Origin of the sequence: Pseudomonas sp. TWR1-1-4, from assembly GCF_049897165.1 — a bacterium.
GTDB lineage: Bacteria > Pseudomonadota > Gammaproteobacteria > Pseudomonadales > Pseudomonadaceae > Aquipseudomonas > Aquipseudomonas canadensis.
Window position 1 is genome coordinate 288358 of the sequence record NZ_JAFCVS010000008.1, and the last position, 112569, is coordinate 400926.

Sequence of the window (112569 nt, forward strand, 5' to 3'; positions counted from 1 at the left end):
ATACAACTCCACCGCCTCACGCTCGGCCTGGGCGCGATCGATACCGCCGTTGATCACCGCCGTTTCCACATGCTGATCGATCAGGCGATGCGCCGGGTTGAACGACGCCGCCGCGCTCTGCGCTACATAGGCAATGCGCAGGCCACGCAGCTTGCGCAGCGCCTCGGGCTTGGCCTGCAGCAATTGGATGCCATCAAAACACACCGAGCCGCCAATGATGCGGCAACCGTCCCGCGCATACCCCATCGCCGCCAGCCCCAGGGTGGATTTGCCCGCCCCCGACTCGCCGATCAAACCCAGCACTTCACCGCGTTGCAAGGTCAGGTCGATGCCCTTGATCAGCGGGTGCCAGGCGTCTTCGTAATGCCCTTCGATCTGCAGGTTGCGGATTTCCAGCAATGGCTTGTCCATCCTTCAACACTCCTTCAGGCCGCTGGATTTGTGCAGCATCCAGTCGACGACAAAATTCACGCTGACGATGATCAACGCCACTGCCAGGGCCGGCAGCAACGGGCTGATGTCGCCGAAGGTGATCAACACCGCATTGTCACGCACCATGCTGCCCCAGTCGGCAGTGGGCGGTTGAATGCCCAGGCCAAGAAACGACAACGCGCTGATAAACAGGAACACAAAACAGAAGCGCAGGCCGAATTCGGCAATCAGCGGCGCGGCAGCGTTGGGCAACACTTCACGGGTGACCAGCCACCACAGGCCTTCGCCGCGCAGGCGGGCGGCTTCGACAAAGTCCTGCACCACCACGGTCATTGCCACCGCACGGGACAGGCGAAACACCCGTGTCGAATCCAGCAATGCAATCACCAGCACCAGTGACGTGGCGTTGGTGCCCACCACGCTGAGGATCAGCAAGGCGAAGATCAGTTGCGGGATCGCCATCAGCACATCCACCACCCGCGACAAACCCTGGTCGATCCAGCCACCCTTGATGGCCGCCACCAAGCCGCTCAAGCCACCCAGCAAAAACGCTAGCGTAGTCGTCAGGAAAGCAATGCCCAGCGTGTTGCGCGCGCCGTACACCAAACGGCTGAACATATCGCGCCCCAGGTTATCGGTGCCCAGCAGGAACTGGCCGCTCCAGGGCGCAAAGCCCTCGCCCACTACCTGGGTTTCGCCATAGGGCGCCAGCAACGGCGCGAACACAGCCACCGCGATGTACAACAGAATAATCAGCAAGCCGAACTTGGCGCTCAACGGCGCACGGGCCACTTGGCTCAACAGGTTCATGGGCTACCCCTTGGGATGCATCAGGCGTGGGTTGCTGGCGATGGACAACACGTCCGCCCCGGTATTGAGCAAGATGTAAGTGGCGGCAAAGATCAGGCTGCACGCCTGCACCACCGGGATGTCGCGCTTGGATACCGAGTCCACCAGCAACTGGCCCAGGCCCGGATAGACGAACACCACTTCGACCACCACCACCCCCACCACCAGATACGCCAGGTTCAGCGCGACCACGTTGACGATCGGCGCCAGCGCGTTGGGCAGTGCATGCCGCCAGATAATCCGCGACTGACGGATGCCCTTCAGGCGAGCCATTTCGATATAGGGGCTGGCAAGCAGGTTGATCAGGGACGCGCGGGTCATGCGCATCATCTGCGCGATCACCACCAGGCTCAGGGTCGCCACCGGCAGTACCGAGCGTTCCAGGAGCGTGCCAAAGGTGGCATCCGGCGCCAGGTTGGACAGGCTGGGGAACCAGCCGAGTTTCACCGAGAACACCAGGATCAGCAGGTAGGCGACGAAGAACTCCGGAAACGACACGGCGCTCAACGCCGAGGTATTGAGCAGCCGATCGAACCAGCTGTTGCGGTACAGCGCCGCCAGCATGCCCAGCACCAGCGCCGTGGGCACCGAGACCAACGCCGCCAATGCAGCCAGGCTCAGGGTGTTGCCCAATCGCGCGCCGATCAGCTCGGCGATGGGCCGTTGATTGGCCAGCGACGCCCCCATGTCACCGTGCAGCAGGCGCAGCAACCAGTGCGCAAAGCGCGTGAACGGCGGCAGATCCAGGCCCAGCTGCGCGCGAAACGCCGCCACGGTTTCCGGCGTGGCGGACTGACCGAGCATGGCCTGGGCAATATCCCCCGGCAGCATGCCCACGGCGAGAAAGATGATCACCGACACGGCGAACAACGACAGCACACCCAGGGCCAGGCGTTGCAGGACCAACTTCAACAAGCTATTCATCGTGCGATTCCTTGACTGGGCACGCGTTCAAAGACATCACCGCCCTAATGTAGGAGCTGGCTTGCCAGCGATGCGGCCAGCGGCATCACCGCCAGCCTCCGGTCCGCCATCGCCGGCAAGCCGGCTCCTACAAGGGTCAGGCCTGCCACCACCGCTCGATCAACCGCAGCCCATCCAACTCACCATAGGGCGCGGTCAGCGGCCCGTGGTTGACCTTGTTCGAACGCGCCGCCACGGAGCTGGCAAACAGCGGCACAATCGCGCCGCCATCATCCCGGCACAGAGCCTGCATTTCGTTGTACATCTCCTGGCGCAACGGCGCGTTCATCTCGCCACGGGCGGCGTTGAGCAGTTGGTTGAAGCGCGGGTTGTCCCAGTGGGTTTCATTCCACGCCGCGCCTTTGGCGTAGCCGATGCTGAACATGCGGTCGGCGGTCAGGCTGCTGTACCAGAACGAAGTGGTGAACGGCTGCTTCATCCAGACGTTGGAGAAGAACCCATCGGCCGGTTCACGCACCACATCGATGTCGATACCCGCTTGGCGTGCCTGCTCCTTGAACAATACCGAGGCGTCCACCGCACCGGTGTAGGCCGCGCCAGAAGCTTGCAGGCGCACCTTGAGCGACTCCACACCGGCCTTGCGCAGGTAGAAGCGCGACTTGTCCGGGTCGTAGGCGCGCTGCTCCAGTGCCGCGTTGATAAAACGACTGCCGGGCTGGATCGGGTGGTCGTTGCCCACCAGGCCGTAGCCGTGCAGTACCGAAGCCAACAGCGTCTCACGGTTGATCGCGTGCTTCATGGCCATGCGGATGTCGTTGTTCTTGAACTCGTTGCTGTCGCACAGCATCGGGAAGGTGTAGTGCTGGGCGCCTTTGGTTTCCTCGATCACCAGCGCTGGATTGCGCTTGAGCAAGGCCACGGTCTTCAGGTCGACCTTGTTGATCACATCCACCTGGCCGGTGACCAGCGCATTGACCCGCGCGGCGCCGTCGGCGATGGCAAGCAATTCGGCACTGGCGAAGTGCGCGCGGTCGGGTTTCCAGTAGTCGGGGTTGCGTTCAAGGTCCATCCGCACGCCGGGTTCGAAGCTTTTCAGGCGATAGCCACTGGTGCCCACGCCGGCTTGCCAGTCAGCCACGCCGTCCTTGGCGGGCATGATCACCAGGTGGTAATCGGCGACAACGTAGGCGAAGTCGGCATTGCCTGAATGCAGTTCGAACACCACCGCATCGCTGCCCTTGGCGCTCACACTGGCGACATCACCCAGCACGGTCTTGGCGGCCGAGGTGGACTTGGCGTCCAGGTGATGGTTGATCGAGGCCACCACGTCTTCGGCGGTCAGACTTTTACCGTTATGGAAGGTTACGCCAGGGCGCAGGTGGAAGGTCCACACCCGAGCATCCGGCGTGGACTCAAAGCGCTCGGCCAGTTCGGGAATCGCGCTGCCGTCCACCGCGATTTCCGTAAGGGTGTTGTACACCGCCGAGAAACCGACAAAGGTGAAGGTATCGACCCAGGACCCCGGATCGCGGGAATCGGTGGTGCTGCCACCGGCCAGGCCCAGGCGCAGCACGCCGCCCGGTTTGGGCGTGGCGTCTGCGGCAAACGCCTGCAACGGCAAGCCCATGGAAAACGCCGCGGCCACCGCGCCAGCCACGGCGCTGTGTTTGAGGAAGTCACGGCGGTGCATCGCTTGAGTCATTTTGTTGTTGTTTTCGCTCATGGTCTTGTCTCTCTAAAGGTCAACAGGCACAGGCATGTTTCAACTCGATCAAGGTCACGCCATTGCGTTTGAAAGCGTTGCGCAGGTCCGTCTGCAATTCATCCAGGTTGCGGGGCTGGTTCACGGCGCAACCGAACGCCTGGGCGAACAGCGCGAAATCCGGGTTGCGCGGCAACACGCCGATGGGCTCAATGTCCAGGTTGAGCATGTCATCGCGGATTTGGCCGAGGGCGTCGTTGTTCCAGAGCAGCACCACCAACGGGCTGTCCAGCTCTTCGACGGCGGTGGCCAGTTCCTGGGCGGTGTAGAGGAAACCACCGTCGCCCACCAGCACCAAACCCGGCCGTTGTGGCGCGCCGAACTTGGCGCCGATGCCTGCGGGCAAGCCGTAACCCAAGGTGCCGTAGCCGGTGGGATGCAACCAGCTGCGCGGCGCACGGCTGCGGTAGGCGTAATTGCCGGTGTAGGCCAGTTGGGTCATGTCGCTGCTGATGAACGCATTAGCCGGAAGTTCGGCTTCGATACGGTCGAGAATGGCTTGGTGGATAGACTGCAACGGCCCGTGTCCCAACTCGACCGCCTGCAGCAATGCCGCCACTGACGCGATGGCGGCGTCAGCGTTGCGGGATGTGGCCGGGAGGCGCTCCAGCAAGGCCAGCACGGTCTGCTGTGCATCGCCTTTAAGTGCCACGGCACAGGGATAGAAGTCATTGAACTTGCGCACGTCGATATCCACCCGCAACAGCTCGCCGTTGAGGGGCAAACGCTCACGCCAATAGTCGGTGTCGGCCATTTCCGTGCCCACCGCCAGCACCACATCCGCTTCGCTGATCAGTTGCCAGCCAGGTTCGACGCAGAGGGTGGAACCGGCATTCAGCGGGTCGTTGATGGGCAGCAAACCCTTGCCGGCCACGCTGGTGAAGCACGGCGCCGCCAACTGGGCGCTCAACCGTTGCAAAGCCTCGCCCGCCGCCAATGCACCGCCACCGGCAATGATCATGGGCCGCTTGGCTGACGCGAGTTTGGCCACGGCCTGCTCCAAGGCTTCAGCCGACGGCAAGCCGCGACCAGGGCGGCGCACTACCTCGCTGCTCCAGTCCCGCTGGATCGGCGCGGCCAACACGTCCAGCGGCACCGAGATATGCACCGGACGGGGTCGCTCGCTGTCGAACACCGCGTAGGCGCGGGCGACCAATTCAGGCAAATCCTCGGTGCTCAGTGCCACCGCCGAAAACGCGGTGATCGGCGCCGTGATGGCGCGCTGGTCCTGGGTCTCATGCAGGATGCCCCAACCTTTGCCGAGGCTGGCGGTACTGTTGACGCTCGAAATCACCAGCATCGGAATCGAATCAGCGTACGCCTGGCCAATAGCGGTGGCGGCATTGGTCACGCCGGGACCGGTGATCACAAAACACACCCCCGGCTTGCCGCTGACTCGCGCGTAGCCGTCAGCCATAAAGCCGGCACCTTGCTCATGCCGTGTGAGCACATGGCGAATGCCGCTGCCGGGCAGGCCGCGATACAGCTCCAGGGTGTGCACACCGGGGATACCGAACACCGTGTCGACGCCATAATTGGCCAGCAACCGCACCAGGGCCTGCCCGCCGGTCAGGGTTTTATCGTGCATGTTCATCTCCTAGACGGATCATTGCATCGACCGCCGTGGCGCCCTGGGCATTGACCAATAATGGGTTCACATCCAGCTCCAGCAACTGCCCGGCGTTGGCGCAGGCGTAGTCCGCCACGGCACGGATCGCGGCGACCAATGCATCCATATTCGCCACTTCCCGCCCGCGAAAACCTTGCAGCAATGCTGCGCTGCGCAGGCTGAGCAAGGCGTTGCGGATCGCGCTGTCGGTGGTCGGCAACAACAGGCTGCGGCTGTCCTTGAGCAGTTCCACCAGGATCCCGCCGGCGCCGATGACCAGGGCCAGGCCGAAGTCGTTTTCGCGCTTGATGCCCACGATCAACTCGGCCAATGGCGGTGTAGCCATGGACTCCAGCAGCAATTGATCGAAGACGACATGCGGCGCATAAGTCCAAATATGCTCGCGCATCTGCTCAAGTGCGCTGGTCAGGGCCATGCCGTTTTGCAGGTTCAACACCACGGCACCGGCCTCGGTCTTATGCGGCAACTGTGCGCTGACCGCCTTGAGCACCAAGGGATAGCCCAGCAACTCTGCATCGTTGAGCGCCCTTCCCGGCGTACTCAGCACGCCGGCCGGTGTGGTCAGGCCGAATGCACGCAGGGCTTGCTTGGAGGCCCACTCGTCCAGGGCCCCGCCGCTGTCGTCCAGGGCTTTTGGGCACAAGGGCTCGAGGATCGACTCGCCTCGCTCCAGCAACACGCGGCGGTTGTTCTGGTAATCGGCAATCCGCCCCCAAGCCGCCAATGCATCCTCTACGCCTTGCAGCGCAGCGATTCCCTGAGCATGCAGGCGCTCGCGGGCATGGGCCGGCAAGAGTTCGGGAAACGCCGAGGTGACAAATCCGGTCTTGCCATGCCGGCCGAGCGCGGCGCAGAACAGCGTTAGCAGCAGGTCGCACTCCTTGCGCTCGCCGGTGAATTCAGCCGGGTAATCCAGCACCAGCATGGCCGCATCGGCATCGGTTCGCAGGGCGGTGTCGAGCATGGCGTTGAGGGCTTCACGGTCGCCCCAGATGGCGGTGGTGAAATCCAGCGGGTTGACCAGGTTCGCGTAGCTGGGCAGCACCTGGGCCAGTTCAACGCGTTGCTCTTCGTCCAGTTTCGGCAAGGCCAGATGATTGCGTTCGGCATAATCGGCAATCAAGCCCGCATCGCCACCCGAACAGGCCAATGCAATCAAGCGATTGCCCGCCGGCAGATTGCCGCACGCCGCAGCTTTGAGGGTTTCGACAAAACTCACTGGCCCGCTGACGCGAATCACGCCCAGTCGCGCAAACAGGCTGTCGTACAGCGCGTCGGAGCCGGACAACGAACTGGTGTGACTCAAGGCCAGCTCGGCACCGATCTGCGACACGCCGGTTTTCAGCGCGATGATCGGAATGCCTTTCTCCAGGGCCTTGTGCGCTGCTCGGGCAAACCCCGGCACATTCTTCAAGCCTTCCAAGTGCAGGCCGATGGCGGTGACGCGTGGTTCATCAAGCAACACATCCATCAGTTCGGCAACGCCCAGTTGCGCCTGGTTACCGACCGACGCCATGTAGGCCACCGGCAGCGAACGGTCGCTCATCGACAGGTTGTAGGCGAAGTTGCCACTCTGGGTGAGCACCGCCACGCCCTTCTCCACCGACTTGCCGCCGTGGGCCACCGGCCACAGCGCCGAGCTGTGCAGGTAATCCAGCAGGCCGTAGCAGTTGGGGCCAAGCAAGGCCATGTCGCCCGCCGCCTTTAAGAGCTGCTGCTGCATGGCGGCGCCGCTGGCACCGGTTTCGGCAAAACCGGAGGCGTAGCAAATCGCGCCACCGGTGCCCATAACGGCCAGTTCAGCGACGCAGGTCAGCGTCAATTCACGGTTGGTGGCGATAAACACCGCATCCGGCCCACGCGGTAAATCGGCCACGCGGCGCACACAGGGGATGCCATCGAGGCTGTCATATTGCGGGTTGACCAGCCACATCGGCCCGGTAAAACCACCGTCGGCACAGCGCTTGAGCGCGCGCGCCATGCTGCGTCCGCCAACGAATGCCAGGTGCCGGGGCGCCAGCAGACGCTTGAGGTTGTCGCGAATAGCCTGGGACATACGCTCTCCTCGCCGCTTAACGCAACAGTGGCCGCAACAGTTCACGGGCGATGATATGGCGCTGGATTTCCGACGTGCCTTCCCAGATCCGCTCGATCCGTGCGTTGCGCCAGATGCGCTCGACCGGCCCTTCATCCATCAAGCCCATGCCGCCGAAAATCTGCACGGCTTCGTCAGCGACCTTGCCCAGGGTTTCACTGGCAAACAGCTTGGCCATGCCAGCCTCGCCATCGGTCATGTTGCCTTGGTCCATTTTCCAGGCGGTGTGCAGGGTCAGCAGTTCAGCCGCGCGAATCTGCGTGGCCATGTCGGCCAACTTGAAACTCACGCCTTGGTAGCTGCCGATCGGCTGGCCGAACTGTTTGCGGTCCGCCGCCCATCGCAACGACACATCCAGCGCGCGCTGGGCCTGGCCGACGCAGTTGGCGGCCACCATCACACGGCCAGCGGTGAGCCAGGCGTTGGCCACTTCCCAGCCTTTGCCCACTTCGCCCAGTACCTTGGACGCCGGTACGCGGCAGTCGTCAAAGAACATTTCGTAGGTGTGATAACCCCGGTTGCTCACGCACTTGGGGCCACGGCGGATGGTCATGCCAGGCGTCCCCCGATCCACCAGGAACGAAGTCACCGCGTTGCGCTGTCGACCGTTGTGTTCGTAGGTATCAGTGACCGCAAACACGATGGCGAAATCGGCGTGCCCGGCGTGGCTGATGAAGTGTTTGCTGCCGTTGATCACGAAGTCATCGCCACTGCGCACGGCGCGGGTCTTGATGGCATTGGCGTCGGAACCGGCGCCGGGTTCGGTCAAGGCAAAACAGTCGATTTTCTTGCCTTGCACGCAGGGCAACAGGTAGTCGCCAATCTGCGAGCCGGTGCACGCCATCAGGATCTTGGACGGCCGCGCGACAAACACATGCAGCGCCCACGAGACTTTGGACAACTCCCGCTCGATCAGCGCCTGGGACAGGTAGTCCAGGCCACCGCCGCCCACTTCTTCCGGCATGTTGAAGGCATAGAACCCAGCGGCAATCGCCTTATCGCGAATCTGCGCAGCCAACTCGGACGAGACCTCATCGGCACGGTCCACCGCCTCTTCATGGGGCAACAATTCCTTGGCAACAAAACTGCGTACAGCGTCCACCAACATGTCTTGTTCTTGGCTGAGTTGGAAATTCATGGCGCTACCTGTTCGGGGTGTTGTTGTTATTTGCCGGAGAAATTCGGGAGGCGTTTTTCCAGGGAGGCGCGCAAGGCTTCGGCGCCATCGGCACTGCGTCCGCACAACAAGCCAGCGGCCAGTTCGGCCTGCAGTTGCTCGGGCAGGCTGCGGTCGGCGCCTTCACGGATCAGGGTCTTGGTCTGGGCGAACGCGAAGGTCGGACCGTTGGCCAGGCGCGTGGCGAGTTCGGTGGCGTGGGCGTGCAGTTGATCATCCGCAACCACCTCTGCGACAAGGCCGGCGGCCAGGGCGCGGTCGGCGCTCCACAGCTCGTCAAGGAACAGCAGGCGCTTGGCTTGTTCGCTGCCGATCAGGCGCGGCAAGTGCCAACTGGCACCGGCGTCGGGCGAGTAGGCCATGCCTGTGTAGCCGGCTTTGAAGCGCGCCGATTGGGCGGCGACGCGCAAGTCGCAACACAGGGTCAGGTCCATGCCCGCCCCGACGGCGGTGCCGTTGATGGCGGCAATCGTGGGTTTGTCGAGGGTGTGCAGGCGAGCCATCAAGGCGTGGGCGGTTTCGGTCCAGCCATAGGTTTCGAGGGCGCCACGGGCTTCGGCATCAGCCCACTCGGCCAGGTCGGCCCCGGCGCAAAAGCTGCGTCCGTTGCCGGTCAATACCACCACGCGTACAGCGGGGTCAGTGTTGAAGGCGTCGAGCAAGGTGTGCAGGTGCTTGAGGGTGGGAATGTCCAAGGCGTTGCGCTGCGGGCCACGGTTGAGGGTGATCCAGGCAACGCTAGCTTGCACATGAGTAAGCACGGGCGAATCGGTAGTCATGGCTTCCTCGAATTATTTTAGTTGGCTTGAGGGGTGCGACATGAGGCGATACTAAACAAGTGTTCAGTAAGAAGGCAATCGGCAAACCGCAAATATTTTCAGAAGGGGAAATGGCCGACCTGAACCTTGCGTTCAGGCGGCTGCAGAAGACTCAGGGTTTGAGCTGATAACGCTGGCGGCCACCGGCCTGCAGGCCATCGACCCAGGCTTCGCAGATCTGGATACCCTGCTGCGGCGTGAACGTGCCGGGGTTGAGCCCCGACTCCAGCCACAACCCGTCGAGCAGTGCGCTCAGGCCGATGGCGGCCAGATCGGCGTCGAAGTGCTTCCAGCCCTCCTCCTTGGCCATGTCGGTCAGCGCCGAACGCATGATGGTGCGGTATTCGCCATAGGAGTGTTCGTGAGCCAGGTTGATCGCCGGCGCGGTCTTGACCGCGCCCCAGAACACCAACCAGGCGTCCAGCAGGTGCGGGTCGAGCAATTCGGCGGAAAATGAGCCACGGAACAACGCCGACAGGCGCTCCCGAGGGTTCGGCGGCGCCTTCGCCATGGTTTCGCGCAGCAGGCTCATGACCTGGTCGGTGATGGTGCGGTAGGCCTCCGCCACCAGCTCATCCTTGCCCGAATAGTGATGGCTGATCAGCCCCACTGACACCCCGGCCTCGGCGCTGATCTTGCGGATCGACGCCCCCTGGAAACCATCACGCTTGAGACACGTGAGCGTGGCCTGGACCAGATTGGCCTTGCGCACTTCCGGATCCATCCGGGAAAAACGGGATTCCTGGGTCATGCGGCAAATTCCTACGATTGAGTCGGCATCACGACTCTACCTCAGTCGCGATAGCCCGGCGACACCCGATCCAGCATCCGCAGCAACGCCGCCCAGGCCAGTTGCATGGCGTCCAGGTCGACCAACTCACCCTCTTCCAGCGGACGGCCAGGATTGTTGAATTGCTGTTCGGTGTAGGCGCAGACCTCGTCAGACGGCAGCACCAGCTTGCCGCACGCCTGGGCGGCAATCTGGATATCGCAGGCCTTCTCCAGGTAATACATGCGCAGGAACGCCTGGCTGACCGTCTCACCCACCGTCAGCAAACCATGGTTGCGCAGCATCAGCACCGGCTTGTCGCCTAGGTCCCGCACCAGCCGCTGCTGCTCATCCATGTCCAGGGCCACACCTTCGTAATCGTGGTAGGCCACCTTGCCGTAGAACTCCATGGAGATCTGGTTCACCGGTAACAACCCGCACTCCAAGGCCGCCACTGCACAGCCTGCGCGGGTGTGGGTGTGCAGCACGCACTGAGCGTCTTCGCGGGCGCCATGAATCGCACTGTGAATCACGAAGCCCGCCGGGTTGACCGCATACGCCGAGGGCTCCACGGCGTGACCGTCCAGGCCGATCTTCACCAGGCTCGAGGCGGTGATTTCGTCGAACATCAGCCCGTAGGGATTGATCAGGAAGTGATGCTCGGGCCCAGGGATGCGCACCGAGATATGCGTGAAAATCAGATCACTCATGCGGTAGTGCGCGATCAATCGATAGCACGCGGCGAGCTGTTCACGCAGCTGCTGTTCGATGGAGTGAGTCATTTTTATTCTCCAGGCAGGGGGGTGGTGAGGGCGACGCTAATTCAGTCAATAGTAAAAAAACAAGTTGATTTTTTACTGACGCTCACCTCCTATAGAAAAATAACAATAACAGCGCCTGGAGTATCCGCACCATGTCGCACCCGACCTTTCCCCACCTGTTCGAACCGCTGGAGCTGCGTGGCAAACGCCTGAAAAACCGCATCATGTCCAGCGGGCACGATACGTCGATGCCTACCGATAATCGGGTCAATGCGCAGTTGATCGCCTATCACCGTGCTCGCGCCGAGGGCGGTGTGGGGCTGATCGTGTTACAGGTAGCCGGGGTGCATGACAGTGCGCGCTATACCTCCCATGTGCTGATGGCGACCGAAGACAGCTGCATCGACGGCTACCGCGAATTGGCCGAGACCTGCCATGCCCACGGTACCGTGGTGCTGTCGCAGATCTTCCATCCGGGCCGGGAAATCATGGAGTCGGCCGATGGCCTGCTGGCCGTGGCGTACTCGGCGTCAGGGGTGCCGAATGAACGCTTTCGCGTGATGCCACGAGCGCTGGACCAGGCGATGATCAACGAGATCGTCGCGGGTTATGCCTCGGCTGCCAGACGCTTGCATGAGGCCGGGATCGATGGGGTGGAAGTGGTTGCCAGCCATGGGTATCTGCCGGCGCAGTTTCTCAATCCTCGGGTAAACCGGCGTACCGATGATTACAACGGTTCTCTGGAACATCGGTTGAAGTTCTTGAGGGAAATCATCGAAGCCGTAAGGGCCGCCACCGACGAACAGTTCATTATCGGGCTGCGCATTTCTGCCGATGAACGCGACGCCGAAGGCCTCACTGAAAACGAGTCGCTTGAAGCCGTTCAACACCTGCAAACCCAGCTGGATTACGTGCATATCGTCGCGGGCACATCAGCGTCCCTGGGCGGCGCAGTCCACATCGTGCCGCCCATGGCGATTGCCGCCGCGTACCTCGCCAACGAGGCGGCGACGTTCAAGGCCAGCCTGTCGATTCCGCTATTCGTCACTGGGCGAATCAATCAACCCCAGGAAGCCGAACTGATATTGGCGCGGGGCCAGGCCGATGTCTGCGGCATGACGCGTGCGTTGATCTGCGACCCGCTGATGCCGGCCAAGACCCTTGAGGGCCGTGGCGAAGACGTGCGGGCTTGCATCGCCTGCAATCAAGCCTGCATCGGTCATTTTCACAAGGGGCTGCCGATCTCCTGTATCCAGCATCCCGAGACTGGCCGCGAGTTGGTGTTTGGTGAGTTGCAACAGGCAGTGAAGCCCAAACGCATCATGGTGGTGGGCGGTGGCCCGGCGGGCATGAAAGCAGCGGCAGTCGCCGCGAAACGCGGGCATGCGGTAACGCTGTACGAAGCCAGCGGTCAACTCGGCGGGCAAGTGTTGCTGGCCCAACTGCTACCACGGCGCAGCGAATTCGGCGGGGCCAGTACCAACCTGCAACGTGAAATGGAACTGGCGGGGGTACGGGTGGTGCGCCATACCCGGGTTGATCGTAAATGGGTGGAACAGGAACAGCCCGATCACGTCATCATTGCCACCGGCGCCGAGCCTTATTGGCCAGCCTTCGAACAGGGTGGCGAGCTTCAGGTGGTGGACGCGTGGCAGGTGCTGCGCGAGCAGGTCACGTTGGGCCGCTCGGTGGTGGTGGTCGATTGGCGTTGCGACTGGATCGGCCCCGGTATTGCTGAGCGCCTTATGCGCGCCGGCCATCAGGTGCAACTGGCGGTCAATGGCACCCACTGTGGGGAAAACCTGCCGCTGTATGTACGCGATCAACTGGCGGGCGAACTGCATCGGCTGGGCATCCCGATCATCCCTTACGCCCGCCTCTATGGCTGCGATGACACCACGGTCTACTTGCAACACACCGCCAGCGGCGAGCCGATGCTGCTGGAACATATCGACACGCTGGTGTTGTGCCAAGGCCACCAGCCGGTAGACACTCTGGGCGCGGAGCTGCAAGGCTTGGTGCCCTTTGATCGTATCGGCGACTGCCTGGCCCCGCGCACCGCCGAAGAAGCGATCTACGAAGGACTCAAAGTGGCGTGGAACCTGTGACAGACAATCCCCAGCAACTGTTTCTCGGCACGCGCATTCGCGGGCTGCGCAAGGCGCGTGGCCTGACCCTCACGGCCCTGGCGCAGGCCAGCGAATTGACGGCCGGCTACCTCAGCCAGTTGGAGCGTAACCTGGCGTATCCATCGATTCCCGCATTGTTCAATATTGCCCGCAGCCTGGGCGTGACCATCCAGTGGTTCTTCGCCAGCGAAACCGTAGCCGCTGTCGAGGACGAAGGCTATGTCGTGCGCAAAGGCAACCGCCAGAGCATTCATTACGAGGACGGCATCGTCGACCAATTGCTGACGCCGTTGCCCAACCACCAACTGGAAATGCTCCAATCAAGCTTCCCGCCGGGTACGTATAGCCAGCAGAACTACAGCCATGAAGGCGAAGAAGCGGGATACGTACTGAGCGGCCAGTTCGAGTTGTGGGTAAGTGAGCGACACTTCCTGCTGCAGGCCGGTGACAGTTTCAGCTTCGCCAGCCGTGAGCCCCATCGATACGGCAATCCTGGCAAGGTAGAAACCGTGGTGATCTGGGTAATTACACCGCCGACATTTTAGGCAGCTCATACAAATGGAGACGTTTCCTACGGGAACTGGCGACAGTGGCAAGGCGGCCATCAATGGTTAGGGTCCCTCTCCCTTGCTATAAAAATGGCTACTTCTCTTCGAGGGTGTCGCCATGTCGTTATTGCATTTGCTGTTTGGGAAGCCGACCCAGGATGAGTGGGAGCGTGCGAAAGAGGTCAAGTCCCGTAAAACCTGGAAAGTCGTATACGGAGGCATCGGCTTGGATGCCGCCGAAGTCTTGGAGTCACAGGGTTACAAGGACGCCCTGCACCAAGTACGCAAAATGGAGGCTGATCATTCATGGGCTTGCTGATCATCGTCCCATTACTGGTCAGCGGATACATGGTCTGCATCAGGCACCCCTTCTTCTATGTGCGCCTGCACCGTTTCCAAGGGCAACTGCTCTATTTGCAGGTGGCCAGAATGGGGATGGCTTGCCTGATTGTCTCGACCCTCCTGACCGCAGCCGTCCTGGCAGTGTCAAAGCAGGCGGTCCCGATCATGGGTCATGTCATTGCAACAGACTACAGCAGCTACTTGGGCACGCTATTGGTGCAACTTGATATTGCCAACGAAAAAAACGGCACTCTATGGATTTTCCTGATGCAGATCGGGCTGACGGCCCTGGTTATGCCTTTCTTCTGGTCAGCGTTCTATGTGGGCGCGAAGAAGAAAATATTGCAGCTGGAAACAGACGTCCAGCTCCACTCGCTGCTGGCGCTGGGTGTCCTTGAGGGTACACCTTTCAGAGTTTTGCTGAGAGAGTCCATCGCGCAGTGCCGGCCGTGCATGTTCAGCTTGAACGATCGCAAGGTCTATGTCGGAATCGTACTGTTCGCCGGCACACCGACCGAGTCCGAAGGTGTCGATCATGCCTTCACGCTAATCCCCATACTTAGCGGTTACCGAGACAAGGACACACTAGAGGTCACGCTGAATACTCACTACTCAAATGCAGCCACCCCGCCGCCCATCACACTGATCCAGGAAAATGTCGTTTCCGCTACACAGTTCGACTTCACGATCTGGAACGCGGTCCACACCCGCAAAAACCGCAAGCCGCGACAGGGCGAGTTCCATCAACACCGCCCCGCGCGTCCGATGCACGCTGAAAGCCTCTGCGCCTGAGGCTCCAACGTCAGTCAAACTTCCAGTTCAACCTGACGCGTAACATCTGCCCATCGTTATTGAACTTGGAATCATAGCCAGTCCCTGCTCCACCGATGCCCGGAATCACCGCGACGTTCAGCTTGTCTTCACCCAGGTCGTAGTACAGGTATTCGGTCTTGAACGACAGGTTCTTGGGGATGGCCTGTTCGATACCAGCTCCCACCGTATAACCCATCTTGAAATGGCTCTGGTCGTCGCTGAACTGGGTATTGCCTGTGGGGCCGAACATGTCGACGTTCTGGCTGGTTTCGCCATAGGCCAGACCAGCCGTGCCGTAGACCGGGGTGTGGTCGAACGCATAACCGAAGCAACCGCGCAGGGTCCCAAGGTACTTGATCTTCGATTCGAATTTGTTGTTCAGCGCTAGGCGGGTACTGAGTTTGGCGGTGCCGATGCCGCGCCGCCCCCTTGCTGGCAAGTAAAGCCTGAGAATCCTGGATGACGGAGTTGACGAACGGTCATGCGAATGTTCAGATGCCGCCCTGTTTCAGGTGCCCCCTGCCGCCGTGCTTGGGGTGAAACGGGAAACCGGTACGCTCTTTGAGCCAGTCCGGTGCTGCCCCCGCAACGGTATTCGCGTGCCCCCTTCGACACACCACTGTGGCCTGCGCGCCATGGGAAGGTGAAGGGATCCATACGCGAGAGCCCGGAGACCGGCCTGGAATTTCTGTTAGGCAAACTCCTGCGGTGGGCGGGCATGGGCCGGTGTCGGCGTGTGCGCGATGCCTTCTCCTGCGTGCTTCTGCGAAGATACTTTCGAGAAGACTATGATTCGACGTTCCCTGATCCCTTTGTTCGGCTCGCTGTTCAGCCCCCTGTTGCTGGCCGACGACAACACCCTGGTACTCAACCAGCAGATCGTCTCCGCCCCCTCCGTGGAATCCACCACCGTCGCCGCCATGGCCCAGTACGGCAGCAAAGTGGAGATCGTCACCCGCGAACAGATCGAACGCGCCGGCCCCGCCGCCGACGTGACGCGGGTGATGCAGATGTTCATCCCCGGCCTCTACGTGGCGCCGAAAAACGGCCCATTCGACTACGGCACCTATTCCCTGCTGGGCGGGCGCAACGATGACACGCTGATCCTGCTCGACGGCGTACGCCTGAACAACCGCCTGTATGGCGGCCTGTACCTCGACACGCTGCCGGCCAACGCCATCGAGCGCATCGAAGTGCTCAAGGGCGGCCAGAGCCTGCTGTTTGGCACCCAGGCGGTATCGGGGGTAATCAACATCGTCACGCGCAGCCCGCAGACCCGCGAGACGTCCGGTGAAGTGAACCTGGGAGTCGATACCTTCGGCGGCACCATCGGCGATGCGCGGGTCGAGAAGATCTTCACCAACGGCTGGGGAGACCTCGGCCTGCTGGCGTATGTCAGCCGCAACGCCTCCGAAGGCTACCAGCCGTTTCGCAACAGCGACTACAGCGGCCGCGTCAGCGACAAAAAACGCTCGTACGAAGTGACCACCTTAGGCACCAAGGCCATCCAGTCGTTTGGCGATGACTCGCGCCTGGAGCTGTTCTACCAATATGCCGATGCCAACCTTGATTTCGCGCGGCCGGTAAACAACTACAAGACCACCAACGACCGCGTGCAACAGATCGCCACGGCCACTTTCGAACAGGCGATCAACGAGCGCTTGAGCTACTTCGTCAAGGGCCATATCAACGATTGGGACACGCGTTATACACGGATCGACAACACCGCGAGTGGCGGCCGCAATGTGCGCAATCACAATGACTACTGGGGCTTTACCGATTGGGGCGTGCAGGCCGAAGGCAAGGCTGAATTGCCAGGCGGCCATGTGCTGGTGGTGGGCAGCGACAACCAGTGGTTCAAGGGTCAGGACGATGTACTGGTGATCGACGACAACAAGGCCCAGGCCCATGCGCTGTATACGCAGTTGCGGCCACAGATCGACGCATTGCCCAATTGGCACCCCAGCATCGGCGTGCGCCATGAAGCCATGAGCGGCGGCGACAGCGCAACCGTCGGCATGCTCACCTCCCTCTACGACCTCAACGACCACTGGGCCCTGCGCGGCCAATACGGTACGGCCTACAAACTGCCCAACGCCGAGCAGTTGTTCGTCAACGAGCCAGGCGACGAAATCGGCAACCGCAACCTCAAGCCGGAGAAAAGCCGCAACGCCGAGCTGGGTATCGATTACAAAGGGTTGCTGGCCGAGCGTGATTTCAGCGCCAGCGTCACGCTGTTCAAACGCAAGATCACCGACCTGATCACGCTTGACGATGTGCAGTGGGTCAACGGCCAGGGCCAGATCCAGATGCGCGGCTTCGAGGCCGACGCCAAGCTTGCACTCGACGACCAGTGGAGCCTGCAAGCCGACATGACGCGCAACCTCACCGAGTCCCGCACCGGGGTCACTATCAACGACATTCCGAGCTTTTTCGCCCGTTCACGGATCGGTTTCGAATCGGAAAACCGCTTATGGGGCGCAGGTACTGCGATCCGCTATATCCGCGACATCACCAGCTCGAAAAAAGTCGAATACGGCCACTACTCCGTGGTGGACGCCGATGCCTATCGCTACCTCGACAACGCCCACCAACACCGCCTGAGCCTGTTGGTGGAAAACCTGTTCGACCGCGACTACGTCACCAGCCGCGCCAGCAACGTCGATAACCTCGGCCGCCCGTTCACATCGCAGGTGCGTTACACGTATCGTTTCTGATGACTGAGATCACCAAAATCGACGGGGTGGACTTCCATCCCGACTGGTCCCGCATGCCGGACCACGCCCGCCATGTATTCCTGTGCACCGGCCCGCGCTGTACGCAGCGCGGCGCCTTGCAACTGTGGAAAACCCTAGGCCGCCGGTTGCTGGAACATGAACACATCGAAGTGCCCGGTGGCGTGCTGCTGACGCGCACCCATTGCCAGTTCCCGTGCAACCTCGGGCCGGTACTCACGGTATATCCCGAACGCTGCTGGTATGGCGTGCGCAACAAGGCCGATGTGCTGCGCCTGGTGGATGTGCACCTGGTGGGTGGCGATGTGGTGCAAGACCTGCTGATCAAGGACCTACCATGAGAAAAACCTGGTTATTGCCAGTCGCGCTGTTCTGCTGCACACCGGCGCTGGCAGACAGTTATCGCAACTGCGCCCAGGATTGGAGCGTGCCTCCGTCACCGCCTTCGCGCATCGTGGCACTCAACCAGCACGCCGCCGATCTGCTGCTAGCGCTGGATGCCGGGCCTTCGCTGGTGGGTGTCGCGTATCTGGACGACAACGGCATTGCACACCGGCATGACGAGTACTTTGACGTGCCGGTCATCGCGACGAAATACCCGTCCAGCGAAGTGCTGTATGCGCAACGTCCGGACATGGTGGTGGGCGGCTTTGCCAGTGCGTTCGGTGATGGAGTCACCTCCCGCACCGGGATGGCAAACAACAGAGTGGCGTCGTACCTGCTGGAGTCCGCCTGCGCGGGTCACTCCCTGGATTATTTTGGACATATCCGCCAGGACCTGTTTACCCTCGGCGCCCTCCTGCACAAAAACCAGCGCGCTCAAATGCTGAGCGATGCGTTGGATGCTGACCTGGCACACGCCCACGCGCTGATCGGGGATGCCCGTCCGCTGTCGGTGTTTTACCTGGACAATGAAGTGGGGGGACTCGATAGCGAAGGTCAACGGGGTTTTGTCACCACCTTGCTGGCAGCTTCCGGTGCACACAATGTACTGGCCGATATCCCGTTGTCACGGGTGACCGTCAGCAATGAAACTCTGTTGGCCAAGGACCCGGACGTGATCCTGCTGGCCGACGCGCTGTGGTCACCGGCCAGCCGCAAGCGGCAGTTGCTGACCACCGACCCGGTGCTTTCGAAGCTGCGCGCCGTGCGCGAGAACCGCCTGATCGACATTCCCTTCACCCACGTGGTGCCCAACATGGGGAGCGGTCAGGTGGTTCTGTCATTGACACAGCGGTTCAAGGCGCTGGCAATTCGTGACCAGCGGTAAAGAGTCCTTTTCGGATTCGGCGGTTTTTCCGAAGGAACGACGGGCGGATACTCGACTCCATTCTTCACACCCCTTCAGGAGTTACTGATGTCTATCCCAACGCACAATATCCCGGCCTTCGGCCTCGGCACTTTCCACCTGCAAGGCCAGGTGGTGATCGATTCCGTCAGCACCGGCCTGGAACTGGGCTACCGTGTGATCGACACCGCACAGATCTACGAGAACGAAGCCGACGTCGGCCAGGCAATTGCCGACAGCGGCGTGCCGCGTGACCAGTTGTTCATCACCAGCAAGATCTGGATCGCCAACTTCGCCGAAGGCCAACTGATTCCAAGCCTGCGCGAAAGTCTGGGCAAACTGAGGACCGACTACCTGGACTTGACCCTGATCCACTGGCCCTCGCCGGACGACCAGGTGCCTGTTACCGAATTCATGGGCCAGTTGCTGGAAGCCAAGCGCCTGGGACTGACCCGCCAGATCGGCATTTCCAACTTCACCGTCGACTTGATGAAACAAGCGATTGCAGCCGTTGGCGCCGAAAACATCGCCACCAACCAGGTCGAACTGCACCCCTACCTGCAAAACCGCAAGGTCGTAGACTTCGCCACCGCCAACGGCATTCAGATCACGTCGTACATGACCCTGGCCTACGGCGAAGTGCTCAAGGACCCGGTGATCCAGCAAATCGCCGAACGCCATCAGGCGACCCCAGCGCAAGTGACGCTGGCCTGGGCCATGCAATTGGGCTACGCAGTCATCCCGTCGTCAACCAAGCGCACCAACCTGGAAAGTAACCTCAAGGCCCTGCAACTGACCTTGAGTACTGCCGACATGGCACAGATTGCCGAGCTGGAACGCGGCCATCGCCTGACCAGCCCCAAGGGTATCGCACCGAAATGGGATTAACCCCCGGCTGCCGGCTGGGATAACTCGCGCAACCACGGCAACACCCGCAGGCCGGCAGTGGCTGCGGGTGGGTCAATGATGTCCATGAAGTGTTCAAGGTTGACGTTGTCAGGCACGCCGGGCAGCCGCACCAGCACCGCCGGCGTTACGTCAGCGCGGGTACTCAGGTCCAAATGATCGTAGAACAGCACGTGGTGCGCCTGGGGTTGAGACCCGCAAGCATGAGCCGTCAGCCCCGCATTGATGATCAGCACATCAAAGGGCAGAGCCGGGATAGCGGTGAGCAACTGGGCCTCTTCAACGGTTTCCACCGGTACGATCCGGAAGTACCCCAACCGATTGAGCATTTTCTCAATATACAAACGTTGCAGGTGTTGTTCATCGGCAATCAGGATGGTCAGTGCTTTGTTTGGCATGGCGAATCCCTGGGCAGGCAGCGCTCGTCAGTGAGCGAGCCCCATTTTCCAGACATACCCCGAACACAAAATCAGGTTTATTCCTACTCCATGTAGGAATTCTCCCAAACCCACCGAATAGACATCCACTTCAGTCAAGTCTGCTTGATGCGTTCGCTCAAGTTATGATGCAAGCTATCAATGGCGTGGCCAATGGCTTCAACCGAAGCCGCCAATGCATCACGGTCCCCCCTTTCACACACGCCCTCCAGCGCTTCACAACAAGCGACCAGCGCCACCGCCTTGACCATGCGAACCCCACCTTTGACGCGATGGGCCAGGTCATGCAACTCGCCAAAGTCCACGTGTTCTTGCAGCGCCCATAGCGACGAGCGTTCCTTCGCGAGGCTACCGAGTAATGACGTCAGCAACTCATTGAGCCCGGCAGTATCATCGCCTGTCAGAGCGATCAGCGTACTCAAGTCACATACCGGCACGCCCTCTTTCACCACCGCTGCCGCGGTGCGCGACGCCAATGCCGTGCGCAGATCATCCAGGCCGGTCGGTTTGAAGAGACAACCGTCCATGCCCGCCTGCCGGCAGCGCTCGGTCTCCTCCGGTTGCGCGTTGGCGGTAAACCCCAGTAGCAGACACGGCACCAGGCCACGCTGACGCTCCTGGGCACGGATATCACGTGCCAATGTGTAGCCATCCTTGAGTGGCATATTGCAGTCGGTGATGACGCCATCAAACTGCCCGGCCTGCCACAGGGCAAAGCCCTCAGCGCCGTCCTCGGCTGTGACGATGTGATGTCCCAGGAAGCTCAGTTGTCGAGTCAACAGCAAGCGATTGGCCGGGTAATCATCGACCACCAGGAGGTTCAATGCAGGTGTCGCAGGCGCAGGTTTAACAGGTAAAGAAAGCGCCGTTTCGGTGGTCAACGCCAGCGCCAACGTCACGTCCACTCGCGTCCCCTTGCCCTGCACACTGCTCAAATGCAATTGGCCGCCCATCATCTCGCACAGGTTGCGGCTGATCACCAACCCAAGGCCGGAGCCACTGCGCGCCGATTGGTCGTTGTTGCTGCCTTGGAAAAACGGATTGAACAAGCGCTGCTGATCTTCGGCACTGATGCCAATCCCCGTATCTTCCACAAACAACCGGAGGTTCAAGTGGTCACCGACCAATGCCGGTGTGCTCTGAGCGCCCAGACGCACCTGCCCGTTGGCGGTGAACTTGATGGCATTGCCCAGCAGGTTGGACACCACTTGCTTGAAACGCAAAGGGTCGATCAGCACCGTTCGATCGATCAGCGGATCAAGCTCGACTTGCAGCTGCAGCCCCTTATCCCGAGCCAACCCCTCGAAAACGCGCGCCACGGAGGCCAACAACTCATGGAGATTGGCCTGCTCCAGGCTCAAGGACAGGTGGCCGGTTTCAATCCGTGCAATGTCCAGGATATCGCCGATCAACTCCAGCATGCTCCGGGACGCCATCGACGCCACCTCTAGCGCGTCCTGATCGACACGGCCCTGCTCGGCGTTTTTTTTGGCCAACTCAAGCATACCGAGCACCGCATTCATCGGTGTGCGAATCTCATGACTCATGGTCGCCAGGAAGGTGGTCTTGGCACGGTTGGCGGCGTCGGCTTCCTCCTTGGCCTCCTGCAACTGGCCAAGCAGGCGCTGGCGCTCGCTGACATCCACCCAGCCGGCGATCATGCCCACGACGCTGCCATTACTGTCACGGTACGGCAGCATCCACTGGTAAATGGTCAACACACCACCACCTGGCACCTTGAGTACGCGATCCTGGATCTGCGGCTCGCCCCGCTCCATCAGGTCCAGGTAATCGGCATGGAACGACTGGGCCTGCGGCGGGTTGCCCGTGTCGGTTTGCACCACAGTCTTGCCGATCACGTCCTCCAACCTGAAGCCAAACACATCAAGGTAAGCGTTGTTACAGGCCATTAACCGGCCCTGGCGATCGCGCACGTAAATCGGATGGGGTGTGCCATCGATCAGCACGCTCATGAATCGCATCTGGTCGCTCAAGGCCCGCTCTGCCTGGGCGCGCTTGCGTATCAGGTTGCGCAGGTAGAGCCCCCAACCCAGCGTCACCAGCAGCAGTAACGCGGCCAGACCAAACCCCTGGATGATCACATTGCGGTGGCTGCTCCAGTAGCTGTCTTCGATGATGATCTCGCTGCGCCAACGGTTGGTCAGTTCGTCCATTTCTTCAGGCGTGATACTCAACAACGCCTTCTCGAGGATCGAATACAGCTCCAGTTGGCTGCGGTTGACACCGAAGGCAATGCGCGCCGGTTCCGTGCCGATCGTGGTGGTGATACGCAGACGGTCTCGATAATTGCGCGCAATCATGTAGCGTGCGCTGATCAACGAAACAATAGTCGCATCGACACTCCCCTTGGCGACCAGGTCCATGGCGGCCTCAGGGTTCTCGACGTCGACAAACTTGATACCTGGATAATCCCGGGCTATCTGTGCACCGAGGCTGTTGCCGCCAATGAACGCCAGCCGTTTTCCGGGCATGTCTTCCAGGGTGAGCAGCCGTTCATCACTGGCACGCGCCACCAGCACATAGGGGTTGGACAGGTAAGGTCGGGTAAAGCGGACTTTTTCGGCACGCTCGACGCTAGGCGTAATGACCGCAAGCATGTCCACTTGCCCGCTGCTGACCTCATCAATTTGCCGAGGTAAAGAATTGCTGTGGACCATCTCGAACTTCAAACCCGTGCGCAAGCTGATCCGCGACAACACTTCATCGCTCAGCCCCGCGAATTGCCCCTGCTCATTCAGGAATGACAGCGGCATGAACTTGTCGAGCACCGCGACCTTTACCCGAGGATGCTTCTCCAGCCAACGCTGCTCACCGTCGCTCAGGCGCAACCGGTCGGCCTCCAGGAAGCCGCTGTCTCCGGCACTCCAGCGGCGCAGGATGCTCATTTGCTGGTTGGCCGGGATCACGGCCAGCGCTGCGTTGATGATATTCAGCAGGCGGATGTTATCTCCGGAGAAAGCGAACCCGAACGGGTTGACCTCCAGCCCGGAAAAATCGGCCACGCGCACATTATTGAGGTGATTCTTTTGGATCAGATAACGGGTACTGATGACGTCGCCCAGGTACACATCCGCCTGGCCAAACGCGACGGCGCCGATGGCTTGGTGGGTCGAACCGTACAACAGCAGTTGCGCCGCTGGGTAATAGGCTTGCACTGCGCGAGGCTGCATGTAGTGGTAGAGCATCGCCACGCGTTTGCCGGCCAGGTCGGCGCTCAGTAAATGACTGTCACCCGCGCGAGTTACCAGCACAGGTTGATCATTGGCGTAGGAACGAGACAGTATCAGGTCCTTGTCGGCGGCTTCGTAGCCATTGGCCGACCCGACTAAATCCACTTCTCCCAGCTTGAGTGCCTCGATCACCTCATCGCGGGTGTCATAGCGTCGAACTTCAATGGGCACGCTTAAGATAAGGCTGATCAACCACGCGTAGTCAGCGGTGATACCTTCAAAATCATTGCTGTTGCTAAGGTCGAAAGGCGCGTAGTCCGGCGCCGACACCCCCATCACCAACGTGCGCCGCTGGCGTAACCAGCGCCAGTCGCTTTCATCAAGCGCCACGCCTGGGTTCTCAAGTGTGGCGTGACCGAGGAGCCGTAGGGAGTGCGGCTCATCCAGGGCCATCGCTGCATGGGAAAACAACCCGATCAGCAGGACAGCCGTGAATCTCAACAGCCGGGAGGTGGTCATTTCAGATCAGATGATTGCGCTGGGCGAACTTGGACAGGTGCACTACCGAAGACATACGCAGCTTCTCCTTGAGTCGCGTCTTGTAGGTGCTGATGGTTTTGTGGCTCAGCAGCATATCCTCGGCGATTTCCTTATTGCTCAGGCCCAGAGCCAGCTTTTGCAGCACCGTCAATTCGCGGTCCGACAGCGCTTCGACCAATTCTTGTTCGGTAGTCTGCAAATCGTCACGGCGCACTGAACTGTTGGCCACGCTGGGGAAGCAGCTGTAGCCGGAGCGGATCGCCCTGATCGCCTTTTGCAACTCGTCCAGTTCACCCGTCTTGGCCACGAAGCCCATGGCCCCGGCGCGCATGCAGCGGGTGGAGAAGAACACCGCCAGGTAGGAGGTCAGCACAAGGATCTTGCATGGCAGCTCCAACGCCTTGATCCGGCTGATCACCTCCAGCCCGCCAAGCTTGGGCATGGCCAGGTCGAGGATGATCAGGTCCGGGCGCTGCTCACGCGCGCACTGCATGGCGTCGGCGCCGTTGCCCGCTTCATAGATTTCACCAAAGCCTTCTTGCTTCAACAGGTACTTCACGGTGGCACGGATAAAAGGGTGATCATCCACAATTAAAGCTTTGCTCATAAGACTCCCCCGAGGGATCAGTACGCTTACATATCACACGGGACCCATCTACCTGTGAAAAGTAACAGTTCCGACAAACGGTACTGATTACTCTGCATGACACTTCAGGTAGGACAGACCCCTCCTTTTGATAGAACACTGTCAATACGTTGAGCTGCGCCTTGGTTTCTAAGGCGCAAGGGCGCAACCTTAACAACGGTGTGGCTTATCAAATGAAGGGATAGTCTCGATTGCTTGTAGGACTTTTCCTCGTAACAGCATAGTCAGCTTTGCGCGGGACAATCCCAGACAGCCGGGGATTACTCGGTAGTACTTGGGCTCCAGAACGCTTGCACCACCAGGGTCGACATCGAAATTCGCGCCACCAGCGCGTCCAGTTCGTCACCGTCCACCGACGTCACGGCCAAGGTGGCTTCGATCTCCACTTCTTCCGTGCCAAAGGGACGCACGTCCACATCGCTGGCCGGGTAGTTGCAACGTGCCAGCTCCGCTTCCAGCAAAGCCAGTACGGCTTTCTGCTGGGTACGCCGGGCGATCACATACAAGATGTTGGTGACCTCTGCCGACACCACGTCCAACGGCTGACGGTTGATGTTGTTGACAATCGGTCGCAGCAAGGTGTTTGCCGCAAGCACAAACAGCGTGCCAAGCAGCGCTTCGAGCACTAGGTCGGCCCCCGCGCAAGCGCCCACAGCCGCCGATGCCCAGAGGGTGGCCGCCGTATTGAGCCCACGCACGTTGCCCTCTTCACGCATGATCACACCGGCACCGAGAAAGCCGATGCCCGAGACCACATAGGCCACCACCCGCACCGCGCCTTCCGCGCCGCCGAGTCGGCTAGCCATGTCGACGAAAATCGCCGCGCCCACTGCCACCAGCACGTTGGTGCGCAGGCCCGCCGTACGCTGGCGGTATTGACGTTCGAAACCGATCAAGCCGCCGAGGACAAAGGCCGCAGTGAGGCTGACCAGAGTGTCGACCAGAGATTCAAGGTTGATGTTGTTGATTGCTTGCATAGGAAATCTTCCCTGTTCATTGCCAGCCAAACTTACGGATGTAGTAGCCCTTCACCGCCTGGGTCAGCGCCATATACGCCAGCAGAATCACCGGCAGGAACACGAAGTACAGCGACGGCAGCGCCTGCAACTTGAAGTAATGCGCCAGCGGCCCCATCGGCAGGAAAATCCCCACGGCCATGATCACGCCGGTCATCACCATCAACGGCATCGCCGCACGGCTTTGCAGGAACGGGATTTTCGGGGTGCGGATCATGTGCACGATCAGCGTCTGGGTCAGCAACCCCACCACGAACCAGCCAGACTGGAACAGGGTCTGGTGGTCGGGAGTATTGGCGTCAAAGACGTACCACATGAGTGCGAACGTGGTGATGTCAAAGATCGAACTGATCGGCCCGAAAAACAGCATGAAACGACCGACATCTCCTGGCTGCCAGCGCTGGGGTTTACTCAGCATCTCGTCGTCGACGTTATCGAACGGGATCGCAATCTGCGAAATGTCATACAGCAGGTTTTGCACCAGCAGATGCATTGGCAGCATCGGCAGGAACGGAATGAACGCGCTGGCCACCAGCACCGAGAACACGTTGCCGAAGTTGGAGCTGGCAGTCATTTTGATGTACTTGAGCATGTTGGCGAAGGTGCGACGGCCTTCCAGCACACCCTCCTCCAGAATCATCAGGCTCTTTTCCAGCAGGATGATGTCGGCAGCTTCCTTGGCGATATCCACCGCGCTGTCTACCGAAATACCGATATCGGCGGTCCGTAGCGCCGGCGCATCGTTGATACCATCGCCCATGAAGCCGACCACATGCCCATTGGCCTTGAGCAAGCGCACGATGCGTTCCTTGTGGCTTGGCGTCAGCTTGGCGAACACATTGGTAGTTTCCACGGCCTTGGCCAGTTCGGCGTCGGTCATGTCCTCAATGTCGTTGCCCATCAGCAGACCCTGTTGCTCCAGGCCCACTTCGCGGCAGATCTTGGCGGTGACCAGTTCGTTGTCGCCGGTCAGCACTTTCACTGCCACGCCATGGGCCTTGAGGGCTTTGAGCGCAGGCGCGGTGCTTTCCTTGGGTGGGTCGAGGAACGCGACGTAACCGATCAGCGTGAGGTTATTCTCATCCGCCAGGCTGTAGGCGTCACGCCCCGGCGCCATCGGTTGCGCGGCCACGGCGACCACGCGCAGGCCTTCTTCATTGAACGCGGCGGTGACCTGACGGATACGTGCCAACAGGTCATCGGTCAGTGCTTCATTGACGTCGCCATGGCGCACGTTGTTGCACACCGACAGAATCTCCTCCACGGCACCCTTGCAGATCAACAGGTGCGGCTGGCCCTGCTCGGCGACCACCACGGACATGCGGCGGCGGTTGAAGTCGAACGGGATCTCATCGACCTTCTGGAACGCCGTGCCGACTTTCAGCTCGCGATGTACCTCCACATGCTCCAGTACCGCCACGTCCAGCAGGTTTTTCAGGCCGGTCTGGTAGTAGCTGTTGAGGTAGGCCATTTCCAGCACGTCATCGGACTCTTCACCCCATACGTCCACATGACGCGCCAGGAAAATCTTGTCCTGCGTCAGGGTGCCGGTCTTGTCGGTGCACAGCACGTCCATGGCGCCGAAGTTCTGGATCGCGTCCAGGCGCTTGACGATGACTTTTTTACGCGACAGAAACACCGCGCCCTTGGCCAGGGTGGACGTGACAATCATCGGCAACATTTCCGGGGTCAGGCCCACGGCAATCGACAGCGCGAACAGCAGTGCCTCGGTCCAGTCGCCCTTGGTGAAACCGTTGATGAACAGCACCAGCGGCGCCATCACGAACATGAAGCGGATCAGCAACCAGCTGACCTTGTTGACGCCATGCTGGAAAGAGGTGGTGGCGCGATCAGTCGCGGTCACGCGCTGGGCCAAGGCGCCGAAATAGGTGCTGTTGCCGGTGGTCAGGATCACCGCCGTCGCCGCGCCGGACACCACGTTGGTGCCCATGAACAGGATGTTCTCCAGGTCCAGCGGGTTGCGGGTCTTGGCGTCCTGCTGCTGGGCGAACTTCTCCACCGGCATCGATTCACCGGTCATTGCCGCCTGGCTGACAAACAGGTCCTTGGCGCTGAGTACGCGGCAATCGGCGGGGATCATGTCCCCAGCGGACAGTACGATCAGGTCGCCCGGCACCAGTTGTTTGATTGGCAGTTCGATGCGCTTGGCTTCATCGCGGCGCAGCACCGTAGCGGTGTTGCTCACCATGGCTTTCAGCGCATCGGCCGCCTTGTTGGACTTGGCCTCCTGCCAGAAACGCAGCAGCGTCGACAGCACCACCATGGAGAAAATCACCGTGGCGGCCTTCATGTCTTCGGTCAGCCAGGAGATCACCGCCAGCAAGGTCAGCAGCAGGTTGAACGGGTTTTTGTAGCAGTGCCACAGGTGCACCCACCATGGCAGCGGTTGCTCATGCTCGACTTCGTTGAGGCCATATTGCACGCGCAGGGCATCGGCTTCCTGAGTCGTCAAACCTTCGTAATGGCTACCCAGGGTGCCGAGCAATTGCACCGCACTGCTGTTGGCCGAGACCACCAGGGTTTGCGCCAGGGTCGGCGGCACTTCGCGGCTGACGCTGGCGTCGGTCACGGTGTCGAGCATCGCCAGGCGGCGGAAATGCCGGGCGATGTGCCGGGTCCGCAGGAAGCCGGCAAAGAACTCTTTCAACAGAGTCAGGTTCATGGTGTTACTCCTGCGCGAGGAAAAAACCGTCGTGCAGGTACCGCCGTCTGCACCGCGCCCGTTTTATAGGCACAGCCAGCTTGGCCCGCCTGTCGCAAAAGACAGGCGCGTCCGTAGCATCCCGAGGTGAGGCGGGTGCTGGTCAGCGTCGATGAGAGGGATTCGGGCAGGTGCCAGGACTGGCGCTGCCGGGATGCCGCTTCTCGCTTTTAGTGGCGAGACAACGGCATCGGAAAAATGCGCGTTACCTTGCCAAGCCTGTGCCGGTTACCGAAACCGGCCGACTACTGTCACTCGAACAAGTACCCACTGAGGGTCTCCGCTATTGATGAAAACGCGCGAAGCTTACGCCCCGATGATGAGAGAGTAAACCGTAGGAAAGTTTCCGTATGGGGAATAAGAAGATTCTTCAGGATGGGTTCAGGAAGGTGCATCCACTTGATCTCGCGGCACCAACGTCAGGTAATCACCCACCTGCCCACCTGCCAGGGCCTTGACCTGAATCGATACGCTGTTCACCTGACGCCCCATCGTGATCCCTTCGCGGGTGCGTACCTGCACATAGCCAAGCTTAGGCCAGAAACGTTCGGCCTTGGCATTGCCGATGACTACCGTCAAACGCAGCCATTGAGCGCCGTTGCCCGCAGCCCAAGCCTCAAGATCCGCGTGCAGCCGCTGCGCCAACCCAGTGCCATGCAAGCGTGCATCCACCAGCAACAGCCCGATGTGCCAAACACCAACAGCCAGCAAGTCCGCCGCAATGTTCACCACCGCCACCAGCTGGTGTTCCAGATCGCGGTAACCCAGCCAATACATCCGACTGCACGCCCACCCTGCGGGCAACTGTCCCTGCAATTCCTCATGCGCTTCGGTCGCAGTGGCCGGTTCGCCGTTGACCGCGATGAAGTAATCCGGCGCCCGCTCAAAAAACCGCTGCAACTCGACCTCATCGCGATCACCCAGCTCAACGACCTGAATGCCCACGACGGAACACGCCGGCAACCCGTGTGAATCAACTTCCATGTCCATCGTTCTCAATCGTCCCGCGTCAGCACTTCCAGCAACTCAATCTCAAAACGCAGGTTGCTGTTGGGCTTGATATGCGCGCCCATCGACCGCTCGCCATAGGCCAGATGCGCCGGCACGAACAGGCTGCGCACACCGCCTACCTGCATGCCCATCAAGCCCTTATCCCAGCCCTTGATCACACGCCCGGTGCCGATCACACACTGGAACGGCTTGCCGCGCTCCCAAGAGGAGTCGAACACCGTGCCGTCTTCCAGTGTGCCGGTGTATTGGGTGGTGATCAGCGCGCCTTTAACCACGGCTTTGCCGGTGCCGGGGCGGATGTCGGTGATTTGGAGTTCTTCGGGGCTCATGGGGAATCCATTGGATAGATAGTGTTTGCTTGAGTTGTGTTTCGCAGATAGGGCATTAAATCCAAGTCGACAATCGCCCAGAATCCACCGGAAAAATCAGGATTATTCAGGTGGACATCAATCGCTAAAACTTGCGGAAGCTGTTCTTGATCGGCAATCACCCCTTCAAGGTGCAACGCCAAGGCCTCGCGGACATTATGCAGCGCTTCGGAAAAAGACCTTCCCGCAGAGAAACACCCCTGCACGTCAGGAATGGTCACGCCGTAGTCCGAGTCCGCGTCCTTGTGTACTACCACAGGAAACTTCATTTTTCCTCCTCTGGATAAGCCCTTGAGGGTCATTCAGCCGAATCATTATTTGAGCCTTACTGTTTTTTTACCAGCGTGCTAATCACCTCCGCACAGAATGTGGGTGCGCAAGCAAGAAAAAAGCAGTGACATTTTCCTTTATCTCGCAGGACGTTTCCGAGGGAATCCCAACCGCTTGCGCCGCTCAAATCACGTGGCTAGTCGTCGTCGGTCACTGCCCATTCAGTGACCGGGTTTAGTAGCCCACGATGTGATTAGGCGCCAAGCGCCCCCTTATGCAAGGCGCCTTTTTTCGGCCCTGCGTTATGGTGGACGTGCGCAGGGCACCTTCGGGTGCGCCGGGCCCTAATCACCGGTCTCCTAACCTGCGTACGACCGCCGCCCCGTTTAGTAGCGCAGGTATCGGCTCTCTAGCGTTGATTAGAAGTTGAACCCATGGACAAACCTGTCCCCGCGCCACCCGCTTCAGAACTGCAGTTCTTCACCACCACCCCAGACCTCAACTTCGAAGACGCCCTGGCCCATGCCAGCAGCGTGTTGCGTTGTGCCGCCGTTGCGGCGCAAAAGGCCGGGGATCAACTGGAAGGGACTTCACGCACGTTGGTGCTGTCGGTCATGCACCTGGTGGACATGGCCAGTGTGATGGTGGATCGGTCGCTGGAGTGTATGCAGCCGAGCTAATACAATGTCGCTCAGAGTGAGGGAGCATGCTCCCCACTTTAATCGCTTGCACTGCCCCTACGAAAAAATACGAATTTACTGTGCCAAAATCCAACGCTAGCCTATTTCTGGCTAGCAACACTCACGGTCATCCTGCTCCGAGTCCATTTACTCTGAACTGGGAATATCAGAATGACCATCGGTTCCAACTTCAATTACCCCGCAGACACCGCCCAACACCCCCATCGAAAAAAGCGATCCAACAAGAGCAAATGGGCAGCCAGGTTCCCTAATCCACCTGATTTATGTTTCGACTACCGCGCGCTCGTGGAGCAGGTGAATGGAATTGCCCAGGCTACTGAACCCCACCATAAAATATGCATTATTGGCGCTGGCATTACGGGCTTAACAACGGCACGTGAACTTCACCGGTGCGGCTTCACAGATATTACGTTAATTGAAAAGTCAAAGCGTATTGGCGGCAGGCACCTCACCGCTCTTGGGAATAACAATACCAACACCGTAGGCAGACCGCCTTTCGAGATGGGCGCAATGAGAATGCCGTTCTTCAACACATCAGACGAACCGCCTAAAGATGGGCGTTCACTCATGGCCTATTACGCTAACGAATTCGAACTGCGCCACACAGACTTCCCCAATCCAGGCAGCCCTGCGGTGCGATCCACAGGTATATTTCTACGAGAAGGAAGCGTCGATGACAGCGCAGAACCCACCATGCTTATCTGGAAAAACACGGATGGAAAAACACCGCCTCCAGGTCAAACACTGGGCAATGTTTTCGCAAAATGGAAAGCCTTCGCCGAGCGCATGACGTTGATCGTCTCCGAACATTACGGTACTGAAGGCTGGGAGAACATGTGGAATTTAATAGTCAAAAAATACGAAAGTGTTTCCTTCCGCGACTTGGTCCAAATGCCAAGCATCGGTAGCTGGCAATCAAGTGACCCTGGAAACTTCGGTGGCATGGGCATGACTGCACAGGAATCCGCGGTTTTCTACGCCATCGGCATTGGTGATGGCAGTTGGGGAGCCTTCTATGACGTGTGTTCACTTTACCCTCTGCGCACGGCGATATTTGGATTCAGCAGTCATCTGCAATTAATCCACGGGCGTGTGAACGCGGACGGCACACCGATGGTGTCGCCTTACTTAGACCATCCCGAGCCCTTGGATTCGAGAGGTCTAGCTTTTAACAAACCCAACTACATCGGACTTGGATCCCTGGCCGAATCCATACTCTTTATCAAGCCCGAAGACACACATGACTCTTTATACGAGCACCTCATAAAAACTCACTCCGGACTCATGACCCATTGTGCAGTAACAAAGATCAAGAAACTGAAAAACGGGAAAACACGAGTCTATTTCGACTGGAACATCACACAAAAAGAAAACGTAAAAAAAGAATTCATCGATTATGACTCCGTAGTGATGACACTACCTTCATGGCTGATCGAAACGCAAATATCAATTGAAAACTTCAACCCGGAAATGCTCCCTTTTGAAATCATAGACGCCTACAAAACAGCTCATTGGGAAACCAGCTGCAAAGTGTACGCGCCACTTAAAAAAACGTTTCTCTCTCACAATAAAAAAATCCCTCAAGCCATCGTGACGGATAGCTTGGTTCATGATGTATATACCTACCGCTACAACCCTAACAATACCTACGACTGCATTCTTCTCAGCTACACATGGGAAGACGACGCCACAAAGCTATCGGTATTCACCGATGAAGAACTCGTTGATAGATGCATCGAAGACCTCGACAGAATCCTTTTGAAATCTACCAATATCAAAGAAAAAATATCACCCTACATCGGTCGTAATCACGCGGTGGTTCAACGATGGATGAATGATAAAAACTCGCTTCGCTGCGCAAAGCTTTATCGTGCAGGTACTTATTACGACGCCATGAAACTACTGAAATACAATCGAGACTTTTCTCACAAGTCAGGCTTGTACCTCTGTGGTGAATCCTTCTCTGTCGATGCGGGCTGGACGGAGCCCTGCTTCAGGGGAGCAATCGATACCGTGATAAACATTTGTAATAGAACGCAAGCCGCTTTCAACGGAGGTTTTACTATGGACGACTACCCAACCTATAAAGCCGAACCTTAAAAGAAAGAGACTACAACGTAACGGGAATCACCTGACTTTTAATTGAACACTTGCTCGCCTCTTATAAACGCCCAACCGAATCACGGTTGTATAACAATAAGAGGTCACCGCCATGAGCGAACCAGCAAGCCCCGCACGCGTAGCCGTCATCCAACTGGACCCTCAGGTTGGCGTGAACAACCGAGCCAACAATCTGCGTCAAAGTCTTGCACTGGCGACAGAAGCGGCAAACGGTGGAGCGAACCTGATCGTACTGCCCGAGCTTACCAATTGTGGGTATTTCTTCAGCAGTCGCCAGGACGCCTTTGATCATGCCGAACTGGTTCCAGGCGGCGAAAGTGTGCAGGCGTGGATAGATTTTGCCTGTAAGCACCAGGTGTACCTGGTGGCAGGCCTGTGTGAAATAGACGGTATGCAGTTGTTCAATACAGCGGTGCTGCTAGGCCCCGACGGGTTTATCGGCAAATACCGCAAGGCGCATCTATGGAACCTGGAAAAGCTCTGGTTCACGCCTGGTGATACCGGATTTCCAGTATTTGAAACCCCGATAGGCCGTATTGGCCTGCTGATTTGTTGGGATATCTGGTTCCCGGAGGTGCCACGTATCCTCAGCCAGCAGGGCGCCGATATTATTTGCAGCCTGAACAATTGGGTGTGGACGCCACCGCCGCTGTTCGATGAGGCAGGCAAATGCATGGCGTCGTACCTGACGATGACCGCCGCCCACGTCAATAACGTGTTTATCGCTGCCGCCAGCCGCATTGGCGAAGAGCGGGAAGCGCGTTACCTCGGATGCTCGTTGATTGCCGGAACCAACGGCTGGCCGATTGGCGCGGTAGCTTCAGCCAATCGTCAGGAAATCCTGTTCGCCGACATTGATATCACCAGCGCCCGCAGTGCTCCGATCTGGAACAGCCTCAATGACCTGCAGCGTGATCGACGCAATGATCTCTACGATCAAATGCTCGGCTACTCCCAACACCCTGCCCTTCCGCGCTGATCAGAGGGTGTGCTATGAAAACACTCATTACCGAAACAAGGTCCAACCGGTCCAGGGCAGATCTCACCGTCCTGATACTGGGGTTAGCCAGTGTGCTACTGGTGCTGTGGGTGGCGCTCAGCAACCAATGGTCCTGGCCAGGCTACGCCGAGATGGTCGCAAGCCTTCCCCACCCTGTTGCCTGGCTACGGTGGATAGTCGGGGATATCAGTGAAGTAGCCTTCTACAAGCACGAACTGGCATCGCTCGGTTTGTTGGGCGGCGCCTACCTGGCATGGTGGGCAAGCAAGCACGGTAAAGCCTGGCAGGGATTTTCTATTTCCTACGGAACAGGGTTATGGCCTTGGTTGGTAACCAGTTCACTGCTGGGGTTAATGCTGAGCAATCTACTGTGGGGCTGGAGCGTCACCGCACAGACGTGGCAACCAACGTTTGCGGCATTCGTCTCGTTACCAGCAGCCATGGTGCTGATGTTCGGCGGCGGCTGGAAAGTTGCCGTAAACGGTGCAGTGTTGGGCGCATTGCTGGTGACCCCCATTTGCCTGCTGATCGTGAACTTCGTGTGCGTTCCACTGGGTCTTCCAGTAGTGATCGGCAATGTGGTGGGCATGGCGATCGGCAGTGTCATTGCATTTGTAGCGTGTCGTCGAGTGCCGTCGCTGGTGAGTTCTGATTACACAGCCCCCGCCAAGCCGGCACCCGCGAAGCCGCCCACTTACGGTATCGCATGGGGCCTGCGTCGGGTGTTGGCAGATTTCTCCGAAGCGCCATTTTTCGGAAACGAACTCGCGAGTCTCGGGTTGCTGGCAGGTGTGTTGGTGGCCTATGCACTGAACCCGATCAGCCCGGCGTATGGATCTGGCCTGGTTTTGCACCTGCTCGCGGCCCAGGCGCTAACATCGGCTCTGGGCGTCGTGATCTGGCGAAAACAGTGGATGAAACGAGGATGGTTTCCGACCTACGTTCCACTGGTCCCTGCAGTGCCAGCAGCTGTATTAACCCATGGTGGTAGTTGGACAGTCATCGGTTCAAGTGCTCTGCTTGGGGCTCTGGTCGCGCCGCCACTAGCCTGTGCGATTGCGGGCCGCTTGCCCGCACACTTTCACCCGTACATTGGCAATGTCACCTCAATGGCGTTGAGTACGTTGATGATAGTGCCTTTGGTGGGTTGGTTGATCGAGATGTAGCCCTTGCCCCACGCTGTATTCTTTATGCAGCGTGGGAACAGCTTTTCCCCCTTACAGCCAATGCCAGAACCGACTCCAAAACCCCCGCCCCAAACCATCCTTGCACCGCGCATACTGCGCCGCATACAGCTGTGAACGCGCCTGCACCTTGCTCGCCACCGGCGGCAGCCAGGCCTTGGCGGCGTAGGTGCGTTGGCGGTAGCCACCCCAGCCTTCGTGGTAGTTCAGGTACTGGCCGTAGGCGTCGTATTTGTAGACGCCGTTGACGGTGTAGGTCTTGTCCATGTACCAACCGACAAAGTCGATGGCGTCGTCGAAGTCCTGGCGACTGGCGCCGCTGCGGCCGGTGCTCTTGCGGTAGTCGTTCCACACTTCGTCCTTGGCCTGGGCGTAGCCGGCGGCGGTGGAAACGCGGCCCCAGGGGATGATCCACAGCAGGTATTTGCGGGGGGCCAGGGCGTCCTGGCGGAAGCCGGACTCCTGGTACATGATGGCGAACGGCACCTGAATCGGCACGCCCCAGCGTTTTTGCGTGACTTTGGCGGCGTCGTACCAGTCGTCCTTTTCGCGGAAGATACCGCAGAGGTCATTGGGCGTGCGTGGCGGCGAGGTGCCGCACGCCGCCAACAGGGAGGAGAGTAGTAAAAGTCCGACGGCTTTGGCTGCGCTCAAGGGGCACCTTTGCGAGATACGCGTAAAAAGACCGGCATTTTACGCGTTCATTGAGGTGAGTGCCGATGTGTCATCCAGTTGTTTTGATAACAGCGGTGACCTCCAATTCCAGCATTCCGCCGCTGGGCAACCCCGCCACGCCGACCGCCGAACGTGCATGCCGGCCCTGCTCGCCAAACACATCAATCAACACCTGGGAAGCGCCGTCGACCACGTTGGAAAAGCGCTGGAAACCCTCGCCGCCAAACACAAACCCTCGCACAAACAGAATGCGCTCGACGTTCTCCAACCCTACCACCTGATCCAGCACGCTCAAGGTGCGCAACGCGCAGGTTTGACCGGCCTGTGTCACCCGCGCTGGCGAGGTCTGGTCCGTCACCGGTCCGCTGATCACGCCATCGCCCAGCCGGCACACTTGTCCACTCACATAGGCCACACCCGCATGAATCGTCACCGGCACATAGTCACCCTTGGGGCCTGGCGCCTCGGGCAGTTGCAAGCCCAAGGCGGCGATACGCTCGCGAATACTCATGCGGGCTCCTCGACAAACGCCACATGCCCGCCCAACCAGCACCCCTGCACCTGCCCTGCCGCATCGTGACGAAAGCGCAGGGAAATCTGCGAAGGCCGGCCCATTGCGCGGCCCTGGCGGATGTACACCGGACGATCGTCAGCGGCCACCAAGCCAGTTTCCAGCAGGCCAAAAGACAAGGCCGCGGCGGCGATGCCGGTGGCGGCGTCTTCCGGGTAACCCGAAGACTTGGGGAACTGTCGCGCATCAAACTGGCGACCTTCAAGGTCCGACGACGCGTAGGGATACAACCCCGTGGAACCAATGTGCTCGCACAGTTGCTCCATGCGGCGGAAGTCCGGCTTGAGGCTGTCCAGCACGGCCACGCTCTTCAGCGCGATCAGGGTCTTGACCCGGCTGGTGCGGGCGTTCTGGATCGGCAACGGCGCCAGTTCATTGGACGTGATGCCCAACACCGACAGAATTTCGGCCTCCACCTGCGGGTCGCTCAAGGTTTCAACCTGCCCTTTGGGTTGGCTGATTTCGACTTGAACCTGCGGCGTGCCGGCATTGGTAATCCGTGCATCAACCCGCCCGCTCAACGTCCACAGCGCCAGGCGCTCCTTGTGCAGCATGCCCAATTGATCCAGCAGCCAAATGGCGCCGACGGTGGCATGGCCGCACATTTCCATCTCATGGTTGGGCACCCAGAAACGCAGGGCAAAATCGAAATCGCTGCCGGCCGGTGCGGCAAACACAAAGCCGCATTCATGCCCGTAATCGCGGGCGACTTGCTGCATATCGGCATCACTCATGCCGTCGGCCAGCGCCACGGTGGGCGCCAGGTTGCCGCCACGCGCGGTGGCGGGAAAGACATTGACCAGATGAACCTCGGGCGTCATTTCGCCTCTCCCTTGAGGGTGGAAACAGTCGGCGCCACGGCGTCGACGATGGTGTTGGTGTAGACCTGCTGCGGGTCGAGTGTTACCGGGTCATTCTCGACGGCGTTCATGAAACTGATGTTCTTCTCGACGCCGTCTTTTTCGATACGCGGCGTGGCCGGATAGGACGGCAACGAAGCCATCCAGGCGGCGTCGAAGATCGCCGCATCGGTGTGGGCGAAGTACGGACGCACCGACTCGCGGGCCTTGTCCGGTTCGCTGGCGATCAGGTGTTCGGCTTTCCAAATAGCGCGCACCAGTTTCTCGGCGGTGGCCTTGTTGCTGCTCAACCAGTCCTCGCGGGCGATCATCGCGGTGAACAGGAAGCCGTCCAAGGGTTTGTATTCGCCCTTGGCCAGGTCCATCAGCACAAACCCGCCCTGCTGCGCCGCCGTGGTGACGGTGGGCGGCGACAGCGAGAAACCGTTGATGCTGCCCTGGGAAAACGCCGCCAGCATGTTCGGCGCACCGCCGATGGGCATGATGGTGAAGTCCTTATCCGGGTTCAGGCCGGCGTCCTTGGCCAGGTAGCGCACCAACATGTCGGTGGTGCTGCCGGGGCCAGTAACGCCGATCTTCAAGCCCTTGAGCGCCTCGGCACGCGCCGAGATGGGCGAAGCGGCCGACACACCGGCTTTGCGCGCCGACTCGCCGTCGATCACCACGGTGCTGCCGAACTGGGTCTGCACGGCGGCAAACGCCTGCACGTTCTGGCCTTTGGACCGCGCGCGCACTGCGACCGCAGGCAAACCAACATAGGCATCGGCATCGCGACCGAGCACGGCCGTCAACGCCGCCGAGCCACCTTTTTGAAACACGATCACTTCAACATTCAGGCCTTCTTCGGCGAAGTAGCCCTGTTTCTGCGCGACGTAGATCGGCACATACAGAAAGCCTTCGCTGGGGAACGCCAGGGTGACCTTGGTGAGGTCCTGGGCCTGGGCGGCGGGCAGGAAGGCAGCGCACAACAGACCGACAATCACAAGACGCTTATGCATGATCAAGCTCCAAACCAAGGGGGGTTAAACCGCGACTTCACGTTCCGCTTCATTGGCTTTCCACGGCATCAGCTTGCTTTCGGCCACCTTCACCGCCGTGTTCAGGATCAGCGCCAAAACAATGATCCCAACCAAAGCGGCAAACACGCCGGCGGTGTCGAACTGCGAGGCCGCATCCGATAGCAGATAACCCAGCCCACGGTTGGCCGCGATGATCTCGCCCACCAGCGCGCCGATCAGCGCATAAGGCACCGACAACCGCAGGCCGGTGAACACCCAGGTGAAGGCCGAGGGGATCACCACCATGGTCAGCAGGTCACGTTCCTTGGCGCCCATCAAGCGCAGGATGGTCAGTTGCTCGCGGGACACGTTGCGCACGCCGCTGTAGGTGTTGAGGAACACCAGGAAGAACACCACCGCGGCGGTGAGGATGACTTTCATCGGCAAACCGATACCGAACCAGAGGATGAACAGCGGCGCCAGCGCCACTTTCGGCAGGCTGTAGAAGGCCGTCAAAAACGGATCGAGGATGTCGGCCAGCAACTTGGCGCGACCCAGTACGAGGCCTGCGATCAAACCTGCGAGAGAGCCGATGAAAAAGCCCAGCACCGCCTCCAGGGTGGTGATGCCGGCATGGTAGAAAAATACGCCATTGAGCAGGATTTTCCACAGGCTCTGGCCCACGGCCGAAGGGCGGCTGATGAAGAATTCCGCGCCAAACCAGCGCGACACGCCTTCCCACAACAGCATGAGGAACACCAGGAACAGCAAGCGATAAACCCGAATCATACGACCTCCAGCGAGTGAGCCAATGAAGAAGGGTCAGCGGCGCCGGCAACGTCGGGCGCCAGGCGTTTCCACAGTTCGGCGCAGAGTTCCACGTAGCGTGCGTCGGAGCGCAGTTGCACCAGGTTGCGTTCACCGCTCAGCGGGATATCGAGCACATGGTCGATGGTGCCGGGGCGACCGGCGAACACCACGCAGCGGTCGGCGAGCGCAATGGCTTCGTCGACGTCATGGGTGACGAACAGCACGGTCTTGTTGAGCTTGCGGCACAGGCGCAGCAGTTCGGTCTGCAGCGTCAGACGCATTTGCGCATCGAGGGCGCCGAAGGGCTCGTCCATCAGCAGGGTTTCCGGGTCGCTGGCCATCAAGCGCGCCATGGCCGCGCGTTTGCGCATGCCGCCAGAAAGCTGGTTGGGGTAGCTTTCGCCGAAACCGGTGAGGCCTACCAGCGCCATCAGCTCTTCGACCCGTGCTTCGATCTCGGCCTTGGGCACGCGGCGAATCTGCAGCGGCACCGCGATGTTGCCCGCCACCGTGCGCCAAGGCAGCAAGTGATCGGCCTGGGTCATGTAGCCGACCCGGGTGTTCACGCCTTTGACTTCAACGCCGTCGTAGTGCACTTCGCCGACCGTGGGGCCGAACAGCCCGGCGGTCATGTTGAGCAAGGTGGACTTGCCGCAGCCCGACGGGCCGACTAGGGTGATGATTTCGCCGCGCTGGACCTCCAGCGACACATTGCGCACGGCCACAAATTGGCGGCCCTCGACGTTGAAGCTTTTTTGCACGCCTGAAAATCGGATAAAGGGTTTTGCGCTCACCGCCCCTCCTCGTCCGGTACGCCGGACTTGTCTGTTGTTGGTGAGCAGAGGATGAAGGGATGACAGATTTGTGGCGCACGGGATCGGGCCGGATCATGCGCGGGATCGGGACACCGGTGATTGGGGTTGCGCCAGGAGGAACCAACTCGAATGTGGGAGCTGGCTTGCCCGCGAAGGCGGCCTACCAGACAACCACTACCCAACTGTCACACCGCAATCTAACTGTAGGAGCTGGCTTGCCAGCGATGGCGGCCTGACAGCCGACCACAATCTAATTGTCACACCGCAATCCAAATGTGGGAGCTGGCTTGCCTGCGAAGGCGGCCTGACAGCCGACCTGGATGTTGGATCTGATCGGGTACATATCCGTTATTTAGGTAACGGCCACTTATGGTTCCGCCCTTACGGCGGGTCACTTCTGGAAAAGAGCCCGGAATGCCGGCCCAGCCAAAAGGGCTCTTGCCCCAACACTCGGTACCTCGCCTAGGCTCGGTATGCCCGTAATCCGACAGGGATTTGGGGGGGGCCGCCTGAGATCAAAAGCCAGATCAAAATCACGATCACGATCACGATCACGATCACGATCAAGAACGGCTCGCTTCGCATTGTGGTTTGTGCTGGTGTCAGCTACGGCGCCATTCATCCGGGGAGATGCCCAACACCCGGCGGAACACATGGGCCAGGTGCGATGGCGATTCGTAGCCGACGTTGTTGGCGATCTCCAGCACTGACAGGCGTGTATGCCGAAGCAGGGTCTGCGCCCGTTCCAGGCGCAGCCGTTGCACATAGGCCAACACCGTCTCACCGGTGTGCTGCGCAAACAGGCGGGTCAGGTGTCGGCGGGACAGATGGAACACTGCCGCAATGTCATCCAGCCCTGGCGCATGCTCGAGATTGCCTTCCACGTAGGCTTTCACATCGCGCACCAACATGGCGCCATGGCGCTCGGTGGAAGAGCGTTGCAGGCTCGGCTGACTGAGGGAGATCGCCAGGCATTCGAGCAACAACAGGTGATCGGCCTGGGCCAGTTGGCGGCGGCGATCTACGTAGGGGTCGGGTTGGCTGAAGGCTTTTTTCGCCAGCAACAAATGGTGCAGCGACGCGGAGGTTTGCCAGATGCCCAGGGTGGGCACGCGCAGCAGGCAGTTGGCGTCACCGGACAGGTCACGCAGGGCGTAGCACATGTAGTCAGGGTCGACGTAGAACGCCAGGTGGCCCTGGCTGGCCGTGAGTGATGAGGAAGAATGGCTGCATTGCGGCGGCACCAGCACGAACTGGCGGTCGATCACCGAGGTGCTGCGCCCGCTGTCTTCGTCCTTGAAGCGCAGCAAGCCATGCTCGGGCACCATGAGCATGAACTCGTCATGGGCATGGGCACCGGTTTCATAGGCGCCATTGGAATTGAAGACGCTGTAGATATCACGCATCGCCAGGCACTGCCGGTGGGTATTGAAATGCTGACACTAGCATGTTTGATGCCAGTGAAAAGCAGCGTCCCTGCTGCAAGCATTGTTAAGCCAACGGCACTCGGCGCGTGGTCAGGGCCATCCGCCCTACCAGGAAGCTCAAGGCCGCGCCCAACAACAGCATGGCCAAGGTGCTCCAGGCCGCACGGGAGAGCTGTTTGGCCGCGACTTCGCCGGCTTCACGGGCTTTCTGCTCGGCCTGTTGCTTCAGTTCATCAACCTTTTGCATGGCCTGCTGATAGGCCTGGGCGTAGTTGTCGACGATCTGGGTAGCTTCTTCCTTGCTCTTGCCGGTGCGGGCCGCAACGATATTGACCAACGCGTCTTTGTCCGCTGCATTCAGCGCGGGCTCACCGGAAGCCTTGACGCGTTCGAACCATTGCTTCAACGCATCGCCAGCCTGGGCAGGGTTGCTGGCTGCGGCGGTCGCCGACTGCTTGCCATCGGCAGCGGCCTGGTCGGTTTTCTGTTCGACGTTGGCCGGGTCCAGTTCAGGCTTGCCACTTTGCTTGAGCAAGGTGTCCAGCTCGCCTTGCAGGCTGTTCCAGTCCAGTTGGATGCCCTGCTCGTTCAACTGCTGCTTGACGCTGTCGCCAATGCCCGGTGCTACCGCGGCAATGCCGCTGCCGGCAGCCGACAGGCCTTTACCTACCACATTGCCGGCGGTGCCGACGACACTGGCGGCCAAGCCCGCCAGCAGCCAGGTGGTGAGCAGCGTGGTGAGGGTCCAAGTCAGTACGCCGTGCAGGCCGCCGCGATCAGGGGCCGTGCGGCCCGCCACAAAGGCGCCGAGGCCAACAGCGACCAGGGTCGAGACAAACAGCCAGATCCCGGCGCCCGTGCCGAACCCACTCAAAGGGTTGCCGGCTTGCATGGGGTCGACGGCGCTGGCGCCGATGGCGGTGCCCAACACACTCAGCACCAGGTAACTCACCAGGGCAATTGCACTCCCGGCCAGTACCGCACTCCAGGACACGCGAAACGGCGAACGGTTGGTTTCATAGACAGGGGTCATGATTGATCCTTTTTGCGTTATTGACCGCCTCAGTCTGGCGAGCCAAGTACCGCTCGTCCCCGCGCAAATGCACCGGGATGAATAGTGCATTTGCACCCCACCCCAGGCAATTGGTCTGCACTATCCTGAAGCCCCGGTGTCGTAATTCCACGCGTCTAAAACCCGGAGAAACCATGACCCAGGATGTCCTCGCCAAAGAAACCAACCGCCGCCAACTGCAGCAGATTGTCTCCGGGGTATCCGACGGCATCATCCTCGCGGAAGTCGACCAAACCATCCTCTGGGCCAACGAAGCTGCGCTGAACATGCACGGCATCGATGACGTCGCTGCACTGGGTGCCAATACCCAGGCCTACGCCGAACGATTTGCCCTGCGCTATCGCAACAACCACCCGGTGCTGTTGGAGAACTACCCCCTCGCCCGCGTCGCCGCTGGCGAAGAGTTCAGTGACGTGGTGGTGGAAGTTTCCCCCACCGAGGACGCCGACAGAACCTGGGTCCATCGCCTGCGCAGCCTGGTGATCAGTGACTCCCACGGTGAGCCGGAATTGCTGGTGCTGATCCTCAGCGACGCCACCGAATGGGCCAGCGCCGAACAGCGCTTCGAAAAAACCTTCAACGCCAACCCGGCGCCGGCGGTGATCTGTCGCCTGAGTGACTTGCGTTACATCAAGGTGAACCAGGGCTTTCTGGAGATGACCGGCTACAACCGCGACCAGGTCATCGGTAAATCCGTCTATGAGCTGGACGTGCTGGAACAGGCCGAGCGCAAAGACCTGGCCATCCAGCGCCTGGGCGAAGGTGCGACCATCCCGCAGATGCAGGCCGAGCTGCGCCTGCCTGAGGGCGGCAGCAAACTGGTGATCGTCGCGGGGCAACCGCTGGACATGAACGAAGAGGACTGCATGCTGTTCTCCTTCATGGACCTGGAGCCGCGCCGAAAGGCGGAAATCGCCCTGCGCCAGAGTGAGGAGCGCTTCGCCAAATCGTTCCGCCTGACGCCCGTGCCAACCCTGGTGTGTAGCGCCGCCAACCGCCAGGTGGTGGACATCAACGAAGCCTTCATGAGCATCACCGGCTATACCAGCGAGGAGCTGATCGGCAAGTCCATCGAAGACATCGACTTTATCGACAGCCCGCAGGCGGCCGCGCAGTTGTTCGCCAACCTGGAAAAAGCCGGCAACCTCGACGGCCAGGACCTCAAAGTGCGCAAGAAAGGCAACGAGGTGATCGACTGCGTGGTCTCCGCCGACACGGTGATCATCCAGGATGTGCCCTGCTATCTGCTGGTGATGATGAACATCACCGAACGCAAACGCTCGGAGCTGGAACTGGTGGCGGCCATCGAAGAAGTGATGCAGGACGCCTCCTGGTTCAGCCAGACCCTTATCGAAAAACTGGCCAACGCCAAGAGCGTCAACAGCCCCAGCCAACCCAATGTCGCCTTCACCGACCTCACCGCCCGGGAGCGCGATGTGCTGGGGCTGATCTGCGAAGGCTTGGCTGACAAGGAGATCGCTTCGCGCTTGAAACTGGCGCCCAACACGGTGCGTAACCATGTGGCCACGGTGTACTCGAAACTGGGAGTGCACAGCCGCAGTGCGGCCATCGTCTGGGCCCGTGAACGCGGGCTGTTTGCCGGGGAATTGCGCCTCAAGAAATAGACCGTGGAAGTACAAATGCACTAGTGCACTTAGTGCGAATTCGCCTTATTGCAGCGGGCAGCACGCCATAACCTTCAAGCATCGAACTTATGCCTGAAGGAACCCGCATGTTTACCCTCTCTCAACTGCGAAATTGCATCGAAGAAGGCCTGTCGCCGCTGACGTGTGAATTCACCCTGTGCCGGGACGCGTCCCTGACCCTCAAGGTCTACGACGCCGAGACCGGCCGTGTGGATCTGGTGGTGACCGGGATCAGCACCAACCGACTGCAGACCCCGCAAGAAGTCGAAAAGATGGTGGAAGAATTGCGCTACGAACTGCAGAGCAACACCATGGGCAAGCTCACGCTGGATGACTTGCCTTCAACGACGCACCAATGAAATAGAATATCCCGCCTGCGACGATGAACGCCCCCAGCATGTAGAACATGTAGTAGGCCGGCAGGCTGGCCAGTACCAGCCCACACAACACCGGCCCCAACGCGGCACCCAGGTTGGACAGGTTCTGCGCCCCGTAGTACATGCCGCGCAGGTGGTCCGGGGCGATGCGGTCGATAAACATGTACTCGGCCGGAAACACGATGATCTCCCCCACCGTGAACACCGCCATCGCCAGCACCCACCACAACACGCTGGTGGACAGCGCGAACCCGACGATTCCCAGCATGAACATGCCCAGCCCCGCGATCAGCCATTGGCCCAGGTAGCGATGCGAAATACGCCGCCCGATCACGTACTGCAAGGCAATCACCAGCACCGCGTTGGTGGTCAGCACGGCGCTGACCACGGTGTAGGTGTATTCGGCTGTGGTGGTGGTCACCAGGTATTGCGACAGCCACGCGGTGAACTGGCCGAAGACCACCGCACTGAGCACGCCGCCGAGGGTGAAGCAGACCAGGCGGTGATCCCTTAAGAGCACCCGCCCGACGGCGAGGAATGGCACCGGCTTTTGCGTGGCATCCACGGTGGTCAGGGTGCGGTCGCCCCAGCGCCAATACAGCAGGAAAAAGCCCACCCCCAACAGCGCCGAGAGGATGAACGGCAAGCTGATATCCAACTTGGCAATCATCGCCCCGAAAAAAGGCCCCACGGCATAACCGACATTGGTCAGGGTGTACTTGATGGAAAACACTTCGCTGCGCGCCTCTTCGGGCAACAGGCTGGCAAAGCCGGCTTTGACGGCGATATCGATCACCGCGTACGCGAGGTTGATCAGGATCAGGCAGGCATAGAACACCCAGAAATGCTGCACCAGCACCGTGCCGATAAAGCCCAGTACAAACAGCGCACTCAGCCCCAGCAACAACCGGTAGCTGTTGATGCGGTCGACAAGGAAACCGCCATACACGCTGAGCAACGAGCCGACGATCAGCGAGCTGCCGATGACCAGGCCAACCTGGGTGATGTCGAGGGCAAAGCGGTGGGTAAGGTAAATCACCAGGTAGGGAAAGGTGATGGCCTTGGCCAGCGTCAGCATGAGCGTGGCCGAAAGCAGCAGGTTTACGGTGCGGGGGTAGTTTCTTATTGTGGCAAGCATCCTGCTCTCGATCGTTGAAGGTAACGCGGCGTCTATGGCCGGTTACCTTAACCCAGGGCAGGCACTACCGACACGGTCATTTCTTGACGGGGGTGATCTCGAGAATGGTGCCGTTGGTGGTCTTGAGCAGCACGAATTTATCGCCTACCCGCGTCCATTGGCTGTCTTCCTCAGGCTGCTTGAGGCCGCGCTTTTTCCAGTCGCTGACCGCCGATTCCTTGCGCATCAGCATGTCCGGCGCACGGTCACCCTCTTTCAGGTCACGGGTGTTGATGTTCGAAGGTTGCACGGTTTCCTGGGGGGTGTCACCGGCCTGCACGATAAAGCTGGCGGTGGACAAGCTTGTGGCGACCAGCAGGCTGGCAATCAGGGATTTGGCTTTCATGGGTGCTCCTTCAATGAATGATGCGTACCCAGGTTCGGACCGCTGCGATGCGTGATCATTCCATCGGGCCTCTCACTGCCCCAATGGGTTGGGGCCGCTTCGCGGCCCAGCGGGAACAAGCCACCTCGCCACCGCAATGGCTAATCAACTGCCAAGGGTGTGCCTTGATGGAACACCATCTGCCACTGCCCTTCTTCTGCCCGCCATACCGAGCTGCGCAACGAGGTCCCGACTCCGTTCCGGTGACAGCGATAGGTGACCAACGCTACATGCTCGCTCAGCATTTTCACCACGAACTCGGTCATGCTGCGCGCAGAAAACACCTCATCCTGCAGCCCGTCGATCACCTCGGCCTTGCTGCCCCACACATGGCCGCTGGCGCCGAACTCAACAAAATCATCGGCCAGCAATCGTGCCAACCGCCTTGTATCCGAACGGGTCGCGCTTTGCTGTAGTGCCTGTTCCAGCCCGAACAAGTGCGCGTGTAAATCCATGCTCATTGCCTCCATGAAATAAATCCTGTAATTTTTCATGAAATTTATCGAAATAAATTTCATGACCCCACAAGAAGAACTCGCCACCCTCGCCGCACTCATCCACGACCTGCGCAAGCACAAGAAGCTCACCCTCGCGCAGTTGGCGCAAAAAATCGAGCGTTCCGTGGGTTTCCTGTCCCAGGTCGAGCGCGGTTTGTCCCGCCCGACCGTGGCGGATTTGACCGCCATCAGCCACGCCCTCGACGTGCCCACCACCTATTTCTACAGCCAGCCCAAACCCAAGGCCGTGGACTGGATCACCCGCCCCAACGAGCGGCGCACGGTGTATTACGCCAATGGCATCACCGACATCCTCGTCTCACCGAGCATGAATGGCGCCTTTTCGATGCTCGACAGCCTGTTGGCCCCTGGTGCCAACAGCGGTGAACAAACCATGAGCGATCGCGCCGAACAAGCCGGTTTTGTGCTGGAAGGCGAGTTGACTTTGTGGGTTGAAGGTGAGGCCGACTCGGTCACCCTCGGCCCAGGCGACAGTTTCCACCTGGCCAGCTTCGCCCATTGCCGCTACGCCAACCTGACCGACCTGCCCGCCCGCGTGTTGTGGGTTTACAACTAGGAGTTGCACCCGTGAAAAGCCATGCCTCCACGTTACTGGCCGAAGTACGGACCTTTCGCCAGAACCATCCCGATGTGCGCTACGTCGACCTGATCGCCCTGGACATTCCCGGGCACTTCTACGGCAAGCGCTACCCCATCGAGATGCTGGAAAAAGTCGCCGCCGGCAGCCCGCTGAAGCTACCGCAGAACGCCGTGCTGCTGGGGGTTCAGGGCGGGTTGTTCAAGATTGGTGATTACTGCTTCAACGACGGCGACCCGGATGCCAACCGTCGTCTGGTGCCAGGCACGCTCAAGCCGGTGAGCTGGGAGTCGCAGCCCCTCGGCCAGATGCTGATCACCTCGGACGGCACCGAAGCGCCCATCGAATTCGAACCCCGCGAAGTGCTGGCCAAGGTGCTCGAGCGCCTCCAGCACAAGGGCATCCACCCGGTGGTGGCGTTTGAACTGGAGTTCTACCTGTTCGACAAAAAGCTCGACAACGGCCTGCCACAATTCGCCCGTGACCCACTGAGCGATGACGCCGACGACCAGCCCAACTTGCATATCGAACGGCTTTCGCGCTTCGGCGAAGTGCTCGACGATATGGCGCAAACCGCCAAGGACCAGGGCATCGACATCACGGTGATCACTGCCGAGATCGGCCCCGGCCAGTTCGAGATCAACTTCGGCCACCTCGACGATGGCATGCGCGCCGCCGACTGGGCCGCCCTGTTCTGCCGCAGCACCCGTGGCGTGGCGCTCAAGCACGGTTACCGCGCCAGCTTCATGGCCAAGCCGTACCTGCAATACCCCGGCAGCGGCATGCATGTGCATGTCAGCCTGTATGACGGCGCTGGCAATAACCTGCTGGCGGCGCACCAGCAGCAACCGCTGCGGCACGCTGTGGCCGGCTGCCTGGAATTGTTGCCCCATTGCATGCCGATCTTCTCGCCCAACCACAACGCCTTCCGCCGCCTGGGCGGTACGGTCAACGCCGCTACCCGTGCCAGTTGGGGCTTTGAAGACCGTGACGCGTGCGTGCGCATTCCCGAGTCCGACCCACGCAACCTGCGCATCGAGCACCGGCTGGCCAGTGCCGATGCCAACCCGTACCTGGTGCTGGCGGCGATCCTCGTCGGCCTGGAACACGGCCTGGAAGCCAAGCGCGAACCCATCGCCCCGCTGAACGAAGATCGCAGCAGTGGCACCGACTTCCCACTGGAAATGCTCGACGCGGTACGTGCCATGCAGCACCAACCGGTATTGCGCGATAAGCTGGGGGCCGAATTTGTCGACGTGTACTGCGAAAACAAACGCCAGGACCACCTGGCCTTCCAACAAGAGATCAACGCGCGGGAATACCGCTGGTTTCTCTAACCGCCACTTTCTCTAACCGCCACCGGAATCACCGATGACCGACCAAAGCGCCCCGGCCCTCAAGGAAATCTTTAACGTCGAACGCCTGCAACACATCGCCGATGAAATGACAGCGGTGTACCCGGCGTTCGACGCCAAGGGCTTCCTCAAGCACGCCAAGGCCGGGTTGGCCGAGTTGTCGGTGATGCAGCGCATGGCGCGGGTCAGCGAGAGCCTGCATGCGGTGATCCCGCTGGATTACCCGCAAACCCTAAAGGTGCTTTACGCGTTGGCCCCACGCTTGAACAGCGCGTTCGTCAGCCTGTTCCTGCCGCATTTCGTGGCAAGTTACGGGTTGCACGACTTCAAGCGCTCCATGGCAGCTCTTAAATACTTCACCACCTTTGGTTCCGCCGAATTCGCCATCCGCCACTTTCTGCTGCACGACTTCCCGCGCACGCTGGCGGTGATGCAAACCTGGTCGCTGGATGACAACGAACACGTGCGCCGCCTGGCCAGCGAAGGTTCACGTCCGCGCCTGCCTTGGTCATTCCGTTTGGCCGAAGTGCAGGCCAACCCCGAGCTGTGTGCGTCGATCCTCGACAACCTCAAGGCCGATAACAGCCTCTACGTACGCAAGTCCGTGGCCAACCACCTCAATGACATCACCAAGGACCACCCGGAATGGGTGCTCAGTCTGATCGAAGGTTGGAACCTGGATAACCCGCACACCGCGTGGATCGCCCGCCACGCCCTGCGCAGCCTGATCAAGCAAGGCAACACCCGCGCGCTGACGATCATGGGTGCGGGCGCCAAGGCCGAGGTGAAGATCCACCACCTACAGGTCACGCCGGCGGTGATCAACCTGGGCGACCGCATCAACCTGTCGTTCAGCCTGGAGTCCACCGCCATTACCCCGCAGAAACTGGTGGTGGACTACGCCATCGACTACGTGAAAAGCGCCGGCCACAGTGCCGCAAAGGTGTTCAAGCTCAAGGCGTTTACTCTCGGCGCTGGCGAACTTCACAGCATCCGACGTGAGCAACATATCCGCGAGTTGACCACGCGTAAGCATTACCCCGGCAAGCATGTCGTCCATGTGTTGATCAACGGCGAGAGGCTTGCCAGCGCCGACTTCGAACTGCGAAACGACTGACACAAATCAAAGAAAAGGCTCTAGAACGGGCCTTTCAGCCACATAAATTGTCGAACAATCCTGGCTTTCTCAGTTGCGATCCATTATCATCCAGCGCCTTCTCGCTACCCACCGGGTAGCTGTTTCAATGTGTCACCCGAGGCGCCCATGTACCGTTTTTCGTTTCACCGCCCCCTGATTGCCATCAGCCTGGGGCTTGTTGCTCCTGGCGTGTTTGCCGCGCTGCAACCCCTGGCCGAAGCACCACTGGCCAGCGACACCGAGCTGCACTGCCACTTCAACCGCGACGCCAGTACCGACTGCACCACCACCTACCGCTATACGATCCTCAAGCCGAGCGGCCGCGAAATGCTCTCGCGCATCGACTTCGATTATTCCGAAGGCGACACCTTTGAAGTGATCAGCGCGCAGTCCACCCAGCCCGGCGCCAAGCCAGTGGCGCTGGATGCGACGCAGATCGACACCCGCACCGCGCCCAATCCGGACCAGGGCTTCAGCCGCAACAAACAGACCTCGCTGGCCTTCCCCAACCTGCGCGTCGGCACGCAGATTCGCTACACCGTGCGCGAGCACCACGCCGCCAAACCCTTGATGACCCAGTTTCACTACGTGCTCAAATTCGGCGCCAGCCCGGCGCGGCGCGACCGGTTCAAGGCGCGTTTTACTGCCGAGCGCCCCATCCAGTGGCGCAGCGAACTGTTCGAGGGTTTCAGCGTAACGCCGTCGCAGAATGGCAAGACCCTGGACGTGGTGCAAAAGGCCCCGACCTACCTCAACTACATCAACGAAGCCTCCAACGCCACGTTGCTGCGCATCCCGCGTATCGAGATAGGCAGCGCCCTGGAGCGCCAAGCGTACTTCGGTGCGTTCGCGCAGCGCTACAACCAGATCCTCGGTGCCAACCTGCCGCCACAAGGTGCTGCTGCCGTGGTTGCCGTGCGCGGTTTGGCACCGGCCGAACAGGTTGCGGCATTAATGCAGCACATCAACGATCACTATCGCTACCTGGGTGATTGGCGGGCGACAGAGCGCGGCTACGTGCCCTTCAACCTCGCTGAAATCGAACAACACGGTTATGGCGACTGCAAGGACCTGGCAATCCTGCTGACCGCCTTGCTCAAGGCCAGTGGCATCAAGGCCGAGACCGCCTGGGTCAGCCGGGGCGATGTGGTCGAGTCGCTACTGATCCCCGGCACCCAGGCGCCGAACCACGCCATCGTGCGCGCCGAAGTGGACGGCCAGGTGTGGTGGCTCGACCCGACCAACCCGGTGTTCGCCCCCGGCCAGGTCATGCCCGATATCCAGGACCGCTGGGTGCTGGTCAACGACGCCCAGGGTCAGGTGCGCGAGGAACATATCCCGCTGGAACGCCCCGAAACCACCCTGCGCCTGGACAAACAGGTGCACTACGACAAACAAGGCGACGGCGCGACCCAGGCCACGATCACCTTCAGTCGCCTGCCGCTGATGCAACTGAGCGTCGCCGACCGCCAGCAAGGCAGCACCGCCACCGACCAGGACATCTGCGCCAACTTCGGCAACGAGATCAGCGACTGCCAGATCACTCGCCCGGCCACCGGCTTTGTGGTGCATGACGGCTATACCGTCACGGCCAAAATGACTGATCAGCGTGCGCTGGAAAAGCTGGCGAATGACTACGTATATAGCGATGAATCGCTCAAGGGTCGTTGGGATGGTTTTATCAACTACCGCCGCCAAGGGCAGCAGGCCGAGCTTGATCTGGGCAACCCGCAAACCCATGACTACAGCATCACCCTGAGCGGCGGGCGGATGGAAAAAACCATCCCGGGTTGCCAGGTGCGTTCGCCGTGGTATGACTTGGACCTGCAGGGTTCGCAGGAGAATGGCGGGCTGCGTTATCACTATCGCCTGAGCCAGAAGGTGCGTTGGTTGAGCCGTGATGAGATTGTCAGCAAGGCGTTCGGGAAAATGATTGAGGATGCACGGGCTTGCGCGGAGCAGGTGCATCAGGTGGTGAAACTCTAACCCCTCTGTTGGGCAGGCCTGGCATCAGGCCTCGCCCAACAACAACCCCTGCTCCCGCGCACACAACTCCACCACGTAATCCCACAACACCCGCAGCCGCACCGATTTGTGCAACTCCCGGCGCGAACTGATCCAGTAGCTGCGCTGGATCCCCTCCCCCGGCAGCAACGGCACCAGTTCCGGGTCGCCGGCCGCCATGAAGCACGGCAACACCGCAATCCCCAACCCGGAGCGCGCGGCTTGGTGCTGGGCAATCACGCTGGTGCTGTGGAACACCACCTTGGGGTTGCGGCAGAAGCTGCTGAGGAATTTGAGTTCCTGGCTGAACAGCAAGTCGTCCACGTAATCGATCCACGCGTGCGCGGCGAGGTCTTCGCGCTTTTCGATCGGTGGGTTGCGGTCCAGATAGGCACGGCTGGCGTAGAGGGCCAGGCGGTAGTCGGTGAGTTTGCGGGTGACCAGTTGATCGACGCTGGGGCGTTCGAGGTGGATGCTGATCTCCGCTTCGCGGTTGAGAATGCTGACAAAGCGTGGCACCGCCACCAATTCCACCTCCAACCCGGGGTAGCGATCAAATAGCCCACCCATGCGACTGGCCAGGAACATCACGCCCAAGCCTTCGGCCACGCCGAGGCGGATCTTGCCCAAGGGCGCGGCGGAGTGGGTCAGTTCGTCTTCGGCCAACAGCGCGACGTTTTCCATGGCTTCGGCGTGCTTGAGCAGCGCTTCGCCGGCCGGCGTCAGTTCGTAGCCCTGGGCATGCTGCACGAACAGCGCGGTGCCAAGGCTTTTCTCGATCGCCTCAATATGCCGGGCCACGGTGGCATGCGTGGTTTTCAGACGTTGCGCGGCGGTGAGCAAGCGGCCGCTGCGCTGCAGCTCCAGAAAATACCGCAGGTCGTTCCAGTCGAACATGACGCCTCCCTCACTTGGACATAAATACTGTCTAAAGCTGTACCCGGTACCTGTGGTGAGCGAGCTTGCTCGCGCTGGGCTGCGCAGCAGCCCCAAAACCGGAAGCCTCGTTGCATCTGAAAAACCGCGTTTGCATGCAGGAGGGGCCGCTTCGCGCCCCAGCGCGAGCAAGCTCGCTCACTACATTGAGCAAAGCCCCAAGGGTCATGCTGTTTAAAAACGCACAGCAGCTGGGTAAAAACTAACATTTTTAAGACGAAAACTAACAACTAGGATGGAGCCAATAAGAAAAACAAGCGAGGCCTCAGATGCCCATTGCAACTGCTGAATACGATTACATCGTCGTAGGCGCCGGCCCCGCGGGCTGCCTACTGGCCAATCGACTGTCCGCCAACCCTGCCCACCGCGTGCTGCTGCTTGAAGCCGGCGGCCGTGACAACTACCCCTGGATCCACATTCCCGTCGGCTACCTGTTCTGCATCGGCAACCCACGCACCGACTGGTGTTTCAAGACCGAAGCCCAGGAAGGCCTGCAAGGCCGTGCGCTGAGTTACCCACGGGGCAAGGTGCTGGGCGGTTGCTCCTCCATCAACGGCATGATCTACATGCGCGGCCAGGCTCAGGATTACGACGGCTGGGCCGCAGAAGGCAACGCGGGCTGGGCATGGAAAGACGTGCTGCCGCTGTTCAAGCAGAGTGAAAACCACTTTGCCGGTGGCTCGGAGTTCCATAGCGATGGCGGTGAATGGCGCGTCGAACAGCAACGCCTGCACTGGCCGATCCTCGATGCCTTCCGTGATGCGGCCGCGCAAAGTGGTATTGCCAACATCAATGACTTCAACCAGGGCGACAATGAAGGCTGCGGCTACTTCCAGGTCAACCAGAAGGCCGGCGTGCGCTGGAATGCGGCCAAGGCGTTCCTCAAGCCGGTCCGTCAACGACCCAACCTGACAGTATTGACCGAAGTGGAGGTCGACCGCGTACTGCTGGAAAACGGCCGCGCCTCCCAGGTAATCGGACGCCAGCAGGGCGAGCAACTGAGTTGGAAGGCACGCAAGGAGATCGTCCTGTGCGCCGGCTCCGTGGGGTCGCCAGGCATCTTGCAGCGTTCGGGAATCGGTCCGTCCAGTGTGCTCACCCCCTTGGGCATCGACGTACTGCACGAACTGCCGGGCGTTGGTGGCAACTTGCAGGACCACCTGCAACTGCGGCTGATCTACAAACTGGAAAACGCCCGCACCCTCAACCAGATCGCCGGCACGCTATGGGGCAAGATGGGCATGGGCCTGCGCTACCTGTATGACCGCAGCGGCCCATTGTCGATGGCGCCCAGCCAGCTCGGCGCATTTGCCCGCTCGGGTCCGGAACAGACCTCGGCCAACCTCGAATACCACGTGCAGCCGCTGTCACTTGAGCGTTTCGGCGAACCGCTGCACGCATTCCCGGCGTTTACCGCATCGGTCTGCGACTTGCGCCCGCAAAGTCGCGGACGCATCGACATTCGCTCGGCCAACCCGGCGGATGCACCGCTGATCCGCCCCAATTACCTCAGCCATCCGGAAGATTTGCGGGTGGCCGCTGATGCGATCCGCCTGACACGCCGTATCGTCGCCGCCCCGGCGCTGAGCCAGTTCAAGCCAGTGGAATACCTGCCAGGCGATTCGCTGCAAACCGAAGACGAATTGCATGAAGCCGCCGCGCGTATCGGTACTACTATCTTTCATCCGGTTGGCACATGCCGCATGGGCAGCGATAAAGACGCGGTGGTGGATGCACAACTGCGGGTGCATGGCGTGCCTGGCTTGCGCATTGCCGATGCGTCGGTCATGCCGCGCATCACGTCCGGCAACACCTGTTCACCTACGCTGATGATCGCGGAGAAGGCCGCGCAGCTGATCCTTTCGCCGAATACAAGGAGTCTCGCCCCGGAGAAAGAACTGGTTCATGCAATCTGAATAGCGGCGCCAGACCTGGCGCCGACAGTGGAACAACAATAAATAATCACTGTGAGGGCTACCCGATGTCAGAACATGCTCAACCCCTGGGTTCGGCGGTCAACACCGTCATCACCCGCAACGACTCAAAGAAGGTCATCTTCGCCTCGTCCCTGGGGACGGTGTTCGAATGGTATGACTTCTTCCTCTACGGCGCCCTCGCGGCGGTGATCAGCAAGCAGTTCTTTGCTGGGGTCAACGACACCACGGCGTTCATCTTTGCCTTGATGGCCTTTGCCGCCGGCTTTGTGGTGCGACCGTTCGGCGCGCTGGTGTTTGGCCGCTTGGGCGACATGATCGGGCGCAAATACACCTTCCTCGTCACTATCATCTTGATGGGCGTGGCGACTTTCTGTGTCGGGCTGTTGCCGACCTACGCCAGCATCGGCATTGCGGCACCGATCATCCTGATCGTGCTGCGCATGCTGCAAGGCCTGGCGCTGGGCGGTGAATACGGCGGCGCAGCGACCTACGTGGCGGAACATGCGCCAGCCGGCAAACGCGGCTTCCACACCAGTTGGATTCAATCCACCGCGACCCTCGGCCTGCTGCTGTCACTGCTGGTGGTGCTGGCCTGCCGTTACTTCACCGGTGACCAGTTCGAAGTGTGGGGCTGGCGCATTCCGTTCCTGTTCTCCATCGTGCTGCTGGGTATTTCCACCTGGATTCGCATGAGCCTGCATGAGTCGCCGGCGTTCCTGAAAATGAAAGAGGAAGGCAAGTCCAGCAAGTCGCCGATCCGCGACTCGTTTGGTAAATGGGAAAACCTCAAGATCGTGCTTATCGCCCTGTTCAGCATCAACGGCGGCCAGGCGGTGACCTTCTACGCGGCGCAGTTCTATGTGCTGTTCTTCCTCACCCAGTTCCTGAAAATGGACCCGGCCCTGGCCAACATGCTGCTGATCATCAGCGTGGTGATCGGCGCGCCGTTCTTTATCTTCTTTGGCTGGCTGTCGGACAAGGTGGGCCGCAAGCCGGTGCTGATGCTCGGCCTGCTGCTGGCGACCGCGCTGTACTTCCCGATCTTCAAGAGCCTGGCGCACTACACCAACCCGGCGATGGACCAGGCCAGTCACCAGGCCCCGATCACCGTGCTGGCCGACCCGGCCACTTGCACCTTCCAGTTCGATCCGGTGGGCAAGGCCAAATTCGACAGCCCGTGCGACAAGGTCAAGACCTTCCTGGTCAAGCAGGGCCTGCCCTACAGCAGCGCCGCCGCACCGGCCGGCAGCCCGGTGCAGGTGAGCGTAGGTGACGTACGCATCGACGGGTTTGACGAAAAAGCCCTGCGTGGCGCCGTGACCCTGGCCGGCTACCCGTCTTCGGCGGATGTGGCGCAGGTCAACAAGACCATGGTGGTGGTGCTGATCGTGGCGCTGATCCTGATTGCCGCCATGTGCTATGGCCCCCTGGCTGCGTTGATGGTGGAGTTGTTCCCGACCCGCATCCGCTACACCTCGATGTCCCTGCCCTACCACATCGGTAACGGCTGGTTTGGCGGGTTCTTGCCGACCGTGTCGTTCGCGCTGGTGGTGTACACCGGCGATATCTTCTACGGCCTGTGGTATCCGGTGGTGGTGACCGGGGTGAGCCTGATCGTGGGGCTGTTCTGCCTCAAAGAAACGCGGCATGTGGATATTGATAACAACTGACTGAAGGCGCCCCTTTCCCTTGCCGGGCGGGGGCGCACACAAATTGCTGTATATCCATACACATAATAGTTGATCAAATCCCTTCTTTTGCCCATTCTGCTCTTCATTCAATAGCGTAACGAACGGGCTGAGCATGCGGCTGTACCTCTGTGAAAAACCTTCCCAGGCCAAGGATATCGCGGCCGTACTCGGCGCTAGTCGCCGGGGCGATGGCTGCTGGCTGGGCAATGGCGTCACGGTTACCTGGTGCATCGGCCACCTGCTGGAAACCGCGCCGCCCGACGCTTACGACGAAAAGTACAAACGCTGGGTGCTGGCCGACCTGCCCATCGTCCCGGAAAAATGGAAGATGCGCGTCAAGCCCAAGACCGCCAGCCAGTTCAAGGCGGTCAAGCGTTTGCTGGGAGAAGCCCAAGAATTGGTGATCGCCACCGACGCCGATCGCGAAGGCGAGATGATCGCCCGCGAGCTGGTGGAACATTGCCGCTATCGCGGGCCGATCCAGCGTCTGTGGCTGTCGGCCCTCGACGATGCCTCCATTCGCAAGGCCCTGGCGGCCCTCAAGCCCGGCGCCGAGACCTTCAGCCTGTACCACTCGGCCCTGGGCCGTTCCCGCGCCGACTGGCTTATCGGCATGAACATGAGTCGTTTGTTTACCTTGTTGGGGCGCCAATCCGGTTACCAAGGCGTCTTGCCCGTGGGACGGGTGCAAACGCCGACCTTGCGCCTGGTGGTGGACCGCGACCGCAGCATTGCCGATTTTGTGCCGGTGGCATACTGGGCGATCGATGTCGATCTGCGCCACGAACGCATGACGTTCACCGCCCAGTGGCGTGCGGCCGAGGATGCCTGTGATGACCAGGGCCGGTGCCTCAACCCGCAACTGGCACGAGACGCAGCCGATGCCATGGCCAATGCCGCCACCGCACGGCTGGTGAAACTGCGTACCGAACGCATGCGTGAAGTCGCTCCCCTGCCCTTTGACCTGGGCACCCTGCAGGAAATCTGCTCGAAGAAACTGGGGCTCGGCGCGCAGGAAACCCTGGATATCGCCCAATCGCTGTATGAAACCCACAAAGCCATCACCTACCCGCGCAGCGATTGCGGCTACCTGCCACTGAGCCAGCACAGTGACGCGCCGAAGATTCTTGCTGCGCTGGGGCGCGCTGATGCAGCCGTAAACGAGCTGATGCCACATATCGACCCGCAACGCCGCTCACGGGCGTGGAACGATGCCAAGGTCAGCGCCCACCACGGCATCATCCCGACCGGCGCCGGCAAGGATGTCGGGCAACTCACCGGCAAGCACCGTGCGGTCTACACCTTGATTCGTGCACGCTACCTGGCGCAGTTCCTGCCCAACCATGAATACGACCGCACCCAGGCGGATTTCGACTGCGCGGGGCAAGCATTGCGCGCGGTGGGCAAAGTGGTGATCGACCCGGGCTGGAAACGCGCCCTGCCCGAAGCCTTGGCGCCAGCCAAAGGGCGTGAGGCGCCAGCCCCACAAGCGTTGCCGGCATTGGTACAGGGCCAGGACTATGCCGTGGCCAAGGTCAGCCTCAAGGACCTGTGGACCCAACCGCCCAAGCCCTTTACCGAAGGCGACCTGATCAAGGCGATGAAAAACGTCGCCAAGCTGGTGGAAGACCCGCTGCTCAAGCAAAAGCTCAAGGACACCACCGGCATCGGCACCGAAGCCACCCGCGCCGGCATCATCCAGGGCCTGTTGGACCGTGGCTACCTGGTGAAGAACGGTAAGGCGCTGTCGGCCACCCCGGCAGCGTTCAGCCTGATCGACGCCGTGCCTCGCGCTATCGCAGACCCCGGCACCACGGCGATCTGGGAGCAGGCGCTGGATATGGTGCAAAGCGGTGAAATGAGCCTGGAGGAATTCGTGGCCAAACAGGCGGCCTGGATGAGCAAGCAAGTGGCACGTTGCAATGGCATGCGCATGACCATCACCGGCCCGGCCAGCCCGGCAGGCCGAGGCGCCGCGCCGTGGAAAAAGAAACGCAAGAGCGCGCCACGCAAGACTGCAGCCAGCCCTAAACGGACGAAAAAGCCGGCAACTGCGGGGTAAATCGCGAAAAAAACCGGCGAATGACGTTTTTCGACGGGTTTAACGCCGCTTTGGACCTTGCCGCCGCGCGGGCCGTCTAGGATTCTGTAAGGGGAGCCTGACTAACCAACAAAAACCGGAGTGGCCGCCATGAAAACCGTTGCAGAAGTGCTCAAAGCCAAGGACAAGAAAAACCAGGAAGTCCATGTCATCAAACACGACCACACCGTGTTTGAAGCACTGGTCAGGATGTCGGAGAAAAACGTCGGGGCCTTGCCGGTCGTCCAGGATGACGTGGTGGTAGGCATCATCAGCGAGCGTGATTACGCCCGCAAAATCATGCTCAAGGGGCTATCGTCGGTCACCACAAAGGTGCATGAGGTGATGAGCTCTCCGGTGATCACCGTCGACACCCATAAAAAGGTGGATGAGTGCATGAACATCATGACCGACAGTCACCTGCGCCACCTGCCGGTGGTCGAAGACGGCAAACTGTTGGGCCTGCTCTCCATCGGTGACTTGGTAAAAGAAGCCATTGCCGACCAGGCTGACCTGATCAAACAGCTGGAGCAGTACATCCGCGGCGAATAGGGGAACCCATGCTCGACATGCTGGAACATCAAGAGGACCACCTCGACACCCTGTACCGGGCCATGGCAGACCGGCGTTTTCTGGTGTTGACCGGTGCCGGGATCAGCACGTCGTCGGGCATTCCCGATTATCGCGACAGCGAAGGCGTGCGTCGGGGCAAGGCGCCAATGATGTACCAGGAATTCCTCGCCACCCCGCAAGCGCGGCGCCGTTATTGGGCGCGGGCGATGCTGGGGTGGCCAAGGGTCCGCATTGCACAACCGAACAAGGCGCACCTGGCCTTGGCGACGCTACAACAGCGTGAGCGCATCAGTGGGTTGATCACCCAGAACGTCGACACCCTGCATGATCAGGCCGGCAGCCATGACGTGATCGAACTGCACGGCAGCCTGCACCGGGTGCTGTGCCTGGATTGCCAATTGCGCAGCCAGCGTGACGCAATCCAGCGACAGATGGAAATCGACAACCCCTATTTGGCGCAGGTCCACGCGGTGCAGGCGCCGGATGGCGACACGTTGCTCGACCCTGCTTTGGAAGAACACTTCCAGGTCCCCCGCTGCCCCCATTGCGATGGCGAACGCTTGAAGCCGGATGTCGTGTTTTTTGGCGAGAACGTAGCGCCAGCAACAGCAGCCAGGGCGATGGCTGCGGTAGAGCATGCCGAGGGTTTGCTGGTGGTGGGCTCGTCGCTGATGGCTTATTCGGCGTTCCGCCTGTGCAAGGCCGTGGTCGAACAGGGCAAACCCGTCATTGCCATCAACTTGGGCAAGACCCGGGGGGATGAGCTGTTACAGGTGAAGATCGAAGCTGAATGCGAGCGCTTGTTGCCCTTGCTGGCTGAGCGATTAGCCTGATATCTGCCTGACTTGCACCTCCAGAAAATGACGCCCAAGTCACGTTTTCCCGCATTCTCCCGTCCCCAAGGCGATTTATGTAGTGATCAAAAATAATCACTACATAACCGTTGACGTAACCTTTTTGTCCTTGCATTATCGAGACGTCTCCCGGATCGGGAGCGTTGGCAACAAGCGTTTTGAACAAGCTCGTCTGACCGCCGAGCTGTTTTTTCCGGATGTGCACTGCCCACAAGGCGGATTGATGAAGCTGACCGGCCCGCAGGGCTCGGTACAAGGCGCTCAAATGCGGCTTGTCTTCGTTATGAAAGCATTGCGTAGCAGTTCATCAGCAAGACTACATGCATCAGGTTCAAGACCCTGCCCGTATTCGGCAGACAGTCGCCGACGCCCGGTTTTCGCAACCGGAGACAACTAAAGATGTTTTAACGAACCAACTGATAGATCGCCAACTGGTCAAGGGGCTTACACATGAATCTGAACAACCAACCAACTATCGATGAATTGGCTGAGATGTTCGCAGCGCAGAAAGACACACTCGACGACCATATCCTGTGGATTGGCAAATCGGGCGAAGTCCAAATCGACTGCCTGGCGCCCCACACCGAAGAAGCCGAGTTCGACCGCAATAACCGTGAATTGGCGGCGCGCCTGAAGATGTACCGTCGCGGCCAGGGTTATGTCGGCAAGAAAGCGGCGGCCGATCGCAACTTTATCGAGCAGGTCTTCCACACACTTAATACCGAATGGCAGAACCTCAAAGGCCAATCGCACGTTAAAGTGATTGATAGATACTGCTGATAAATACTAATTAGCTTATTAAGTCCGCTCGGTTAGCCGAGCGGGCTTTTTTATTGCCATTATTCTTTTTTATCGACGCAAATTTGCCGGCGACGCATTCCTTAGGACACCGCCGTGCCCAAGACCGCTATCGTCGGCAAGCCGGCTCCTACAGGGTCAACGTGGGAAGCGGCCTTTTGCGGCTTCATCCCGGAAAATATCAAACAATACTTGCGCCGCTGCCGAGAGTTCATGTCCTGGCTTGGTCAGCACACCAATCGGCCGTTCGATCACCGGATCGCTCAAGGTAATGCAATGGGCGCCCGCCTCCTCCATTTGCCGTGCGCACAACGCTGGCACCGCGCTGACACCCAAACCACTCGCGACCATCTTGCCCACTGTCGCCAGTTGATGACTTTCAAGGGCGACCGGCAACTTCATCTGTAAAGCGCCCAAGTGTTCTTCCAGCATCACCCGTACCGTCGACGGCCGTTGCAACGTGATAAACGGCTGCTCCAGCAAGGTTATCCAATCGATTTCGGCGCAGGCAGCCAAGGGCGAATCACCCGGCACCACGGCGATGAAGCGATCGAGGTACAACGGCGTAAACGCCAGTGATGAGCCTTCAGCAGGCTCAAACGCCACGCCCAGCTCCACCTGCCGGTCGCGCACCATCTCCAGCACTTGCTCGTTGATCAAATCATGCACGGTCACATTCACCTGCGGGTAACGCGCGCGGAATATCTTCAGGATCGGTGGCAGCAAATTGCCCGCAAACGATGGCATTGCCGCGACCGTGACTCGCCCGCGTTGCAGGGTGAAACGCTGGCGCAGTTCGTCTTCGGCGTTGTCCCAGTCGGCAATCAACCGGCGCGCCAAGGGCAGCAGGGACTCGCCCTCAGGCGTCAGGGCAACGTTGCGTGTATTGCGGCTGAACAGGCGCCCACCCAGGCCTTCTTCCAGCCCCTTTATGGTCAGGCTCAGCGCCGATTGGGAAAGGTGCAGGCGCTCGCAGGCGGCGGCAAAACTCAGGCTCTGGGCCACGGCGAGAAACGCGCGCATCTGTTTAACTGTCATGACGCTACTCCAAATGGCCGGGCGACTATGCTGTTTTTTAAATCAATCAACCTTAAAAAACAACTTAACAAATCAATCAGCCGGAGCAACACTCGACTCATTGGCTGGCCCACAAACAATAAAAGAGGTGCATATGGCAGGTTTCGATAAACGCGTGGCGTCCTACGAGGAAGCACTGGCAGGCCTGGAAGACGGCATGACCGTACTCTCCGGCGGTTTTGGCCTGTGCGGCATTCCGGAAAACCTCATCGCCGAGATCAAGCGCAAAGGCACCCGCGACCTGACCGTGGTTTCCAACAACTGTGGCGTCGACGGTTTCGGCCTGGGCGTGTTGCTGGAAGAAAAACAGATCAGCAAGGTAATCGCTTCCTACGTCGGTGAAAACGCCCTGTTCGAGAAGCAATTGCTCAGCGGCGAAATCGAAGTGGTGCTGACCCCTCAAGGCACCCTGGCCGAAAAAATGCGCGCTGGCGGCGCCGGCATCCCTGCGTTCTTCACCGCGACCGGCGTCGGCACCCCGGTGGCCGAAGGCAAGGAAACCCGCGAATTCAACGGTCGTCCGTACCTGATGGAAGAATCCATCACCGGCGACTTCGCCATCGTCAAAGGCTGGAAAGCCGACCACTTCGGCAACGTCATCTATCGCCACACCGCCCAGAACTTCAACCCGTTGGCCGCCACCGCCGGCAAGATTACCGTGGTCGAAGTGGAAGAAATCGTCGAACCGGGCGAGCTGGACCCGGCGCAGATCCACACCCCTGGCATCTACGTCGACCGGATCATCTGCGGCACGTTCGAGAAGCGCATCGAACAGCGCACCGTGCGCAAATAATCCGCCCCCAGCCCGAACAATAAGGACACATAAAAATGGCTCTTACCCGCGAACAAATGGCTCAACGCGTCGCCCGCGAAATGCAGGACGGCTTCTACGTCAACCTCGGCATCGGCATTCCGACCCTGGTGGCCAACTACATCCCCGAAGGCATGGAAGTGATGCTGCAATCGGAAAACGGCCTGCTGGGCATGGGCCCTTTTCCTACCGAAGAAACCATTGATGCCGACATGATCAACGCCGGCAAACAAACAGTCACCGCGCGCATCGGCGCGTCGATCTTCTCCTCCGCCGAGTCCTTCGCGATGATCCGTGGCGGCCACGTCGACCTCACCGTGCTTGGCGCGTTTGAGGTGGACGTACAAGGCAATATCGCCTCATGGATGATCCCCGGCAAGCTGGTCAAAGGCATGGGCGGCGCCATGGACCTGGTGGCCGGTGCGGAAAACATCATCGTGATCATGACCCACGCGTCCAAGGACGGTGAGTCCAAGTTGCTCAGCCAGTGCAGCCTGCCGCTGACCGGCGCCAACTGCATCAAGCGTGTATTGACCGACCTGGCCTACCTGGAAATCGAAAATGGCGCTTTTGTCCTCAAGGAACGCGCACCTGGCGTCAGCGTTGAGGAGATTGTGAGCAAGACCGCCGGTAAACTGATCGTCCCGGACCACGTTCCAGAAATGCACTTCCAGTGAGGACAGATTCCATGCAAGACGTCGTGATTGTTGCTGCCACCCGCACCGCCGTGGGCAGCTTCCAGGGTTCGCTGGCGAACATTCCGGCACCGGAACTGGGCGCTGCCGTAATCCGTCGCCTGTTGGAACAGACTGGCCTCGACCCGGCCCAAGTGGATGAAGTGATCCTCGGCCAGGTACTCACCGCAGGCAGCGGCCAAAACCCGGCGCGCCAGGCCTCGATCCTCGCCGGCCTGCCCCACGCGGTGCCCAGCCTGACCTTGAACAAGGTCTGCGGCTCCGGCCTCAAGGCCCTGCACCTGGGCGCCCAGGCCATCCGTTGCGGCGACGCCGAAGTGATCATCGCCGGCGGCATGGAAAACATGAGCCTGGCCCCGTATGTACTGCCCGCCGCACGCACCGGTTTGCGCATGGGCCACGCGAAGATGATCGACAGCATGATCACCGACGGTTTGTGGGATGCGTTCAACGACTACCACATGGGCATCACCGCCGAGAACCTGGTGGACAAGTACGGCATCAGCCGTGAAGCCCAGGACGCGTTCGCTGCGGCGTCTCAGCAAAAAGCCGCTGCTGCTATTGAAGCAGGCCGCTTTGTCGATGAGATCACCCCGATCCTGATTCCCCAGCGTAAAGGCGATCCAGTGCCCTTCGCCGTAGATGAACAGCCTCGCGCCGGCACCACTGCCGAGTCCCTGGCCAAACTGAAACCGGCGTTCAAGAAAGACGGCAGCGTCACCGCCGGCAACGCCTCCAGCCTCAACGACGGTGCCGCCGCCGTGCTGCTGATGAGCGCCGACAAGGCCAAGGCCCTTGGGCTGCCGGTACTGGCGCGTATTGCCAGCTACGCCAACGCGGGCGTCGACCCAGCCATCATGGGCATTGGCCCGGTCTCGGCCACCCGCCGCTGCCTGGACAAAGCCGGCTGGAGCCTGGGCGACCTGGACCTGATCGAAGCCAACGAAGCCTTCGCCGCACAATCCCTGGCGGTGGGCAAAGAGCTGGAGTGGGATGCAGAGAAGGTCAACGTCAACGGCGGCGCCATCGCCATCGGCCACCCGATCGGCGCGTCAGGCTGCCGCGTGCTGGTGACGCTGCTGCATGAAATGATCAAGCGTGATGCCAAGAAAGGTTTGGCAACGCTGTGCATCGGTGGCGGCCAGGGTGTCGCGCTGGCGCTCGAACGCAACTGATTCAAAGAGCAACACGGAAAAGGCCTGGTTCCACGAAAACCAGGCCTTTTCTTAATGCGTTCTATCTGAAAAACGCAGTTCAAATGTGGGAGCGGGCTTGCTCGCTCCCACATTTGATCTTTATTGCCTGTCGGATTGGGGCACCGCAAACACCGCATTCGCCCGCGCCACCACCTTCTCCCCCACCTGCAAGCTCACCGTGGCAAACGCCATCTGCCGCCCCCGCTTGTGATGCTCCAACCGCACCACAATCCACTCCCCGACCTGCACCGCCCCCAGGTAATCCAAGGTCATGCTCGCAGTAATCAACGGCAGCGGCGGCTCGCTGGAAAAGGCCATCGCGTAACCCATGCCGATGTCCGCCAGGGTCGCCAGCACGCCCCCATGCACGGTGCCGCGTCCATTGGCGTGGCGATTGTCGGCACGCAGGCCGATCTCCAGTTGCAGGCCCTCCCCTCGGCAATAGGCCGGGCCGAGCAGATCCAGCAATGGACTGCTGCGGGGCAATGACACAAAACCTTCAGGTACGGCGTGAGTGATCATGGCGGATTCTTCCCTGGAGTGAAGGTTGAGATGTACGCCTGGCCGCAAGCAGCGGCCATTACCATCTACCGCGCAAATCCCCCGCGATGCTTTGCGTTAATCCACCAGACCCGCTTTAATCGCCGCATCCACTCGCTCAAGGAACTGCAATGCGCCACCCGGACGGCAAATCCCTCGCACTTCGTGCCCCTCTTTTGACACTGCTGGCCGGCTTGGCCCTGGTTGGCTGCTCGCCCAGTGACCACTCGCGCGCGCGGGTGATCAACGGCGAACAAAGCCGTGCCGGCGCGCAATTGGCCTACGAACACGAACTGAGTCTGGCCCTTCCCGGCGCCTTGCTTTCACCGCGCATGCAGGCCACTCGCGAAGCCTGCGAAACCGCGCGTTTTGGCGCCTGCAATATCCTCGGCATCACCGAAAACGACAGCGGCGGCCAGATCATCCTGCGCATCGCGCCGACCGGCGTGGAACCGATGGTCACGATGGCTGCTGAAGGTGGCAAACTCGGCCAGCGCATCACCACCGCTGAAGACCTGGCCGATGCCGTTGCCGATGTGCGCCGTCGCCAGGACCGTCTGCAAGCCCAGCAGCTACGCCTCGACGAACTGGCCAAACGCAAGGACATCACCGTCAGTGACCTGATTGCCTTAAGCAAGGAACAGGCGGGCATTGAAAACGAGCTGCAGGAACTGGCACAGGTTGCCGCCGGCCAGCAACGCCGCGTCGATACCAACCGTGTGACCCTGAACTTCCGCTCCTCCGACGGTGCAAACCAGCAGTCGAGGTTCAGCCGCATGCTCAGCAGCTTGGGCGACAACCTGGTGGACGGCACTGCCGACGCCCTGGAGCGGTCGGCCTATGTACTGCCGTTCGTGATCCTGGCGTTTCCAGTGGTGTGGTTGTGGGTGTGGCTGTGGCGCCGCTTTGTTGTTAAGAGCCGCCCTGTGGTGAGCGGGCTTGTCCCGCGCTTAGGTGCGAAGCCCCCCCAGAATGAGCCGCAGAGTGACACCTGAAAGTCCTCAGTGTCTTTGATTGGGGCTGCTACGCACCCCAGCGCGGGACAAGCCCGCTCACCACAAAACTGATCAGCGCTTCATGCACCGCTGATAACGTTCATCCACCCGCTTGGCGAACCAGGCGGTAGTGAGATTGCGGGTGATTTTGGGGCTCTTGAGCACGATGCCCGGCAGGATCGCCCGTGGCATCGGTTTGCCCGCGGCCTTGTCGGCCAGGGCAAACACGCGCTTGTAGAGGGTGGTGTCTTCAAAGTCCAGTTGCTCGCCTTGCTCCAACTGGCTGCGGATGCTGGGGTTGCGCATGTCCAGCTTCGCACCCAATGACCGCACCGCCAGCTCGGTAGTGCCCGGCAGCAGTGAACCGTAGCGAATCAGATCTCCATCCAAGGCCAGGTCGGTGCCCGAGGCACGGCTGACGGCAGCCTGGAACGCGGCATTGCGGCTGGCGTACCAGCCGGCATTGAAGTCGGCAAACCGGTACAACGGCTGGTCATAGTTAACCGGATAACCGAGCAAATGCGCGATGCCGAAGTACATGCCGCCCCGGCGGGTGAACACTTCGCGGCGAATGCTGCCGTCCACCGTGTAGGGATAACCTCGCGCTTGTTTTTGCGCAAAGTCGATACTCACCTGCATCGGCCCTGCGGTATGCACCGGGTTGAAGCCACCAAACAGGGTCTTGCCCAGGGGCACCATGCTGATGAAGTCATCGAAGATGCCACTCAGGTCTTTCTCCGTACGTGCAGCGCCCAGGCGATCGGCGTAAGTCTTGCCGGTGGGCGAACGCAGTTGCAGTGCGCTGCGGACCACAAACGCCGGCACATGGACTTTTCCGGCGCGCCGCAGGATTTCATCCTGGGCGATCTTGCCCATGTTCGGCACGGGTGGGTCCACTTGGTAAGTGGACTCCTGCTCGGTCACCGCCAGCACCGCGCAGATGTTTTCCGTGCTGGGGTAGATTTTCTGGGTATCGAAGGCGGTGTAGATGTCCTGGGCCCACCCCTTGCGATCAGACACCTGGGCCGGTAGCAACTGCACGATCTGCGCCTTCACCTCGGCTTCGCTGCGCTCCGGCTGTTGCGGGTTGCGTGTGGTGGAGCAACCGGCCAGTACCAGTAAAGTGGTAAAGCACAGGATCAGGCGGCTTGGGTACATGGAGCTTCCTTGGGTGGCGGCGGGCCGGGGCATTGCAGATATCGACCGGTAAGTCTAACCAGGGTTCGCCCACCTTGCGCGCTCGCCAGTGACCCGAAAAATGTGACAGGTTCGGTCATCGACCATTCGTACACGGAGTTTGAATGCCATGCTCAGCCTGAACTTCCTGATTACCTGCCTGATTGTCGTATTGATTCCCGGCACCGGCGTGATATTCACGGTGTCCACCGGCCTCACCGCCGGCAAGCGCGCCAGTGTATTCGCAGCGTTGGGCTGTACCGCCGGGATCATCCCGCATTTGCTGGCGTCTGTTCTCGGCCTGTCCGCCCTGCTTCACACCAGCGCATTGGCATTCGACATGCTCAAGTACGCAGGCGTCGCCTACCTGCTGTACGTAGCGTATGCCACCTGGCGCGATCGTTCGGCCTTTGCGGTCAGCGAAACACCGACGCTCTCCAGCGCATGGACCCTGATGTCGCGCGGCTTGTTGATGAACATTCTCAACCCGAAGCTGACCATTTTCTTCCTGGCCTTCCTGCCCCAGTTCGTCACGCCTGGTAGCACGGCGCCAGCCCTGCAAATGCTGGTGCTGAGCGCTGTATTCATGGCAATGACATTTGCGGTGTTCGTGGTGTATGGCCTGCTGGCCAACGTATTTCGCCGCGCGGTGATCGAATCACCACGGGTACAGAACTGGCTGCGCCGCAGCTTTGCGGCAGCCTTTGCGGGGCTGGGGTTGAACCTTGCGTTTGCGCAACGCTGACACCACACAAAACTGTAGGAGCTAGCTTGCCAGCGATAGCATCACCTCGGTTTTACTGAAAGACCGAGGTGCCTGTATCGCCAGCAAGCCAGCTCCTGCAGTGGAGGCAGGTTTAGATCCCAGCCAACGCCAAATCCATCGCAAAGTAGGTGAAGATCAAGTCCGCCCCCGCGCGCTTGATCGAGCCCAATGTCTCGCGCACCACACGGTCCTCATCAATCGCACCCGCCTGGGCACCGAATTTGATCATCGCGTATTCGCCGCTGACCTGGTACGCCGCCACCGGCAGGCGCGAGGCTTCGCGGATGTCGCGGATGATGTCGAGGTAGGCACCGGCAGGCTTGACCATCAGCGCATCCGCGCCTTCCTGTTCGTCCAGCAACGATTCGCGCACCGCTTCGCGGCGGTTCATCGGGTTCATCTGGTAGCTTTTACGGTCGCCCTTGAGCGCGCTGCCGCCGGCTTCGCGGAACGGGCCGTAGAGGGCCGAGGCGAATTTGGTCGAGTACGCCATGATCGGGATATGGGTGAAACCGGCATCATCCAGGGCGCGGCGAATTGCCTGAACCTGGCCGTCCATCGCCGCCGAGGGTGCGATGACATCGGCACCCGCTCGGGCAGCGGCCACGGCTTGCTTGCCGAGGTTGACCAGGGTCGCGTCGTTGTCGACATGGGCACCGTGCATCACGCCACAGTGGCCATGATCGGTGTATTCGCAGAAGCAGGTGTCGGACATCACGATCATTTCCGGCACGGCGTCCTTGATGATCGAGGACATGCGCGAGACCAGGCCACGTTCCTTCCAAGTGTCGCTACCGCTGGCGTCCAAGTGGTGGGACACGCCAAAAGTCATCACCGACTTGATGCCGGCGCGGGCATAGCGCTCGATCTCGCCGGCCAGTTTCTTCTCAGGGATACGCAACACACCGGGCATGCTGGTGATGGGCACGAAATCGTCGATTTCTTCTTCGACGAAGATCGGCAGTACCAGATCGTTGAGGGTGAATTCGCTTTCCTGGAACAAACCACGCAGCTCCGGGGAGCGGCGCAGGCGGCGTGGGCGGGCTTGGGGGAACTGGCTGGTCATGGCTTTCCTATCAGAAGGCAGAAATCTTTGGGGCAGAAGGCAGAAATCTTTGGGGCGAAAGCTTATGCCCCTTGGCCCCGGCAGCACAAACGCCGAGGGGCCAATAGTGTATTGCGCCGCCCGTAACAATGCATTGATCTAGAGCTGCAATCGCCCTTCGATACACACCGCAACAGCGCCACCGACCCAGATTTCATCGCCCTCACGCTCAACACGAATCCGCCCTGCCCGTCCGATGGCCGTGCCCTGGCTAACCACATAGCACTCAGGCGCCAGGCCTTCGGCCAGCAGCCATTGGGCGACGCCAGCGTTCAGGCTGCCGGTGGCCGGGTCTTCTTGGGCGCCATCGCCCGCGATGAAGGCGCGGACTTCAAACTGTGCGTCCACATCATCCTGCGTGGGATCGCAGGGGGCGATCACGCCCACCGCCAAACCCAGCAGTTGCGAATAGTCCGGTTGTAGAGCCAGCACTTGATTGCGATCCGACAGCATCACTGCCAGCCAGCCCGCGCCGTTGTCGACCCATTGGCTGCGCACAATGGCTTCAGGCGCCAAACCCAGCGCCAGACGCACGCGCTCGATCAACAAGGCCTCCACCGGCCCGGAGCGCAATAACGGCGGCGCGATAAATGCCAGCTCATCGCCCTGGCGACGGATACGCACCAGGCCGATTTCGCACTCCTGGATGATCTCCTCGCCTTGCGCAATCCCGCCGGCCTTCAGCCACGCGTAGCAACTGCCCAGCGTCGGGTGCCCGGCGAACGGCAACTCCGTCAAGGTGGTAAAGATTCGCACCCGGTAGTCGGCCCTGGGATCACGCGGCGTCAGCAAAAACGTGGTTTCGCTGAGGTTGGTCCAGTTGGCGAAGTCCGCCATCTGCTGATCCGTCAGGCTGTCAGCACCGAACACCACCGCCAGCGGGTTGCCTTTAAGCGGCACGCTGCTGAAGACGTCCAGTTGCTTGAAATCAAAAGTCGGCATGCTTCAACTCGGAATATTAAGGCCACGGATCACTGCCGGCCGGGCGACGAAACCGTCCAGCGCGCGCAGCACATTAGGGAAGTCGGCGATGCCCACCAGGTCACCGGACTCGTAGAAGCCGATCAGGTTGCGGATCCACGGGAAGGTCGCGATGTCGGCGATGCTGTACTCGTCGCCCATGATCCATGTGCGGCCCAGCAGGCGTTTCTCCAGCACGTCGAGCAAGCGCCGGGATTCGGCGGCGTAGCGGTCACGGGGACGCTTGTCTTCGTAGGCCTTGCCGGCGAATTTATTGAAGAACCCCAACTGGCCAAACATCGGCCCGATGCCGCCCATCTGGAACATCAGCCATTGGATCGTTTCATAGCGGGTGGCCGGATCTTCGGAGAGCAACTGGCTGGTTTTCTCCGCCAGATAGATCAGGATCGCGCCGGACTCGAACAGCGCCAGTGGCGAACCGCCAGGGCCATTGGGGTCGATGATCGCGGGGATCTTGTTGTTGGGATTCAGGGACAGGAACTCGGGCGACAACTGGTCCTGGGTCTCGAAGCTGACTTTGTGGGCTTCATAGGGCAGCCCCAGCTCTTCGAGCATGATCGAGACTTTTACCCCATTGGGCGTCGGCAGCGAGTAAAGCTGCAAGCGTTCGGGGTGCTGCGCGGGCCATTTGCTGTTGATCGGGAAAGCGGCGAGTGGGTTCATCGTAAGTCCCTGTTCAGAAAGTCCCCATCATAGCTATCACTACGGTGCCCTGCATGGGTCATCAATACGCAACAACCGCTGGCTATTATCCCGCATGGGCGAACCAATAGGCCCGAGGGCACTCTTAAGTGCACTCAAACGGTGAATGGAGGCAACACGTTTTATTGACAGGGAACACCGCAGGACGCTGGATGCGTCACTGGGCCGGGCTTGTCCGCCTTAATCCGATGCACTGAAGACTCGACACTAATGATCATCAAGCCTCTGTGCCTTGCGCTGCGCCTGAAACGATATTCATACATCATGTTGCCGCTGCTGCTCGTAGGCGGTGCTATCGGCCTGACCCTGGAGTCGCGCGTCAGCAGCGCCGAGCCGGTGGACGGCGTACAAACCCTGGTGTTCCTGCGCCATGGCGAAAAACCCGCCGGCGGCTTGGGCCAGCTCAACTGCCAGGGCCTCAACCGAGCGATGAACCTGGCCACCCTGCTCCCGGAAAAATTCGGCAAGGCCAACTTCGTGTTCGCCGCCAACCCGACACGGAATGTGGAAGAAGGCGAACTGGACAATTCCTACAGCTACATTCGCCCGTTGATGACCATCACCCCCAGCGCCATCAAATTGGGCCTGCCGGTGAACATCAAGTTTTCGGCGAACGATACCCACGACCTCGCTGACGAGTTGGTGGAGGACAAGTACCACAACTCCATCATCTACACCGCCTGGTCCCACGGCTATCTGCCGGAGCTGATCAACAGGGTGGCGAGCGAAGCGTCGGGCGAAAAGCACACCATCACCGATGACTGGTCCGGCAGCGACTACGACACGCTCTACGTGCTGACCCTGACCTGGCATAACGGCAAGGCCTCGCTGCTGAGCCGCAACTACAAGCAAGGCTTGAACGACGGCGACAAAAGCTGCCCCGAACCGACGCAGGTGAGTGCCGATAGCTGACAGCGTATGATGCGCCGCTATCGACTCACCTGCGGATCATCACCATGCCTGACCTCACGTCCTCCCAACCCAATCGGGGCTGGTCCTTCTGGTGGAAACCTGCGCTGTTCCTGCTGGTTGCCTGCGTCGGCCTTTACTATGTGAAGTGGTCGCCCTACTACCTCAAGGCTTTCGTTGCCGCCGACAACCACAGTATCGGCACCTCGATCCTCAACGATCAACAAAGCGCGCCTTTGGCAGCGGCACTCGCCTACGCCCAGGTGTATTTCCTGGCGATCTGGAAAGCCGCCGTGCTGGCGGTGATCCTCGGCTCGCTCCTGCAAGTGCTGATTCCACGGGATTGGCTGCTGCGTCTGTTTGGACGTGCCGGGCTTGCCTCGACGTTGCGCGGCGGGCTGTTCGCGTTGCCGGGCATGATGTGCAGCTGCTGCGCGGCACCGGTCGCGGCGGGCATGCGCCGCCAGCGGGTATCGGTGGGCGCGGCGTTGGCGTTCTGGATCGCCAACCCGGTACTGAATCCGGCGACCCTGGTGTTCATGGGCTTTGTGCTGGGCTGGGGCTTCACCGCACTCAGGCTGGTGGCGGGCATTGTGCTTGTCGTCGGAGTGTCGCTGGTGGCACAGCGTATTGCCGGTCCGGAGCAGGTACCGGAAGCGGCGCTGGATGCGGTGGCCGAAGCCAGCATTGGCGAGTCGCAGCCGTTCTTGAGTCGTTGGCTGCGCACTTTGTGGCAGCTGTTCTGGAGCACGATTCCGATCTACATCCTGGCGGTATTGATACTGGGCGCGGCGCGGGTCTGGCTGTTTCCCCATGTGGACGGCGCCATGACCAACAGCCTGGTGTGGCTGGTGCCGCTGGCGATTGTCAGCACGTTGTTCGTGATTCCCACCGCCGCAGAGATCCCTATCGTACAAACCATGATGGCCCTGGGCATGGGCACTGGCCCAGCGGTGGCGCTGCTGATGACCTTACCCAGCGTGAGCCTGCCGTCACTGCTGATGCTGCGCAAGGATTTCGATACGCGGGTGCTGGTGACGGTGGCCGGGCTGACAATCCTGGTGGGGGTGGCCTGCGGCTTGATCGGCGCCGCTATCCTTTAGCCTGGGCGCGCTCGCGCAGATACGCCACCACGGCGCCCTGCTCGCCGGCAAACTCGATACGTGCGCCTTTGCTTTCACGTTGGAAGGCGTACATCGGGTCGTAATATTCCCGCAAAAGCCCTTCGATCCAGGCCCGGTGCAGGTCTACGGCGCCGCTGCGGGCCTGTTCTACCAGGGCGTCCTGCAGGATCGCCTGCAACCGCTGGTAACGCTCACCGCCCAGGCGCTTGTGGATATTGGCCAGGCTCTGGGTCAGGCGCTCGGCGAACAACGCCTGGCCGCGCTCGCCAAACACCTCGACGAATTCCGCACACAAGTCCACGACGTAAGCTTGCAGGATCCGTTCGACCCGGCCTGCCACGCTGTCTTCCAACCACACCATCGGGAACGACTGCATACCCTTGTGCAACGGCAGTGGCAACGCGCAACTGCCGATCATGCGGCTTTCGTCCTCGACCACAAACTGCTCGATACCGGCGGCGCGTTTCTTCAGCAGGTCCACCGCCAGGCGGTTTTCGAAATCGATGTTGGACGGCTGCGCCGTGGCGCGCTTGCCGAAGCTGGAACCACGATGGTTGGCGTGGCCTTCCAGGTCCAAGGCATTGCGCAATTGACCGAGCACCTCGGTCTTGCCGGTGCCGGTCATACCGCCCAGCAACACAAAATCACACTGGGCCGCAGCCTGCTCAACGGTCTCCAGCAAAAAGCTGCGCATGGCCTTATAGCCACCGCCCACACGCGGGTACTCGATACCCGCCTCGGTCTTCAGCCACTGCTGCACGATCTGCGACCGCAGCCCTCCACGGAAACAGTAGAGGTAGCCATCGGGGTTGGCCTGGGCGAAACGCGCCCAGTGTTCGATGCGCTCGGCCTTGATTGCGCCGGACACCAGTTCATGTCCGAGCACGATGGCCGCCTGCTGGCCTTGCTGTTTGTAGCAGGTGCCGACCCGCTGGCGCTCGTCATCGGTCATCAGCGGTAGATTGACTACACCTGGAAAGGCGCCTTTGACGAACTCGACCGGCGCACGGGTATCCATCATCGGCCGGTCGTTGAGAAAGATGTCGCGGTAGTCGGTGATATCAGTCGCCATCAAATCACCTCAACCGCGTGGGTCTGTCGCTCGACCAGTTCGCCGATAGGCTTCAGGACCAGGCCCAGTTCAGCCGCCACAGTGTGGAATTCGGCATCGCCCTCGGGCGTGACGGCGATCAACAGGCCGCCGCTGGTCTGCGGGTCGCACAGCACACGCTTATGCAGTTCCTGAAGACGTCCGAGTTTGCTTGAATAGCTGTCGAAGTTGCGCAACGTACCGCCGGGCATGCAGCCCTGATCCAGATAATCTTCGATCCCGGCTAAGCGAGGGACATTGTTGTACTCGATGCGCGCCGTCAGGCCGCTGCCATCGGCCATTTCCACCAAGTGGCCCAACAGCCCGAAACCGGTGACATCGGTCATCGCCGTCACCCCCGCCAACTTGCCGAAACGACTGCCGGGCTTGTTCAGGGTGCACATCCAGTCCCGGGCCAGGCCGATATCTGCTTCGCGCAATTTGCCCTTCTTCTCGGCGGTGGTGAGGATGCCGATGCCCAGAGGCTTGGTCAGGTACAGCCGGCAACCGGCGCTGGCCGTGTCGTTGCGCTTCATATGGCGCTTTTGCACGAGGCCGGTCACTGCCAGCCCGAAGATGGGCTCCGGCGCATCGATCGAGTGGCCACCCGCCAGGGGAATACCGGCTTCGTCGCACACGGAACGGCCGCCACGGATCACCTCGCGGGCAATCTCCGGCGCCAGCACATTCACCGGCCAACCCAGAATGGCGATGGCCATCAACGGATCGCCGCCCATGGCGTAGATGTCACTGATGGCGTTGGTGGCGGCAATCCGGCCGAAATCGAAGGGGTCATCGACAATCGGCATGAAAAAGTCGGTGGTGGAGACCACGCCGCGCTCATCGTCAATGGCGTACACCGCCGCATCGTCGCGTGAAGCATTGCCCACCCACAGCTTGGGGTCGAGGTGCTGTGCGCCGCTACCGGCAAGGATCACCTCCAATACCTGGGGCGATATCTTGCAGCCACACCCCGCGCCGTGACTGTACTGGGTAAGACGAATCGGCTCGTTCATGTAGGACCTCACGCTATCAAGTGCGCGAATTCTAACAGACAGCAAAAGGCCGGCTGGACTCTTGTGAGCACAGCCGGCCTTTTGGTTTCAGCCGTTATTGCCGGGCAGCAAGCAAACGCTTGTGACGATTACGACGGGCAATGTTCAAACATTCGATCGCCGCCGAGAACGCCATGGCCGCATACACGTAGCCTTTAGGCACATGGGCGCCGAAGCCTTCGGCGATCAACGTCATGCCGATCATGATCAGGAAGCCCAGGGCCAACATCACCACGGTCGGGTTGTCGTTGATGAACTTGGCCAGCGGTTCGGCCGCCACCAGCATCACGATCACCGAAGTCACTACGGCAATGATCATGATCGGCAAGTGCTCAGTCATGCCCACAGCGGTGATGATGCTGTCGATGGAGAACACCAGGTCAAGCAACAGGATCTGGCCGATGGCCGCGGCAAAACCGATGGCCACGACGTTGCCGGCGCTGGTTTCCTTCTCTTCCGGCTCCGGGTCCATGCTGTGATGGATCTCGGTGGTTGCCTTCCACACCAGGAACAGACCACCGGCGATCAGGATCATGTCCTTCCACGAAAACGCCTGGCCAAACACTTCGAATACCGGTGCGGTCAACTGCACGATGAACGCGATGGTGCTCAGCAGGCCCAGACGCAACACCAACGCCATGCTGATACCGATGCGTCGTGCCTTGGCCCGATGCTGCTCCGGCAGCTTGTTGGTGAGGATCGAAATGAAGATCAGGTTATCGATGCCCAGCACGATCTCCATGACGATCAAGGTCGCCAGGGCAACCCAGGCGGTGGGGCTGGCGGCCAGTTGTAAAAGGTAATCCATAGGTCAGTCCTGACGTTCTTCGTAAATATAAAGGGCGGGAAATTAGGCTTCTTTGCTGTTCGATTCGCTTTCTTTGTCTTCCTGATCATCCTTGTTCTGCGGGTTGATCAGGCCGTTTGTCGCTTCACTCAATGCCTGCTCGGCCGCCTTGTGCGTGTCATCGATGGCTTGCTTGGCCGATTCGGTGGCCTTGCCCAGCACCTGCTGCGCGCTTTTCTCGACCTGATCGCAGCCGCTGATCACTACCAATGTAAGCGCAAGCAACGATGCCTTGCCCAGGGAATTGAGTTTCATGATGTCTTCCTCGTTAGAACCATTGGGTCCAAATAGTGGCCCCGCGATAGCGAGGCATTCTATGCAGGTGAACAGTTCAGGAAAATTCGTATTTTTCTCGAGTATACTTCGGCTTTTACGAAGTTATGGTCGTCATGCTCAATTACCGACAACTGCACTACTTCTGGGTGGTGGCCAAGACTGGCAGCATCGTGCGTGCGTGTGAGCAGCTTAACCTCACGCCCCAGACCATCAGCGGGCAGATCAGCCTGTTGGAGCAAACCTTTGGTATCGCGCTGTTTCAGCGTGTCGGCCGTCAGTTGGAGTTGACTGAAGCCGGGCGCCAGGCCCTGCCCTACGCCGAGCAGATGTTCCAGACCGGCAATGAATTGGAGGCCATGCTGCGCGCGCAGCCCGATGAACAGCAGATTCTGTTCCGTGTCGGCGTGGCGGATGTGGTGCCCAAATCCATCGTTTACCGACTGATCGCACCGACCATGGAGTTGAGCGAACCGATCCGCATCACCTGCCGCGAAGACAAGCTCGAACGCCTGCTGGCAGACCTGGCCATCCAGCGCCTGGACCTGGTGATTTCTGACAGCCCCATGCCAACGCACCTGGACATCAGGGGCTACAGCCAGAAGTTGGGAGAATGCGGTATCAGCTTTTTCGCCACCCAAGCGCTGGCCGACGCATATGGCGGGGATTTCCCGCAGTGCCTGCACGGCGCGCCGCTATTGATCCCAGGGGCGGAAACCGTGGTCCGCAGCCGTTTGCAGCGCTGGTTCGCCGAACAGCAGATCCAGCCGAAGATCATCGGTGAGTTCGATGACAGCGCCTTGATGCAGGCCTTCGGCCAATCCGGCAGCGGGATTTTTATCGCCCCCAGCGTGATTGCCGATGAGGTGGTGCGCCAGTACGGCGTGGCGCTGATTGGCCAGACTGTGGCGGTGACCGAGTCGTTCTACGCGATCTCGGTGGAACGCAAGGTCAAGCACCCCGGCATCGTGGCGATTACCGAAGGCGCTCGACGGGAGTTGTTTACCACCCTGCCCTGACGGTTCAAGCCTGGGAGGCGACCGGGTGCTTGGCAGTCATCAACCACAACGCCAGCAGGATCGACACCAGGATAAACCCGGACGCAGCAAAGCCCAGGCTGCCCAGCCCGAGGGTGTCGATCACATGGCCACCCACCAGGGCGCCCAGGCCGATGCCCAGGTTGGCCCCGGCGATGTTCAGCGACGCGGCAAATGCCGGCGCATGGGGCGCGGCTTTCATCAAGCGCACATGGCTGACCAGAAACATCGCCGCCTGGGTCACGCCCCACACGGCCATCGCCGCCGCCAGGCCAATGGTGGAATGGATCGCCGGTACCAACGCCACCATGCCCGCAATCATGAAGCCGCAGAACACCATCGACGCGATCAACGGGTGGCGATCCACCGCACGCCCGCCCAACGAATTGCCAATCAGCCCGACCGCACCGAAGCCCATCAGGCACCAGCCCACCAACGTACCGTCGAAACCGGCCAGTCGCTCGAGAATATCCGCCAAATAGGTGTACGCCGTGAACATGCCGCTGAACACCAGGATCGACAGCAGGATATGGCCCTGCATCAGCGGGTTACGCAGGATCTTGAACTGCGAGCGCAGCGTCACTTGATCGTTCTTCGGCTGGGTCACCGGCAGGTAGATAAACAGCAACAAGGCCTTGGCCAATGCCACCACCGCAAGGATGGCAAACGCGCTGCGCCAGCCGAACATATCGGAAATCAGCGTGCCCACCGGAATGCCGAACACCGTGGCGCAGACGATGCCGAAGCCGATCTTCTCAATAGCGCACCCGGCGAATTCGGGGCCGACGATGTCCACCGCCGTTTCGCTGGCCAACGCCCAGAACACCGGCAAACCCAGTGCCGGGATCAGCCGCGCCACTGCCATCACCCAGATATTCGGTGCCAGCGCCGCCACGGTATTGGCCACGCCGAACAGGATCAGAATGCTGATAAACAGCCGCTTGCGTGGGAAACGCGCGCAGTAGGCCGTCAGAAACGGCCCAAAGGCCGCCACGGTAAACGCAAACAAGGTCACCAGCAGCCCGGCTTGGGACACACTCACATTCAGGTCCCGGGCGATGGAGGGCAGCAGGCCGACGATGACGAATTCCGTGGTCAGCACGGTAAAGCCGGCGGCCGACAGCAGCAGGATAGGAAACAACATGAAAACTCCAGAAACGACGACATCAACGACAGCCCGAAGGGCGCGCTGAAGGATAGGAAAGATGAGAGGACGGAATCTTAACAGGGTTTTGCAAAGGCTGGGGCGGGCGGGTGACGCAATGCCGCACCGACGGGGACATTTCCTACAGCATGCTAGACTTCGCGATCCGCGTCCTACAGCCTTTTCTGCCTGTGCCGCCGTGCCTCCAAAAACTAGAGACAAGTGTTTATGACTGCTGCCCCTTCCCTCCTGCAACGACTGGCGCGCGTCAGCCTGGTCACGCAAATCGTCATCGGCCTGATCGCCGGCATCCTGCTGGCCTTACTGTTGCCCGAGGCAGCCAAGGCCACCGGATTCATCGGCAAAGTATTCGTCGCGGCGCTCAAGGCCGTGGCACCGATCCTGGTGTTTGTGCTGGTGATGGCGTCGATCGCCAACCATAAGCACGGCCAGGAAACCCATATAAAACCGATCCTGTTCCTCTACCTGCTGGGCACCTTTGCCGCCGCCGTGGTCGCGGTGATTGCGAGCATGTGGTTCCCCTCCTCGCTAGTGCTGGCAACCCACGACGCAACGGTGACCGCGCCCGGCGGCATCGGTGAAGTGCTGCAAAGCCTGTTGTTGAGCGTGGTGGACAACCCGGTCAGCGCACTGATGAATGCCAACTTCATCGGCATCCTGGCCTGGGCTATCGGCATGGGCGTAGCCATTCGCCATGCCGGCGAGACCACCCGCACCGTGCTCGACGACCTGTCCAATGGCGTCACACTGATCGTGCGGGTGGTGATCCGCTTTGCGCCGCTGGGTATTTTCGGCCTGGTGGCCTCGACCCTGGCCACTTCCGGCTTCGGCGCCCTGCTCGGCTACGCCCACCTGCTGGTGGTGCTGATCGGCTGCATGCTGTTCGTGGCGCTGGTGGTCAACCCGGCCATCGTCTTCTGGAAACTGCGTCGCAATCCTTACCCGTTGGTGCTGTTGTGCCTGCGGGAAAGCGGGATCACCGCGTTCTTCACCCGCAGTTCGGCGGCGAACATCCCGGTCAACCTGGCGTTGAGCAAACGCCTGGGCCTGCATGAAGACACGTACTCGGTGTCGATCCCGCTCGGTGCCACCATCAACATGGCCGGCGCCGCGATCACCATCACCGTGCTGACCCTGGCCGCCGTGCACACCCTGGGCATCGCCGTCGACCTGCCCACCGCCGTGCTGCTCAGCGTGGTCGCGGCCGTCTGCGCCTGCGGAGCTTCCGGCGTGGCGGGCGGTTCGCTGCTGCTGATCCCGCTGGCGTGCAGCCTGTTTGGCATTCCCAGCGAGATTGCCATGCAAGTCGTTGCTGTGGGGTTCATCATCGGGGTGCTGCAGGATTCGGCGGAAACCGCGCTGAATTCGTCCACCGACGTACTGTTCACCGCCGCCGCCTGCCTGGGCAAGGAAGAACAGCCGGCTTGACCGCCGGCCACAAAAAAGCCCGGGGTCGTTCTTCAGTGAACGACCCCGGGCTTTTTTGTGGCCGGATGCTTAGAACGCGCCCATATAATCACGCTTGCCCACTTCTACGCCGTTGTGGCGCAGCAAAGCGTAAGCGGTGGTGACGTGGAAGAAGAACTGCGGCAGGCCGTAGGTCAGCAGGTAGGATTGGCCGCTGAAGCGCTTCTCTTTCGGCGTGCCTGGGCGAGTGACGATCTCGATGCCTTCCTTGCCGTCGATCTGCTCGGGCTTGATGGTGTCGACAAAGGCCAACACCTTGGCGATCAGCGCTTGCAGGTCGGCGAAGGTGACTTCGGTATCTTCGTATTTCGGCACTTCGATCTCAGCCAGGCGTGCGGAAACACCCTTGGCGAAGTCGACGGCGATCTGCACCTGGCGCACCAGTTGGAACATGTCCGGGAACAGACGCGCTTGCAGCAAAGCGTTCGGCTCGATGTTCTTGGCGGTGGCGTGGGCTTCGGCCTTGGTCAACACGCCGCTCAGGGCGGTGAGCATTTGCTTGAAGACAGGAATGGAAGCGGCGTACAGGGAAATAGTCATGGCAGTCTCTGGGTAATGTCACGGTTTGAACCAGCGGCGATTATAGCCATGCCTATCGCTTGTCTTTTATTTTTTCAGGATTAGGCTAAGGGCCTTCACTGCATAGGGAAAGCGCGATGACCGCCGAGCACGACACCGAGACCCCTGAGCCGCGCCTGAACAGCACGGAAATCCGGCTCCTGGGCTGCCTGATCGAAAAACAGGCGACCAACCCGGAAACCTATCCCCTGACCCTCAATGCCCTGGTACTCGCCTGTAACCAGAAGACCAGCCGTGAACCGGTCATGAACCTCAGCCAGGGCCAGGTCGGCCAGAGCCTGCGCACGCTGGAAGGCCAAGGCTTCACCCGCCTGGTGATGGGCAGCCGTGCCGACCGTTGGGAACACCGCGTGGACAAGGCGCTGGAGTTGGTGCCGGCCCAGGTGATCCTGATCGGGCTGCTGTTTTTGCGTGGGCCGCAGACCGTCAATGAGCTGCTGACCCGCAGCGGGCGTATGCATGATTTCGAAGATGCCGAGCAGGTGGTCCATCAGCTGGAACGCCTGATTGCCCGAGGTCTGGCGTTGCTCGTGCCGCGCCAGGCGGGGCAGCGCGAAGACCGGTATACCCATGCACTGGGTGATCCGGCGGATATCGAAGTGATTATGGCCGCGCGGGGAAACCCGGTGGAACGCGGGGCTGTCAGCGGCGTATCGGTCGAGCGCATCGAGGAGCTGGAAGCGCGGATTGCGGCGCTGGAAGAACGGCTGGCTAACCTGTAGGAGCCCGGCTTGCCGGCGATGGTCGTTAACGGTGACGCGGGCATTGTGGATGCATGCGGCGTCTGGGCGTTTTTCGCTGGCAAGCAGCTCCTACAGGAGGAGCGGCGTTTTTGAGTCAGGTTCGGGCGAATGCCACGGCTTTTTCAAACTGTTCGTGCGTCGGTCGCACCCCGGTATAAAGCACAAACTGCTCCAACGCCTGGATCGCGATCACTTCCAGTCCGGTAATCACTCGCTTGCCTTGAGCCCTTCCACGCACAATCAACGGCGTTTCGGCGGGGATCGCCACCACGTCGAACACAGTTTCTGCAGCGTCCACCGCCTCGACGTCAAACGCCAACGCGTCTGCCTCAGCGCCGCCGGTCATGCCGATGGGTGTCACGTTGATCAGCATCTGCGGGCGCAGGTCACCCAACTCGGCCAGCCAGTCATACCCCAGGTTCTGCGCCAGCGCCCGGCCTGCTACTTCATTGCGGGCGACGATCACGCCATTGGCGTAACCACCGTCACGCAAGGCACTGGCCACCGCCTTGGCCATGCCGCCGCTGCCACGCAGGGCGAAGGTCGATTCCTTGGGCACCGCGTGCTTTTTCAGCAACTGTTCGATGGCGATGTAGTCGGTGTTATAGGCCTTGAGGTGCCCGTCGGTGTTGACGATGGTGTTGAGGGAGTCGATGGCTTGAACCGAATCGTCGAGTTCGTCCACTAAGGCAATGGCAGCTTCCTTGAACGGCATGGAAACCCCGCAACCCCGGACGCCCAGCGCGCGGATACCACCGATCGCGCCCGGCAAGTCCTGGCTGCTGAAGGCTTTATAGTAGAAATTCAGACCCAGCTGTTCGTACAGGTGGTTATGAAACCGCAGGCCGAAATTCCCGGGGCGCGCCGACAGAGACATGCACAGTTGGGTGTCCTTGTTGGGGTGCATCTGCATGGGTAACTCCTTTGAGTAAGCAAATGGGTACAGACCTTACACAACCTTTACCTAGCGGCTGTGCTGTTTTTCAGAAATACGTTGTCTTAAAAGTATCCCCGCGACATTACTTGAGTCTATTGATTGCAGACCACAAGCGCTGGGGCTAACCGAGGAATGACCATGATTCGTACAATCCCCAAGATCGCCTTGCTGGTTGGCGCACTCGCGATGGCAGGCCAAGCCTCCGCCCACGGTGGTGGTTGGGGTGGCCCGGCCGTATTGGGTGCTTTAGTCGGTGCAGCCGTCGTGGGCTCCGTGGTTGCCAGCCAGCCGCGTGAGGTCTACGTGCAGCAGCCGGTGTATGTGCAACCGCAGCCGGTATATGCCGCGCCGCCACCGGTCTACTACGCACCGCCACCACCGGTGTATGTGCAGCAACAGGTGTATTACCGCCCGGCACCGGTCTACTACGGCCCACCGCGTGGTTATTATGGTCCACCGCGCGGCTACTACGGCCCTCCTCACGGCTACTACGGCCGCGGCTGGTAACCGAATCGTCTGAAACAGGCCTCGCAGGATTGCGGGGCCTTTTTTCGTGTGAAAAGTCCGGATTCAGGGCGTCAAGGTCGCTCTGAGGACAATGCCCGGCGCGAAATCGCACATCATCGAAGCCAATGTTTACTTGCCCAATCGGGCCTCGCGCTGTCATGTTTGTGTCACAACTTACTTCCACTATCCATCCTGTCCACCCAATAACAACAAGGACGACTGACCATGCCCACGCAAAACCCGCACCGCACCGCTGGCCTGTGTACGTCCAGCAAGGTCTACAGCGCCCTCACCGAACTCAAGCACCTGGAAGGCCACCGCAGCGCCAAATTCCTCGCGCTGCTGGCAGAAAACCTGGTGCGCAAGGGTTTGCTCAGCGAGCAGGAAGTAGTGAACATGCTTGATCAAGTGGTGGACTGACGCCTCACGTCGATGTCGACTATCGAGACGGTTGATTTTTGCTACGCCAGCCTGCCCCGTAAAGTGACCCCCATAGCGATTGGAGGTCCTTATGCCCACTATTCAGATCATGTCCGTCATCGGCAGCGCCGTCCCCGCCCCGCTTCGCAAGCTGGGTTTGCTTGCCTGCTGGTACCTGGTACGCGACGGCGAAGCCATCAGCGGTCCTTTTAAAAGCAGCGTGGAAGCAGCTGCTAGCTTGAAGCTTGAAGCTGCTTTTTAGGGCAATGGCAGCTTGACTCGCGGCTTGCTTTCCACAAACAACGCCCAGCTGGACATGAACAACGCCGCCACCAGCGGCCCGATCACAAAGCCGTTCAAGCCAAACACCGACAAACCGCCCAGGGTCGAGATCAGGATCAGGTAATCCGGCATCTTGGTGTCCTTGCCCACCAGGATCGGACGCAGCACGTTGTCTACCAGGCCGATCACGAATACGCCAAACAGCGCCAGCACCACGCCTTGCCAGATGGCGCCGCTCAACAGGAAGTAGGCAGCCACCGGCCCCCACACAATCCCCGCGCCCACCGCTGGCAACAGCGACAGAAACGCCATCAGTACCGCCCAGAGCAATGCACTGGGAATATCCAGGAACCAGAAGATAAGCCCGCCGAGCGCACCCTGTGTCACGGCCACCAGCACATTGCCCTTGACCGTGGCCCGCACCACACGATTGAACTTGAGCTGCAACCGGCGTTTCTGCGGCTCGGCCAACGGCACCGCCGTGCGCACCTTGCGCACCAGTTCCGGGCCGTCACGCAGCAGGAAATACAGCAGGTACAGCATGATGAAAAAGCTCACCAGGAAATCAAACGTGCCCTGGCCGAAGCTGAACGCCTGGGTGGCAAAGAACTGGCTGCCCTGCATCGCGCTCTTGACGATCTTCTCGCGCAAGCCTTCCAGGTTACCCATGCCGAAACGGTCCAGCAGGTGCTGGAAGTAAGGCGGCAACACATTCTTGAACTGCTCGATATACCCCGCCACGTCCAGCTTGCCGCTTTCGATGTTCTTGTACAGAGTCGCGCCTTCCTGCACCAACAGGGCACTGGTAATGATCACCGGCAGGATCGCGATGATCAGGCAAGCACTCAAGGTGGCCAGGGAAGTGAGGTTGCGGTTCCAGCCAAAACGCTGTTGCAGGCGCCGCTGCATCGGGGCAAAGATGATGCCGAGGATCACCGCCCAGAACACCGCGCCGTAGAACGGCAGCAGTATCCAGATAAACGCGATGGTCACCAGGCCGAGCAATAACAGCAGGGTCTTGAATTGCAGGTTGGTTTGATTCATGTCCGGTCCATGTCAGAAAAGCAACGGGCCCTATGTAGGCCCTGTTGCTTAGTCCGCAACGAAACCTGGGAGTGCCCTCGGTTATTGAACAAGCATAGACCCGCCCACAGCGCGTGGATCGACACCATCGTGCAATGTTCGCTGCCCCTGCCCCGTGATGAGATTGGCGTGCACTTGCAATACTCCATCACGCTCCCACCGGGGCTCTGTCAAACAGAGAGGCCGTCATGCTTTTACACATGTCCACCTGGGCTGAAATCGAGCAATTTCTTGAACGCAGCCGCACCATTGTGATTCCCATCGGCTCCAACGAGCAGCACGGGCCCATTGGCCTGCTAGGCACCGACTGGATGTGTCCGCAGATCATTGCCCACCAGGCACAGGAAACGTCGGATATCCTGATCGCCCCCACCTTCAATATCGGTATGGCCCAGCATCACCTGGGCTTTGCCGGCACCATCACGTTACGCCCGTCGACGTTTATCGCGGCCATTGAGGACTGGGTGCTTTCCCTGGTTGCCCACGGCTTCGAGAAGATCCTCTTCCTCAATGGCCATGGCGGCAACATTGCCTCGATCGAAGCGGCATTTTCGCAACTGTATGCCCGCGCCAGTTTCGCCAGGCAATCCGCCGGGTTCGCCTTGAAACTGAGCAACTGGTGGGACCTGGAAGGCGTTGGCGCACTGGCCAACCGGCAGTTCCCCACCGGCCACGGGATCCACGCCACGCCGTCGGAGATTGCGGTGACTCAATGGGCCTACCCGGACGCGATCAAGTCGGCGACCTATTCGCCGCAAATCGCCAATTCCGGGCCGATTCGCGAGGCCCATGACTTCCGCGCACGCTTCCCGGACGGCCGCATGGGCTCGGACCCGGGCCAAGCGACGCCGAAAAAAGGCGGTGAGCTAGTCAGGCTGGCGGCCGAAAGCCTGGTACGCGAGCTGGAGGCATTCAGCCATGAATCAACTCCGCTCGGCCCGGTCAGCGCCTCGACTAACAACTGCTAACACCGCCTAACTGGTGGCCAACGCGGCCAGGCATCACTCTTGAATCTCATCACCGTCAGCATTCAAGAGGGATGCAACCATGACCGAAGGTTATCGCGGCAATTGCCTGTGCAAGGTGGGCCGTCTCGGCAATGAAAGGCTGTGCACATTGATGGAGCATGTGCTCAACGGTGACCGAGGCGCCGTGTGGCGACTGTGGGACAACGTCACACCGTTGTTGGTGGCTTTTTATGAGGGCCAGGCACAGGCCGGGCGCATTCGCCATGAAAACATCCAATACCTGGTACGTGAAGCCTTCCTGGCCGTGCTGGAAAATGCCGCAGGCTACGACGCTGCCACGCCGTTCCGAGCCTGGTTGCTGGAGATCGCCCGTACGACGCTGTTGGGATATCTGCCGTCCACCAGCGTCACCCCTCTGCTGAATTCGCCATCTATCCAGTGGGCAATTTGACTTTCCCACTGCCGTCGATTCTTCCCAGGAAATGCCCATGCTGAGCATCGAAAAAATTCTGTATTCCGGCCACACCTCTACCACAGGCGGTCGAGAGGGCGCAGGGCGTAGCGTGGATGGCCGGCTGGATATCAAGCTCTCCCCGCCCGGTGCTCCGGGGAGCGGCACCAACCCCGAGCAACTGTTTGCGGTGTGCTGGTCGGCATCGCTCCTGGCCGCGCTGCGCCATGCCTGCAATGCCCGGAAAATCTTGTTTCCAGACACGGCGGCGATTGATGCCCAAGTCGACCTGCTGCACGGCGCACAGGGTTTTTTCTTGCAGGCGCACCTCAGCGTATCGTTGCCCGAGATAGCACCCGAGGTAGCCAGGCAATTGATTGAAGCGGCCCACCAGAACTGCCCCTATTCGAAAGCCACACGCCGCAACATCGACGTCAGCTTCACCCTGAACTGAGGTTCAGTGACTCGATACCTACGTGCAATCGCGGTGCCCTGAGGGGTCTGGTTTGATGCTCCCTGACACAACAATCAGAAACAAGGGGACTTGAGCATGAAAAAACTGACGACAGCCGCCGGCGCACCCGTGGTCGACAACAACCATTCGCAGACCGCCGGCCCCCGCGGCCCCGTGTTGTTGCAGGACGTCTGGCTGCTGGAAAAACTGGCGCACTTCGACCGTGAAGTCATCCCCGAGCGCCGCATGCACGCCAAGGGCTCCGGCGCGTTCGGCCGGTTTACCGTCACCCAAGACATCACCCGGTTCACCAAGGCCGACCTGTTTTCCCACGTGGGTAAGACCACGGATATCTTCGTGCGTTTTTCCACCGTGGCCGGCGAGCGCGGCGCTGCCGATGCCGAGCGGGACATCCGTGGTTTCGCCATCAAGTTCTACACCGAGCAAGGCAACTGGGACCTGGTGGGCAACAACACCCCGGTGTTTTTCCTGCGCGACCCGTTGAAATTTCCCGACCTCAACCACGCCGTCAAACGTGACCCTCGCACCCACATGCGTAGCGCGCGCAACAACTGGGATTTCTGGACCCTGCTGCCCGAAGCCCTGCACCAGGTCACGATTGTGATGAGCGACCGAGGGTTGCCGCAGTCCTATCGACACATGCATGGTTTTGGCAGCCACACCTTCAGCTTTATCAGCCCGGCCAACGAGCGTTTCTGGGTGAAATTCACCTGGAAAACCGCGCAAGGCATCCACAACCTCACCGACGAGCAGGCCAGCCAAGTGGTCGGCGACGACCGTGAAAGCGCCCAGCGCGACCTGTACACCAGCATCGAAGAGGGCCGCTTCCCGCAATGGACGCTCCACGTGCAAATCATGCCGGAGGCGGATGCCGGCACTTATGCGATCAACCCGTTCGACCTGACCAAAGTCTGGCCGCATCAGGACTATCCGCTGATCGAAGTGGGTGTCCTGGAGCTCAATCGCAACCCCGACAACTACTTCGCCGACGTCGAACAAGCCGCGTTCAACCCCGCCAACGTGGTGCCGGGCATCAGCTTTTCGCCGGATAAGATGCTGCAGGCGCGCCTGTTCGCCTATGGCGACGCGCAGCGCTACCGCGTCGGCGTGAACCACCATCAGATCCCGGTGAACGCCCCGCGTTGCCCGGTCAACAGCTACCACCGCGACGGGCAGATGCGCACCGACGGCAATGCCGGCAGCACCCTCGGCTACGAACCCAACAGCCACGCGCAATGGGTGGAGCAACCCGACTTTCGCGAACCACCGCTGGCCCTGGAAGGCAGCGCTGCGCACTGGAACCACCGGGAAGACACGGACTATTTTTCCCAACCCGGCGCACTGTTCCGCTTGATGAGCGCCACCCAGCAACAGGCCTTGTTCGACAACACCGCGCGTTCCATCCAGGGCGCCAGCCCCCAAGCCAAAGCGCGCCATATCCAGCACTGCACGCAAGCCGATCCTACCTATGGCGCGGGTGTTGCCCGCGCCATCGAACTCTTAGGGTGAGCCAGATGGACCATATCGATCACATTATGATTGTCGACGACGATCGTGAGATCCGCGAACTCGTCGGCAATTACCTGAAGAAAAACGGCTTGCGCACCACGGTGGCCTCGGACGGTCGGCAAATGCGCGCCTTGCTCGATGCCACGGCGGTGGACCTGATCGTGCTCGACATCATGATGCCGGGCGACGATGGGCTGGTGCTGTGCCGCGAGCTGCGTGCGGGCAAACACAAAGCCACGCCGATCCTGATGCTGACCGCACGCAACGACGAAACCGACCGCATCATCGGCCTGGAAATGGGCGCCGATGATTACTTGGTCAAACCCTTCGCCGCCCGCGAGCTGCTGGCGCGCATCAACGCCATATTGCGCCGCACTCGCTCACTGCCGCCCAACCTGATCGTCAGCGAAGCCAGCCGCCTGGTGGCCTTCGGCAAATGGCGGCTGGACACCACCGCACGCCACCTGATGGACGCCCAGGGCACCATCGTCAACCTGAGCGGCGGCGAATACCGCCTGTTGCGGGTCTTTGTCGACCACCCCCAGCGTGTACTGAGCCGCGATCAATTGCTCAATCTCACCCAGGGCCGCGATGCCGACCTGTTCGACCGCTCCATCGACTTGCTGGTCAGCCGCCTGCGCCAGCGCCTGCTGGATGACGCGCGCGACCCGGCCTACGTCAAGACAGTGCGCAGCGAAGGCTATGTGTTCACCTACCCGGTGGAAATCCTGGGAGAAGCCTCGTGAAACGGCTGCGCTGGCCGCGCTCCCTGGCCTCGCGCCTGACGCTGATCTTTCTGACCAGCCTGGTGATCGCCCACGGGCTTTCCTTCGGGCTGCAGTTTTATGAGCGTTACCAAAGCGCCATGTCGCTGATGCTGGGCAATTTCGAACAGGACATCAGCACCTCGGTGGCCATGCTCGAACGCCTGCCCGCAGAAGAGCGTCAAGCCTGGCTGCCTCGCTTCGAACATGCCACCTATCGCTACCAACTGGATGAAGGCCAGCCTGGCCAGCCGATGGACATGACCACCGCGCCCGCCTCGGTGCACTCGATGGTGGCCACCCTGGGCCAGGACTACAGCCTGACCTTCAATACCATCCCCGACAAACGCCCGCATTATCAGGCGCACTTGCGCCTGCGCGATGGCACGCCGCTGACCATTGATGTGCGCCCACAAGTCTCACCGCTGTCGCCCTGGCTGCCGCTGTTACTGGGGGTGCAGCTGTTGCTGCTGCTCGGCTGCACCCTGCTGGCCGTGCGCACCGCGATTGAGCCGCTGACACGCCTGGCCAATGCGGTCGACCGCCTGGACCCCAACGGCGGCGGCGCGCGCCTGGATGAGAACGGCCCCACCGAGGTGGCCTACGCGGCCGTGGCCTTCAATACCCTGCAGGAACGCATCGCCACCCACATCAAGGAACGCATGCAACTGCTCGCGGCTATTTCCCACGACCTGCAAACCCCGATCACGCGTATGAAACTGCGTGCCGAGCTCATGGAGGAGTCGGTGGAGCGGGAAAAACTCTGGAATGACCTCAGTGAAATGCAGCACCTGGTCCAGGAAGGCCTGGCCTATGCACGCAGCATGGACGGCACCATCGAGGCCAGTCGCCGGGTCGACCTGCATTCGTTTCTCGACAGCCTGGTGTTCGACTATCAGGACGTCGGCAAACAGGTGGTGCTCACCGCGCCCACCAGCACCGTGATCGACACCCGCCCCCACGCACTGCGTCGGGTGCTGGTGAACCTGGTGGACAACGCGTTGAAGTTCGGCAGCGACGTCACGGTCAACGTCGAGCACCACGCCGATGCGCATCTGTCGATCCAGATCCTTGACCGTGGCCCCGGCATTCCCGAGGCGCAACTGCCCGACGTGGTCAAGCCGTTCTATCGCGTCGAAAGCTCACGCAACCGCACCACCGGCGGCACCGGGCTGGGCCTGGCCATTGCGCAGCAGCTGGCGCACACCCTGCAAGGCGGCCTGACCCTTTACAACCGCGAGGGCGGCGGGTTGTGCGCGCAGTTGCTGCTGCCTCGCTGCCAGTCACCCATGCCGTCAGTCGCGGACCAGAAAGTCGCGCGGTGAAACGCCGATCGCGCGGCGAAACATCGCACTGAAGGCACTGGCGCTCACATACCCGAGGTCCTGGGCGATCCGGCCGATGGGCTCGCCATTCTCCAGCCGTTCCAGGGCACAGGCCAGGCGCACCTGCTGCACCCACTGGCGGTAGGTCAGGCCGGTTTCCTTGAGAAACAAGCGGATCAGCGTGCGTGAACTGGCGCCGACCTGGTCAGCCCAATACGCCACCGTGTGGGTTTGCCCAGGTGTTTCAAGTATCGCGCGGCACACCATCAGCAGTCGGCGGTCGAGCGGCCACGGGATCTGCAACGGCAAGGTGCGCGCGGCGGCCAGCTCGCTGAGGATCAGCGCCACCACGTGACTATTGCGGCCTTCAAGTTCGTACTCGATCGGCTCATTGGCCAGCACCAGAATCAGCTCACGCAACAGCAGCGATACATCGACGATCCGGCACCGGTCACCGAAACCGGCGGCCGCGTCGGCCTGGATATAGATCGAGCGCATCTGCACCGGCGTCAGCATCAGTTGATCGTGTTCTTCTTCGGCGGGAATCCACAGTGCCCGTTTGGGTGGCAAGAACCACAGGCTGCCCTGGGCAACGGCGCGCATCACCCCACTGACCGCATACAGCAACTGGCCGTGGCGATGGGTGTGCGGCGCGTTATAGGCACCGGCCGCCTGGTTGCGCACAAGGGCCATGAGCACACGGGGCACGTCCTGGTAATCCAGGTAGTCCTCGCTGCGTCCGTTCATTTCGACGGGTTTACCGACGGCGCGGGCATCTTGCTTCATGGTGGGCTCATCGCATTGTCACTTTGTCGATATAAGCTGGCATTTGTCGATTCTTGCACATTGCTACGATCGGTTCGACTTCCACGACCCGAAGAGCCCGTCGACATGACCTCCACTGACAAGCACAGCCTGGCAGCCGTCCTCGGCCTGTTGGTGCTGTCCATCGCCCTGCGCCCCGCCATCGTGTCCATCGGGCCGATCCTGCTGTTGATCCAGGGCCAGTATGGGTTGAGCTTTACCCAGGCGGCGCTGCTGACGTCGATCCCGGACGTGTGCATGGGTGTGCTCGCCCTGCTTGCGCCAGGCTTGAGCCGACGCTTTGGGTCGGACCGCTGCATGATTGCGGCCCTGGTGCTGATCGGTGCCGCGTGTCTGCTGCGGGCGGTTTCGCCGAATGCCGCGCTGCTGCTGCTGAACACCTTTGTGATCAGTGTCGGCATCGCCATCGCCGGCGCGTTGATGGGGGGCTGGATCAAAACCCACTTTGCCCACCGTCCGGCGTTTTTCATGGGTATTTATGCCGCAGGCTTGAGTGTCGGGGCCACCCTTTCTGCGCTGTTCACCGCGCCCATCACCGAACTCGCCCACAGCTGGCGTGTAGGCGCCGGTGCATGGAGCCTGTTGAGCGTCACGGCGGTGATCAGCTGGGTGTGGATGGCCCGGCGTTTCGCGGCCGGTGCGCCTCGGCTGGCCCCAGCACCGGCCCGGTCGATCCGACTGCCGTGGCGCAATCCCCAGGCGTGGCTGGTGGCGCTGTACTTCGGTGCCAGCCAGTTTGTGGTCTATGCCCTGTTCGCCTGGCTGGCACCGTCCTCCACGGAAACGGCCGTCACCCACCTGTCCGCCGGCACCTTGCTGGGGCTGTTCACCGCTGTATTCGCGGTTGCCAGCGTCGGCGCCGGCCTGATCCCCGGCAAGGCCCATGACCGTCGCGGCCTGCTGGCCGTCTGCACATTGATCGCACTGTTAGGCACCGCAGGCATGGCGTTTGCGCCGACGGCGTGGCCAACCCTTTACGTGTTGCTGGTGGCGATCGGCCTGGGCATGGCGTTCACCGTGGGCATGACGCTGCCACTGGACAATGCCAGCAGCCCTGCACAAGCCGGTGCCTGGACGGTATTCATGCTGTTTATCGGCTATCTGGTGGCCGCCTTGGGCCCGCTGTGTTTCGGTGCATTGCGCGACCACAGCGGCAACTACAGCCTAGCCTACGCCATGCTGTTTGCCGTGCTGGTCTTCATGCTGTGCCTGACGCCGATGCTCAAACCGGCCCAGACCAACGCCCTCGCGCCGCACGCGGCCGAGGTTGTACGGACTTGAACCAACGTTGGGATCTCCTATCATGCTCAGACCGAAACAGGGTTCCAACCCCCTTGAATACACCTTCCTCTTTTCGAGAGCGCGATAACCGTGGAGTCCGCCCCTGACGACCTGCATGAGGCCGCGAGCCTGGACTTTGCCTTCGGCCCTTTTCGCGTGGTTCCGGGCAAACGCTTGCTCACGAAAGATGGCGCGGCATTGGATATCGGCGGTCGTGCCCTCGACCTGCTGATCGCCCTGCTCGAACGCCCAGGACGCGTGGTGTCCAAACGTGAACTGATCAGCCTGGTGTGGCCCGACATCATCGTCGAAGAAGGCAGCCTGCGTTTTCACATGACCGGGCTGCGCCGCATTCTGGGCGATGGCGAAGACGGTGCACGCTATATCAACACCCAAGTCGGCGTTGGCTACGCGTTCGTCGCGCCGATGGAGCGCGCGGCGCGCCCTTTGCCTGCCCCGTACAGCCACCCTCGAGTGGCCAATGGCGTCGGCCGCCTGCCGCCGCGCCCCAGCCTGATCGGGCGCCACGCCGATGTGGCGCTGGTGATGGAGCGGCTGCGACAACCCAAGCTGTTCACCATCGTCGGCCCAGGCGGCGTGGGCAAGACCAGCCTGGCCGTGGAAACCGGCCACTGCCGCGCAGAGGAAGACGCCGTGCACTTCGTCGACCTGGCCCAGGTCGAGGATCCGGACTTGGTGCCCATCGCCCTCGCCAGCGCACTGGGCATTGCGGTGCAGGCCGAAGAACCGATGCAGGTGTTGCTCGCCCACCTGCGTGCGCAACGGTTGCTGCTGATCATCGACAATTGCGAACACCTGATCGATGCGGTCTGCGCACTCGTTGAACAGATCCAGGATGCGGCCCCGGGCGTGGCCCTTCTCGCCACCAGTCGCGAACCGCTGCGGGCGCGCGGCGAGCACGTGTATCGGCTCGACCCGCTGGCCTTTCCCAGCGAGTTGCAGGACTTGAGCGTTGAACAACTGCTGGGATTTCCCGCCGTGCAACTGTTTGTCGAGCGCGTGTACGCCAGCAATGCCGCACTGGCCCTGGCACCCGGCGATGCACGTCTGATTGCCGACATGTGCCAACGCCTGGAAGGCATGGCGCTGCCCATCGAATTGGCGGCAGTGCGCGTGGCGGTGCATGGCGTACACGCCACTCACGCCCTGCTCGGCGAGCGCTTTTCCCTGGGATGGGCCGGTCGCCGGACCGCGCTGCCACGGCATCAGACGCTGCGCGCAATGCTGGACTGGAGTTACGACCTGCTCTCGGCCAATGAACGCCTGGTGTTCGAGCGGCTGGCGGCATTTGTCGGACCGTTTGCCCTGGAGGCGGCCTCGCACATTGCCGCCGACGACTGGATCGACCCCGTCAGCGTGGCCGCGACCCTGGATGAGCTGGCCGCCAAGGGCCTGGTCACCGTGAACCGCAGCAACGCCACGGCCTCTTACCGCTTGCTGGAAATGACCCGCGCCTATGCGCGGGAAAAACTCCAGGTGCGGGGCCCATCCGAGGTGCACGCCCTGGCCTTCAGGCACGCGGCGTACCATATGGAGCAGCTCAAGCACCTGGGCGACACCCCTCACGCGATCTTCGCCAGCGCCACGCGGCTGGGTTGCCAGTTGGGCAATATCCGCAGCGCGCTGGAGTGGAGCTTCGGCCCTCAGGGCGACCCCGGCCTGGCACTGCCGCTGGCGGCGGCGAGTGCGCAACTGTTCCTGCATTTTTCCCTGTTGGTGGAATGCCGCACCTGGTGCACCCGCGCCACTGAGTTGCTGGAACTCGGCTACTTCGGCACGCCCACCGAAATGGAACTGCAAGCCGCCCTGGGCCTGGTGCTGATGTTCACCAAGGGCAATAGCGCCGCCGCAGAAAAAGCCCTGTTACGCGCCCTGGACATTGCCGTGAGCCTTGGCGAGCACCGCTCGCAACTGCGCCTGCTGGGGCGTTTACAGATTTTCTACGAACGCATTGGTGACTTTAAGGCGTCCCTGGCCTGGGCCGAACGCGCCGTGGAGATCAGCGCAGTGATCGCCAAGCCGGAAGCCATCGCGGTGGCCGCCTCCCTTGCGGGCATCTGTTATCACTTGTTGGGGGACCAGGCGTTGGCGCGCCACGCGTTGGAACACTCCCTGCGCAACAGCGTGCCGTCGCAGCGCAGTCTGACCATTCACTACGGTTTCGACCATCGCAACCGCACCGGCCTGGCCCTGGCGCGCACCCTGTGGCTGATGGGCTTTCCCGACCAGGCCAGGCAAGGCGCCCAGCAGGTCGAAACCGAAGCCGCCGCGCTGGACCATGCAACCACCTATTGCATCGCGCTGGTCTGGACCCTGCAGATTTACATCTGGACCGGTGACCTGCACACCGCCGCCGAGCGCCTGCACACCTTCAAGTCCATTGCCGAAGCCAACGCCTTCGGCCCCTATATCGCCGCAGCCATGGGCTTTGGCGCGGCGGTCGCCATCCGCGCAGGCCAGCCCGGCAATGCCGTCGCCGTCCTTGAGGAAACCCTGGCCCGCCTGCACGGCATGCGCTACGAATTGCTGACAACCTCCTTCGAGATCGCCCTGGCCGAGGGCTTGATCCTGGAGGGGCAATTTGAAAAGGCCCTGGTACAAGTGAAGGCGACCATCGAACACTGTCGACACAGCGGCGATGCCTTCCCCCTGCCGGAACTGCTGCGCCTCCAGGCCAGCATTCATAAGGCACAAGTGCCCGGCGACAACAAACGGCCTGAGACACTGCTGGAAGAATCCTTGAGCCTGAGTCAGCAGCAAGGCTCACGCAGCTGGGCGTTGCGCAGTGCCATCGACCTGGCCGCGCTGTGGCAGGCGCAAGGTCGTGGCAGTGAGGCCCAGCGTTTGCTGGGCCAACACCGCGAGCAGTTTTCAGAAGGCTTTGATACCCAGGACCTGCGCCTGCTACAGGCGCGCCTGGACGATGCTCAACATACCTGAAAAAGCCTCAGGGCTTGGCCAAAGGGCGCAATGGGCGGAAGGCCGCGCGCAGTTCCTCGCTGAACAGTTGCGGCTGTTCCCAGGCGGCGAAATGCCCGCCCTTGCTGACCTGGCTGTAGTAGGACAACGAGGGATAGGCGCGCTGGGCCCAGGTTTTCGGGGCCTGGTAGATCTCGCGGGGGAACGCGGTAATGGCAACCGGAACCTTGATGGTGTCGGTCTTCTGCGCTGCGGCGCTGAAGTTATTGTTGTTGTTCTCCCAGTAGAAACGCGAAGACGCCGCACCGCTGTTGGTCAGCCAATACAGGCTGATGTCGTCGAGCATTTCGTCACGACTGAGCACACGCTCGGGCTTGCCATCACTGTCGGTCCAGGCAGCGAATTTCTCGTACATCCAGGCGGCCGTACCGGCCGGCGAGTCGGCCAGCAGATAGCCGATGGTTTGCGGGCGAGTGACCATCATCGCGCCGTACGCCGCGTTGCGCCCAAAGAAGGTACTCAGCGCGTTGTAGGCCGTGCGCTCAGGTTCGGTGAGGTTGGCGGGCGCCGGTTCGCCACTGTTGATCGGCTTGACCAGTTCAGGCGGCACGGTGGCCGGCATGTTCAGGTGAATGCCGAGCAAACCGGGGGGCGCCAGGCGGCCCAGCGCGTCGGAGATCACCGAGCCATGGTCGCCCCCCTGGGACACGTAATGCTGGTAGCCCAGGCGTTTCATCAGCACATCCCAGGCCTTGGCGACCCGGTCCGGGCCCCATCCCAGTTCGGTGGGCTTGCCGGAAAAACCGTGGCCTGGGATCGATGGGATCACCACGTCGAACGAATCTTCGATGCGGCCACCGTAGGCGACCGGGTCGGTCAGCGGGCCGATGGTTTTGAGGAATTCAAATTGAGAACCCGGCCACCCGTGGGTAAGAATCAACGGCAGCGCGTTCGGATTGCGCGAGCGCACATGAATGAATTGGATGTCGACCCCGTCAATGGTGGTCATGAACTCAGGCAGCGCATTGAGCTTGGCCTCGGCCTTGCGCCAGTCGTAACCATTGCCCCAGTACTTGACCAGTGCCAGTACCTGCGCCAATTGCACGCCCTGGGAGGTGTCGTTGACGGTTTCCTTATCGGGCCAGCGGGCGGCGGCGATGCGTTTATGCAGGTCGGTCAGTTGGGTTTCATCAACGTGAATGCGGTAAGGACGGATGGCGTCGGTGGCCGCCCACGCGGCCTGGCTACCGGCGAGCAGCGCCAGGCCGAGCAACGAGGCCCGGCAGCGAAGCCGCAGGTAATGGGACGAAGCTGCAAGCATGATGAATCTCCTGTCGTGGCACTGCGCCCTCGTGGCCCGTGCAAGACCGATCAGACCATCGGCGTTTGCCGCGGACGATTGCACGTAGGTGTCGGTCGATACCTTTGTATGACTTGCCAGCAGAAGCGCCCGATGCTGCCATCCACCCTCGATAAATAAAGGACCCAAAACCAATGAGTGGGCAGGCAATCAGTGCGGCTACACCGGGCATTCCGACGTGGCGCGCTGCGTGGATCGTGGTGGGGCTGTGCTTGCTGTTCAATGTGATCGACGGCCTGGACGCCATGGCCATGGCGTTCACGGCCAGCCGCGTGGCCGCGCAGTGGTCATTGAGCGCGGCGCAAATCGGCCTGCTGCTCAGCGCCAGCCTGGTGGGCATGGCCTGCGGCTCGTTGGGGGCTGCGCCGATGGCCAACCGGCATGGACGCCGCCGGGTGTTGCTGGCGAGCCTGATGCTCAGCGGCATGACCATGGTGCTGTGTTTCTGGAGCCAGGGTTATTGCACTTTGCTGTGCCTGCGCTTGCTCACGGGTATCGGCGTGGGCGCGGTGTTGGTGGGCGCCAATGTCCTGACCCACGACCATGCACCGCCCACCCGTCGCAGCCTGGCAATTGCCTTGCAATCGGTGGCCTTTGCGCTGGGCGCCACCTTGGGTGGGGTGCTGGCCCATCTGCTTAATGACGGCCTCGGTTGGCGTTATGTGTTCCTGGCAGGGGGCGGCCTGACGCTGTTGGTTGGCGTGGCCGGCGTGCTGTGGTTGCGCGAGTCTGCGTCGCAGGTAGCGCTGGCGGCCGAGCGGCCAGGCCAAGGTTATCGCGGTCTGTTCAGCCACGGACGCTGGGCATCGACCTGCACCTTGGCCTGCGTATGCTTTTTGCTGATGTTCGGGTTTTATTTTGTGATGAACTGGACCCCCATGCTGCTGACCCATAGCGGTTTTTCCGCACGCCACGGCATCACCGGCGGCATGTTGCTCACGGTTGGCGGCATGTTCGGTGCACTGCTGTTGGGCTTGGGTGCAATTCGCTGGGGCTGCAACCGGTTGCTGTGCATGTGCCTGCTGCTCAATGCCGTGCTGATGCTGCTGATGGTGACGGCCACGCGCATACCGCTGCTGGCGATTGCCACGGGGTTCACGGCCGGCCTGTTGCTCTATGCCGCCATTGCCGCGCTGTTTGTGCTCGCGCCCCAGACGTTCGACAGCTCCGAACGTACGCGCGGCGTGGGCCTGGTGCTGGCCGCGGGAAGGCTGGGGGCCATTGTGTCGCCCACGTTCGCCGGTGTACTGCTCGACGCCCAGTGGCGTCCCCAGGATCTGTTTACCTTCTATGCGGGCAGCCAATTGCTGGCTGCCCTGCTGATCTGGCGCAGGCGCCGGCCTAGGCTTGAGGCAGGATAATCAGCTTGCCTGTGCTGCGGCGTGACTCGATATCCCGATGTGCCTGGTGCGCCTGCGCCAATGAATAATGCTGGCCGATGTTCACCTTGAGCCTTCCAGTACTTACCCAGGCGAACAACTGCTGCGCGCGGGCCAGCAGGGTCTCGCGGTTACGCACATGATGCATCACCACCGGGTAGGTCAGCTTGACGCTGCGCGGGATGGAAAAGATATCGATCGGCGCAATCGGGTCCATGAACGGGCCGAACAGGGCCAAGGTGCCGAAGTAATCCAGCAGATTGAGTGACTCGTTGAAACCTTCATTGCCGGTGCCGTCATACACCACATTTACCGCGTGCTTGCCCACCAGGCGTTCGACCTGACCGGCGATATGCCCGGCGTGCCCGATCACCACGTAATCGGCGCCAGCCGCCAATACGCTGTCAACCTTGTCGGCATGGGAAACCCGGCCAATCGCCTCGCCGCCGAGCAGCTTGACCATCTGCGTCAGCATCAGCCCTACTCCCCCCGCCGCAGCGTGGATGAATGCCACGTCACCCTTCTGGATCGCGTGCACGTCAAACACCAGGTTGCTCGCGGTGAGGCCTTGCATCATCAGGCCGGCGGCGGTTTCGAAGCCGATATCATCGGGCAACGGCACCAATTGGCTGACCGGGGCGATGACCTGTTGCGCATAGCTGCCAGGGACGTAATACCAGGCCACCCGATCACCGGGTGTTACCTCAGTCACCTCCGGCCCGACGGCCAGCACCACGCCTGCGCCCTCTGCGCCCAGCGTCAGCGGCAACGGGCTGGCGGCGCCGAGACCTCGGCGCGCGCCGGTATCCATGAAATTCACCCCGGCGGCCATGACCTGAACCAGTGCCTGCCCAGGCCCTGGCCGGGCCAGTGAAACCTCTTGCACGGCCAAGACTTCGGGGCCGCCAAATGCGTTGATCATCACTGCTTTCATCGTGTTCACAGCCTTCAACATCCGTCAGCGTCGGATGACGCCAAACCTGCCGCCATGCTGTGCAGCACGTGTATCTGCGGCATGTCGGCAAAGCAGCAGGTTTGAATGACTGTGTAACGTCAGTCACGCTGGATACAGTGGCTTACGTTCACACCAGGTTGAGCACCACATCGATGTTGCCACGCACCGCCTTAGAGTACGGGCATGTCTGGTGGGCACCTTCAATCAGCGCCAGCGCCACATTCCGCTCCAAGCCCGGCAGGCTGACGTTCAAGCGTGCCCGCAGGAAGTAAGCGTCGCCCTCCATGCACAGGTCGACTTCAGCATCGATGGCCACGTCAGCCGGCAACTCGACCTTCAACTTGCGCGCCGCCAACCCCAGGGCGCCGTTGAAACAGGCCGACCAGCCGGCCGCGAACAGTTGCTCGGGGTTGGTGCCGCTGCCTTTGGAGCCCGGCGGGGAATGGAGGATGTCCAGACGCCCGTCGTCGCTGCGCGAGGTACCCCCGTCGCGGGCACCGGTGGTGTGGACTTTGGCGGTGTAGACTACTTGTTTGGCGGTCATGGCAGAGCTCCGGGAAATTGAGGAAAGCGCACTCGGGATGCGCGACTCAATCAAAACAGCATTCGTGCCCGCCATCGATAACACGATGGTATCGTTTGCCTGCCCGCCAGCGTGGGCATGCGACACCTAAGTATGATGGGCGAACAGCCGCCCACGGGGCATTCTCTGCGCACGGCGCCTGTCACTAGAGAACCGGTATGTCGAATGAATTCGATCGCGTCGTCGATGCACTGCCTGGGGTGGCCTTCACCGCCGTGGCGGACGGCAGCGTCGACTACGTCAACCAAGGCTGGTGCGCCTACACCGGACACAGTGCCAGCGCAGCCATCGGCTGCGGCTGGCAGGCGGCCGTGCACCCGGACGACCTGCAGACCACGCTCAACGCCTGGCGCGAGGCGGTACGCAGTGGCGAGCCCTATCGCAAGGAACTGCGCCTGCGCCAGGCGGACGGTATCTACCGCTGGTTTGTCAGTGACGGCAAGCCGATGCGCGACAGCCAGGGCCGGATCCTCCGCTGGTGGGTGATCAGCGTGGACATCAACGAGCAAAAGCGCGACAAAGCCTTGATCGCCCACGCACTGGCCGAAGTCAGCGCCTCGGAAGACCGCCTCAGCAACATCATCAACGCCATTCCCGGATTTGTCTGGAGTGCGGCGCCCGACGGCAGTGTCGGCTTCGTCAACCAGCGCTGGTGCGACTACACCGGCATGAGCCTGGACGAAGCGCGCGGCGATGGCTGGGCGCGCTCGGTTCACCCCGACGACGCCGAGCAACTGGCACAGTATTGGGGTGCCCTGCTGCAGTCGGGCGAAGCCGGAGAGTACGAGGCGCGGTTGCGCCGCTTCGACGGCGACTACCGCTGGTTCCTGGTGCGCGCGGTACCGCAACGTGATGCGTGGGGCGTGGTGCTGCGCTGGTACGGCGAGAACACCGATATCGAAGACCGCAAGCGCGCCGAAATGCTCGCGGCGAGCATCGCCATCGAACGCCGGTTATCGGAAGAAACCCTGAGCAAGGTGCGCGCGGAGCTGGCGCACCTGGCACGTGTGGCGAGCCTGAGCACCGTCACCGCCTCGATTGCCCACGAAGTCAATCAGCCGCTGGCCGGCATCATCACCAATGCCAGCACCTGCCTGCGCATGTTGGGCGCCGACCCGCCGAATGTCACCGGTGCCCTGGAGACCGCGCGGCGTACCATTCGCGATGGTAACCGCGCCGCCGAGGTGATCAACCGCCTGCGTGCGCTCTTTTCGAAGAAATGCATCACCCTCGAACCAGTCGATTTGAACGAGGCGGCACAGGAGGTCATCGCCATGCTGCTGGGCGAATTGCAGCGTAATGACGTGAAGCTGATCCCGGAATTTGCCGACGCGCTGCCCACCGTCAACGCCGACCGCGTGCAACTGCAACAAGTGATCCTCAACCTGATCCTCAATGCCACCGAGGCGATGAACACCATGACGGGTCGTTCGCGGCACCTGCATGTCACCACCGGGCTGGATGAACAACAGAGCGTCTACCTTGCCGTGAAGGACAACGGCAATGGTTTCGACCCGCAGGATGCCGAGCGCCTGTTCCAGGCGTTCTACACCACCAAGGCCACCGGCATGGGCATCGGGCTGTCCATCAGTCGCTCCATTATCGAGCGCCATGATGGCGTGTTGTGGGCCACCGCCCATGACGGCCCCGGGGCCACTTTCCGATTTGCCCTGCCGCGCATGACCGACCAGGACGCCGACTCGACCAAGGAGGGAATCTGATGGAACAGCCTGTTCTTATAGCGGTTGTCGATGATGACGAATCGGTGCGCGAATCCCTGCCGGACCTGCTCCGGGAGTTCGGTTTTGCGGTCGAAGCGTTTTCCTCGGCGCCAGCGTTCCTGGCATCGCCCCATGTGACGGGCACGCGCTGCCTGATCCTGGATGTGGCGATGCCAGGCATGTCCGGCCCGGAACTGCACGCCACCCTCCAACTGCGCGGCCATGGCATTCCGGTGATCTTTATCACTGCCCATGGCGATGCCGGCGACCGGCTCAAACTGATGCGCACCGGCGTGGTGGACTGCCTGATGAAGCCGTTCAGCGAAGCGCAATTGCTCAAAGCGCTGAGCGCGGCCTTTCCAGTCGTCTGAACCGCTCCAGCAGGGAGCTATCTTGAAGGAGCTATCATGATGTATTCGACTCACCCCATCGCCCATGCACGCAGAGCCGCGCCGATGACCGACACCCAGCCGATCGTATTCGTTGTCGATGACGATGTTTCTGTGCGCGAATCCCTGGAGCTGTTGATCCGCTTCGCCCAGTGGCAGCCCCGGCTGTTCGAATCGGCCCAGGCGTTTCTGAGCCAGCCGCGTGCAGACGTGCCCACCTGCCTGGTGCTGGACATCAACCTGCCCGACCTCAACGGCCTGGACCTGCAAGCCGCTATCGCCAACGAACGCCCGGACACGCCGATCATTTTCATCACCGGCTACGGCGACATCCCTCTGACGGTGCGCGCCATGAAGGCGGGGGCGGTGGAGTTCCTGACCAAGCCGTTCAATGATGACGTGCTGTTGACCGCGATTGCCGGTGCCCTCGAAAAGAGCCGCACCCTGCTGGACCAACAGGATCAATTGCGCGTCCTGCGGGCGGCCTACGCCACCCTGACGCCACGGGAGCAGGAAGTGATGACAAGGGTCGTCGCGGGGCATATGAACAAAGTCATTGCCTGCGACCTGGCGATCAGCGAGATCACGGTCAAGGCCCATCGGGGCAAGGCAATGCGCAAAATGAAGGCCCGCTCGTTGGCGGACCTGGTCAAGATGGCGGCTTTGCTGGCAAAGCCGCTGCATTGAGTCACTGAGGGGCCTTGGCCTCGTTCAACAGCGTCTGGATCATCTGCTCCTGCGCGTCATAACGACCTTCGCCAAAATGGGTGTAACGCACCTGCCCCTTGGCGTCGATCAGGTAATGGGCGGGCCAGTACTGGTTGTCGAAATTGCGCCAGATCGCATAGTTGTTGTCGATGGCCACCGGGTAGGTGATACCCAGCTTGCGCACCTGGTCCTTGACGTTGCCGATGATGCGCTCATAACCGTATTCCGGGGTGTGGACGCCGATCACCACCAAACCGTCCTTCTCGTATTTCTTCGCCCATTGCTTCACATACGGCAGGGTGTGCTGACAGTTGATGCAGTCGTAGGTCCAAAAATCCACCAGCACCACTTTACCTTTCAAGGATTCGCGGGTGAGTTCGGGTGAGTTGAGCCACTCGACCGCACCGGCCAGCGATGGCATGGCGCCCTTGGTAATGTCCCGCTCCGGGTCGGCCTTGACCTTGCTCACCACGTAATCCACCACTTTGGGCACGTTTTCCAGCACGCCTTTTTCCAGGCTGCTGACCCCTTCGGACGATGTGCCGGCGAGCAGGGTCTTGTCCGCTCCGGTGGAAATCACCACCGCCGCCGCCAGTACCGCCACCCCGGCACCACGGCGCAGCCAACCGGTCACTGGAATAGAGGCCTTGAGTCGATTGACCAGGCCACGCCCGGCAAAAATCAGCGCACCCAGGGACAAGGCGCTGCCCAGGCCGTAGGCCACCAGCAACAGGCTGGTCTGCGCATTGGCGCCTTGCAGCATTGCGCTGGTCAGGATCACACCCAGGATCGGCCCGGCGCAGGGCGCCCACAGCAGGCCTGTGGCGACGCCGATCATCACTGACTTCAGCGGACCGGACAGCGTGCGGCTGTCAGGATCGATACGGTTGCCCAACAACACGAAGGGGCGCGCCAGCCAGCCACCGACCCGCGCCGAGATCAGCGAAAGCGCAAACAGCCCCATCACGATCAGCGCCACGTAACGGCCGGTGTTATTGGCCTGTATCACCCACTCCGTGCTGACCACCGCCAGGCTGGACACCAGCGCGAAGGTCAGGACCATGCCGCCGAGGGTCAACAGGATCGAACGGCGGGTGCGGTCGACGCCGGCGAACAGAAACGGCACCACCGGCAGGATACAGGGGCTGAGGACGGTCAGGATGCCGCCCAGGAATGCGATGAGTAGCATGGTGTTCACCTTATCGAGTGGGGAGACGGCGTCACGCTGTCTGGTGGTCCAGCGCCTGGCCGAGCGGTGTGCGGCGGCTGCCGTCCTCTACCAGCAGGTCATGGCGGGCGGCGTGTTGCACCGGCGTCAGTTGGAAGCAGGTGCTGGCGGCGCAGCTGCTTTTCTCCACGGCGGCGTTGGCGTGCACGGCAGTGCCGGCAAGGGCAAAGGCGGTGGCGGTCAAAAAGCGGGTCAGCGGGTTCATGGCGGTCTTCCTGTGGTAAACAATGGGAGGGGACAGCGGGACTCAGTTATCGCCGACGCAACCGTCGCCGAACTTGAGGTAATCCAGCACCTGGGTCTTGTCGTGGGAGTCCAGGTACGTCATGCGCGCATTCACCACGCCGCAGGTGGGCTTGGAGTCCTGGCTCATCGATACCACTTGCTTGATGTCCAGGTGCGTGCCGTAGTTGTAGGTCTGAGCGGTAACGGCGGCTTCGGCGCGGGCCGACAAGGTGCAGATGTTCAGGGCGGCAAACAGGCAGGCGGCGTAGATGGCTTTGGTGTTCATGGTGGTTGACTCCAGGTTCTCAGGGTTGGAGGCGGTGTGCCTCGTTGGAATCAATTAAAAGCCCCTGAGGTATCGCGCCTGTGTCGGAAAACCGCGCGGATAAATCGATACGTATCCACAGCCCCTGCCGATACACAGCGATACAAAAAGCCCAAAGGACGACCTGGATCAATAAACCGCCCTCGCCGCTCGGCTACCTTCGCGACCTTTTGCGACCCGTGCTCATGCCTCCCATCCTCGCTCCCGAACTGCTCGCCCCCGCCGGCACCCTGAAAAACATGCGCTACGCCTTTGCCTACGGCGCCGATGCGGTCTACGCCGGCCAGCCGCGCTACAGCCTGCGGGTGCGCAACAACGAGTTTGACCACGCCAACCTGGCCCTCGGCATCCAGGAAGCGCACGCCCTGGGCAAGCGTTTCTACGTGGTGGTGAACATCGCGCCGCACAACGCCAAGTTGAAGACCTTCCTCAAGGACCTGGCCCCGGTGATCGCCATGGGCCCGGACGCGCTGATCATGTCCGACCCTGGGCTGATCATGCTGGTGCGCCGGCACTTTCCACAGATGCCGATCCACTTGTCGGTGCAAGCCAACACGGTGAACTGGGCCAGCGTGGAGTTCTGGCAGCAGCAAGGAATCGGCCGGGTCATCCTGTCGCGGGAATTGTCGCTGGAAGAGATCGATGAGATCCGCCAGCAGGTACCGGCCATGGAGCTGGAAGTGTTTGTGCACGGTGCCTTGTGCATGGCCTATTCCGGGCGCTGCCTGCTCTCGGGTTACATGAACAAGCGCGACGCCAACCAGGGCACGTGCACCAATGCTTGTCGCTGGAAATACCAGGCCACCCCCGCGGTGGAAAACGCCACGGGGGATATCGTCCAGCAATATCAGCCCACCCTGGGCATTGGCGCGCCCACCGACCAGGTGTTCCTGCTCCAGGAAGCCAATCGCCCCGATGAACAGATGCCCGCCTTCGAAGACGAGCACGGCACCTACATCATGAACGCCAAGGACCTGCGCGCCGTGCAGCACGTGGAGCGCCTGACCCGGATGGGCGTGCACTCACTGAAGATCGAAGGCCGCACCAAGTCGCACTTCTACTGCGCGCGCACCACTCAGGTGTATCGCCAGGCCATCGATGATGCGGTGGCCGGTCGCGCCTTCGACCGCACCCTGATGACCGACCTCGAATCCCTGGCACAGCGCGGCTACACCGAAGGTTTCCTGCGTCGCCATGTGCACGATGAATACCAGAATTACCAGAACGGTAGCTCCGTGTCGGAACGCCAGCAGTTCGTCGGCGAGCTGACCGGCGAACGCCGGGGCGAGCTGGCCGAGGTCAAGGTGAAGAACCACTTCGCTGTGGGCAATCACCTGGAATTGATGACCCCCGCCGGCAACTTCCACTTTGACCTGGAGAGGATGCACAACAGCCAGGGCGAGGCTGTCGAGGTCGCGCCGGGGGATGGGCACACGGTGTATGTGCCGGTCCCGGCGGAGATGGATGTGCGCTTCGGCTTGCTGATGCGTGATGTTTAAATGTTGCCCAACCTTTGTGGCGAGGGCGCTCGCTCCCGCTGGGGCGCGAAGCGGCCCTAAAAGCCGGCGCCATCTGCGCTGTCGAACGGGACGGTTCGACAAGCGCCCTCGCCACAGGCCTCAGATCCTGAACTGACCGACCAACTGCCCCAACCGCTGACCCAGCTCCGCCAGGCTGCGGGACGTCTGGGCGCCCAGTTGGGTCTCATCGGCGACGCTGTCCACCGCCACGGCAATCTGATGCACGCTGCGGTTGATCTCTTCGGCCACGGCGGTCTGCTCTTCGGCGGCGCTGGCAATCTGGGCGTTCATCGAATTGATGGTCCCGATCAACTGGGCCATGGTGTCCAAAGACGCCCCGGCCTCGTTGGCCTGTGCCGAGGTGCCGTCGCCGGCATCGCTGGAGCGGCGCATGGCCTCCACCGCGGCCTCGGTGCCTTTTTGCAGGCGGTCGATCATGCCCTGGATTTCCTGGGTGCTGGTCTGGGTGCGGCTGGCCAGGGCGCGTACTTCGTCGGCGACTACCGCAAAACCACGTCCGGCCTCCCCTGCCCGCGCCGCTTCGATGGCGGCGTTGAGCGCCAGCAGGTTGGTTTGTTCGGCGATGGAGCGTATCACGCTGAGCACGCTGACGATGGAGGACACGTCCTGCTGCAGGCTGTCGAGGGACACGCCGCTGGTGCGTATATCGCTCACCAACGCGTGGATCTGCGCAATGCTGCCGTCCACCACACGCTTGGCGGCCTGGCCTTCGGCATCGGTCTGCTGGGCCGCGACCGAGGCGCCCTGGGCACTGCGCGCCACTTCTTGCGCAGCCGAAGACATCTGGTTGATCGCAGTGGCGACCTGATCGGTCTCGTGGCGCTGGCGTTCCATGGCCTGTTCGGAGCGCTGGGCCTGATCAGAGACTTGGCTGACCAGGCCAGTGAGTTGGCTGGTCATCTCAGTGATCTGGCGCACCAGGCCGTGGATCTTGTCGACAAACCGGTTGAACGCGCCCGCCAGGTCGCCCAGTTCGTCCTGGCTGGTGATGGCCAGGCGGCGGGTCAAGTCGCCTTCGCCGGCCGCGATGTCGTCGAGGTTGGCTTTCATCAGGTTCAGCGGGCGCAGGATGGTATTGGCCAGCAGCATGCCCACGGCAGCGATCACCAACAACACCACCACAGCCACGCCGAGAATGCTCAGCAGCACGCCCTCCATGCGCTTGTGCACCTTGGCTTCGACCACCGCGACCTGGGCCTCAATGCCGTCCAGGTTCACCGACGTACCGATGACCATGTCCCATTTCGGCAGGTATTCGGTGTAGCCGAGCTTGGGCACCAGTTCGGTCTGGCCCGGCTGGGTCGAGCTGTATTGCAGGTAGTGGGTGCCGTCCTTGCCGACCTTGACCAGGTCACGGTTGACGTACACGCCATTGGGGTCGCGGTTGTCCTTGAAGCTCTTGCCCACGCCGTCGGGGCTGTTGCCCTTGAACAGGCGGATGGTCTCGGAGTCGTAGCCGAAGAAGTAACCGTCCTTGCCGTAGCGGGTGTTCGACAGGAGCTTGACCACTTGGGCACGGGCGGCGGTATCGCCGGGGGCCGCCGCGTCGTAGAGCGGTTTGATGGTGGTCATGGCCACTTCGACATAACTTTGCAGCGTGGCCTTGGCGTCGTTGAGCAGGCGCTGGCGGGTTTCATCCACCTCGTTGCGCGCCTGCCCCTGCAGGATCCACACGGTGGTCAGGCTGATGACCACGGCAAACAGCAACACCGGCACTATGGCGAGGGACAGGACTTTGGCCTTGAGGCTCAGACGCATGGCTTTTCTCTCTTATTCGTGGCGACTTGAGAGTTTATCGGCCGGTTGCGAAATACCTGTAGAAGCCGGCTTGCCGGCGATAGCGGTCTCGCGGACGCCATCGCCGGCAAGCCGGCTCCTACAGGTTGGGGGGTGTCAGAGGGTCATGGCGGCCAGCCAGCCGAACGCCAGCAACGGAATGTTGTAGTGCAGAAACGTCGGCACCACCGTGTCCCAGATATGGTGGTGCTGACCGTCGACATTCAGGCCGGAGGTCGGACCGAGGGTGGAATCCGAAGCGGGCGAACCGGCATCACCCAGTGCACCGGCCGTGCCGACGATGCACACGATGGCCACCGGGCTGAAGCCCAGTTGCACGCACAGCGGCACAAAGATCGCGGCCAGGATCGGCACCGTGGAAAACGACGAACCGATGCCCATGGTCACCAGCAGGCCCACCAGCAACATCAACAACGCGCCGACACCACGGTTGTGGCCGATGAATGCCGCCGAAGTTTCCACCAGCGAGCGCACGTCGCCGGTGGCCTTGAGTACTTCGGCAAAGCCTGACGAGGCGATCATGATGAAGCCGATCATCGCCATCATCTTCATGCCTTCGGTGAACAGGTCGTCGGTATCGCGCCAGCGCACGATGCCCGACACCGAGAAGATCAGGAAGCCGGCCAGGGCGCCGATGATCATCGAGTCCAGCCACAGTTGGATAATGAACGCCGAGGCAATCGCCAGGCCGGCCACCAGCAGGGTCAGCGGGTTGTATTGCACCGCCACCTGCTCGACCCGCTCGATTTTTTCCAGGTCGTACACGCGCTTCTTGCGGTAACTGATAAACACCGCCACCAGCAGGCCCACCACCATGCCCAGCGCCGGCAAACTCATGGCGTGGGTAACGTTGACCTGGCTGATGTCCACACCGCTCTTGGCCACGTTGGCCAGCAGGATTTGGTTGAGGAAGATATTGCCAAAGCCCACCGGCAAGAACATGTAGGGCGTGATCAGGCCGAAGGTCATCACGCAGGCGATCAGGCGGCGGTCCAGTTGCAGCTTGGTCAGCACGTACAACAAGGGCGGCACCAGCAGCGGAATAAACGCGATATGAATCGGCAGGATGTTCTGCGACGCAATCGCCACCACCCACAACAGGCCGATTAGCAGCCATTTGACATGGCTACCGCCGTTGGCTTCCTGGCGGTCCACCAGCAGCAGCGCCTTGTCAGCCAAGGCGTGGGCCAGGCCGGATTTGGCAATCGCCACGGCGAAAGCGCCGAGCAAGGCGTAGGACAATGCCACGGTTGCACCACCGCCCAAGCCGCCGTTGAAGGCCTTGAGCGTGGCGTCGATGCCCAGGCCACCGGTCAAGCCACCCACCAGGGCGCCGACGATGATGGCGATGACCACATGCACGCGGGACAAACTGAGCACCAGCATGGTGCCGACCGCGGCAATGACTGCGTTAATCATGGTTACCTCAAGCAGAAAAACTTAAAAAACAGGCATGCCCGCGCCCAGGCGGCCATAGGGTGGCAGCCAGCGTGCAGGCTTGAAGGAGGTCTTATTAGAGGGCGCGCACTTTGCAGCAGGCGGACGCTCATGTCAAAAACCTGTGGTGAGCGAGCAAGCTCGCTCACCACAGAAACGCCCTCTTCACAAAAGCAGGTTTAAATTGACTGTTTGAATAAAGAAAACTCCAAAACCGCCGATATAGAGCCTCTATGTGTTTTCAGGTAAGGATGTACCGATGTCGCTTAGACAGCTCTCCATTCAATGGAAAATCACCCTGCTCGCCGGCCTCTGCCTGCTGGGAATCGTGACCCTGCTGGTGGGTCTGTCGTTGTATCGCATGGAGCAGAGTTCGCAGCAGGTCAAGGCATCCAGCATGCAGATGCTGGATGAGGCCGCCCAGGCGCGCATCGAGGCCCAAGGCGAAGTGCAGGCATTGGGCATTCGTCGCCAATTCATGGACGCCTATCAATACGGCCATGGTTTTTCCCGCCAGGTGCTGTTCTTGCGTGAGCAGGCCGAAAAGCGCTTTCTCGACGCTTTCGACACCCGTGAAGACCTGACCCGCCAGGTCAAGGCTGCGTTGCAGGCCAACCCGGATTTGCTCGGTCTGTCCCTGGTGTTCGAAGCCAACGCCCTGGACGGCAAGGATGAGCTGTTCGCCGGCCAGGCCGAGTTGGGCAGTAACGACAAAGGCCGCTTCGCCCTCTACTGGTCGCAGCCTACACCCGGCAAGCTAGAGTCGATGGCGCTGCCGGAAAGCGACATGTCCGACACCAGCGTCGGTCCCAGCGGTGAAAAGGCTAACGCCTGGTTCACCTGCCCACGCACCACGCTCAAGCCGTGCGTGATCGAACCGTATTTCTACAGAATCAACGGGCAAAACGTGCTGATGACCAGCATCGTCTTCCCGTTGATGGTCAACGGCAAAGTCATCGCCTCGCTGTCAGTGGACATCAACCTCAACAGCCTGCAGGCCGTGAGCCAACAGGCCAGCCACAAGCTGTACGACGGCCAGACCCAGGTGAGCATCCTCAGCCCCACCGGGTTGCTCGCCGGCTACAGCCCGGACGCGAGTAAACTCAGCCAACGCTTGGACCAGGTCGATACCGCCAACGGTGCGCAACTGATCGGCGCCCTGGCCAGCAGCACGCAAATCCGTAGCCTGCGGACTGACCACCAACTGAAGGTACTGGCACCGTTCGCGCCAATCCCGGACGGCAAGTCCTGGGGCGTGTTGCTCGATGTGCCGGAGAAAGTCCTGGTCGGCCCTGCTGAAGCGCTGAAAGCACAGATGGACGCCGATAACACCCGTGGCACCTTGCTGGAACTGGGCCTGGGCCTGCTGGCTGCGGTGGTCGGCTTGATCCTGGTGTGGTTGATGGCACGCAGCGTGACCCGCCCGATCCTCGGCGTGGCCCGCATGCTGGAAGACATCGCCAGCGGTGAAGGCGACCTCACCCGCCGCCTGGCCTACGACAAACAGGACGAGCTGGGCCAGTTGGCCGGCTGGTTCAATCGCTTCCTCGACAAGCTGCAACCGATCATTGCCGAGGTAAAACGCTCGGTGCAGGACGCCCGTGGCACTGCGGATCAATCCGCTGCGATTGCCACTGAAACCAGCGCCGGCATGGAACAGCAATACCGCCAGGTCGACCAGGTGGCCACCGCGTCCCATGAGATGAGTGCCACGGCCCAAGACGTGGCGCGCAGCGCTGCCCAGGCGGCACAAGCCGCCCGCGACGCCGACCAGGCCACCCGTGATGGCTTGAAGGTGATCGACCACACCACGCGTAATATCGGGGAATTGGCGGCGGACATGAGCACGGCCATGACCCAGGTCGAAGGCCTGGCCGCCAATAGCGAAAAAATCGGTTCGGTGCTCGAAGTGATTCGCGGCATTGCCGAGCAGACCAACTTGCTAGCCCTTAACGCCGCCATCGAAGCCGCCCGCGCCGGTGAGGCCGGCCGTGGCTTTGCGGTGGTGGCGGACGAAGTGCGCAACCTGGCGCAACGCACCCAGGAATCGGTTGAAGAAACCCGCGTGGTCATCGAGCACCTGCAAAGCGGCACCGAAGAGGTGGTCGGCGCCATGGGCAACAGCTATCGCCAGGCCCAGGGCAGTGTCGAGCAGGTTGGGCAAGCCGTGACGGCCTTGCGCCAGATTGGCGACGCCGTGACGGTGATCAGCGACATGAACCTGCAAATCGCCAGCGCCGCCGAAGAACAAAGCGCCGTGGCCGAGGAGATCAACAGCAATGTGGCGACGATTCGCGATGTGACTGAGTCGCTGTCGGAACAGGCGAATGAATCGGCAAGGGTGAGCCAGGCGCTGAACAGCCTGGCGAATCAGCAGCAGGGGTTGATGGATCAGTTCAGGGTCTGATCAGACCCTTGTCGAAGCGACAGGCTTATCCCTGACGCTTCGGCAATTCGATCAGCACTTTCAACCCGCCCAACTCGCTTTCCTGCAACTGCAACACCCCGCCCCACACCTCAACGATGTCCCGCACGATCCCCAACCCCAGGCCATGGCCATCGATCTGTTCATCCAGGCGCGTGCCTCGACTGAACACCTGGTCGCGTTGGGTTTCAGGAATACCGGGACCATCATCTTCCACCGCCAACCGGTAGCTGTGCTCAGCCTCGGTGACGGTCAAGCGCACCTCGGCATCCGCCCATTTGCAGGCGTTATCCAGGAGATTGCCGAGCAGCTCCAACAGGTCTTCACGGTCCCAAGGCAGTTGCAGGCCCGACGCAGCGTGGTAGCTCAGGTCCAGGTGTTCACCGTGGATCATGTTGAGGGTGGCGAGCAGACCGGGCAGTTCTTTTTCGCAATCAAACAGCGCGCCCGGCAGGGTTTCCCCAGCCAGGCGTGCACGGTTGAGCTCACGGTTGAGGCGTTGTTGCACCTGCTCCAACTGATCGCGCAACAGCTTGCTCAGTTCGGGACGATCCTTCAGCGCCTCGCTCGATGCGGCGCTCAACAGTACCGCCAGCGGAGTCTTGAGGGCATGGCCGAGGTTGCCCAAGGCATTGCGTGAACGCTTGAGGCTGTCTTCGGTGTGCGCCAGCAGGTGGTTGATCTGCGCCACCAACGGCTCCAGTTCCAGCGGCACCTGGGTGTCGAGCTGTGAACGCTGGCCCTGTTGCAGTTGGGCGATCTGGTTGCGTGCGGTTTCCAGCGGACGCAAGGCCCGACGCACGGTCACCCGTTGCAGGATCAGCACCAGTAGCAGCGCCGCCAGCCCGAGCACCAGACCGATCTGACGCATGAGACGGAAGCTTTCCCGCACCGGGGTGTAGTCCTGGGCCACGCTGATGGAAATCGACTGGCCGAAGCGTTTGTAGTCCGAACGCAGCACCAGCAGTTGCTGGCCTTCCGGCCCTAGTTGCAGATTGCCCTTGATCCCGGCTTCGGGCAGGCGCGGCAGTTCCTGATCCCACAGCGAGCGCGAGCGCCAGTGGGTATCGGCAAAGTCGATGCGGAAGTAATGCCCGGAAAACGGACGCTGGTAGGCTGGCGACAGGCGTTGTTCATCCAGCTGAACGCCGTTCGGTCCACGCACCAGCGCCACCAACAGGTTTTCGGCGTCGTTGCGCAAGCCGGCCTCCAGGTAACGCTGCAAACCGGCTTCAAACAACCACAAGCTGGTTTGTGCCAGCACCACGCCGACGATCACCATCACACTGATCAGCCCCAGGCTCAGGCGTCGTTGGATGGACTTCATGCAGGGCTGGCGCCAAACCGGTAACCCTGGCCGCGCCGGGTTTCGATCACGCTGCGGCCCAATTTGCGGCGCAGGTGGTTGACGTGAACTTCCAGCACATTGGAGTCGCGCTCGGTCTCACCGTCGTACAAATGTTCGGCCAAGTGGCTTTTGGACAGGATCTGTTCGGGGTGCAGCATGAAGTAGCGCAACAGGCGAAACTCGGCGGCGGTCAGTTGGATCTCCGCGCCATCGCGCAGCACGCACTGACGGCCTTCGTCCAGGTGCAGGCCAGCCGCTTGCAGGGTGGGTTGGTTGGCCTGGCCATGGGAGCGGCGCAACAGCGCCTGAATGCGCAGGTGCAGTTCCTCGGGGTGAAAGGGTTTGCTCAGGTAATCATCGGCGCCCGCCTTGAGTCCTTCGATGCGCTCAGCCCAGGAGTCGCGGGCGGTAAGCACCAGGACCGGCGTGGTCAGCGCAGCAGCGCGCCATTGCGCCAGCACCTCAAGGCCTGGCAGGCCCGGCAGGCCGAGGTCAAGAATGATCAGGTCGTAGGGCTCGCTTCGGCCCTGGTACACCGCATCACGCCCGTCCGCCAGCCAGTCGACGGCATAACCCTGGCGTTGCAGGC

The 112569-nt window shown here is 61.0% G+C and carries 105 protein-coding genes, 4 pseudogenes and 1 riboswitch (2 of these 110 cut by a window edge); of the genes and pseudogenes, 52 read left to right on the forward strand and 57 right to left on the reverse strand.

What is annotated here, in order from left to right; translation table 11 throughout:
• The 10 genes from ACP7C6_RS25845 to ACP7C6_RS25890 form a co-directional block, all read right to left on the reverse strand.
• Positions 1-411 carry the 5' end (the start) of an ABC transporter ATP-binding protein gene (locus ACP7C6_RS25845; RefSeq protein WP_426109407.1) on the reverse strand. Its footprint begins 1209 nt before the window's first position, so the window shows 411 of its 1620 coding nt (coding positions 1-411); it begins with the start codon at positions 409-411; its stop codon lies off the left edge, out of view.
• 3 nt (positions 412-414) lie between these two features.
• Positions 415-1242: an ABC transporter permease gene (locus tag ACP7C6_RS25850; protein ID WP_426109408.1), complete on the reverse strand. Its 828-nt coding sequence runs from the start codon at positions 1240-1242 to the stop codon at positions 415-417.
• A gap of 3 nt (positions 1243-1245) precedes the next feature.
• On the reverse strand, positions 1246-2205 hold the full coding sequence (locus ACP7C6_RS25855; protein WP_426109409.1) for an ABC transporter permease: 960 nt from the start codon (positions 2203-2205) through the stop codon (positions 1246-1248).
• A 136-nt stretch (positions 2206-2341) separates the two neighbouring features.
• Positions 2342-3928, reverse strand: coding sequence for an ABC transporter substrate-binding protein (locus ACP7C6_RS25860; protein ID WP_426109410.1), 1587 nt, complete (start codon positions 3926-3928; stop codon positions 2342-2344).
• Positions 3929-3947: 19 nt separating this feature from the next.
• Positions 3948-5555, reverse strand: coding sequence for a 5-guanidino-2-oxopentanoate decarboxylase (locus ACP7C6_RS25865; protein ID WP_426109411.1), 1608 nt, complete (start codon positions 5553-5555; stop codon positions 3948-3950).
• The gene (locus tag ACP7C6_RS25870) at positions 5545-7653 is read right to left on the reverse strand and encodes an acetate--CoA ligase family protein (protein ID WP_426109412.1); all 2109 of its coding nucleotides are present in this window, start codon (positions 7651-7653) and stop codon (positions 5545-5547) included. The genes ACP7C6_RS25865 and ACP7C6_RS25870 overlap by 11 nt, the downstream gene beginning before the upstream one ends.
• 16 nt (positions 7654-7669) lie before the next feature.
• Positions 7670-8830, reverse strand: a complete 1161-nt coding sequence (locus ACP7C6_RS25875) for an acyl-CoA dehydrogenase family protein (protein WP_028619641.1) — start codon at positions 8828-8830, stop codon at positions 7670-7672.
• A gap of 26 nt (positions 8831-8856) precedes the next feature.
• On the reverse strand, positions 8857-9648 hold the full coding sequence (locus ACP7C6_RS25880; protein ID WP_426109413.1) for an enoyl-CoA hydratase/isomerase family protein: 792 nt from the start codon (positions 9646-9648) through the stop codon (positions 8857-8859).
• A gap of 151 nt (positions 9649-9799) precedes the next feature.
• Positions 9800-10438 carry a TetR family transcriptional regulator C-terminal domain-containing protein gene (locus ACP7C6_RS25885; protein ID WP_068931796.1) on the reverse strand — a complete coding sequence of 213 codons (639 nt, stop codon included), beginning with the start codon at positions 10436-10438 and terminating at the stop codon, positions 9800-9802.
• Positions 10439-10479: 41 nt separating this feature from the next.
• Complete coding sequence (locus ACP7C6_RS25890; RefSeq protein WP_028619638.1) at positions 10480-11238, reverse strand: class II aldolase/adducin family protein; 759 nt, start codon at positions 11236-11238, stop codon at positions 10480-10482.
• Between the two features lie 131 nt (positions 11239-11369).
• On the opposite strand from ACP7C6_RS25890, the gene ACP7C6_RS25895 reads away from it, so the two are divergent.
• The 4 genes from ACP7C6_RS25895 (at position 11370) to ACP7C6_RS25910 (ending at position 15028) form a co-directional block, all read left to right on the forward strand.
• Complete coding sequence (locus ACP7C6_RS25895; protein WP_426109414.1) at positions 11370-13325, forward strand: FAD-dependent oxidoreductase; 1956 nt, start codon at positions 11370-11372, stop codon at positions 13323-13325.
• Entirely contained in the window at positions 13313-13891 is a 579-nt protein-coding gene (locus ACP7C6_RS25900) for a helix-turn-helix domain-containing protein (protein WP_016977386.1), read from the forward strand. The genes ACP7C6_RS25895 and ACP7C6_RS25900 overlap by 13 nt, the downstream gene beginning before the upstream one ends.
• Before the next feature lie 121 nt (positions 13892-14012).
• Positions 14013-14213, forward strand: coding sequence for a hypothetical protein (locus ACP7C6_RS25905; protein ID WP_028619636.1), 201 nt, complete (start codon positions 14013-14015; stop codon positions 14211-14213).
• Complete coding sequence (locus ACP7C6_RS25910) at positions 14201-15028, forward strand: hypothetical protein (protein ID WP_426109415.1); 828 nt, start codon at positions 14201-14203, stop codon at positions 15026-15028. The genes ACP7C6_RS25905 and ACP7C6_RS25910 overlap by 13 nt, the downstream gene beginning before the upstream one ends.
• Before the next feature lie 10 nt (positions 15029-15038).
• Here the strand turns inward: ACP7C6_RS25910 and ACP7C6_RS25915 are convergent, their stop codons facing one another.
• Positions 15039-15488 carry an outer membrane protein gene (locus ACP7C6_RS25915; protein WP_426109416.1) on the reverse strand — a complete coding sequence of 150 codons (450 nt, stop codon included), beginning with the start codon at positions 15486-15488 and terminating at the stop codon, positions 15039-15041.
• 54 nt (positions 15489-15542) lie between these two features.
• A riboswitch (cobalamin riboswitch) is annotated at positions 15543-15746 on the forward strand.
• A 91-nt stretch (positions 15747-15837) separates the two neighbouring features.
• Here ACP7C6_RS25915 and ACP7C6_RS25920 point away from each other — a divergent pair.
• From ACP7C6_RS25920 to dkgB, 4 genes are all read left to right on the forward strand, one after another.
• The gene (locus tag ACP7C6_RS25920) at positions 15838-17766 is read left to right on the forward strand and encodes a TonB-dependent receptor plug domain-containing protein (RefSeq protein WP_426109417.1); all 1929 of its coding nucleotides are present in this window, start codon (positions 15838-15840) and stop codon (positions 17764-17766) included.
• The gene (locus ACP7C6_RS25925; protein ID WP_426109418.1) at positions 17766-18125 is read left to right on the forward strand and encodes a (2Fe-2S) ferredoxin domain-containing protein; all 360 of its coding nucleotides are present in this window, start codon (positions 17766-17768) and stop codon (positions 18123-18125) included. Before ACP7C6_RS25920 ends, ACP7C6_RS25925 begins: the two co-directional genes overlap by 1 nt.
• On the forward strand, positions 18122-19054 hold the full coding sequence (locus tag ACP7C6_RS25930; RefSeq protein ID WP_426109419.1) for an ABC transporter substrate-binding protein: 933 nt from the start codon (positions 18122-18124) through the stop codon (positions 19052-19054). Before ACP7C6_RS25925 ends, ACP7C6_RS25930 begins: the two co-directional genes overlap by 4 nt.
• Before the next feature lie 87 nt (positions 19055-19141).
• Positions 19142-19960: a 2,5-didehydrogluconate reductase DkgB gene (gene dkgB, locus ACP7C6_RS25935; protein WP_426109420.1), complete on the forward strand. Its 819-nt coding sequence runs from the start codon at positions 19142-19144 to the stop codon at positions 19958-19960.
• On the opposite strand, the gene ACP7C6_RS25940 is transcribed toward dkgB, so the two are convergent.
• The 8 genes and pseudogenes from ACP7C6_RS25940 to ACP7C6_RS25975 all read right to left on the reverse strand — a co-directional run.
• The gene (locus ACP7C6_RS25940; protein WP_426109421.1) at positions 19957-20376 is read right to left on the reverse strand and encodes a chemotaxis protein CheY; all 420 of its coding nucleotides are present in this window, start codon (positions 20374-20376) and stop codon (positions 19957-19959) included. The genes dkgB and ACP7C6_RS25940 overlap by 4 nt on opposite strands.
• A 134-nt stretch (positions 20377-20510) precedes the next feature.
• Complete coding sequence (locus tag ACP7C6_RS25945; protein ID WP_426109422.1) at positions 20511-24125, reverse strand: transporter substrate-binding domain-containing protein; 3615 nt, start codon at positions 24123-24125, stop codon at positions 20511-20513.
• Position 24126: 1 nt separating this feature from the next.
• Positions 24127-24753, reverse strand: a complete 627-nt coding sequence (locus ACP7C6_RS25950) for a response regulator transcription factor (RefSeq protein WP_028619628.1) — start codon at positions 24751-24753, stop codon at positions 24127-24129.
• A 299-nt stretch (positions 24754-25052) separates the two neighbouring features.
• A complete protein-coding gene (locus tag ACP7C6_RS25955; protein WP_010211291.1) occupies positions 25053-25769 on the reverse strand; it encodes an MgtC/SapB family protein in 717 nt (238 codons plus the stop codon).
• Between the two features lie 16 nt (positions 25770-25785).
• A complete protein-coding gene (gene mgtA, locus ACP7C6_RS25960) occupies positions 25786-28491 on the reverse strand; it encodes a magnesium-translocating P-type ATPase (protein ID WP_426109423.1) in 2706 nt (901 codons plus the stop codon).
• A 420-nt stretch (positions 28492-28911) separates the two neighbouring features.
• Positions 28912-29514 carry a GNAT family N-acetyltransferase gene (locus ACP7C6_RS25965; RefSeq protein ID WP_426109424.1) on the reverse strand — a complete coding sequence of 201 codons (603 nt, stop codon included), beginning with the start codon at positions 29512-29514 and terminating at the stop codon, positions 28912-28914.
• 11 nt (positions 29515-29525) lie between these two features.
• Entirely contained in the window at positions 29526-29870 is a 345-nt protein-coding gene (locus ACP7C6_RS25970) for an FKBP-type peptidyl-prolyl cis-trans isomerase (protein ID WP_028619625.1), read from the reverse strand.
• Between the two features lie 11 nt (positions 29871-29881).
• Positions 29882-30178: pseudogene (locus ACP7C6_RS25975) on the reverse strand (type II toxin-antitoxin system HicB family antitoxin); the annotation flags it as partial.
• Positions 30179-30613: 435 nt separating this feature from the next.
• Here ACP7C6_RS25975 and ACP7C6_RS25980 point away from each other — a divergent pair.
• The 4 genes from ACP7C6_RS25980 (at position 30614) to ACP7C6_RS25995 (ending at position 35167) form a co-directional block, all read left to right on the forward strand.
• Positions 30614-30859, forward strand: a complete 246-nt coding sequence (locus ACP7C6_RS25980; RefSeq protein ID WP_426109425.1) for a DUF6124 family protein — start codon at positions 30614-30616, stop codon at positions 30857-30859.
• Between the two features lie 171 nt (positions 30860-31030).
• Positions 31031-32980: a flavin monoamine oxidase family protein gene (locus ACP7C6_RS25985; protein WP_426109426.1), complete on the forward strand. Its 1950-nt coding sequence runs from the start codon at positions 31031-31033 to the stop codon at positions 32978-32980.
• A gap of 112 nt (positions 32981-33092) precedes the next feature.
• Complete coding sequence (locus ACP7C6_RS25990) at positions 33093-33980, forward strand: nitrilase family protein (protein WP_028619623.1); 888 nt, start codon at positions 33093-33095, stop codon at positions 33978-33980.
• A 14-nt stretch (positions 33981-33994) separates the two neighbouring features.
• Positions 33995-35167 (forward strand): hypothetical protein, encoded by a 1173-nt coding sequence (locus ACP7C6_RS25995; protein ID WP_426109427.1) that lies wholly within the window; start codon positions 33995-33997, stop codon positions 35165-35167.
• Positions 35168-35218: 51 nt separating this feature from the next.
• Here the strand turns inward: ACP7C6_RS25995 and ACP7C6_RS26000 are convergent, their stop codons facing one another.
• From ACP7C6_RS26000 to ACP7C6_RS26035, 8 genes are all read right to left on the reverse strand, one after another.
• On the reverse strand, positions 35219-35839 hold the full coding sequence (locus ACP7C6_RS26000) for a hypothetical protein (RefSeq protein WP_426109428.1): 621 nt from the start codon (positions 35837-35839) through the stop codon (positions 35219-35221).
• A gap of 70 nt (positions 35840-35909) precedes the next feature.
• Positions 35910-36371, reverse strand: a complete 462-nt coding sequence (locus tag ACP7C6_RS26005; protein WP_028619620.1) for a RidA family protein — start codon at positions 36369-36371, stop codon at positions 35910-35912.
• On the reverse strand, positions 36368-37252 hold the full coding sequence (locus ACP7C6_RS26010; protein WP_426109429.1) for a PhzF family phenazine biosynthesis protein: 885 nt from the start codon (positions 37250-37252) through the stop codon (positions 36368-36370). The genes ACP7C6_RS26005 and ACP7C6_RS26010 overlap by 4 nt, the downstream gene beginning before the upstream one ends.
• Positions 37249-38289: an ABC transporter substrate-binding protein gene (locus tag ACP7C6_RS26015; RefSeq protein ID WP_122684240.1), complete on the reverse strand. Its 1041-nt coding sequence runs from the start codon at positions 38287-38289 to the stop codon at positions 37249-37251. Before ACP7C6_RS26015 ends, ACP7C6_RS26010 begins: the two co-directional genes overlap by 4 nt.
• Before the next feature lie 24 nt (positions 38290-38313).
• Complete coding sequence (locus ACP7C6_RS26020) at positions 38314-39078, reverse strand: ABC transporter permease (protein ID WP_028619617.1); 765 nt, start codon at positions 39076-39078, stop codon at positions 38314-38316.
• Positions 39075-39893: an ABC transporter ATP-binding protein gene (locus tag ACP7C6_RS26025; RefSeq protein ID WP_236318676.1), complete on the reverse strand. Its 819-nt coding sequence runs from the start codon at positions 39891-39893 to the stop codon at positions 39075-39077. The genes ACP7C6_RS26020 and ACP7C6_RS26025 overlap by 4 nt, the downstream gene beginning before the upstream one ends.
• 623 nt (positions 39894-40516) lie before the next feature.
• On the reverse strand, positions 40517-41320 hold the full coding sequence (locus ACP7C6_RS26030; RefSeq protein ID WP_426109431.1) for a helix-turn-helix domain-containing protein: 804 nt from the start codon (positions 41318-41320) through the stop codon (positions 40517-40519).
• 85 nt (positions 41321-41405) lie between these two features.
• A complete protein-coding gene (locus tag ACP7C6_RS26035) occupies positions 41406-42374 on the reverse strand; it encodes a hypothetical protein (RefSeq protein WP_068931780.1) in 969 nt (322 codons plus the stop codon).
• A 173-nt stretch (positions 42375-42547) separates the two neighbouring features.
• On the opposite strand from ACP7C6_RS26035, the gene ACP7C6_RS26040 reads away from it, so the two are divergent.
• Complete coding sequence (locus ACP7C6_RS26040) at positions 42548-44038, forward strand: PAS domain S-box protein (RefSeq protein ID WP_068931779.1); 1491 nt, start codon at positions 42548-42550, stop codon at positions 44036-44038.
• A gap of 107 nt (positions 44039-44145) precedes the next feature.
• On the forward strand, positions 44146-44418 hold the full coding sequence (locus ACP7C6_RS26045) for a DUF1652 domain-containing protein (RefSeq protein ID WP_028619612.1): 273 nt from the start codon (positions 44146-44148) through the stop codon (positions 44416-44418).
• Here ACP7C6_RS26045 and ACP7C6_RS26050 read toward each other — a convergent pair.
• From ACP7C6_RS26050 to ACP7C6_RS26060, 3 genes are all read right to left on the reverse strand, one after another.
• Positions 44381-45574, reverse strand: a complete 1194-nt coding sequence (locus tag ACP7C6_RS26050; protein ID WP_311895566.1) for an MFS transporter — start codon at positions 45572-45574, stop codon at positions 44381-44383. The genes ACP7C6_RS26045 and ACP7C6_RS26050 overlap by 38 nt on opposite strands.
• A 76-nt stretch (positions 45575-45650) precedes the next feature.
• The gene (locus ACP7C6_RS26055) at positions 45651-45959 is read right to left on the reverse strand and encodes an RcnB family protein (RefSeq protein ID WP_028619610.1); all 309 of its coding nucleotides are present in this window, start codon (positions 45957-45959) and stop codon (positions 45651-45653) included.
• 140 nt (positions 45960-46099) lie between these two features.
• Positions 46100-46516, reverse strand: coding sequence for a DUF4440 domain-containing protein (locus ACP7C6_RS26060; RefSeq protein ID WP_236639997.1), 417 nt, complete (start codon positions 46514-46516; stop codon positions 46100-46102).
• Here ACP7C6_RS26060 and ACP7C6_RS26065 point away from each other — a divergent pair.
• The 4 genes from ACP7C6_RS26065 to ACP7C6_RS26080 all read left to right on the forward strand — a co-directional run bounded on the left by ACP7C6_RS26065 (position 46515) and on the right by ACP7C6_RS26080 (position 51572).
• Entirely contained in the window at positions 46515-47072 is a 558-nt protein-coding gene (locus ACP7C6_RS26065; protein ID WP_010211306.1) for a helix-turn-helix domain-containing protein, read from the forward strand. The genes ACP7C6_RS26060 and ACP7C6_RS26065 overlap by 2 nt on opposite strands.
• 11 nt (positions 47073-47083) lie before the next feature.
• Complete coding sequence (locus ACP7C6_RS26070; RefSeq protein ID WP_068931778.1) at positions 47084-48430, forward strand: glutamine synthetase family protein; 1347 nt, start codon at positions 47084-47086, stop codon at positions 48428-48430.
• Positions 48431-48464: 34 nt separating this feature from the next.
• The gene (locus ACP7C6_RS26075) at positions 48465-49565 is read left to right on the forward strand and encodes a DNA alkylation repair protein (RefSeq protein WP_426109432.1); all 1101 of its coding nucleotides are present in this window, start codon (positions 48465-48467) and stop codon (positions 49563-49565) included.
• A 147-nt stretch (positions 49566-49712) separates the two neighbouring features.
• Positions 49713-51572, forward strand: a complete 1860-nt coding sequence (locus ACP7C6_RS26080) for a DUF3857 domain-containing transglutaminase family protein (RefSeq protein ID WP_426109433.1) — start codon at positions 49713-49715, stop codon at positions 51570-51572.
• 24 nt (positions 51573-51596) lie between these two features.
• Here the strand turns inward: ACP7C6_RS26080 and ACP7C6_RS26085 are convergent, their stop codons facing one another.
• Positions 51597-52487, reverse strand: coding sequence for a LysR family transcriptional regulator (locus tag ACP7C6_RS26085; protein WP_028619605.1), 891 nt, complete (start codon positions 52485-52487; stop codon positions 51597-51599).
• 308 nt (positions 52488-52795) lie between these two features.
• On the opposite strand from ACP7C6_RS26085, the gene ACP7C6_RS26090 reads away from it, so the two are divergent.
• The 6 genes from ACP7C6_RS26090 to ACP7C6_RS26115 all read left to right on the forward strand — a co-directional run bounded on the left by ACP7C6_RS26090 (position 52796) and on the right by ACP7C6_RS26115 (position 60441).
• Positions 52796-54442 (forward strand): GMC family oxidoreductase N-terminal domain-containing protein, encoded by a 1647-nt coding sequence (locus ACP7C6_RS26090; protein ID WP_122684227.1) that lies wholly within the window; start codon positions 52796-52798, stop codon positions 54440-54442.
• Positions 54443-54507: 65 nt separating this feature from the next.
• Positions 54508-56133, forward strand: a complete 1626-nt coding sequence (locus tag ACP7C6_RS26095; protein ID WP_028619603.1) for an MFS transporter — start codon at positions 54508-54510, stop codon at positions 56131-56133.
• A 133-nt stretch (positions 56134-56266) separates the two neighbouring features.
• Positions 56267-58216, forward strand: a complete 1950-nt coding sequence (locus tag ACP7C6_RS26100) for a DNA topoisomerase III (protein ID WP_426109434.1) — start codon at positions 56267-56269, stop codon at positions 58214-58216.
• A 129-nt stretch (positions 58217-58345) separates the two neighbouring features.
• Complete coding sequence (locus ACP7C6_RS26105) at positions 58346-58786, forward strand: CBS domain-containing protein (protein WP_028619602.1); 441 nt, start codon at positions 58346-58348, stop codon at positions 58784-58786.
• Between the two features lie 8 nt (positions 58787-58794).
• On the forward strand, positions 58795-59640 hold the full coding sequence (locus ACP7C6_RS26110; protein ID WP_122684223.1) for an NAD-dependent protein deacetylase: 846 nt from the start codon (positions 58795-58797) through the stop codon (positions 59638-59640).
• Between the two features lie 471 nt (positions 59641-60111).
• The gene (locus ACP7C6_RS26115; RefSeq protein WP_016977362.1) at positions 60112-60441 is read left to right on the forward strand and encodes a hypothetical protein; all 330 of its coding nucleotides are present in this window, start codon (positions 60112-60114) and stop codon (positions 60439-60441) included.
• Between the two features lie 156 nt (positions 60442-60597).
• Here the strand turns inward: ACP7C6_RS26115 and ACP7C6_RS26120 are convergent, their stop codons facing one another.
• Positions 60598-61497, reverse strand: a complete 900-nt coding sequence (locus ACP7C6_RS26120) for a LysR family transcriptional regulator (protein WP_028619600.1) — start codon at positions 61495-61497, stop codon at positions 60598-60600.
• 133 nt (positions 61498-61630) lie between these two features.
• Between ACP7C6_RS26120 and ACP7C6_RS26125 the strand changes: the two genes are divergently transcribed.
• From ACP7C6_RS26125 to ACP7C6_RS26135, 3 genes are read left to right on the forward strand one after another with little or no spacing between them, the layout of a single operon-like run.
• Positions 61631-62329, forward strand: a complete 699-nt coding sequence (locus ACP7C6_RS26125; protein WP_010211319.1) for a CoA transferase subunit A — start codon at positions 61631-61633, stop codon at positions 62327-62329.
• 35 nt (positions 62330-62364) lie between these two features.
• Entirely contained in the window at positions 62365-63024 is a 660-nt protein-coding gene (locus ACP7C6_RS26130) for a CoA transferase subunit B (protein WP_003211625.1), read from the forward strand.
• Positions 63025-63035: 11 nt separating this feature from the next.
• Positions 63036-64217, forward strand: a complete 1182-nt coding sequence (locus tag ACP7C6_RS26135) for an acetyl-CoA C-acetyltransferase (protein ID WP_426109435.1) — start codon at positions 63036-63038, stop codon at positions 64215-64217.
• A gap of 120 nt (positions 64218-64337) precedes the next feature.
• Here the strand turns inward: ACP7C6_RS26135 and ACP7C6_RS26140 are convergent, their stop codons facing one another.
• Positions 64338-64760 carry a PaaI family thioesterase gene (locus ACP7C6_RS26140; protein ID WP_028619598.1) on the reverse strand — a complete coding sequence of 141 codons (423 nt, stop codon included), beginning with the start codon at positions 64758-64760 and terminating at the stop codon, positions 64338-64340.
• Positions 64761-64909: 149 nt separating this feature from the next.
• Here ACP7C6_RS26140 and ACP7C6_RS26145 point away from each other — a divergent pair, with 149 nt between their 5' ends.
• Positions 64910-65773, forward strand: a complete 864-nt coding sequence (locus ACP7C6_RS26145; protein ID WP_426109436.1) for a DUF4349 domain-containing protein — start codon at positions 64910-64912, stop codon at positions 65771-65773.
• A gap of 72 nt (positions 65774-65845) precedes the next feature.
• Here the strand turns inward: ACP7C6_RS26145 and ACP7C6_RS26150 are convergent, their stop codons facing one another.
• Complete coding sequence (locus tag ACP7C6_RS26150) at positions 65846-66931, reverse strand: DUF1615 domain-containing protein (RefSeq protein WP_426109437.1); 1086 nt, start codon at positions 66929-66931, stop codon at positions 65846-65848.
• 148 nt (positions 66932-67079) lie between these two features.
• Here ACP7C6_RS26150 and ACP7C6_RS26155 point away from each other — a divergent pair, with 148 nt between their 5' ends.
• Complete coding sequence (locus tag ACP7C6_RS26155; RefSeq protein WP_028619595.1) at positions 67080-67694, forward strand: LysE family translocator; 615 nt, start codon at positions 67080-67082, stop codon at positions 67692-67694.
• Positions 67695-67806: 112 nt separating this feature from the next.
• On the opposite strand, the gene hemB is transcribed toward ACP7C6_RS26155, so the two are convergent.
• The 3 genes from hemB to ACP7C6_RS26170 all read right to left on the reverse strand — a co-directional run bounded on the left by hemB (position 67807) and on the right by ACP7C6_RS26170 (position 70464).
• Positions 67807-68781: a porphobilinogen synthase gene (hemB, locus tag ACP7C6_RS26160; RefSeq protein ID WP_016977356.1), complete on the reverse strand. Its 975-nt coding sequence runs from the start codon at positions 68779-68781 to the stop codon at positions 67807-67809.
• 138 nt (positions 68782-68919) lie between these two features.
• Positions 68920-69762, reverse strand: a complete 843-nt coding sequence (locus tag ACP7C6_RS26165; protein WP_426109438.1) for a PhzF family phenazine biosynthesis protein — start codon at positions 69760-69762, stop codon at positions 68920-68922.
• Positions 69763-69765: 3 nt separating this feature from the next.
• Entirely contained in the window at positions 69766-70464 is a 699-nt protein-coding gene (locus ACP7C6_RS26170) for a glutathione S-transferase N-terminal domain-containing protein (RefSeq protein ID WP_028619592.1), read from the reverse strand.
• Between the two features lie 249 nt (positions 70465-70713).
• On the opposite strand from ACP7C6_RS26170, the gene ACP7C6_RS26175 reads away from it, so the two are divergent.
• Positions 70714-71415, forward strand: a complete 702-nt coding sequence (locus ACP7C6_RS26175) for a hypothetical protein (protein WP_028619591.1) — start codon at positions 70714-70716, stop codon at positions 71413-71415.
• 44 nt (positions 71416-71459) lie between these two features.
• Complete coding sequence (locus ACP7C6_RS26180; RefSeq protein WP_426109439.1) at positions 71460-72515, forward strand: permease; 1056 nt, start codon at positions 71460-71462, stop codon at positions 72513-72515.
• Here ACP7C6_RS26180 and mnmH read toward each other — a convergent pair.
• The 4 genes from mnmH to ACP7C6_RS26200 all read right to left on the reverse strand — a co-directional run bounded on the left by mnmH (position 72505) and on the right by ACP7C6_RS26200 (position 75783).
• Complete coding sequence (gene mnmH / locus ACP7C6_RS26185) at positions 72505-73608, reverse strand: tRNA 2-selenouridine(34) synthase MnmH (RefSeq protein WP_323990008.1); 1104 nt, start codon at positions 73606-73608, stop codon at positions 72505-72507. The genes ACP7C6_RS26180 and mnmH overlap by 11 nt on opposite strands.
• Positions 73608-74642, reverse strand: a complete 1035-nt coding sequence (gene selD / locus ACP7C6_RS26190) for a selenide, water dikinase SelD (protein ID WP_028619588.1) — start codon at positions 74640-74642, stop codon at positions 73608-73610. The genes mnmH and selD overlap by 1 nt, the downstream gene beginning before the upstream one ends.
• 94 nt (positions 74643-74736) lie before the next feature.
• The gene (locus ACP7C6_RS26195; RefSeq protein WP_010211333.1) at positions 74737-75489 is read right to left on the reverse strand and encodes a TerC family protein; all 753 of its coding nucleotides are present in this window, start codon (positions 75487-75489) and stop codon (positions 74737-74739) included.
• Positions 75490-75531: 42 nt separating this feature from the next.
• A complete protein-coding gene (locus tag ACP7C6_RS26200; protein ID WP_028619587.1) occupies positions 75532-75783 on the reverse strand; it encodes a hypothetical protein in 252 nt (83 codons plus the stop codon).
• Positions 75784-75917: 134 nt separating this feature from the next.
• Here ACP7C6_RS26200 and nhaR point away from each other — a divergent pair, with 134 nt between their 5' ends.
• A complete protein-coding gene (nhaR, locus tag ACP7C6_RS26205; protein ID WP_028619586.1) occupies positions 75918-76820 on the forward strand; it encodes a transcriptional activator NhaR in 903 nt (300 codons plus the stop codon).
• 4 nt (positions 76821-76824) lie between these two features.
• On the opposite strand, the gene ACP7C6_RS26210 is transcribed toward nhaR, so the two are convergent.
• Positions 76825-77982: an MFS transporter gene (locus ACP7C6_RS26210; protein ID WP_426109440.1), complete on the reverse strand. Its 1158-nt coding sequence runs from the start codon at positions 77980-77982 to the stop codon at positions 76825-76827.
• 228 nt (positions 77983-78210) lie between these two features.
• Here ACP7C6_RS26210 and sstT point away from each other — a divergent pair, with 228 nt between their 5' ends.
• Positions 78211-79431 (forward strand): serine/threonine transporter SstT, encoded by a 1221-nt coding sequence (sstT, locus tag ACP7C6_RS26215; protein ID WP_028619584.1) that lies wholly within the window; start codon positions 78211-78213, stop codon positions 79429-79431.
• A gap of 69 nt (positions 79432-79500) precedes the next feature.
• Here sstT and ACP7C6_RS26220 read toward each other — a convergent pair whose 3' ends face one another.
• On the reverse strand, positions 79501-80010 hold the full coding sequence (locus ACP7C6_RS26220; RefSeq protein ID WP_028619583.1) for a DUF1993 domain-containing protein: 510 nt from the start codon (positions 80008-80010) through the stop codon (positions 79501-79503).
• A 116-nt stretch (positions 80011-80126) separates the two neighbouring features.
• Between ACP7C6_RS26220 and ACP7C6_RS26225 the strand changes: the two genes are divergently transcribed.
• On the forward strand, positions 80127-80771 hold the full coding sequence (locus ACP7C6_RS26225) for a YceH family protein (protein ID WP_122724228.1): 645 nt from the start codon (positions 80127-80129) through the stop codon (positions 80769-80771).
• 115 nt (positions 80772-80886) lie between these two features.
• Here the strand turns inward: ACP7C6_RS26225 and ACP7C6_RS26230 are convergent, their stop codons facing one another.
• Entirely contained in the window at positions 80887-81705 is an 819-nt protein-coding gene (locus tag ACP7C6_RS26230) for a shikimate 5-dehydrogenase (RefSeq protein WP_068931764.1), read from the reverse strand.
• A 156-nt stretch (positions 81706-81861) separates the two neighbouring features.
• On the opposite strand from ACP7C6_RS26230, the gene ACP7C6_RS26235 reads away from it, so the two are divergent.
• The 3 genes from ACP7C6_RS26235 to ACP7C6_RS26245 all read left to right on the forward strand — a co-directional run bounded on the left by ACP7C6_RS26235 (position 81862) and on the right by ACP7C6_RS26245 (position 82918).
• The gene (locus ACP7C6_RS26235; protein WP_016980060.1) at positions 81862-82236 is read left to right on the forward strand and encodes a hypothetical protein; all 375 of its coding nucleotides are present in this window, start codon (positions 81862-81864) and stop codon (positions 82234-82236) included.
• Positions 82237-82461: 225 nt separating this feature from the next.
• A complete protein-coding gene (locus ACP7C6_RS26240; protein ID WP_010211349.1) occupies positions 82462-82656 on the forward strand; it encodes a hypothetical protein in 195 nt (64 codons plus the stop codon).
• 91 nt (positions 82657-82747) lie between these two features.
• Entirely contained in the window at positions 82748-82918 is a 171-nt protein-coding gene (locus ACP7C6_RS26245; protein ID WP_233895140.1) for a hypothetical protein, read from the forward strand.
• Here ACP7C6_RS26245 and ACP7C6_RS26250 read toward each other — a convergent pair.
• Entirely contained in the window at positions 82915-83982 is a 1068-nt protein-coding gene (locus tag ACP7C6_RS26250; RefSeq protein WP_010211353.1) for an AI-2E family transporter, read from the reverse strand. The genes ACP7C6_RS26245 and ACP7C6_RS26250 overlap by 4 nt on opposite strands.
• Before the next feature lie 227 nt (positions 83983-84209).
• Here ACP7C6_RS26250 and ACP7C6_RS26255 point away from each other — a divergent pair, with 227 nt between their 5' ends.
• The 6 genes from ACP7C6_RS26255 to ACP7C6_RS26280 all read left to right on the forward strand — a co-directional run bounded on the left by ACP7C6_RS26255 (position 84210) and on the right by ACP7C6_RS26280 (position 89513).
• The gene (locus ACP7C6_RS26255) at positions 84210-84989 is read left to right on the forward strand and encodes a creatininase family protein (RefSeq protein ID WP_099494540.1); all 780 of its coding nucleotides are present in this window, start codon (positions 84210-84212) and stop codon (positions 84987-84989) included.
• A 79-nt stretch (positions 84990-85068) separates the two neighbouring features.
• On the forward strand, positions 85069-85440 hold the full coding sequence (locus ACP7C6_RS26260; protein WP_099494538.1) for an RNA polymerase sigma factor: 372 nt from the start codon (positions 85069-85071) through the stop codon (positions 85438-85440).
• Positions 85441-85477: 37 nt separating this feature from the next.
• Positions 85478-85894 carry an Ohr family peroxiredoxin gene (locus ACP7C6_RS26265; protein ID WP_426109441.1) on the forward strand — a complete coding sequence of 139 codons (417 nt, stop codon included), beginning with the start codon at positions 85478-85480 and terminating at the stop codon, positions 85892-85894.
• Between the two features lie 96 nt (positions 85895-85990).
• Complete coding sequence (locus tag ACP7C6_RS26270) at positions 85991-87424, forward strand: catalase (protein ID WP_214498436.1); 1434 nt, start codon at positions 85991-85993, stop codon at positions 87422-87424.
• A 5-nt stretch (positions 87425-87429) separates the two neighbouring features.
• A complete protein-coding gene (locus ACP7C6_RS26275) occupies positions 87430-88170 on the forward strand; it encodes a response regulator (protein ID WP_099494558.1) in 741 nt (246 codons plus the stop codon).
• Positions 88167-89513, forward strand: a complete 1347-nt coding sequence (locus tag ACP7C6_RS26280) for a sensor histidine kinase (protein WP_426109442.1) — start codon at positions 88167-88169, stop codon at positions 89511-89513. Before ACP7C6_RS26275 ends, ACP7C6_RS26280 begins: the two co-directional genes overlap by 4 nt.
• Here ACP7C6_RS26280 and ACP7C6_RS26285 read toward each other — a convergent pair.
• Entirely contained in the window at positions 89484-90299 is an 816-nt protein-coding gene (locus ACP7C6_RS26285) for an AraC family transcriptional regulator (RefSeq protein WP_100491101.1), read from the reverse strand. The two genes, ACP7C6_RS26280 and ACP7C6_RS26285, sit on opposite strands and share 30 nt — an antisense overlap.
• A gap of 105 nt (positions 90300-90404) precedes the next feature.
• Between ACP7C6_RS26285 and ACP7C6_RS26290 the strand changes: the two genes are divergently transcribed.
• Complete coding sequence (locus ACP7C6_RS26290; RefSeq protein ID WP_426109443.1) at positions 90405-91619, forward strand: CynX/NimT family MFS transporter; 1215 nt, start codon at positions 90405-90407, stop codon at positions 91617-91619.
• Positions 91620-91709: 90 nt separating this feature from the next.
• Positions 91710-94580, forward strand: coding sequence for an ATP-binding protein (locus ACP7C6_RS26295; protein ID WP_426109444.1), 2871 nt, complete (start codon positions 91710-91712; stop codon positions 94578-94580).
• A 7-nt stretch (positions 94581-94587) separates the two neighbouring features.
• Here ACP7C6_RS26295 and ACP7C6_RS26300 read toward each other — a convergent pair whose 3' ends face one another.
• Positions 94588-95880: an epoxide hydrolase family protein gene (locus tag ACP7C6_RS26300; RefSeq protein ID WP_426109445.1), complete on the reverse strand. Its 1293-nt coding sequence runs from the start codon at positions 95878-95880 to the stop codon at positions 94588-94590.
• Between the two features lie 173 nt (positions 95881-96053).
• Between ACP7C6_RS26300 and ACP7C6_RS26305 the strand changes: the two genes are divergently transcribed.
• Positions 96054-97280: an MFS transporter gene (locus ACP7C6_RS26305; RefSeq protein WP_426109446.1), complete on the forward strand. Its 1227-nt coding sequence runs from the start codon at positions 96054-96056 to the stop codon at positions 97278-97280.
• Here ACP7C6_RS26305 and ACP7C6_RS26310 read toward each other — a convergent pair.
• Positions 97261-98232 carry a quinone oxidoreductase family protein gene (locus tag ACP7C6_RS26310; protein WP_426109447.1) on the reverse strand — a complete coding sequence of 324 codons (972 nt, stop codon included), beginning with the start codon at positions 98230-98232 and terminating at the stop codon, positions 97261-97263. The genes ACP7C6_RS26305 and ACP7C6_RS26310 overlap by 20 nt on opposite strands.
• Positions 98233-98380: 148 nt before the next feature.
• Entirely contained in the window at positions 98381-98797 is a 417-nt protein-coding gene (locus ACP7C6_RS26315) for an organic hydroperoxide resistance protein (protein WP_426109448.1), read from the reverse strand.
• A 197-nt stretch (positions 98798-98994) separates the two neighbouring features.
• On the opposite strand from ACP7C6_RS26315, the gene ACP7C6_RS26320 reads away from it, so the two are divergent.
• The 3 genes from ACP7C6_RS26320 to ACP7C6_RS26330 are packed head-to-tail and all read left to right on the forward strand — an operon-like array spanning position 98995 to position 101633.
• Entirely contained in the window at positions 98995-100557 is a 1563-nt protein-coding gene (locus ACP7C6_RS26320; protein ID WP_426109449.1) for a PAS domain-containing sensor histidine kinase, read from the forward strand.
• Positions 100557-100928 carry a response regulator transcription factor gene (locus ACP7C6_RS26325; protein WP_100491106.1) on the forward strand — a complete coding sequence of 124 codons (372 nt, stop codon included), beginning with the start codon at positions 100557-100559 and terminating at the stop codon, positions 100926-100928. Before ACP7C6_RS26320 ends, ACP7C6_RS26325 begins: the two co-directional genes overlap by 1 nt.
• Positions 100929-100967: 39 nt before the next feature.
• Positions 100968-101633 (forward strand): response regulator transcription factor, encoded by a 666-nt coding sequence (locus ACP7C6_RS26330; RefSeq protein ID WP_099494517.1) that lies wholly within the window; start codon positions 100968-100970, stop codon positions 101631-101633.
• 1 nt (position 101634) lies between these two features.
• On the opposite strand, the gene ACP7C6_RS26335 is transcribed toward ACP7C6_RS26330, so the two are convergent.
• Genes ACP7C6_RS26335 through ACP7C6_RS26345 form a run of 3 tightly spaced genes read right to left on the reverse strand, consistent with a single transcriptional unit; the run spans position 101635 to position 103393 of the window.
• On the reverse strand, positions 101635-102843 hold the full coding sequence (locus ACP7C6_RS26335; RefSeq protein ID WP_426109450.1) for a cytochrome c biogenesis protein DipZ: 1209 nt from the start codon (positions 102841-102843) through the stop codon (positions 101635-101637).
• A gap of 31 nt (positions 102844-102874) precedes the next feature.
• Positions 102875-103087 carry a hypothetical protein gene (locus ACP7C6_RS26340; protein WP_068931759.1) on the reverse strand — a complete coding sequence of 71 codons (213 nt, stop codon included), beginning with the start codon at positions 103085-103087 and terminating at the stop codon, positions 102875-102877.
• A gap of 42 nt (positions 103088-103129) precedes the next feature.
• A complete protein-coding gene (locus tag ACP7C6_RS26345) occupies positions 103130-103393 on the reverse strand; it encodes a DUF2790 domain-containing protein (protein WP_028619575.1) in 264 nt (87 codons plus the stop codon).
• Positions 103394-103617: 224 nt separating this feature from the next.
• Here ACP7C6_RS26345 and yegQ point away from each other — a divergent pair, with 224 nt between their 5' ends.
• Positions 103618-104931 carry a tRNA 5-hydroxyuridine modification protein YegQ gene (gene yegQ / locus ACP7C6_RS26350; protein WP_068931757.1) on the forward strand — a complete coding sequence of 438 codons (1314 nt, stop codon included), beginning with the start codon at positions 103618-103620 and terminating at the stop codon, positions 104929-104931.
• A gap of 120 nt (positions 104932-105051) precedes the next feature.
• Here the strand turns inward: yegQ and ACP7C6_RS26355 are convergent, their stop codons facing one another.
• From ACP7C6_RS26355 to ACP7C6_RS26365, 3 genes and pseudogenes are all read right to left on the reverse strand, one after another.
• Complete coding sequence (locus tag ACP7C6_RS26355) at positions 105052-105873, reverse strand: methyl-accepting chemotaxis protein (protein ID WP_371923955.1); 822 nt, start codon at positions 105871-105873, stop codon at positions 105052-105054.
• Positions 105874-105909: 36 nt separating this feature from the next.
• Positions 105910-106731: pseudogene (locus ACP7C6_RS26360) on the reverse strand (cache domain-containing protein); the annotation flags it as partial.
• 135 nt (positions 106732-106866) lie between these two features.
• Positions 106867-108186: a Na+/H+ antiporter family protein gene (locus ACP7C6_RS26365; RefSeq protein ID WP_163002114.1), complete on the reverse strand. Its 1320-nt coding sequence runs from the start codon at positions 108184-108186 to the stop codon at positions 106867-106869.
• Between the two features lie 499 nt (positions 108187-108685).
• Between ACP7C6_RS26365 and ACP7C6_RS26370 the strand changes: the two are divergent.
• Together ACP7C6_RS26370 and ACP7C6_RS26375 are read left to right on the forward strand one after the other, a co-directional pair.
• Positions 108686-109756: pseudogene (locus tag ACP7C6_RS26370) on the forward strand (HAMP domain-containing protein); the annotation flags it as partial.
• Between the two features lie 270 nt (positions 109757-110026).
• Positions 110027-110614: pseudogene (locus ACP7C6_RS26375) on the forward strand (methyl-accepting chemotaxis protein); the annotation flags it as partial.
• A gap of 25 nt (positions 110615-110639) precedes the next feature.
• Here ACP7C6_RS26375 and ACP7C6_RS26380 read toward each other — a convergent pair.
• Complete coding sequence (locus tag ACP7C6_RS26380) at positions 110640-111959, reverse strand: sensor histidine kinase (protein ID WP_068931753.1); 1320 nt, start codon at positions 111957-111959, stop codon at positions 110640-110642.
• On the reverse strand, positions 111956-112569 hold the 3' portion of the coding sequence (locus ACP7C6_RS26385) for a response regulator transcription factor (protein WP_028619570.1). 55 nt of this gene lie beyond the right edge of the window; the window shows 614 of its 669 coding nt (coding positions 56-669); its start codon lies off the right edge, out of view; it ends in the stop codon at positions 111956-111958. Before ACP7C6_RS26385 ends, ACP7C6_RS26380 begins: the two co-directional genes overlap by 4 nt.

What these genes read in the sequence shown, in the direction of transcription:
- ACP7C6_RS26235 (WP_016980060.1), top strand. Translation starts at nt 81,862, where the DNA reads ATGACCATGATTCGTACAATCCCCAAGATCGCCTTGCTGGTTGGCGCA.
- ACP7C6_RS26270 (WP_214498436.1), top strand. Translation starts at nt 85,991, where the DNA reads ATGAAAAAACTGACGACAGCCGCCGGCGCACCCGTGGTCGACAACAAC.
- ACP7C6_RS26050 (WP_311895566.1), bottom strand. Translation starts at nt 45,574, where the DNA reads ATGCTTGCCACAATAAGAAACTACCCCCGCACCGTAAACCTGCTGCTT.
- ACP7C6_RS25955 (WP_010211291.1), bottom strand. Translation starts at nt 25,769, where the DNA reads ATGCAAGCAATCAACAACATCAACCTTGAATCTCTGGTCGACACTCTG.
- ACP7C6_RS26045 (WP_028619612.1), top strand. Translation starts at nt 44,146, where the DNA reads ATGTTTACCCTCTCTCAACTGCGAAATTGCATCGAAGAAGGCCTGTCG.
- ACP7C6_RS25885 (WP_068931796.1), bottom strand. Translation starts at nt 10,438, where the DNA reads ATGACCCAGGAATCCCGTTTTTCCCGGATGGATCCGGAAGTGCGCAAG.
- ACP7C6_RS26035 (WP_068931780.1), bottom strand. Translation starts at nt 42,374, where the DNA reads ATGACCCCTGTCTATGAAACCAACCGTTCGCCGTTTCGCGTGTCCTGG.
- ACP7C6_RS26125 (WP_010211319.1), top strand. Translation starts at nt 61,631, where the DNA reads ATGGCAGGTTTCGATAAACGCGTGGCGTCCTACGAGGAAGCACTGGCA.
- ACP7C6_RS26275 (WP_099494558.1), top strand. Translation starts at nt 87,430, where the DNA reads ATGGACCATATCGATCACATTATGATTGTCGACGACGATCGTGAGATC.
- ACP7C6_RS26265 (WP_426109441.1), top strand. Translation starts at nt 85,478, where the DNA reads ATGCTGAGCATCGAAAAAATTCTGTATTCCGGCCACACCTCTACCACA.
- ACP7C6_RS25865 (WP_426109411.1), bottom strand. Translation starts at nt 5,555, where the DNA reads ATGCACGATAAAACCCTGACCGGCGGGCAGGCCCTGGTGCGGTTGCTG.
- ACP7C6_RS26245 (WP_233895140.1), top strand. Translation starts at nt 82,748, where the DNA reads ATGCCCACTATTCAGATCATGTCCGTCATCGGCAGCGCCGTCCCCGCC.
- ACP7C6_RS26320 (WP_426109449.1), top strand. Translation starts at nt 98,995, where the DNA reads ATGTCGAATGAATTCGATCGCGTCGTCGATGCACTGCCTGGGGTGGCC.
- ACP7C6_RS26255 (WP_099494540.1), top strand. Translation starts at nt 84,210, where the DNA reads ATGCTTTTACACATGTCCACCTGGGCTGAAATCGAGCAATTTCTTGAA.
- ACP7C6_RS26080 (WP_426109433.1), top strand. Translation starts at nt 49,713, where the DNA reads ATGTACCGTTTTTCGTTTCACCGCCCCCTGATTGCCATCAGCCTGGGG.
- ACP7C6_RS26380 (WP_068931753.1), bottom strand. Translation starts at nt 111,959, where the DNA reads ATGAAGTCCATCCAACGACGCCTGAGCCTGGGGCTGATCAGTGTGATG.
- ACP7C6_RS26105 (WP_028619602.1), top strand. Translation starts at nt 58,346, where the DNA reads ATGAAAACCGTTGCAGAAGTGCTCAAAGCCAAGGACAAGAAAAACCAG.
- ACP7C6_RS26340 (WP_068931759.1), bottom strand. Translation starts at nt 103,087, where the DNA reads ATGAACCCGCTGACCCGCTTTTTGACCGCCACCGCCTTTGCCCTTGCC.
- ACP7C6_RS25945 (WP_426109422.1), bottom strand. Translation starts at nt 24,125, where the DNA reads ATGACCACCTCCCGGCTGTTGAGATTCACGGCTGTCCTGCTGATCGGG.
- ACP7C6_RS26130 (WP_003211625.1), top strand. Translation starts at nt 62,365, where the DNA reads ATGGCTCTTACCCGCGAACAAATGGCTCAACGCGTCGCCCGCGAAATG.
- ACP7C6_RS26230 (WP_068931764.1), bottom strand. Translation starts at nt 81,705, where the DNA reads ATGCAGATGCACCCCAACAAGGACACCCAACTGTGCATGTCTCTGTCG.
- hemB (WP_016977356.1), bottom strand. Translation starts at nt 68,781, where the DNA reads ATGACCAGCCAGTTCCCCCAAGCCCGCCCACGCCGCCTGCGCCGCTCC.
- ACP7C6_RS26335 (WP_426109450.1), bottom strand. Translation starts at nt 102,843, where the DNA reads ATGCTACTCATCGCATTCCTGGGCGGCATCCTGACCGTCCTCAGCCCC.
- ACP7C6_RS26040 (WP_068931779.1), top strand. Translation starts at nt 42,548, where the DNA reads ATGACCCAGGATGTCCTCGCCAAAGAAACCAACCGCCGCCAACTGCAG.
- ACP7C6_RS26030 (WP_426109431.1), bottom strand. Translation starts at nt 41,320, where the DNA reads ATGCGTGATATCTACAGCGTCTTCAATTCCAATGGCGCCTATGAAACC.
- ACP7C6_RS25980 (WP_426109425.1), top strand. Translation starts at nt 30,614, where the DNA reads ATGGACAAACCTGTCCCCGCGCCACCCGCTTCAGAACTGCAGTTCTTC.
- ACP7C6_RS26240 (WP_010211349.1), top strand. Translation starts at nt 82,462, where the DNA reads ATGCCCACGCAAAACCCGCACCGCACCGCTGGCCTGTGTACGTCCAGC.
- ACP7C6_RS25875 (WP_028619641.1), bottom strand. Translation starts at nt 8,830, where the DNA reads ATGAATTTCCAACTCAGCCAAGAACAAGACATGTTGGTGGACGCTGTA.
- ACP7C6_RS26345 (WP_028619575.1), bottom strand. Translation starts at nt 103,393, where the DNA reads ATGAACACCAAAGCCATCTACGCCGCCTGCCTGTTTGCCGCCCTGAAC.
- ACP7C6_RS25890 (WP_028619638.1), bottom strand. Translation starts at nt 11,238, where the DNA reads ATGACTCACTCCATCGAACAGCAGCTGCGTGAACAGCTCGCCGCGTGC.
- ACP7C6_RS25910 (WP_426109415.1), top strand. Translation starts at nt 14,201, where the DNA reads ATGGGCTTGCTGATCATCGTCCCATTACTGGTCAGCGGATACATGGTC.
- ACP7C6_RS25905 (WP_028619636.1), top strand. Translation starts at nt 14,013, where the DNA reads ATGTCGTTATTGCATTTGCTGTTTGGGAAGCCGACCCAGGATGAGTGG.
- ACP7C6_RS26260 (WP_099494538.1), top strand. Translation starts at nt 85,069, where the DNA reads ATGACCGAAGGTTATCGCGGCAATTGCCTGTGCAAGGTGGGCCGTCTC.
- ACP7C6_RS26100 (WP_426109434.1), top strand. Translation starts at nt 56,267, where the DNA reads ATGCGGCTGTACCTCTGTGAAAAACCTTCCCAGGCCAAGGATATCGCG.
- ACP7C6_RS25965 (WP_426109424.1), bottom strand. Translation starts at nt 29,514, where the DNA reads ATGGAAGTTGATTCACACGGGTTGCCGGCGTGTTCCGTCGTGGGCATT.
- ACP7C6_RS26005 (WP_028619620.1), bottom strand. Translation starts at nt 36,371, where the DNA reads ATGAGTATTCGCGAGCGTATCGCCGCCTTGGGCTTGCAACTGCCCGAG.
- ACP7C6_RS25850 (WP_426109408.1), bottom strand. Translation starts at nt 1,242, where the DNA reads ATGAACCTGTTGAGCCAAGTGGCCCGTGCGCCGTTGAGCGCCAAGTTC.
- ACP7C6_RS26150 (WP_426109437.1), bottom strand. Translation starts at nt 66,931, where the DNA reads ATGTACCCAAGCCGCCTGATCCTGTGCTTTACCACTTTACTGGTACTG.
- ACP7C6_RS25970 (WP_028619625.1), bottom strand. Translation starts at nt 29,870, where the DNA reads ATGAGCCCCGAAGAACTCCAAATCACCGACATCCGCCCCGGCACCGGC.
- ACP7C6_RS25860 (WP_426109410.1), bottom strand. Translation starts at nt 3,928, where the DNA reads ATGAGCGAAAACAACAACAAAATGACTCAAGCGATGCACCGCCGTGAC.
- ACP7C6_RS26095 (WP_028619603.1), top strand. Translation starts at nt 54,508, where the DNA reads ATGTCAGAACATGCTCAACCCCTGGGTTCGGCGGTCAACACCGTCATC.
- ACP7C6_RS26085 (WP_028619605.1), bottom strand. Translation starts at nt 52,487, where the DNA reads ATGTTCGACTGGAACGACCTGCGGTATTTTCTGGAGCTGCAGCGCAGC.
- ACP7C6_RS25925 (WP_426109418.1), top strand. Translation starts at nt 17,766, where the DNA reads ATGACTGAGATCACCAAAATCGACGGGGTGGACTTCCATCCCGACTGG.
- ACP7C6_RS26010 (WP_426109429.1), bottom strand. Translation starts at nt 37,252, where the DNA reads ATGACGCCCGAGGTTCATCTGGTCAATGTCTTTCCCGCCACCGCGCGT.
- ACP7C6_RS26110 (WP_122684223.1), top strand. Translation starts at nt 58,795, where the DNA reads ATGCTCGACATGCTGGAACATCAAGAGGACCACCTCGACACCCTGTAC.
- ACP7C6_RS25940 (WP_426109421.1), bottom strand. Translation starts at nt 20,376, where the DNA reads ATGCCAAACAAAGCACTGACCATCCTGATTGCCGATGAACAACACCTG.
- ACP7C6_RS26165 (WP_426109438.1), bottom strand. Translation starts at nt 69,762, where the DNA reads ATGCCGACTTTTGATTTCAAGCAACTGGACGTCTTCAGCAGCGTGCCG.
- ACP7C6_RS25855 (WP_426109409.1), bottom strand. Translation starts at nt 2,205, where the DNA reads ATGAATAGCTTGTTGAAGTTGGTCCTGCAACGCCTGGCCCTGGGTGTG.
- ACP7C6_RS26090 (WP_122684227.1), top strand. Translation starts at nt 52,796, where the DNA reads ATGCCCATTGCAACTGCTGAATACGATTACATCGTCGTAGGCGCCGGC.
- ACP7C6_RS26120 (WP_028619600.1), bottom strand. Translation starts at nt 61,497, where the DNA reads ATGACAGTTAAACAGATGCGCGCGTTTCTCGCCGTGGCCCAGAGCCTG.
- ACP7C6_RS25895 (WP_426109414.1), top strand. Translation starts at nt 11,370, where the DNA reads ATGTCGCACCCGACCTTTCCCCACCTGTTCGAACCGCTGGAGCTGCGT.
- ACP7C6_RS26140 (WP_028619598.1), bottom strand. Translation starts at nt 64,760, where the DNA reads ATGATCACTCACGCCGTACCTGAAGGTTTTGTGTCATTGCCCCGCAGC.
- ACP7C6_RS26200 (WP_028619587.1), bottom strand. Translation starts at nt 75,783, where the DNA reads ATGAAACTCAATTCCCTGGGCAAGGCATCGTTGCTTGCGCTTACATTG.
- dkgB (WP_426109420.1), top strand. Translation starts at nt 19,142, where the DNA reads ATGTCTATCCCAACGCACAATATCCCGGCCTTCGGCCTCGGCACTTTC.
- ACP7C6_RS26135 (WP_426109435.1), top strand. Translation starts at nt 63,036, where the DNA reads ATGCAAGACGTCGTGATTGTTGCTGCCACCCGCACCGCCGTGGGCAGC.
- ACP7C6_RS25985 (WP_426109426.1), top strand. Translation starts at nt 31,031, where the DNA reads ATGACCATCGGTTCCAACTTCAATTACCCCGCAGACACCGCCCAACAC.
- ACP7C6_RS26065 (WP_010211306.1), top strand. Translation starts at nt 46,515, where the DNA reads ATGACCCCACAAGAAGAACTCGCCACCCTCGCCGCACTCATCCACGAC.
- ACP7C6_RS25930 (WP_426109419.1), top strand. Translation starts at nt 18,122, where the DNA reads ATGAGAAAAACCTGGTTATTGCCAGTCGCGCTGTTCTGCTGCACACCG.
- ACP7C6_RS26060 (WP_236639997.1), bottom strand. Translation starts at nt 46,516, where the DNA reads ATGAAATTTATTTCGATAAATTTCATGAAAAATTACAGGATTTATTTC.
- ACP7C6_RS26180 (WP_426109439.1), top strand. Translation starts at nt 71,460, where the DNA reads ATGCCTGACCTCACGTCCTCCCAACCCAATCGGGGCTGGTCCTTCTGG.
- yegQ (WP_068931757.1), top strand. Translation starts at nt 103,618, where the DNA reads ATGCCTCCCATCCTCGCTCCCGAACTGCTCGCCCCCGCCGGCACCCTG.
- ACP7C6_RS26055 (WP_028619610.1), bottom strand. Translation starts at nt 45,959, where the DNA reads ATGAAAGCCAAATCCCTGATTGCCAGCCTGCTGGTCGCCACAAGCTTG.
- ACP7C6_RS26195 (WP_010211333.1), bottom strand. Translation starts at nt 75,489, where the DNA reads ATGGATTACCTTTTACAACTGGCCGCCAGCCCCACCGCCTGGGTTGCC.
- ACP7C6_RS25870 (WP_426109412.1), bottom strand. Translation starts at nt 7,653, where the DNA reads ATGTCCCAGGCTATTCGCGACAACCTCAAGCGTCTGCTGGCGCCCCGG.
- ACP7C6_RS26145 (WP_426109436.1), top strand. Translation starts at nt 64,910, where the DNA reads ATGCGCCACCCGGACGGCAAATCCCTCGCACTTCGTGCCCCTCTTTTG.
- ACP7C6_RS26325 (WP_100491106.1), top strand. Translation starts at nt 100,557, where the DNA reads ATGGAACAGCCTGTTCTTATAGCGGTTGTCGATGATGACGAATCGGTG.
- ACP7C6_RS25950 (WP_028619628.1), bottom strand. Translation starts at nt 24,753, where the DNA reads ATGAGCAAAGCTTTAATTGTGGATGATCACCCTTTTATCCGTGCCACC.
- ACP7C6_RS26315 (WP_426109448.1), bottom strand. Translation starts at nt 98,797, where the DNA reads ATGACCGCCAAACAAGTAGTCTACACCGCCAAAGTCCACACCACCGGT.
- mgtA (WP_426109423.1), bottom strand. Translation starts at nt 28,491, where the DNA reads ATGAACCTGACTCTGTTGAAAGAGTTCTTTGCCGGCTTCCTGCGGACC.
- ACP7C6_RS26290 (WP_426109443.1), top strand. Translation starts at nt 90,405, where the DNA reads ATGACCTCCACTGACAAGCACAGCCTGGCAGCCGTCCTCGGCCTGTTG.
- ACP7C6_RS25995 (WP_426109427.1), top strand. Translation starts at nt 33,995, where the DNA reads ATGAAAACACTCATTACCGAAACAAGGTCCAACCGGTCCAGGGCAGAT.
- ACP7C6_RS26250 (WP_010211353.1), bottom strand. Translation starts at nt 83,982, where the DNA reads ATGAATCAAACCAACCTGCAATTCAAGACCCTGCTGTTATTGCTCGGC.
- ACP7C6_RS26305 (WP_426109446.1), top strand. Translation starts at nt 96,054, where the DNA reads ATGAGTGGGCAGGCAATCAGTGCGGCTACACCGGGCATTCCGACGTGG.
- ACP7C6_RS25920 (WP_426109417.1), top strand. Translation starts at nt 15,838, where the DNA reads ATGATTCGACGTTCCCTGATCCCTTTGTTCGGCTCGCTGTTCAGCCCC.
- ACP7C6_RS26075 (WP_426109432.1), top strand. Translation starts at nt 48,465, where the DNA reads ATGACCGACCAAAGCGCCCCGGCCCTCAAGGAAATCTTTAACGTCGAA.
- ACP7C6_RS26220 (WP_028619583.1), bottom strand. Translation starts at nt 80,010, where the DNA reads ATGACTATTTCCCTGTACGCCGCTTCCATTCCTGTCTTCAAGCAAATG.
- ACP7C6_RS25880 (WP_426109413.1), bottom strand. Translation starts at nt 9,648, where the DNA reads ATGACTACCGATTCGCCCGTGCTTACTCATGTGCAAGCTAGCGTTGCC.
- ACP7C6_RS26115 (WP_016977362.1), top strand. Translation starts at nt 60,112, where the DNA reads ATGAATCTGAACAACCAACCAACTATCGATGAATTGGCTGAGATGTTC.
- ACP7C6_RS25990 (WP_028619623.1), top strand. Translation starts at nt 33,093, where the DNA reads ATGAGCGAACCAGCAAGCCCCGCACGCGTAGCCGTCATCCAACTGGAC.
- mnmH (WP_323990008.1), bottom strand. Translation starts at nt 73,608, where the DNA reads ATGGCGACTGATATCACCGACTACCGCGACATCTTTCTCAACGACCGG.
- sstT (WP_028619584.1), top strand. Translation starts at nt 78,211, where the DNA reads ATGACTGCTGCCCCTTCCCTCCTGCAACGACTGGCGCGCGTCAGCCTG.
- ACP7C6_RS26175 (WP_028619591.1), top strand. Translation starts at nt 70,714, where the DNA reads ATGATCATCAAGCCTCTGTGCCTTGCGCTGCGCCTGAAACGATATTCA.
- ACP7C6_RS26210 (WP_426109440.1), bottom strand. Translation starts at nt 77,982, where the DNA reads ATGTTGTTTCCTATCCTGCTGCTGTCGGCCGCCGGCTTTACCGTGCTG.
- ACP7C6_RS26355 (WP_371923955.1), bottom strand. Translation starts at nt 105,873, where the DNA reads ATGACCAGCCAACTCACTGGCCTGGTCAGCCAAGTCTCTGATCAGGCC.
- ACP7C6_RS26020 (WP_028619617.1), bottom strand. Translation starts at nt 39,078, where the DNA reads ATGATTCGGGTTTATCGCTTGCTGTTCCTGGTGTTCCTCATGCTGTTG.
- ACP7C6_RS26225 (WP_122724228.1), top strand. Translation starts at nt 80,127, where the DNA reads ATGACCGCCGAGCACGACACCGAGACCCCTGAGCCGCGCCTGAACAGC.
- ACP7C6_RS26015 (WP_122684240.1), bottom strand. Translation starts at nt 38,289, where the DNA reads ATGCATAAGCGTCTTGTGATTGTCGGTCTGTTGTGCGCTGCCTTCCTG.
- ACP7C6_RS26170 (WP_028619592.1), bottom strand. Translation starts at nt 70,464, where the DNA reads ATGAACCCACTCGCCGCTTTCCCGATCAACAGCAAATGGCCCGCGCAG.
- ACP7C6_RS26300 (WP_426109445.1), bottom strand. Translation starts at nt 95,880, where the DNA reads ATGCTTGCAGCTTCGTCCCATTACCTGCGGCTTCGCTGCCGGGCCTCG.
- ACP7C6_RS26285 (WP_100491101.1), bottom strand. Translation starts at nt 90,299, where the DNA reads ATGAAGCAAGATGCCCGCGCCGTCGGTAAACCCGTCGAAATGAACGGA.
- ACP7C6_RS26155 (WP_028619595.1), top strand. Translation starts at nt 67,080, where the DNA reads ATGCTCAGCCTGAACTTCCTGATTACCTGCCTGATTGTCGTATTGATT.
- ACP7C6_RS26310 (WP_426109447.1), bottom strand. Translation starts at nt 98,232, where the DNA reads ATGAAAGCAGTGATGATCAACGCATTTGGCGGCCCCGAAGTCTTGGCC.
- ACP7C6_RS26330 (WP_099494517.1), top strand. Translation starts at nt 100,968, where the DNA reads ATGTATTCGACTCACCCCATCGCCCATGCACGCAGAGCCGCGCCGATG.
- nhaR (WP_028619586.1), top strand. Translation starts at nt 75,918, where the DNA reads ATGCTCAATTACCGACAACTGCACTACTTCTGGGTGGTGGCCAAGACT.
- selD (WP_028619588.1), bottom strand. Translation starts at nt 74,642, where the DNA reads ATGAACGAGCCGATTCGTCTTACCCAGTACAGTCACGGCGCGGGGTGT.